Origin of the sequence: Streptomyces sp. NPDC057438 (assembly GCF_042802995.1) — a bacterium.
In the GTDB taxonomy this organism is placed as follows: Bacteria; Actinomycetota; Actinomycetes; order Streptomycetales; family Streptomycetaceae; genus Streptomyces.
Window position 1 is genome coordinate 1 of the sequence record NZ_JBHVDD010000010.1, and the last position, 114,338, is coordinate 114,338.

Annotated in this window: 91 protein-coding genes and 5 pseudogenes; 45 read left to right on the top strand and 51 right to left on the bottom strand. The window is 72.3% G+C overall.

All coding sequences use genetic code 11. The features are described from left to right. Positions 1-95 precede the first annotated feature (95 nt). Positions 96-2,165 carry an elongation factor G gene (fusA, locus tag ACFU5F_RS08515; RefSeq protein ID WP_383884142.1) on the top strand — a complete coding sequence of 690 codons (2,070 nt, stop codon included), beginning with the start codon at positions 96-98 and terminating at the stop codon, positions 2,163-2,165. A 106-nt stretch (positions 2,166-2,271) separates the two neighbouring features. Here fusA and ACFU5F_RS08520 read toward each other — a convergent pair whose 3' ends face one another. After that, a complete protein-coding gene (locus ACFU5F_RS08520) occupies positions 2,272-3,642 on the bottom strand; it encodes a glycoside hydrolase family 43 protein (protein ID WP_383883846.1) in 1,371 nt (456 codons plus the stop codon). Positions 3,643-3,962: 320 nt separating this feature from the next. Here ACFU5F_RS08520 and ACFU5F_RS08525 point away from each other — a divergent pair, with 320 nt between their 5' ends. The 3 genes from ACFU5F_RS08525 to ACFU5F_RS08535 all read left to right on the top strand — a co-directional run bounded on the left by ACFU5F_RS08525 (position 3,963) and on the right by ACFU5F_RS08535 (position 9,482). Beyond that, positions 3,963-4,331, top strand: a complete 369-nt coding sequence (locus ACFU5F_RS08525; protein ID WP_383884144.1) for a hypothetical protein — start codon at positions 3,963-3,965, stop codon at positions 4,329-4,331. A gap of 176 nt (positions 4,332-4,507) precedes the next feature. Then, entirely contained in the window at positions 4,508-8,416 is a 3,909-nt protein-coding gene (locus ACFU5F_RS08530; protein ID WP_383883849.1) for a helix-turn-helix domain-containing protein, read from the top strand. A 187-nt stretch (positions 8,417-8,603) separates the two neighbouring features. Further along, the gene (locus tag ACFU5F_RS08535; protein ID WP_383883852.1) at positions 8,604-9,482 is read left to right on the top strand and encodes a C40 family peptidase; all 879 of its coding nucleotides are present in this window, start codon (positions 8,604-8,606) and stop codon (positions 9,480-9,482) included. 106 nt (positions 9,483-9,588) lie between these two features. On the opposite strand, the gene ACFU5F_RS08540 is transcribed toward ACFU5F_RS08535, so the two are convergent. Continuing rightward, positions 9,589-10,554: a glycoside hydrolase family 6 protein gene (locus ACFU5F_RS08540; RefSeq protein WP_383883854.1), complete on the bottom strand. Its 966-nt coding sequence runs from the start codon at positions 10,552-10,554 to the stop codon at positions 9,589-9,591. Between the two features lie 296 nt (positions 10,555-10,850). Here ACFU5F_RS08540 and ACFU5F_RS08545 point away from each other — a divergent pair, with 296 nt between their 5' ends. Continuing rightward, positions 10,851-11,864 carry a LacI family DNA-binding transcriptional regulator gene (locus tag ACFU5F_RS08545; protein WP_383884146.1) on the top strand — a complete coding sequence of 338 codons (1,014 nt, stop codon included), beginning with the start codon at positions 10,851-10,853 and terminating at the stop codon, positions 11,862-11,864. Positions 11,865-11,952: 88 nt separating this feature from the next. Here the strand turns inward: ACFU5F_RS08545 and ACFU5F_RS08550 are convergent, their stop codons facing one another. Next, positions 11,953-12,963, bottom strand: coding sequence for a Gfo/Idh/MocA family oxidoreductase (locus tag ACFU5F_RS08550; RefSeq protein WP_383883857.1), 1,011 nt, complete (start codon positions 12,961-12,963; stop codon positions 11,953-11,955). 99 nt (positions 12,964-13,062) lie between these two features. Continuing rightward, positions 13,063-13,824 (bottom strand): SDR family oxidoreductase, encoded by a 762-nt coding sequence (locus ACFU5F_RS08555; protein WP_383883860.1) that lies wholly within the window; start codon positions 13,822-13,824, stop codon positions 13,063-13,065. Positions 13,825-14,058: 234 nt separating this feature from the next. Here ACFU5F_RS08555 and ACFU5F_RS08560 point away from each other — a divergent pair, with 234 nt between their 5' ends. Then, entirely contained in the window at positions 14,059-15,102 is a 1,044-nt protein-coding gene (locus ACFU5F_RS08560) for a LacI family DNA-binding transcriptional regulator (protein ID WP_383883863.1), read from the top strand. Here the strand turns inward: ACFU5F_RS08560 and ACFU5F_RS08565 are convergent. Continuing rightward, positions 15,092-15,937: pseudogene (locus ACFU5F_RS08565) on the bottom strand (GlxA family transcriptional regulator); the annotation flags it as partial. The gene ACFU5F_RS08560 and the pseudogene ACFU5F_RS08565 sit on opposite strands and share 11 nt — an antisense overlap. A gap of 159 nt (positions 15,938-16,096) precedes the next feature. Between ACFU5F_RS08565 and ACFU5F_RS08570 the strand changes: the two are divergent. Continuing rightward, positions 16,097-16,240 (top strand): zinc-binding dehydrogenase, encoded by a 144-nt coding sequence (locus tag ACFU5F_RS08570; RefSeq protein WP_383883866.1) that lies wholly within the window; start codon positions 16,097-16,099, stop codon positions 16,238-16,240. After that, a complete protein-coding gene (locus ACFU5F_RS08575) occupies positions 16,237-16,395 on the top strand; it encodes a hypothetical protein (protein ID WP_383883869.1) in 159 nt (52 codons plus the stop codon). Before ACFU5F_RS08570 ends, ACFU5F_RS08575 begins: the two co-directional genes overlap by 4 nt. Positions 16,396-16,442: 47 nt before the next feature. Here the strand turns inward: ACFU5F_RS08575 and ACFU5F_RS08580 are convergent, their stop codons facing one another. Beyond that, positions 16,443-17,258 carry a CDP-alcohol phosphatidyltransferase family protein gene (locus tag ACFU5F_RS08580; protein WP_383883871.1) on the bottom strand — a complete coding sequence of 272 codons (816 nt, stop codon included), beginning with the start codon at positions 17,256-17,258 and terminating at the stop codon, positions 16,443-16,445. Positions 17,259-17,365: 107 nt separating this feature from the next. Here ACFU5F_RS08580 and ACFU5F_RS08585 point away from each other — a divergent pair, with 107 nt between their 5' ends. From ACFU5F_RS08585 to ACFU5F_RS08605, 5 genes and pseudogenes are all read left to right on the top strand, one after another. Further along, a complete protein-coding gene (locus ACFU5F_RS08585) occupies positions 17,366-18,346 on the top strand; it encodes a zinc-binding alcohol dehydrogenase (RefSeq protein WP_383883873.1) in 981 nt (326 codons plus the stop codon). A 168-nt stretch (positions 18,347-18,514) separates the two neighbouring features. Next, positions 18,515-18,913, top strand: a complete 399-nt coding sequence (locus tag ACFU5F_RS08590; protein WP_383883876.1) for a 6-pyruvoyl tetrahydropterin synthase family protein — start codon at positions 18,515-18,517, stop codon at positions 18,911-18,913. After that, positions 18,910-20,151 carry a glycosyltransferase family 4 protein gene (locus tag ACFU5F_RS08595; RefSeq protein ID WP_383883879.1) on the top strand — a complete coding sequence of 414 codons (1,242 nt, stop codon included), beginning with the start codon at positions 18,910-18,912 and terminating at the stop codon, positions 20,149-20,151. Before ACFU5F_RS08590 ends, ACFU5F_RS08595 begins: the two co-directional genes overlap by 4 nt. Then, complete coding sequence (locus ACFU5F_RS08600; protein WP_383883882.1) at positions 20,148-21,116, top strand: methyltransferase domain-containing protein; 969 nt, start codon at positions 20,148-20,150, stop codon at positions 21,114-21,116. Before ACFU5F_RS08595 ends, ACFU5F_RS08600 begins: the two co-directional genes overlap by 4 nt. After that, positions 21,113-22,177, top strand: a pseudogene (locus tag ACFU5F_RS08605) (lysylphosphatidylglycerol synthase transmembrane domain-containing protein); the annotation flags it as partial. The gene ACFU5F_RS08600 and the pseudogene ACFU5F_RS08605, both read left to right, overlap by 4 nt. 65 nt (positions 22,178-22,242) lie before the next feature. Here the strand turns inward: ACFU5F_RS08605 and ACFU5F_RS08610 are convergent. Next, complete coding sequence (locus tag ACFU5F_RS08610; protein ID WP_383883885.1) at positions 22,243-23,040, bottom strand: creatininase family protein; 798 nt, start codon at positions 23,038-23,040, stop codon at positions 22,243-22,245. Between the two features lie 74 nt (positions 23,041-23,114). Here ACFU5F_RS08610 and ribA point away from each other — a divergent pair, with 74 nt between their 5' ends. The 4 genes from ribA (at position 23,115) to ACFU5F_RS08630 (ending at position 27,302) form a co-directional block, all read left to right on the top strand. Then, on the top strand, positions 23,115-23,774 hold the full coding sequence (gene ribA / locus ACFU5F_RS08615) for a GTP cyclohydrolase II (protein ID WP_383883887.1): 660 nt from the start codon (positions 23,115-23,117) through the stop codon (positions 23,772-23,774). Positions 23,775-23,968: 194 nt separating this feature from the next. Continuing rightward, complete coding sequence (locus ACFU5F_RS08620; protein WP_383883890.1) at positions 23,969-25,114, top strand: NAD(P)/FAD-dependent oxidoreductase; 1,146 nt, start codon at positions 23,969-23,971, stop codon at positions 25,112-25,114. Next, on the top strand, positions 25,111-26,151 hold the full coding sequence (locus ACFU5F_RS08625; protein ID WP_383883893.1) for a saccharopine dehydrogenase: 1,041 nt from the start codon (positions 25,111-25,113) through the stop codon (positions 26,149-26,151). The genes ACFU5F_RS08620 and ACFU5F_RS08625 overlap by 4 nt, the downstream gene beginning before the upstream one ends. A gap of 8 nt (positions 26,152-26,159) precedes the next feature. Beyond that, positions 26,160-27,302: a saccharopine dehydrogenase family protein gene (locus ACFU5F_RS08630; RefSeq protein WP_383883896.1), complete on the top strand. Its 1,143-nt coding sequence runs from the start codon at positions 26,160-26,162 to the stop codon at positions 27,300-27,302. Positions 27,303-27,375: 73 nt separating this feature from the next. On the opposite strand, the gene ACFU5F_RS08635 is transcribed toward ACFU5F_RS08630, so the two are convergent. The 6 genes from ACFU5F_RS08635 to ACFU5F_RS08660 all read right to left on the bottom strand — a co-directional run bounded on the left by ACFU5F_RS08635 (position 27,376) and on the right by ACFU5F_RS08660 (position 33,825). Further along, positions 27,376-28,602 carry a serine hydrolase domain-containing protein gene (locus ACFU5F_RS08635; RefSeq protein WP_383883899.1) on the bottom strand — a complete coding sequence of 409 codons (1,227 nt, stop codon included), beginning with the start codon at positions 28,600-28,602 and terminating at the stop codon, positions 27,376-27,378. 25 nt (positions 28,603-28,627) lie between these two features. Continuing rightward, positions 28,628-30,073: an MFS transporter gene (locus ACFU5F_RS08640; RefSeq protein ID WP_383883902.1), complete on the bottom strand. Its 1,446-nt coding sequence runs from the start codon at positions 30,071-30,073 to the stop codon at positions 28,628-28,630. After that, on the bottom strand, positions 30,070-30,648 hold the full coding sequence (locus tag ACFU5F_RS08645; RefSeq protein ID WP_383883904.1) for a TetR/AcrR family transcriptional regulator: 579 nt from the start codon (positions 30,646-30,648) through the stop codon (positions 30,070-30,072). The genes ACFU5F_RS08640 and ACFU5F_RS08645 overlap by 4 nt, the downstream gene beginning before the upstream one ends. A 77-nt stretch (positions 30,649-30,725) precedes the next feature. Beyond that, positions 30,726-31,319, bottom strand: coding sequence for a hypothetical protein (locus ACFU5F_RS08650; protein WP_383883906.1), 594 nt, complete (start codon positions 31,317-31,319; stop codon positions 30,726-30,728). Between the two features lie 164 nt (positions 31,320-31,483). After that, a complete protein-coding gene (locus ACFU5F_RS08655) occupies positions 31,484-32,824 on the bottom strand; it encodes an MFS transporter (RefSeq protein WP_383883909.1) in 1,341 nt (446 codons plus the stop codon). Positions 32,825-33,159: 335 nt separating this feature from the next. Then, complete coding sequence (locus tag ACFU5F_RS08660; RefSeq protein ID WP_383883912.1) at positions 33,160-33,825, bottom strand: TetR family transcriptional regulator; 666 nt, start codon at positions 33,823-33,825, stop codon at positions 33,160-33,162. Positions 33,826-34,015: 190 nt separating this feature from the next. On the opposite strand from ACFU5F_RS08660, the gene ACFU5F_RS08665 reads away from it, so the two are divergent. Both ACFU5F_RS08665 and ACFU5F_RS08670 read left to right on the top strand, forming a co-directional pair. Further along, positions 34,016-34,915 (top strand): shikimate dehydrogenase, encoded by a 900-nt coding sequence (locus ACFU5F_RS08665; protein WP_383883915.1) that lies wholly within the window; start codon positions 34,016-34,018, stop codon positions 34,913-34,915. A gap of 135 nt (positions 34,916-35,050) precedes the next feature. Continuing rightward, positions 35,051-36,874, top strand: a complete 1,824-nt coding sequence (locus ACFU5F_RS08670; RefSeq protein ID WP_383883917.1) for a bifunctional sugar phosphate isomerase/epimerase/4-hydroxyphenylpyruvate dioxygenase family protein — start codon at positions 35,051-35,053, stop codon at positions 36,872-36,874. Here the strand turns inward: ACFU5F_RS08670 and ACFU5F_RS08675 are convergent. Then, entirely contained in the window at positions 36,861-38,315 is a 1,455-nt protein-coding gene (locus ACFU5F_RS08675) for a membrane-associated oxidoreductase (RefSeq protein ID WP_383883919.1), read from the bottom strand. The two genes, ACFU5F_RS08670 and ACFU5F_RS08675, sit on opposite strands and share 14 nt — an antisense overlap. A 561-nt stretch (positions 38,316-38,876) precedes the next feature. On the opposite strand from ACFU5F_RS08675, the pseudogene ACFU5F_RS08680 reads away from it, so the two are divergent. The 5 genes and pseudogenes from ACFU5F_RS08680 to gnd form a co-directional block, all read left to right on the top strand. Beyond that, positions 38,877-39,318: pseudogene (locus ACFU5F_RS08680) on the top strand (transketolase C-terminal domain-containing protein); the annotation flags it as partial. 19 nt (positions 39,319-39,337) lie between these two features. Then, a pseudogene (tal, locus tag ACFU5F_RS08685) lies at positions 39,338-40,520 on the top strand (transaldolase). Next, positions 40,517-42,046: a glucose-6-phosphate dehydrogenase gene (gene zwf, locus ACFU5F_RS08690; RefSeq protein ID WP_383883922.1), complete on the top strand. Its 1,530-nt coding sequence runs from the start codon at positions 40,517-40,519 to the stop codon at positions 42,044-42,046. The pseudogene tal and the gene zwf overlap by 4 nt, the downstream one beginning before the upstream one ends. Further along, complete coding sequence (gene opcA, locus ACFU5F_RS08695) at positions 42,043-43,005, top strand: glucose-6-phosphate dehydrogenase assembly protein OpcA (protein ID WP_383883925.1); 963 nt, start codon at positions 42,043-42,045, stop codon at positions 43,003-43,005. Before zwf ends, opcA begins: the two co-directional genes overlap by 4 nt. Positions 43,006-43,015: 10 nt before the next feature. Further along, positions 43,016-43,897 (top strand): phosphogluconate dehydrogenase (NAD(+)-dependent, decarboxylating), encoded by an 882-nt coding sequence (gene gnd / locus ACFU5F_RS08700; RefSeq protein WP_383884148.1) that lies wholly within the window; start codon positions 43,016-43,018, stop codon positions 43,895-43,897. A gap of 88 nt (positions 43,898-43,985) precedes the next feature. Here gnd and ACFU5F_RS08705 read toward each other — a convergent pair whose 3' ends face one another. The 3 genes from ACFU5F_RS08705 to ACFU5F_RS08715 all read right to left on the bottom strand — a co-directional run bounded on the left by ACFU5F_RS08705 (position 43,986) and on the right by ACFU5F_RS08715 (position 48,233). Further along, positions 43,986-45,374, bottom strand: a complete 1,389-nt coding sequence (locus tag ACFU5F_RS08705) for a glycoside hydrolase family 16 protein (RefSeq protein WP_383883927.1) — start codon at positions 45,372-45,374, stop codon at positions 43,986-43,988. A gap of 487 nt (positions 45,375-45,861) precedes the next feature. Beyond that, positions 45,862-46,560, bottom strand: a complete 699-nt coding sequence (locus ACFU5F_RS08710) for a TetR/AcrR family transcriptional regulator (RefSeq protein WP_383883930.1) — start codon at positions 46,558-46,560, stop codon at positions 45,862-45,864. A gap of 53 nt (positions 46,561-46,613) precedes the next feature. Next, entirely contained in the window at positions 46,614-48,233 is a 1,620-nt protein-coding gene (locus ACFU5F_RS08715; RefSeq protein ID WP_383883932.1) for a gamma-glutamyltransferase, read from the bottom strand. Between the two features lie 251 nt (positions 48,234-48,484). Here ACFU5F_RS08715 and ACFU5F_RS08720 point away from each other — a divergent pair, with 251 nt between their 5' ends. The 4 genes from ACFU5F_RS08720 to ACFU5F_RS08735 all read left to right on the top strand — a co-directional run bounded on the left by ACFU5F_RS08720 (position 48,485) and on the right by ACFU5F_RS08735 (position 52,461). Continuing rightward, positions 48,485-49,357, top strand: a complete 873-nt coding sequence (locus ACFU5F_RS08720) for an ABC transporter substrate-binding protein (RefSeq protein ID WP_383883934.1) — start codon at positions 48,485-48,487, stop codon at positions 49,355-49,357. Positions 49,358-49,474: 117 nt separating this feature from the next. Next, a complete protein-coding gene (locus ACFU5F_RS08725) occupies positions 49,475-50,347 on the top strand; it encodes an amino acid ABC transporter permease (protein ID WP_383883936.1) in 873 nt (290 codons plus the stop codon). Positions 50,348-50,462: 115 nt separating this feature from the next. After that, positions 50,463-51,206, top strand: a complete 744-nt coding sequence (locus ACFU5F_RS08730) for an amino acid ABC transporter ATP-binding protein (RefSeq protein ID WP_383884151.1) — start codon at positions 50,463-50,465, stop codon at positions 51,204-51,206. A gap of 157 nt (positions 51,207-51,363) precedes the next feature. After that, positions 51,364-52,461, top strand: coding sequence for a serine hydrolase domain-containing protein (locus tag ACFU5F_RS08735; protein WP_383883938.1), 1,098 nt, complete (start codon positions 51,364-51,366; stop codon positions 52,459-52,461). 71 nt (positions 52,462-52,532) lie between these two features. Here ACFU5F_RS08735 and ACFU5F_RS08740 read toward each other — a convergent pair whose 3' ends face one another. Together ACFU5F_RS08740 and ACFU5F_RS08745 are read right to left on the bottom strand one after the other, a co-directional pair. Then, complete coding sequence (locus ACFU5F_RS08740; RefSeq protein ID WP_383883941.1) at positions 52,533-53,402, bottom strand: IclR family transcriptional regulator; 870 nt, start codon at positions 53,400-53,402, stop codon at positions 52,533-52,535. Between the two features lie 4 nt (positions 53,403-53,406). Next, entirely contained in the window at positions 53,407-53,832 is a 426-nt protein-coding gene (locus ACFU5F_RS08745) for a MarR family winged helix-turn-helix transcriptional regulator (protein ID WP_383883944.1), read from the bottom strand. Positions 53,833-54,069: 237 nt separating this feature from the next. Here ACFU5F_RS08745 and ACFU5F_RS08750 point away from each other — a divergent pair, with 237 nt between their 5' ends. The 4 genes from ACFU5F_RS08750 to ACFU5F_RS08765 all read left to right on the top strand — a co-directional run bounded on the left by ACFU5F_RS08750 (position 54,070) and on the right by ACFU5F_RS08765 (position 57,934). Continuing rightward, the gene (locus ACFU5F_RS08750; RefSeq protein ID WP_383883947.1) at positions 54,070-54,987 is read left to right on the top strand and encodes an SDR family NAD(P)-dependent oxidoreductase; all 918 of its coding nucleotides are present in this window, start codon (positions 54,070-54,072) and stop codon (positions 54,985-54,987) included. Between the two features lie 20 nt (positions 54,988-55,007). Further along, positions 55,008-55,883, top strand: a complete 876-nt coding sequence (locus ACFU5F_RS08755; protein WP_383884154.1) for an amidohydrolase family protein — start codon at positions 55,008-55,010, stop codon at positions 55,881-55,883. Between the two features lie 76 nt (positions 55,884-55,959). Further along, positions 55,960-57,465, top strand: a complete 1,506-nt coding sequence (gene menE / locus ACFU5F_RS08760) for an o-succinylbenzoate--CoA ligase (protein WP_383883950.1) — start codon at positions 55,960-55,962, stop codon at positions 57,463-57,465. A gap of 13 nt (positions 57,466-57,478) precedes the next feature. After that, a complete protein-coding gene (locus tag ACFU5F_RS08765; protein ID WP_383883953.1) occupies positions 57,479-57,934 on the top strand; it encodes a MaoC family dehydratase in 456 nt (151 codons plus the stop codon). Positions 57,935-58,023: 89 nt separating this feature from the next. On the opposite strand, the gene ACFU5F_RS08770 is transcribed toward ACFU5F_RS08765, so the two are convergent. From ACFU5F_RS08770 to ACFU5F_RS08805, 8 genes and pseudogenes are all read right to left on the bottom strand, one after another. Next, the gene (locus ACFU5F_RS08770) at positions 58,024-59,721 is read right to left on the bottom strand and encodes a PHP domain-containing protein (protein ID WP_383883955.1); all 1,698 of its coding nucleotides are present in this window, start codon (positions 59,719-59,721) and stop codon (positions 58,024-58,026) included. Between the two features lie 20 nt (positions 59,722-59,741). Further along, positions 59,742-61,572: pseudogene (locus tag ACFU5F_RS08775) on the bottom strand (LamG-like jellyroll fold domain-containing protein). A gap of 27 nt (positions 61,573-61,599) precedes the next feature. Continuing rightward, positions 61,600-64,557 carry a glycoside hydrolase family 2 TIM barrel-domain containing protein gene (locus ACFU5F_RS08780; protein WP_383883958.1) on the bottom strand — a complete coding sequence of 986 codons (2,958 nt, stop codon included), beginning with the start codon at positions 64,555-64,557 and terminating at the stop codon, positions 61,600-61,602. Continuing rightward, complete coding sequence (locus ACFU5F_RS08785) at positions 64,554-65,591, bottom strand: alkaline phosphatase family protein (protein WP_383883961.1); 1,038 nt, start codon at positions 65,589-65,591, stop codon at positions 64,554-64,556. Before ACFU5F_RS08785 ends, ACFU5F_RS08780 begins: the two co-directional genes overlap by 4 nt. 23 nt (positions 65,592-65,614) lie before the next feature. Further along, positions 65,615-66,484: a carbohydrate ABC transporter permease gene (locus tag ACFU5F_RS08790; protein ID WP_383883964.1), complete on the bottom strand. Its 870-nt coding sequence runs from the start codon at positions 66,482-66,484 to the stop codon at positions 65,615-65,617. Then, the gene (locus ACFU5F_RS08795) at positions 66,481-67,365 is read right to left on the bottom strand and encodes a carbohydrate ABC transporter permease (protein WP_383884157.1); all 885 of its coding nucleotides are present in this window, start codon (positions 67,363-67,365) and stop codon (positions 66,481-66,483) included. Before ACFU5F_RS08795 ends, ACFU5F_RS08790 begins: the two co-directional genes overlap by 4 nt. 124 nt (positions 67,366-67,489) lie before the next feature. Next, complete coding sequence (locus ACFU5F_RS08800) at positions 67,490-68,767, bottom strand: ABC transporter substrate-binding protein (protein ID WP_383883966.1); 1,278 nt, start codon at positions 68,765-68,767, stop codon at positions 67,490-67,492. A 63-nt stretch (positions 68,768-68,830) separates the two neighbouring features. Continuing rightward, positions 68,831-69,841, bottom strand: a complete 1,011-nt coding sequence (locus tag ACFU5F_RS08805) for a carbohydrate kinase family protein (RefSeq protein ID WP_383883968.1) — start codon at positions 69,839-69,841, stop codon at positions 68,831-68,833. A gap of 150 nt (positions 69,842-69,991) precedes the next feature. Between ACFU5F_RS08805 and ACFU5F_RS08810 the strand changes: the two genes are divergently transcribed. The 3 genes from ACFU5F_RS08810 (at position 69,992) to ACFU5F_RS08820 (ending at position 75,378) form a co-directional block, all read left to right on the top strand. After that, positions 69,992-70,741 carry a DeoR/GlpR family DNA-binding transcription regulator gene (locus tag ACFU5F_RS08810; RefSeq protein ID WP_383883971.1) on the top strand — a complete coding sequence of 250 codons (750 nt, stop codon included), beginning with the start codon at positions 69,992-69,994 and terminating at the stop codon, positions 70,739-70,741. A gap of 157 nt (positions 70,742-70,898) precedes the next feature. Continuing rightward, positions 70,899-72,239 carry a 6-phospho-beta-glucosidase gene (locus ACFU5F_RS08815; RefSeq protein WP_383883974.1) on the top strand — a complete coding sequence of 447 codons (1,341 nt, stop codon included), beginning with the start codon at positions 70,899-70,901 and terminating at the stop codon, positions 72,237-72,239. A gap of 91 nt (positions 72,240-72,330) precedes the next feature. Continuing rightward, the gene (locus ACFU5F_RS08820; RefSeq protein WP_383883977.1) at positions 72,331-75,378 is read left to right on the top strand and encodes an alpha-mannosidase; all 3,048 of its coding nucleotides are present in this window, start codon (positions 72,331-72,333) and stop codon (positions 75,376-75,378) included. A 197-nt stretch (positions 75,379-75,575) separates the two neighbouring features. Here ACFU5F_RS08820 and ACFU5F_RS08825 read toward each other — a convergent pair whose 3' ends face one another. Continuing rightward, the gene (locus ACFU5F_RS08825) at positions 75,576-76,730 is read right to left on the bottom strand and encodes an ATP-grasp domain-containing protein (RefSeq protein WP_383883980.1); all 1,155 of its coding nucleotides are present in this window, start codon (positions 76,728-76,730) and stop codon (positions 75,576-75,578) included. Between the two features lie 276 nt (positions 76,731-77,006). Between ACFU5F_RS08825 and ACFU5F_RS08830 the strand changes: the two genes are divergently transcribed. Next, a complete protein-coding gene (locus ACFU5F_RS08830) occupies positions 77,007-77,945 on the top strand; it encodes a metallophosphoesterase family protein (protein ID WP_383883982.1) in 939 nt (312 codons plus the stop codon). Further along, a complete protein-coding gene (locus tag ACFU5F_RS08835) occupies positions 77,890-78,609 on the top strand; it encodes a 4'-phosphopantetheinyl transferase (protein ID WP_383883984.1) in 720 nt (239 codons plus the stop codon). Before ACFU5F_RS08830 ends, ACFU5F_RS08835 begins: the two co-directional genes overlap by 56 nt. Before the next feature lie 74 nt (positions 78,610-78,683). On the opposite strand, the gene ACFU5F_RS08840 is transcribed toward ACFU5F_RS08835, so the two are convergent. From ACFU5F_RS08840 to ACFU5F_RS08860, 5 genes are all read right to left on the bottom strand, one after another. Then, on the bottom strand, positions 78,684-78,911 hold the full coding sequence (locus ACFU5F_RS08840) for a hypothetical protein (RefSeq protein WP_383883986.1): 228 nt from the start codon (positions 78,909-78,911) through the stop codon (positions 78,684-78,686). Positions 78,912-79,039: 128 nt separating this feature from the next. Further along, positions 79,040-80,470 carry an FAD-dependent monooxygenase gene (locus ACFU5F_RS08845; protein ID WP_383883988.1) on the bottom strand — a complete coding sequence of 477 codons (1,431 nt, stop codon included), beginning with the start codon at positions 80,468-80,470 and terminating at the stop codon, positions 79,040-79,042. Next, positions 80,454-81,662 (bottom strand): MAB_1171c family putative transporter, encoded by a 1,209-nt coding sequence (locus ACFU5F_RS08850; RefSeq protein ID WP_383883991.1) that lies wholly within the window; start codon positions 81,660-81,662, stop codon positions 80,454-80,456. Before ACFU5F_RS08850 ends, ACFU5F_RS08845 begins: the two co-directional genes overlap by 17 nt. 53 nt (positions 81,663-81,715) lie before the next feature. Further along, complete coding sequence (locus ACFU5F_RS08855) at positions 81,716-82,246, bottom strand: toxin-antitoxin system, toxin component (protein ID WP_383884160.1); 531 nt, start codon at positions 82,244-82,246, stop codon at positions 81,716-81,718. A gap of 31 nt (positions 82,247-82,277) precedes the next feature. Further along, positions 82,278-82,934, bottom strand: coding sequence for a helix-turn-helix domain-containing protein (locus ACFU5F_RS08860; protein WP_383883994.1), 657 nt, complete (start codon positions 82,932-82,934; stop codon positions 82,278-82,280). Between the two features lie 274 nt (positions 82,935-83,208). Here ACFU5F_RS08860 and ACFU5F_RS08865 point away from each other — a divergent pair, with 274 nt between their 5' ends. After that, a complete protein-coding gene (locus ACFU5F_RS08865) occupies positions 83,209-83,892 on the top strand; it encodes a hypothetical protein (RefSeq protein WP_383883997.1) in 684 nt (227 codons plus the stop codon). A 69-nt stretch (positions 83,893-83,961) separates the two neighbouring features. Here the strand turns inward: ACFU5F_RS08865 and ACFU5F_RS08870 are convergent, their stop codons facing one another. Genes ACFU5F_RS08870 through ACFU5F_RS08885 form a run of 4 tightly spaced genes read right to left on the bottom strand, consistent with a single transcriptional unit; the run spans position 83,962 to position 87,294 of the window. Further along, positions 83,962-84,762, bottom strand: coding sequence for an ABC transporter ATP-binding protein (locus ACFU5F_RS08870; protein ID WP_383884000.1), 801 nt, complete (start codon positions 84,760-84,762; stop codon positions 83,962-83,964). A gap of 23 nt (positions 84,763-84,785) precedes the next feature. After that, a complete protein-coding gene (locus tag ACFU5F_RS08875; protein ID WP_383884003.1) occupies positions 84,786-85,565 on the bottom strand; it encodes an ABC transporter permease in 780 nt (259 codons plus the stop codon). Then, positions 85,562-86,335 (bottom strand): ABC transporter permease, encoded by a 774-nt coding sequence (locus tag ACFU5F_RS08880; RefSeq protein WP_383884006.1) that lies wholly within the window; start codon positions 86,333-86,335, stop codon positions 85,562-85,564. The genes ACFU5F_RS08875 and ACFU5F_RS08880 overlap by 4 nt, the downstream gene beginning before the upstream one ends. Then, complete coding sequence (locus tag ACFU5F_RS08885) at positions 86,332-87,294, bottom strand: ABC transporter substrate-binding protein (protein WP_383884009.1); 963 nt, start codon at positions 87,292-87,294, stop codon at positions 86,332-86,334. The genes ACFU5F_RS08880 and ACFU5F_RS08885 overlap by 4 nt, the downstream gene beginning before the upstream one ends. 333 nt (positions 87,295-87,627) lie before the next feature. On the opposite strand from ACFU5F_RS08885, the gene ACFU5F_RS08890 reads away from it, so the two are divergent. Continuing rightward, a complete protein-coding gene (locus ACFU5F_RS08890) occupies positions 87,628-88,512 on the top strand; it encodes an IclR family transcriptional regulator C-terminal domain-containing protein (RefSeq protein WP_383884011.1) in 885 nt (294 codons plus the stop codon). Here ACFU5F_RS08890 and ACFU5F_RS08895 read toward each other — a convergent pair. From ACFU5F_RS08895 to ACFU5F_RS08905, 3 genes are read right to left on the bottom strand one after another with little or no spacing between them, the layout of a single operon-like run. Beyond that, positions 88,463-89,428, bottom strand: a complete 966-nt coding sequence (locus tag ACFU5F_RS08895) for a PDR/VanB family oxidoreductase (protein WP_383884013.1) — start codon at positions 89,426-89,428, stop codon at positions 88,463-88,465. The genes ACFU5F_RS08890 and ACFU5F_RS08895 overlap by 50 nt on opposite strands. After that, on the bottom strand, positions 89,425-89,607 hold the full coding sequence (locus ACFU5F_RS08900; RefSeq protein WP_383884016.1) for a hypothetical protein: 183 nt from the start codon (positions 89,605-89,607) through the stop codon (positions 89,425-89,427). Before ACFU5F_RS08900 ends, ACFU5F_RS08895 begins: the two co-directional genes overlap by 4 nt. Then, positions 89,604-90,668, bottom strand: a complete 1,065-nt coding sequence (locus ACFU5F_RS08905) for a Rieske 2Fe-2S domain-containing protein (protein WP_383884019.1) — start codon at positions 90,666-90,668, stop codon at positions 89,604-89,606. The genes ACFU5F_RS08900 and ACFU5F_RS08905 overlap by 4 nt, the downstream gene beginning before the upstream one ends. A 287-nt stretch (positions 90,669-90,955) precedes the next feature. Here ACFU5F_RS08905 and ACFU5F_RS08910 point away from each other — a divergent pair, with 287 nt between their 5' ends. Continuing rightward, positions 90,956-93,007, top strand: coding sequence for a phosphocholine-specific phospholipase C (locus ACFU5F_RS08910; RefSeq protein ID WP_383884022.1), 2,052 nt, complete (start codon positions 90,956-90,958; stop codon positions 93,005-93,007). A gap of 53 nt (positions 93,008-93,060) precedes the next feature. Here the strand turns inward: ACFU5F_RS08910 and ACFU5F_RS08915 are convergent, their stop codons facing one another. Together ACFU5F_RS08915 and ACFU5F_RS08920 are read right to left on the bottom strand one after the other, a co-directional pair. Beyond that, the gene (locus ACFU5F_RS08915; protein WP_383884025.1) at positions 93,061-94,029 is read right to left on the bottom strand and encodes a hypothetical protein; all 969 of its coding nucleotides are present in this window, start codon (positions 94,027-94,029) and stop codon (positions 93,061-93,063) included. Beyond that, the gene (locus ACFU5F_RS08920; protein WP_383884027.1) at positions 94,026-94,826 is read right to left on the bottom strand and encodes a phosphatase PAP2 family protein; all 801 of its coding nucleotides are present in this window, start codon (positions 94,824-94,826) and stop codon (positions 94,026-94,028) included. Before ACFU5F_RS08920 ends, ACFU5F_RS08915 begins: the two co-directional genes overlap by 4 nt. 261 nt (positions 94,827-95,087) lie before the next feature. Here ACFU5F_RS08920 and ACFU5F_RS08925 point away from each other — a divergent pair, with 261 nt between their 5' ends. Then, a complete protein-coding gene (locus tag ACFU5F_RS08925) occupies positions 95,088-95,702 on the top strand; it encodes a TetR/AcrR family transcriptional regulator C-terminal ligand-binding domain-containing protein (RefSeq protein WP_383884030.1) in 615 nt (204 codons plus the stop codon). A 186-nt stretch (positions 95,703-95,888) separates the two neighbouring features. On the opposite strand, the gene ACFU5F_RS08930 is transcribed toward ACFU5F_RS08925, so the two are convergent. After that, the gene (locus tag ACFU5F_RS08930) at positions 95,889-96,965 is read right to left on the bottom strand and encodes a DUF2510 domain-containing protein (RefSeq protein ID WP_383884033.1); all 1,077 of its coding nucleotides are present in this window, start codon (positions 96,963-96,965) and stop codon (positions 95,889-95,891) included. 520 nt (positions 96,966-97,485) lie between these two features. Here ACFU5F_RS08930 and ACFU5F_RS08935 point away from each other — a divergent pair. Beyond that, complete coding sequence (locus ACFU5F_RS08935) at positions 97,486-100,158, top strand: ATP-binding protein (protein WP_383884036.1); 2,673 nt, start codon at positions 97,486-97,488, stop codon at positions 100,156-100,158. A gap of 34 nt (positions 100,159-100,192) precedes the next feature. Here ACFU5F_RS08935 and pcaD read toward each other — a convergent pair whose 3' ends face one another. Genes pcaD through pcaH form a run of 4 tightly spaced genes read right to left on the bottom strand, consistent with a single transcriptional unit; the run spans position 100,193 to position 104,092 of the window. Next, positions 100,193-101,314 (bottom strand): 3-oxoadipate enol-lactonase, encoded by a 1,122-nt coding sequence (gene pcaD, locus ACFU5F_RS08940; protein WP_383884038.1) that lies wholly within the window; start codon positions 101,312-101,314, stop codon positions 100,193-100,195. Next, positions 101,311-102,711 (bottom strand): 3-carboxy-cis,cis-muconate cycloisomerase, encoded by a 1,401-nt coding sequence (pcaB, locus tag ACFU5F_RS08945; protein ID WP_383884041.1) that lies wholly within the window; start codon positions 102,709-102,711, stop codon positions 101,311-101,313. The genes pcaD and pcaB overlap by 4 nt, the downstream gene beginning before the upstream one ends. Further along, entirely contained in the window at positions 102,708-103,313 is a 606-nt protein-coding gene (gene pcaG / locus ACFU5F_RS08950) for a protocatechuate 3,4-dioxygenase subunit alpha (protein ID WP_383884043.1), read from the bottom strand. The genes pcaB and pcaG overlap by 4 nt, the downstream gene beginning before the upstream one ends. Positions 103,314-103,318: 5 nt before the next feature. Then, complete coding sequence (pcaH, locus tag ACFU5F_RS08955; RefSeq protein ID WP_383884046.1) at positions 103,319-104,092, bottom strand: protocatechuate 3,4-dioxygenase subunit beta; 774 nt, start codon at positions 104,090-104,092, stop codon at positions 103,319-103,321. Between the two features lie 362 nt (positions 104,093-104,454). Here pcaH and ACFU5F_RS08960 point away from each other — a divergent pair, with 362 nt between their 5' ends. Beyond that, positions 104,455-104,916, top strand: a complete 462-nt coding sequence (locus ACFU5F_RS08960) for a MarR family winged helix-turn-helix transcriptional regulator (protein ID WP_383884048.1) — start codon at positions 104,455-104,457, stop codon at positions 104,914-104,916. Between the two features lie 2 nt (positions 104,917-104,918). On the opposite strand, the gene ACFU5F_RS08965 is transcribed toward ACFU5F_RS08960, so the two are convergent. Next, positions 104,919-105,920: a DUF3048 domain-containing protein gene (locus tag ACFU5F_RS08965; RefSeq protein WP_383884050.1), complete on the bottom strand. Its 1,002-nt coding sequence runs from the start codon at positions 105,918-105,920 to the stop codon at positions 104,919-104,921. Positions 105,921-106,050: 130 nt separating this feature from the next. Here ACFU5F_RS08965 and ACFU5F_RS08970 point away from each other — a divergent pair, with 130 nt between their 5' ends. Further along, positions 106,051-107,241, top strand: a complete 1,191-nt coding sequence (locus ACFU5F_RS08970; protein ID WP_383884052.1) for a zinc-dependent alcohol dehydrogenase — start codon at positions 106,051-106,053, stop codon at positions 107,239-107,241. A gap of 51 nt (positions 107,242-107,292) precedes the next feature. Here the strand turns inward: ACFU5F_RS08970 and ACFU5F_RS08975 are convergent, their stop codons facing one another. Further along, positions 107,293-108,369: an ATP-dependent DNA ligase gene (locus ACFU5F_RS08975; RefSeq protein WP_383884055.1), complete on the bottom strand. Its 1,077-nt coding sequence runs from the start codon at positions 108,367-108,369 to the stop codon at positions 107,293-107,295. A gap of 88 nt (positions 108,370-108,457) precedes the next feature. On the opposite strand from ACFU5F_RS08975, the gene ligD reads away from it, so the two are divergent. Next, on the top strand, positions 108,458-109,468 hold the full coding sequence (gene ligD / locus ACFU5F_RS08980) for a non-homologous end-joining DNA ligase (RefSeq protein WP_383884057.1): 1,011 nt from the start codon (positions 108,458-108,460) through the stop codon (positions 109,466-109,468). Positions 109,469-109,561: 93 nt separating this feature from the next. Here ligD and ACFU5F_RS08985 read toward each other — a convergent pair whose 3' ends face one another. Both ACFU5F_RS08985 and ACFU5F_RS08990 read right to left on the bottom strand, forming a co-directional pair. Then, entirely contained in the window at positions 109,562-111,766 is a 2,205-nt protein-coding gene (locus tag ACFU5F_RS08985) for an OmpL47-type beta-barrel domain-containing protein (RefSeq protein WP_383884060.1), read from the bottom strand. Next, a complete protein-coding gene (locus ACFU5F_RS08990) occupies positions 111,766-114,246 on the bottom strand; it encodes a ThuA domain-containing protein (RefSeq protein ID WP_383884062.1) in 2,481 nt (826 codons plus the stop codon). The genes ACFU5F_RS08985 and ACFU5F_RS08990 overlap by 1 nt, the downstream gene beginning before the upstream one ends. Between the last annotated feature and the right edge of the window lie 92 nt (positions 114,247-114,338).

Below are 114,338 nucleotides of genomic sequence, written 5' to 3' on the forward strand. Positions count from 1 at the left end.
GCGACAGCTCCGTCCGCGCGCACGTTCCCGCCGTCCGCCGTACCCGTACGGGAATCGCGCTGCCCCGAAACAGCTCAGCTGAAAGGCCACGGGCCGTGCGCAACAACGTCGACACCCTCGCCAACCCTCTGACCGCCGTCCGCAACCTGGGCATCCTCGCCCATGTCGACGCCGGCAAGACCACCGTCACCGAGCGGTTCCTCTACGCCACCGGCACCACGCACAAGCGCGGGGAGGTCCACGACGGCACCACCGTCACCGACTTCGATCCGCAGGAACGCGATCGCGGGATCACCATCTTCGCGGCAGCCGTGAGCTGCGCCTGGGACGGGCACCGGATCAACCTCATCGACACCCCCGGCCACGTCGACTTCGCCGACGAGGTGGAGCGTTCGCTCAGGGTGCTCGACGGCGCGATCGCCGTGTTCGACGCGGTCGCCGGCGTCGAGCCGCAGAGCGAGTCGGTGTGGCGGCAGGCCGACCGGCACGGCGTACCGCGCATCGCCTTCGTCAACAAGCTGGACCGCGCGGGCGCCGACCTCGACACGGCCGTCGAGTCCATCCGGCGGCGGCTCCATCCGGCGCCGCTGGTGGCGCAGTTGCCGATCGGCAGGGAGGACGGGTTCACCGGCGTCGTGGACCTGCTCCGGATGCGGGCGCTGGTCTGGGCGGACGACGGCGCCGCGGCCGAGGAGAGCCCGGTGCCGCAGGCCCTGCGGGACGAGGCGGAACTGCGCCGGCGGCGGCTGGAGGAGGCGGTGGCGGAACTGCATCCGACGGCGCTGGAGGAGTTCTGCGCGCGGGGCACCCTCTCCGCGCGGACGCTGGCCGCCGCGCTGCGCGACCTGACCCGCACGGGGGAGGGCGTGGTCGTGCTGTGCGGCTCCGCCTACCGCAACCGGGGCATCGAACCGCTGCTCGACGCGGTCGTGGCGTACCTGCCCTCGCCGCTGGACGTACCTCCCGTACGCGGCACGCACGACGGCACGGAGCGGGAGCGCGCCGCCGACGCGACCGAACCGCTCGCGGCACTGGCGTTCAAGGTGAGCGCCACGGCCACGGGACGGCTGACCTACCTGCGGCTGTACTCGGGAACGATCCGGAAGGGGGACACCGTGCTGGACGCGGGCACGCGGCGCACCGAGCGGATCGGGCGCATCCTGCGGGTGCGGGCCGACCGGCACGCCGAGCTGGAGCAGGCGACGGCCGGGGACATCGTCGCGGTCGTCGGGCTGAAGTCGGCCCGCGCGGGGACCACCCTGTGCGCGCCGGCGGCGCCGCTGCTCCTCGAACCCCCGTCCGTCGCCGACCCGGTGGTGTCGGTGGCCGTCGAGGCACGGCGGAGCACCGACACCGACCGGCTCGCGACGGCCCTCGCACGGCTGGCCGAGGAGGACCCCTCGCTGGTCGTCCGCACCGACCCCGAGACCGGCCAGACCCTGCTGTCCGGGATGGGCGAACTGCATCTGGAGGTGGCGGTGGAGAAGGTCCGCCGGAGCCAGGGGCTGGACATCACCGTCGGCCGGCCTCGGGTGGCCTGTCGTGAGACGGTCGTGCGCGGGGTGTCCGGTCTGGTCTTCCGGCACGTCAAACAGGACGGCGGGGCGGGGCAGTTCGCCCATGTCGTCCTCGACGTGGCGTCCCTGGAGGCGGAGGGCGACCGTGCCGCGACGGGCTTCGTGTTCCGCTCGACCGTCGTCGGCGGCCGGGTGCCGCAGGAGTACGTCCGCGCGGTCGAGGCCGGCTGCCGGGACGCCCTCGCCGAGGGGCCGCTCGGCGGTCACCCGGTGACCGGGCTGAGCGTCACCCTGACCGACGGGGCGACCCACTCCAAGGACTCCTCGGAGATGGCGTTCCGTACGGCCGGGCGGTTCGCGCTGCGGGAGGCCATGCGGGTGGGGGTGATGGGGCTGCTGGAGCCGGTCGCCGATGTCACCGTGACCGTGCCCGCGGAAGCCGTGGGTGGCGTGCTCGGGGATCTCGCCGCGCGGCGGGGGCGGGTGTCGGACTCCGTGGCCCGGGGCGGGTCGGTGGTCGTGACGGCGACCGTGCCGTTGGCAGAGCTGTTCGGGTATGCGACGCGGTTGCGCAGCCGTACGCAGGGGCGGGGGACGTTCACGGCTCGGCCGGCGGGGTACGTCCGGGCGCCGGGGGCGGTGGGTTAGGAGGTGGCGGGGGCGGGGAGTCTCCTCGCCCCCGCCACCCTTGCCCGTCCCATCCGCGGCTCCGCCCCGGACCCCGCTCCTCGGACGCCGGAGGGACTCAACGGGGTCAGGCCCAGGGACTCACCGCAGTGAAGGAGCTGTCGGCGCGGAAGGTGTCCGTGGCCTGGTAGGTGTCCAGGTGCAGTTCGTAGTTGTAGTGGCGGATGTAGCGGCCGGGGTAGTTGTACGACTCCAGCCGGACCGAGCCGGCGGTCGTCCCCGGGCGGGCGCAGTAGGTGGCGTCCTTGTCGAAGACGGCCGTGCCGTCGTCCGCGTCGGAGCGGATCCGGTAGTCCCAGTGGCGCAGATAGCGGCCGGTGGAGGTGCGGAAGGAGTAGCAGTTGGCGTCCGCGAGACCGGGCACGACCGTGAAGGTGGCGCTCTGCCTGACCGCCGTGGTGCTGGAGGACGTCACCGGATCGACGTAGCCGAGGTTGTCGGAGCGCGCCACGGCGTAGCGGCCGGTGTAGTTGACGGACTGCAGGGACCGGGTGGTGCCGGCCGGCAGCGTGACTCCGCCGGAGACGGTCTCCTTGAGCACGGTCAGGTGGCGTACGAAGCCGGTGAGGCCGGGCAGTTCGACCGGGGCCGACCAGGTGGCGAAGGTGTCGTAGCTGTCGCTGTACCAGTACTTCCCGGCGCCGTAGGCGTCGTAGTAGATGCGCCAGCCCCCGTTGTCGAGCTGCACGAGCGCCGGGCCTTCCATCCCGGAGCCGAAGCCGGCCCAGTTCCCCGTCCTCCGGATGGTGTACGGGCCGGTGAGGCTGGAGGCGGTGGCGTACTCGATGTACTTGGTCGTCTCGTTCTTGGTGAACGCGTGGTAGGTGGAGCCGATCTTGACGACGAAGGTGTCGATGTAGTTCGGGCCGATGCCGGACAGCACGGCCGGGGAGGACCACGCGGTGAGCGCGGAGTTCGTCGCCGTCAGTTTGTACGGCTTGAAGATGTACTCGCCGTCGGCCGCGACGGACGCCGACAGAATGATGTTGACGCTGCCGTTGGTGTCGACGAACCACTCGGGCGCCCAGGCGCGCTGCAGACCGCTGATCGGGACCGTGTAGTCGTACAGGAAGGTCCAGTTGAGGCGGTCGGTGGAGCGGGCGAAGCCGATGGTGGTGGAGAGCGCCGACCAGGTGCGAGTGGTGTAGGTCAGGTAGTAGTAGCCGTCCGTGTGCTTGAAGATGCTGGGGTCGCGGATCAGGCCGGAGGGCGGGGTGTACGCGGGCCCCTTGCGGAGGGTGAAGCCGGTCGCGTCCGGCGAGTCGTAGACGTACATGTTCGACTCGCTGCTGTTCGTGAACGCGGTCATCGTGTAGCGCGTCGCCTGCCCGGCGGCCGGGTGGGCGGCTGCGGCCGGGGAGGCGACGGCGGTGGTGAGGCCCAGCAGGGCGGCCACCGAGGTGAGGAGGGCGATGACCGCCCTGCGGGTTGTGTTCAACGCTCGTCCCGTCTGTGCGCGAACTGCCCTGAGGCGTGGGATGTTGTTCGAAATGTCGGCTCTTGTGCGGAAGTTCGATCAGAAGATAAGAGGGGGGCATGTTCGCGTCAATGCATTGCGCAGGGTTTGTGCGAGGCGAGGTTCCGTTTGTCCTCCGCGCGAACCGGCGGCGTTGCCTCCGGTCGGGTGTTTCCCCAGGTCATGTCCGGTTTCCCGGGCGGCTCACAGGAGGGCAACAGGAAACCCGTCGACCCCTCCCGGCAAGGGGGGCAACTCTGATGTCGACAGCACACGGCAAGACCCACGACCAAGGGGGAACGATGCGCAAGCTCAAGACGATGCGGACCGCGGCAGCACTGGTACTGGCGGCCGGCGCGGTGGTGACCGCCACCGCGACCCAGGCGCAGGCCGTCACCCGCCACGGCTGCCCGGACGGGTACGTCTGTATCTACCCGGAGAACGCGGGCTGGAACAACGACGTGCCGTCGCACAAGTACTACAACTACGGCTACCACAACCTCAGCAACATGGTCGGGATCCACCGCATCATCAACAACCAGACCGGCGGCGCCACCCTGCAGACCTGCACCGGGTACAACGGCACGGGCTGTGAGGGCTACCTCCCCGGCGGAGGCTGGTCGATCGACAAGAACATGACGCCGATCAACTCGATCCGCCTCAACCCGTAACCCTCGGGCGCCACGAGGCGCCGAGGCGCGGCGACACGACGTCCGGAACCGCATCTGCCCGCGGTTCCGGACGTCGTGTTTTCGCCACTCCGGGTGAAAGATTTGGCTGCACTCACCAACCCGACAGTAACCTGGGCATCCGCCGTCACACGGCCGCACTGCCTTGGGGGAACGCCTTGGGGGACCCGCAGCTCGGAGCTGACCCAGATCACCGCGACGACCGGGACGGGACCGCGCCGACCACGCCTTCTCTCCCCCTTCAGCAGTCCTTCCCCGCCCAGTTGCGCCGGTTGCGGCACGAACGCGGACTGTCGCTCACCGACCTGGCCCGCCGGACCCACTACAGCAAGGGCTACCTCAGCAAGATCGAGACAGGTACGAAACGCGCCACGGTCGACGTCGCCCGCCTCTGCGACCAGGTCCTCGGCGCGGAGGGCGCGTTGCTGCGCCTGGTGCAGCAGGCCCCGCCCCGGGACGGTGAACGCGAACCCGAGGCCGGGCAGCGGCAGTCGGGCGGGGTGTGCCCCTACCGCGGACTGGCGGCGTTCACCCCGCAGGACGCGGAATGGTTCTTCGGCCGGGAACGCGCGACGGCCGCACTGGTGGAACGGATCTTCGAACAGATCGGCCGTGGACCGCTGATGCTGGTGGCCCCCTCGGGCGCCGGCAAGTCGTCCCTGCTCAACGCCGGTCTCGTTCCCGCACTGCGGCGCGGCGACCTCCCGATGTCCGGCGCCGACCGCTGGCCGGTGGTACTGCTCACCCCCACCTCACGGCCGCTGGACGAGCTGCTGGAACGCACCGCCAAAGCGCTCGGCGGAGACCTCGGCGTCACCCCGGAGGAGGTGCGCGAGGACCCCGCCGCCCTGCTCGACGCCGTACGCGCGGCGGCACACGAACCACCGACGGTCCCGGGAGGCCGCAGGCCCCCGCCCCCTCGCCCCGTCCTGATCGTCGACCAGTTCGAGGAACTGTTCACCCTCTGCTCCGAGGACGAGGAACGCCGTGCCTTCGTCCGGGCGCTCCACGCCCTGGCGACCGCCGGGCCGGCGCCGGACGGCCACGCCGCGGCCGTCGTGGTGCTCGGGGTCCGCGCCGACTTCACCGGCAGCTGTCTGGGCCTGCCCGAGCTGGCCCCCGTCTTCACCGGCGGACTGTTCGTGCTGTCCCCGATGACCGTGGCGGAACTGCGCGAGTCCATCACCCGCCCGGCGGAACTCGCGGGCCTCACCCTCGAACCCGGCCTGGTCCCGCTGCTGTTGCGGGACGCGGGCCTCCGCGACGATCCCGACACCGGCCCCGGGGTGTCCGTGGCCGGCTCCGACGAGACACCCTCCGGCGCGCTCCCGCTGGTCTCCCACGCGCTGCTCGCCACCTGGCAGCGGCGCCGGCACGCCGCGCTGACCGTCGACGGGTACGAACGGGCGGGCGGCATCCAGGGGGCGGTCGCCCGCACCGCCGAGAACGTGTTCGCCCGGCTGTATCCCGCCGAGCAGAAGACCATCCGCCGCATCCTGTCCCGGCTGGTGCTCGTCATGGACGGGGCCGGGGCTACCCGCCGCCGGATGAGCCGGGACGCCCTGATGGCGCGGCTCGGCGACGCGGACGGGGCCGCCGCCGCGCTCGACGCGTTCGTCCGGGCCCGTCTCATCACCATGGACAGCGACACCGTCGAGATCACCCACGAGGCGCTGCTCCACGCCTGGCCCCGGCTGCGCGGCTGGATCCACGCCGACCGGGCGGGCCTCCTCCTCCACCAGCAGCTCTCCCACGCGGCCGGTGAATGGGAACGCGAGCGGCGCGACCCCTCCGCCCTCTACCGGGGCACCCGCCTCGACACCGTGCGGGCGTGGGCCGACGAGTCGGACGGCTGGAGCCGGCTCGCACCCGACGAGGAGGCGTTCCTGAGGGCCAGTCAGGCCGAGGAGGACGGGCGCCGCCGACAGGCCAGACGACAGGTCCGGCTGCGGCAGTCCATGCTCGCCACGCTCGCCGTGCTGCTGGGCCTCGCCGTCACCGCCGGAGGGCTCGCCTACCAGCAGCGCGAGGGCGCCCTCGACCAGGAACGCGTCGCCCGCTCCCAGGCCCTCGCCGCGCGCTCCGCTTCCCTCGCCGGGGGCCGGCCGGAGGCGTCGATGCTCCTCGCGGAGGAGGCCTACCGCACCGCGCCCACCGCCGAGGCCCGCGGCGCGCTGCTCAGCACCCAGTCACAGCCCTTCTCCGCCCGGCTCGACGGACACCGCGGCCCCGTCAACAAGGTCGCCTTCGCGCCCGACGACCGCAGCCTCGCGACGGCCAGCTCCGACGGCACGGTCGTCCTGCGCGAGACCGCGGACGGCCACCGCGTCCTCGCCCGGTTCAAGGTGCCCGGACGCGTGCGCTCCGTCGCCTTCGGCGCCGACGGCCGGACGCTCGCGGTCACGTCCACCGACGGGCCCGTGACCCTGTGGAGCACCACCGGCCATCGCCGGACCGGAGTGCTCTCGAAGGCCACGAAGGGCGCGCGGGCGGTCGCCTTCGACCCGCGCGGAGGAACGCTCGCCGTCGCCGCCGCCGACGGGACCGTCCAGTTGTGGGACACCGGGGCCCGGCCCCGGCGCACCGACACCCTCCCGGGCCACGAGGGCGACGTCAACGCGCTGGCCTACGCCCCCGACGGGCGGACGCTCGCCTCCGCCGGCACCGACCGGGTCGTACGGCTGTGGGACACCGACCGGGCCCGGTTCGCCGACGCCCTGAAGGGGCACGCCGACGAGGTGCTGGGCGTCGCGTTCTCGCCGGACGGCAGGACGGTGGCCTCCGCCGGCGTCGACCGGACGGTACGGCTGTGGGACGTCGGGGACAGGCGGCTGACCGACACGTTCACGGGAAGCAGCGACGACATCAACGACGTCGCCTTCACCCCGGACGGCACGACGGTCGTCGGCGCGGTCGGCGACGGGACGACCCGGCTGTGGGACGTGCGCAGCGGCCGGCAGACCCTGGTCCTCGCCGGACACACCGACTACGTCCTCGGGGTGGCCGTCACCTCCGACGGAGCCCGGCTGGCCACGGCCGGTTTCGACCAGTCCGTCGTCCTGTGGGACCTGAGCGGGGCCGTCCTGACGTCACGTCCGTTCACGGAGGTCTGGCAGACCGCCTACAGCCCCGACGGGAAACTGCTGGCCACCGCCGACGCCGACCACACCGTACGGCTGTGGGACGCGCGGACGCACGCCCTCGTGGCGGCGCTGGAAGGGCACGCCGAGACCGTGTTCTCGGTGGCCTTCTCGCCCGACGGGGGGACTTTGGCATCGGCGGGCTCCGACGGCACGGTCCGGCTGTGGGACGTCGCGGAGCACAAGGAGCTGAAGAAGCTGGCCGGGCACAGGGGACAGGTCTTCTCCGTCTCCTTCTCGCCCGACGGACGGACGCTCGCCTCGGCGGGAGCCGACCACACCGTGCGCCTGTGGGACGTGGCGAAGCGCCGGCAGCTCGGGGTGCTCGGCGGCCACAAGGACTTCGTCAACGATGTCGCCTTCAGCCCCGACGGCCGCACCCTGGCCGGCGCCGGCGACGATCTGACCGTACGGCTGTGGGACGTCGCCTCGCGTCGCGAACTCGCCTCCCTGACCGGCCACTCGGGCGCGGTGCGGGGGGTGGCCTTCAGCCCCGACGGCCGCACCCTCGCCAGCAGCGGCAACGACGGGACCGTACGCCTGTGGGACGTGCGGCACCGGCGCTTCGAGACCGCCCTGGCCGGCCACTCGGGCTCGGTACGCGGTGTGGACTTCAGCCCGGACGGCCGCACCCTCGTCAGCAGCGGCAACGACCGCACGGTACGCCTGTGGGACGTCGACGGACGGCGGCCGTGGGCGACCCTCACCGGTCATACGAACGCGGTGTGGGGCGTCGACTTCGCCCCCGACGGGCGGACCGTGGCCAGCAGCAGCACCGACGGCACCGTACGGCTGTGGGACCTCGACCCCGGCGCCCGGCTGGCGGACATCTGCCGGCTGCGCGTCGGCATCGACCCCGAGGAGCGCGCGACTCTGCTGCCCGGGGTGCCCGTACGGACGGAGTCGTCAGGGTGCGGGGGCCGCTGAGCGACACACACCGACGAGCGAGCCGTTCGGCAAGCTCCCTGCTCGGCGGGGGTTTCCCAGGTGTTTCCCGTTGCCCGTCCCGACGGGGCGACACCTGACCCTCGACGCGCGGGGTGGTGGTCGGCCAGGCTGCTGCCCGACCACCACCGCCAGTTCATCCAGACCAACAGGAAACGGGGGTTCCGGCATGGTGAGCCGGACCAATGTCATCCGCACACTGATCACGCTCATGGCGCTGCTCCTGTGGGCGCCGGTGTCCGCGGCCTCGGCCGCTCCGGCCGCTCCCGCCGCCGGCTGTGGCGTCCTCGCGCCGGGCGCCTCGGCCGCCGCCGAGCGGGCGGTCGCCGTGGCCTGCGCCGAGGTCGCCGCCGGTACCTGGTACTCCTGGGGCGGTGGCCACGGCGCCACACCCGGGGCCACCTACGGGCAGGTCGACCCCAGCGACCCGGCCAGCGAACACGACCCCGAGCGGCGCGGCTTCGACTGCTCCGGCCTCGTCCGGTACGCCTACGCCCAGGCCGCCGGCGGCACGGACATCCTGAACGGCGTCGCCAGCCAGCAGTTCTACACGCACCGTGCCGCCGCCCGCTTCACCGCCGCCCAGGGTCTCGCCCCGCTGCTGCCGGGCGACCTCCTCGCCTACGGCAAGGACTCGACGGACATGCAGCACATCGCCATCTACCTCGGTGCCGGCAAGATGGTCGAAGCCAGGCAGTCCGGCACCAAGCTGATGGTGAGCGACGTCCGCCTGGGCAGCACCTACTTCGGCGCCGTCCGCGTCAACACCGGTACGCCCACCGGCAACATCCACCAGACCTGGGGCACCGGCGTCTGGACCAAGGCCCAGCCCAGCATCGACGCCCGCCGCGTCTACGCCTTCCCGTACTCGACCACCATCCGCGTGTACTGCCAGAAGCACGCGGAGCTGGTGAAGGCGGAGGGCTACGAGAACGATGTCTGGTCCTACCTGCCGGACTACAAGGCGTGGGTCACCAACATCTTCATCAAGGGCCCGGCCTGGCTGGCGGGCGTCCCCGACTGCAAGGACGTGCCCCCCGTCACCTGACGCACTCGCGCCGGTGACCGTCGGGGGGCGGCCACCTGCGCGAGCGCCACCCCGCCCGTACGCCGTGTCGGCGTACGGGCGCTTTCGTGGTCCGGGGCGTCCGGATTCAGTAGCCGTAGATCATCTTGTAGGCGGCCTCGGGGAGGAACTGGCCCGCCGACGAGCCGGCGCCGATGCCGCAGTTGCCGTCGGACTCGCCCGGGACCTTGATCCACAGGAGCATCTCGGCGCCCCCGCCCAGCTGGGTGGCGGGGCCGATGCGGCGGCCCGAGGGGTTGCACCACTGGCCGTTGGAGCCGTTGCCGTTGCGGCTGGTGTCCACGACGAAGGGCTTGGTGTAACCGTAGCGGGCGCTGAGCTGGCTGTTGACCGCGTTGCCGTAGGCGGTGTTCTCGGCGGTGGTGAGGTAGTTGGAGACGTTGAGCGAGAAGCCGTGGGCCTGCCGGACACCGGCCTCGTGGAGGCGCCGGGCCATGGTCGCGGCGTCCGTCCAGGCGGGGTTGCCGGCGTCCATGTAGACCCAGGTGTTGGGGGCCTGGCGGGCGAACTGGGAGACCGCGCCGCTGAGCATGTTCTGACGCTCGGCGATCTGGGCCTGGTTCATGCAGCCGTAGTCCCCGAGGGAGTCCGGTTCCAGGACGACGACGGCCGGGCGGTTGCCTATCCCGCCGGCGAACTGGCTGATCCAGCTCGCGTAGGCCGACGGGGAGGAGGCCCCACCGGCGGAGTGCCCGCCGCAGTAGTCGCGGTGGTAGATGTTGTACGCGACCATGATGGGCAGCTTGTCCCGGCTGTCGGCGGCGCCCGCGTACGAACCCGCCGCGGTGCCGATGGCCCCGCTCCAGGAGCCGAACCAGCGGGCCGTCGGGGTGTTGGCGATGGAGGCGTTGATCGCGGACGCCCGGCCGTCGCCGGGGTTGGCGGCGACCCATCGCTTCGCGCTGGAGTCGGGGTCCACGTAGAACCCGCTGGTCATGGTGGTCGGGTCGGCCGCGTGGGCGGACGGCGCGGCGGCGAGCGCCAGGGGCAGGGCACAGAGCGCTGCCGTCAGGACCCGGAGCATGCGGCGCATGACATCACCTCGAATTCCTGTGAGGGAGGCGTCACGCGCTCTCGTCCCGAGCGTGCGACGCGCTGAGGAAGTGCGGTGGTGGGACGGTCCCCGGATGGTGGGAGCGCTCCCAACCGGAAGCGCTTCCAGTGGCGCTCAGAACCTTCGGGGTGTGGTGGGTATCGTGTGACCGGCTGGGAGAACTGTCAAGGGTCCGAGTGTGAACCTGCCTCTGTACAGGGCGAGTTCGACGCCCTACCGTCCTTGTGGCCGGAAGCGCTCCCAGTTTCGGGCCAGGGGGAGAGGGGCTCGTGGACATGGTGACGGAACCGGCACGCCGGCAGCCCACGCTCGACGCCGTGGCCGAACACGCCGGGGTCTCCCGGTCCGTGGCCTCCCGGGTCCTCAACAACGCGCCGCACGTCAGCCGTTCGAAACGCGAGGCGGTCCAGCGGGCCGTCCGGCAGCTCGGCTACGTCCCCAATCCGAGCGCTCGCGCCCTGGCCACCCGGCAGACGGGAGCGGCCGCCCTGGTCGTCTCCGGCGAGGAACCGTCGATCTTCGCGGATCCGTTCTTCGCCCAGGTCATCGTGGGGGCGTCGGCCGCGCTGGAGGAGGCCGGCCTGCACCTGATGCTGTGTCTGGCCGCCTCCGACCGGGGCCGCGCGCGGGTGGCGGACCTGTTCCGCTGCAGGGGCGCCGACGGCGTGATGATGATGGCGCTGCGGGAGGGCGACCCGCTGGCCCGGGCGGCCGAGGAGACGGACCTGCCCGTGGTGTTCGGCGGACGCCCGGTCGGGCCAACCCCCCGCTGGTACGTGGACGTCGACAACGCCGGCGGGGCCCGCGAGGCGACCGAGCACCTGCTCGCGCGCGGCCGGACCCGGGTGGCCGCGATCTGCGGGCGGCTGGACACCGAGGCGGGCCGTGCCCGGTACCGCGGCTACCGCGACGCCATGCTGGCGGCCGGGCTGGATCCGTTCCCGCCCCGCCAGGGGGACTTCACCGAGTCCGGCGGCGCCGCCGTCATGACCGCGCTGCTGGCCGAACACCCGGACCTGGACGGGGTGTTCGCCGCCAGCGACAACATGGGCGCGGGGGCGCTGCGGGTACTGCGCCGGGCGGGGCGGGCGGTCCCCGGGGACGTCGCCGTGGTCGGTTTCGACGACCTGGCGGTGGCCGGGATCGCCGATCCGCCGCTCACCACCGTGCACCAGCCCATCGCCGCCCTCGGACGGGAGACGGCGCGCATGCTCGTGGCGCTGATCGACGGCCAGGATCCCACCCCGCTGATCCTGCCCACCCACCTGGTCGTGCGCTCCAGCACCTGACACGGCGGGGCCGCGCGACAGCACGGGACGTCCGTCCGGTCGCGCGGCCCCCGTTCGCCCCGAGCCCGGTGCCTTCGCTCCGGGCCGTTCAGCCGGCCTGCGCGCGCACCTCGTCCAGCCGCACCGGCCGGTGCTCGGCCACCGAGAGGGTCGCCGCCTCGGCGATCCAGCTCGCCTCGATGGCGTCGGCGACGGTGCACGGGGAGGTGCGGGTGCCGGCGACGACCTCGGTGAAGGCGGTGAGTTCGGCGCGGTAGGCGGGGGCGAAGCGGTCCATGAAGAAGTTGTGCGGGGGGCCGGCGGGGAAGGTCACCCCCGGCTCGGCGGAGCGCAGCGGGAGCTGGGTGTCGAGGCCGGCGGCGATGCTGTCCTTCATGCCGTGGAGTTCCAGGCGGACGTCGTAACCGCGGGCGTTGTGGCGGGAGTTGGAGATGACGCCGATGGTGCCGTCGTCGAAGGTGAGGAGCGCGGAGGCGGTGTCGACGTCGCCGGCCTCCTCGATGTACGCCGCGCCGCGGTTGCCGCCGGTCGCGTAGACCTCCACGACCTCCCGGCCCGTCACCCAGCGGACGACGTCGAAGTCGTGCACCGCGCAGTCGCGGAAGATGCCGCCCGAGGACGCCACGTAGCCGGCCGGCGGGGGCGCCGGGTCCAGGGTCGTGGAGCGTACGGTGTGCAGCTCGCCGAGTTCGCCGTCGAGGAAGGCCTGCCGCGCGGTCACGCAGCCCGCGTCGAAGCGGCGGTTGAAGCCGATCTGGACCTGCACGTCGCTGTTCTCGACCGCGCGCAGCACGGTGAGGCTCTCCTCGATCGTCTTCGCCACCGGCTTCTCGCAGAACACCGGGATGCCCGCCTCGACCGCGGCCAGGATCAGCCCCGGGTGCGCGTCGGTCGCGGCGGTGACCACGACACCGTCGATGCCGGAGGCGAACACGGCCTCGGGCGAGTCGGCCACGGTCGCGCCGTACTTCTCGGCCGCGGAGGCGGCGGCCGCGGCCAGCGGGTCGGAGACGACCAGCTCCTCCACGACGTCGAGCCCGGCGAGGGTGCCGGCGTGGAAGGCGCCGATGCGGCCCAGCCCCAGGATGCCAATGCGCATGACGAGTGTCCCTTTCGAGAAGTGCAGAAAGTGCAGACGGTGCGGGTGTGTGTGCTGATGTGTGCTGGTACGTGCGGATATGTCAGCAGGGAGGCGAGGTCAGCCGGAGGTGCCGAGGACGTTCTGGTCCCAGTCGATCACCGAACCGGTCACCACGCCGCTGCGGTCGGACAGCAACAGGACGACGAAGTCGGCGATCTCGTCGACCTGGCCGAGCCTGCCCATCGGGAGGCTCTCGGCGGCCCGCTCGCGCCAGTCGTCGCCGGCGCCGTGGAACTCCCGCTGGATCGCGTCCTCGCCCTCGGTCTCCGTCCAGCCGATGTTCAGGTCGTTGATCCGGACGCGGTCCCAGCGGTGGGCGTGGGCCGCGTTGCGGGTCAGGGCCGCGAGGCCGCCCTTCGCCGCGGAGTAGGGGGCCAGGTTCGGCGGTCCGCCGTGGGCGCAGTTGGAGCCGATGTTGACGATCGTGCCCGGTGCGCCGCGGGCGACCAGGTGCTCCACGACCGCCTGCATGGCGAAGAAGGGGGCGCGCAGGTTGATCGCGATGTGGGCGTCGAAGAGGTCGGGCGAGGTGTCGAGGAGCGAGCCCCGGGAGGTCAGGCCGGCCGCGTTGACGAGGCTGTCCACCCGGCCGTGGGCGGCGATCACGCGGTCCACGGCGCCGCGCACCTGCGCCGGGTCCGTCAGGTCGGCCCGCAGGAAGCCGGCGCCCGTGTCCGCGGCGAGCTTCTCGCCGACCTCGGCGCGGCGGCCCGTGAACATCACGGTCGCGCCCTCGCGCAGCGCCGCCCGGACGATGCCTGCGCCGACGCCCTGGCTGCCGCCGTTGACGAGGACGACCTTGTCCTCGAGTAGTCCCATGGGGAGTTTCCTTTCGGTCGGCGTCGGTGGGCCCCGCCGGAACCCGTCCCGGCCACGGGCCGGGTCGTCCCGACCTTTCCCGGCGCCTTCGCCTCTGCCAGTCTTGAGGGGCGAAGGCCCTCGTACAACCCGCGGCGGGCCATCAAAAACCCATCATCCGGATGCCGAGGGGCCACCGGCGGGACCGAGGCCGGTCCTCCCGCCGCCCACCGCCGACCCCCAGGACGCCACGCCATGACACACCCCTACACGATCCGGGAGATCGCCCGTCAGGCCGGGCTGAGCCAGGCCACGGTCGACCGGGTCCTCAACGGCCGGGGCGGGGTGCGGGAGAGCACCGCCCGCGAGGTGCACCAGGCCGTCAAGGACCTGGACCGGCAGCGCACGCAGGTGCGTATCGGCGGCCGTACGTTCATGGTCGACATCGTGATGCAGACCCCGGACCGGTTCTCCACGGCGGTCCGGGAGGCGCTGGAGGCCGAGCTGCCGTCCCTGCACCCGGCGGTCGTACGCTCCCGCTTCCACTTCCGGGAGACGGGGTCGGCCTCCGAGATGGTGCGGGTGCTCGACCGGATCGGGCGGCGCGGCTCGCAGGGCGTGATCCTCAAGGCGCCGGACGTCCCGGAGGTGACCGCCGCCGTCGAACGGCTGGTCGCGGCCGGAGTCCCGGTGGTCACGTTCGTGACGGACCTGCCGGGCAGCGCGCGCGGCGCGTACGTCGGCATAGACAACCGGGCCGCCGGGGCGACCGCCGCGTATCTGCTGCGGCAGTGGCTCGGAGACCGGCCGGGTGCCGTACTGGTGACGATCAGCCGCGGTTTCTACCGCAACGAGGAGGAGCGCGAGATGGGCTTCCGCGGGGTGATGCGGGCCGTCGACCCGCGGCGCACTCTCGTCGAGGTCACCGACAGCGACGGTCTGGACGCCACCCAGCGCGACCTCGTCCTCGCCGCGCTGGAGCGCGAGCCGGGCATCGCCGCCGTCTACTCCATCGGCGGGGGCAACACCGCCACGCTCGACGCCTTCGCCGCGCTCGGCCGGGAGCCGCACGTCTTCGTCGCCCACGACCTCGACCACGACAACACCCGGCTGCTGCGCGAGCACCGGCTCTCGGCCGTGCTCCACCACGACCTCCGTCAGGACGTCCGCCGCGCCTGTCAGACGATCATGCGGGCGCACCAGGCCCTCCCCGACGAGGGCCCGTTCCTCCCGTCGGCGATCCAGGTGGTGACGCCGTACAACATGCCGCCGGGGGCCGGCGCAGCCGTCACCGGCTAACCGGGGCGGGAGTCCCGGCACCCGCCCGGAACGTACGCCGGTACGTCAGCGGCGACACCCCGATCGCCGCGTGCAAGTGCTGGCGCAACGCCGTGCCCGTGCCGAAGCCGACCCGGCGGGCGATCTCGTCGACGGGGAGGTCGGTGGACTCCAGGGGGTGGCGGGCGCGGGACACCCGCTGCTGGACGAGCCAGCGGCCGGGGCTCATGCCGACCTCCTCGCCGAAGCGGCGGGCGAAGGTGCGCAGGCTCATCCGGGCGTGCCGGGCGAGGCCCGCCAGCGTCAGCGGAGCGTCCAGGTGTTCGAGCGCCCACTGCCGGGTGGCGGCGGTGCCGCTGGCGGGGGCCTGGGGGACGGGCTGCTCGATGTACTGCGCCTGGCCGCCCTCCCGCCACGGCGGCACCACACACCGGCGGGCGACCCGGTTGGCGACCTCGCTGCCGTGGTCCCTGCGCACGAGGTGCAGACAGAGGTCGATCCCGGAGGCGGCGCCGGCCGAGGTGAGGACGTCACCGTCGTCGACGAACAGCACGTCGGGGTCCAGGTCGACCTTCGGGAAGCGTTCCCGGAACGCCTCGGCCACCGCCCAGTGCGTGGTCGCGGGCCGGCCGTCCGGCAGCCCGGCCGTGGCGGGCACGAAGGCGCCCGTGCAGATGGACACCAGCCGGGTGCCGGGCCGGATCCGGGCGAGCGCCGCAGCCACGGGCTCCGGCAGCTCCGGCGACAGCAGCCTCGCCGAGGCCGGCGAGAGCCCGAACGAGGCGACGATCACGGTGTCTGCCGTGTCCAGCACCTCGGGGCCGTGCTCCACGGCGATGGTGAAGTCGGCCGCTGACCCTCGCCGGTGACGTCCGCAGCCGCTCCCTCGAGGTCCTGCGCGAGGGCGGCGTCCTCGTCACGATCCTCCCGTACGGCTACGAGGAGGACCGGAAGCGGGCCGAGGAGCTGGGGGTGCGGCTGGAGCCGATGCTCGTCGAGGCCGACCATGCGGGGGGTGCGGGCCATCGCCGCACTGGTGGAGGAGGGGCGGCTGCGCCCTCTCGTCGACACCACCTTCCCGCTCGCGGAGGCGGCCGAGGCGCACGCCCTCGGCGAGACCGACCGCACCACCGGGAAGATCGTCCTCACGGTCCGATGAGCCCTCGCCGCGCCGTGGTCCGGCAGGTCACGGTCCGCGAGGTCGCGGTTCGCGGGGTCTCGTTCCTCCGGGTCCGGGGCCGTCGGCGGGTCCCGGTCCGCACGGGCCCGGTCCGCCGGGCCACGGCCGCGATCTCCTCGTACGCGGGCCCCTGAGCCGGGCCCCGCACGGGAGGGGCTCGCGGCGAGCCCGTCGGCGGCGGTCAGCTCGTGACGAGTTCCGGGGTCCGGCGCGCCGAGGGGGCCACCACGGCGACGGTCACCGGCTCGGCGGCGATCGCCGTGACCGGCCCCGTTCCGCCGCGGACCTCTCGGTTGCGGAACAGCCAGGCGACGTCCCGGCCGAAGGACCACAGCAGCGAGCCCAGTGCCAGCGCGACCAGGGCGAAGCCCGCCGCGTACGGCAGCAGACCGGAGGCGGCGACCAGCAGGAAGACACCCTGGACGGCGGCGACCGTCTTGCGGGCCATGCTGTGCGGGAGGGAGTTGTTCAGCCAGGGCAGGACCTTGGCGGCGGCGACGAAGACGTACCGCATGAGACCGATCAGCAGCACCCACGGGCCCATCGACAGGGCGACGTACACGCTCAGCACCAGGATCAGGAACGCGTCGACCTCCATGTCGAAGCGCGCGCCCAGTGCGGTGGAGGTGTTGGTGCGCCGGGCCACCTGGCCGTCGACGCCGTCGAGGATCAGGGCCACGGCGGTCAGGGCGACGAACAGCGAGACCGGCGGCGAGCTCTGGAAGGAGTCGGCGACCAGGGCGGTCACGGCGCCGACGAGTACGGCCCGGCCGAGGGTGACGCGGTTGGCGGGGCCGAAGGTGCGGGTCCGGGTGCGCAGCAGGGCGCGGTTGAGGACGGCCCAGGTGGCGAGCCCGAAGGCCAGCCCGGTCAGCCAGCCCGCCGGGCCCAGTCCGATCGCCGTGCCCAGGAAGGCGAGGAGCAGCACCTGGGCGCCCGCGCCCACAGTCGTCTCCGAGAGCAACAGCCGGCCGTCGTATGTGTTGATCAGGGCCACCGCATACCTTCCGAACGTGTGACAAGTGGATCATCGCCGCGTACCGTGTCCGCGAACTTCCACCGCTGCGTACGTGGCGAACCGCTCGACCGTTCACGGAGACGCACATGAAACCGACAGCCCGAGCCTTCTGGCTACGCTCCCCCGGGCACGGCGAGATCCGCGAGGAGATCCTCGCCGCCCCCGCTGACGAGGAGGTTCTCGTCCGCGCGCTCTACTCGGGAGTCAGCCGGGGCACCGAGACGCTCGTGTTCCGCGGCCAGGTGCCCGAAAACCAGTACGCGACCATGCGCGCGCCCTTCCAGGACGGGGACTTCCCCGCCCCCGTGAAGTACGGCTATCTCAGCGTCGGGCGGGTGGAAGAGGGGCCGGACGCACTGCTCGGCAGGACCGTCTTCTGCCTGTATCCGCACCAGAGCCGCTACGTCGTTCCCGTGAGCGCCGTCACCGTCGTGCCGGAGTCGGTGCCCGCAGCGCGGGCCGTCCTCGCCGGGACGGTGGAGACCGCCGTCAACGCCCTGTGGGACGCGGCGCCCCTCATCGGGGACCGGATCGCGGTCGTGGGCGGCGGCATGATCGGCTGCTCGGTCGCCGCGCTGCTCGCCCGCTACCCGGGCGTGCGGGTCCAGCTCGTCGACGCCGACCCGGCACGCGCCGACATCGCCCGTGCCCTCGGCGTCGACTTCGCGCTGCCCGGGGACGCGCTCGGGGAGTGCGACCTCGTCGTGCACGCCAGCGCCAGCGAACAGGGACTCGTCCGCTCCCTCGAACTCCTCGCCGCCGAGGGCACGGTCGTCGAACTGAGCTGGTACGGCGACCGCCGGATCGCCCTGCCGCTCGGCGAGGCCTTCCACTCGCGTCGGCTCACCGTCCGCAGCAGCCAGGTCGGCACCGTCTCCCCGGCCGGACGCCCCGGACGGACCTACGCGGACCGGCTGGCGCTCGCGCTCGAACTCCTCGCCGACGCCCGTTTCGACGCGCTCGTCACCGGAGAGTGTGCCTTCGAGGAGCTCCCCGACGTCCTGCCGAAACTGGCGGACGGAGAGCTGCCGGGGATGTGCCACCGGGTTCGCTACGACGCGGAGTGAGGCGCAGGTCGTTCGTTCCGGGTCGTCCCACCCGCCCCTGAACTGCCCGAACGGAACATTGACCTCCAAAGAAACAGCAAAACTCGGCTGAACAACGGGTAGGGAGCAGCCGTACTACACGGCATGCCCCGGCCCGGGGGCAGACGTACCGCACTGGAGGGTCGTCCGTTGTTCAGCATCACCGTTCGCGATCACATCATGATCGCCCACAGTTTCCGCGGGGAGGTCTTCGGACCCGCGCAGCGCCTGCACGGCGCCACCTTCCTCGTGGACGCCACCTTCCGGCGCGCCGAACTGGACGACGACAACATCGTCGTAGACATCGGGCTGGCCACGCAGGAGCTGGGTGCCGTGGTGAGCGAGTTGAACTACCGCAACCTCGACAACGAGCCCGACTTCGCCCACACGAACACCTCGACGGAGTTCCTGGCCAAGGTCATCGCGGACCGTCTCGCCGAGCGCATCCACAAGGGGGCCCTCGGGGAGAACGCCAAGGGCATCGCGGGCATCACGGTCACCCTGCACGAGTCGCACATCGCCTGGGCGAGTTACGAGCGTGCTCTGTGACCGACGTGACCATCGACCGGGCGGCCGTCGGCACCGCCCAGGCATACGGCAGTGCTGTCCAGGCAGACGGGGGAGAGCAAGTGCGGCTCGGCTATGTGCCCGTGCAGAACGCGGCGCTGAAGAACGCGGCGATCGTCCCCATGTCGCTGCGTTCGCTGCACTTCGTGATGCCGGGCGGCGTGGACGACCCGGCCCGCCCCAGCGGCGGCAACGCTTATGACCGTCGGATCTGCCTCGACCTGCCCGGCTTCGGCTGGCAGGTGAACAAGCACACCGTCGACGGCGACTGGCCGAGCCCCTCCGAGGCGGCACGCGCCGAACTCGCCCGTACGCTGCGTGAACTCCCCGACGGCACGGTCGTCCTGCTGGACGGTCTGGTCGCCTGCGGGGTCCCCGAGATCGTCCTTCCCGAGGCCGAGCGTCTGTGCCTGGCCGTGCTGGTGCATCTGCCGCTGGGCGACGAGACGGGCCTGGAGCCCGAGGCCGCCGCTGACCTCGACGCCAAGGAGCGGGCGACCCTGCGGGGCGTGTCCGCCGTGATCGCGACCAGCGAATGGGCGGTCCGCAGACTCGTGTCACACCACGGGCTCGCCCCCGAGCGGGTCCATGTCGCCGCCCCGGGCGCCGACATCGCGCCCCTCGCCTCTGGCACCGACGGCGTCTCCCGGCTGCTGTGCGTGGCCGCGGTCACCCCGCGCAAGGGGCAGCACCGGCTGGTGGAGGCCCTCGCGACCGTCACGGAACTGCGCTGGAGCTGTGTCCTGGTGGGCAGCCTCGACCAGGAGCCCGAGTACGTCGACCACATCCGCACGCTGATCGCGAAGTTCGGCCTGGAGGACCGCTTCCACCTGGCCGGACCGCAGGCCGGCGCGGAACTCGACGCCAGCTACGCCGCCGCCGACCTCATGGTCCTCACCTCCTACGCCGAGACCTACGGCATGGCGGTCACCGAGGCCCTCGCGCGGGGCATCCCCGTACTGGCCTCGGACGTCGGCGGTCTCCCCGAGGCCGTCGGCCGCGCCCCCGACGGCGGGGTGCCCGGCATCCTCGTGCCGCCGGAGAACCCCGCGGCCATCGCGACGGAGCTGCGCGGCTGGTTCGGTGAGGCCGACGTGCGGCGCCGGCTGAAGGCGGCCGCGCGCGGCCGCCGGGCCGCGCTGGACGGGTGGGCGACCACGGCCCGCAGCCTCGCCCATGTGCTGGGACGGCTGAGGCAGGAACCCCGGAGGGCCGCATGATCACATCCGCCGACATGACCGCGTCCGACGGCGGCCCCCTGTCCGTGGGGGCCACCGCCGCGGTGGCCGGCGCGTCCGCCGCCGTGACCGCGCTGAGCATGGCGGGGCGCGGCGGCACGACCCCGGAGCCCGAGGACCACCAGTACGCGCCGCAGTGGCTGGAACTGCGCGAGAGCGCCGACGCCGACGCCCGCGCGGCGGAGCTGCTGGACCCGCTGCGGATCCGCCTGGCGAACCTGCCCGGGCGGGCCACCGGGCTGACGATCCACGACCTGGGCTGCGGCACCGGCTCGATGGGCCGCTGGCTCGCGCCCCGGCTCGACGGCGCCCAGCGGTGGGTCCTGCACGACCAGGACCCGAACCTGCTGCGGCTGGCCGTCGCGCGGGCGCCCCGCGCGGCCGCCGACGGCAGCCCGGTCACGGTCACCACACGGCGCGGCGACATCGGGCGGCTGACGGCCCATGACCTGGCCGGTGCCTCGCTGGTCACCGCGTCCGCGCTCCTCGACGTCCTCACCCGCGAGGAGATCGAGGCGCTCGCCGCGGCCTGCGCGGGCGCCGGGGTCCCCGCCCTGCTCACCCTGTCGGTCGTGGGCCGCGTGGACTTCGCTCCCGCCCACCCGATGGACGCCGAGATCGCGGAGGCGTTCAACGCCCACCAGCGCGCCAGCGACCTGCTCGGCCCGGACGCGATCACCACGGCCTGCGAGGCCTTCGCCCAGCGGGGCGCCACGGTCCGCGTCCACCCGAGCTCCTGGCAGCTCGACGCGCGCCATCCCGCCCTCACCGAGGAGTGGTTGCGCGGCTGGGTCGGCGCCGCCTGCGAGCAGCGCCCCGAACTCACCGCGCGCGCCGACGCCTACCTGCGCGACCGCCTCGACGCCGTCGCGGCCGGCGACCTCCGGGTCGTCGTCCACCACAGCGATCTGCTGGCCCTGCCCCGGCCGACGGGCGGAGCCTCATGACGGCGCCGGTGGAGGAGACGGCCGGGATCCGCCCGCCGGCGGACCGCGTGCGCGCATGCGTCCCGGGCGCACGTGCCGAGCGGGGCCCGGCGGCCGGTGGCCCGGAGCGGACGGTGGGGGAGCGGCTTCCCGTCGGTGCCGCTTCCGACGCCTCCTCGCCGGACGCCCCCGCAGGCTCCCGCTCCTCCTCCGGCCTCGTCCGCGCCCTGCGCACCCACTTCGGCACGCTCGCCGGAACGGCCATCCTCGTCGTCGTGTTCTGGCGGATGGGGACCGGCGTGTTCGTGGACGGGCTGCGGCGGATCGACGGCGGCACGCTGGCGGCGGCCGTCGCGATCGGCGTGTTCACCACGGTGTGCAGCGCGTGGCGCTGGTGCGCGGTGACGCGGGCGCTCGGGCTCGCGCTCCCCCTCGGGCCGGCCGTCGCGGACTACTACCGCTCGCTGTTCCTCAACGCGGCCCTGCCCGGCGGTGTCCTCGGCGACGTGCACCGCGCGGTGCGGCACGGCCGGGACTCCGGGGACATGGGCCGGGGCGTGCGCGCGGTGGTCATCGAGCGCACCGCGGGCCAGCTGGTGCTGGCGGTCGTCGGTGTAACGGTTCTGCTGGTGCTGCCCTCGCCGGTCCTGGAACAGACCCGCCACGCGGCGGGCCTGACCGCGCTCGTCGTGCTGGGCGCGTTCGCGATCCGGGCGGCGGTCCGCGCGGTCCGCGGGCCGGGCACGGGCCGGGGCCGGGGCCGCCGGGTCCGGGCCGCGCTCACCGAGGCGCGCGGCGCGCTGCTGAACCGCGACAGCGGCCCGGCCGTGCTGCTCTCCTCGGTGGCGGTGCTGGCCGGATACGTGGCGACGTTCCTGCTCGCCGCACGCGTCGCCGGGTCCGACGCGACCGCGCTGGAACTGCTGCCCCTCGCGCTGCTGGCCCTGATCGCCATGAGCCTGCCGCTCAACGTCGGCGGCTGGGGCCCCCGCGAGGGCGTCACCGCGTGGTCCTTCGGCGCCGCGGGCCTCGGCGCCTCCCAGGGCCTGACCGTGGCCGTCGTCTACGGTGTGCTCAGCTTCGCGGCCGCCCTCCCGGGGGCCCTCGTACTCGTCGGACGCTGGTACGGCTCCCTGCGGGCCCGCCGTCAGCCGGCGGACGAGGCGGTCGCCGAGGACGTCCCGGGCGGAACCGTACCCGTGTCCCAGGCGTCCGAGGTGACCAACGAGAAGTACGCACCGAAGGAATGGACGAACCCTGCCAGCAACTCCTTCCCCTTCGTGGCGGATGCCAGGGACGGACGGCCGATGACACCGGAATCGGTGTAGGCCGACATACCGAGGGAGAGGAGATGACGGCGGTCGTCGGCAAGGAAATCGGTGGTCTCGTGACCGGGCCGGACCAATTCGGGATGGCAATGCAGAAGTATGGAGGTCTCTATTTCTCCCGCATGCATATCACTGAGCAGCGAGGTCTCTACGCCCGCCCGTTCACGGGCGGCTTCCCAGTCCTCCATCGCCGGGAAAAGCGCCATTCGATGTCCCGCCGCGGTGGATTCCTGGACGACGTTGCCCAGGACATAATTCCCGCCGTGACCGTTCACCACCACCAGAGCCTCGACGCCCGAGCGGCGCAGGGACGCGGCGATGTCGCGGACCATCGCGTGCAGGGTCGTCGCGGAGATGCTGACGGTGCCGGGCCAGGCCGCGTGCTCGTGCGAGCAGGCGATGGTCACCGGCGGCAGGAGGTGCACCGGATACGCGGCCGCTATCTCCCGGGATATGGCGCAGGCGACGAGTGTGTCGGTGGCCAGCGGCAGATACGGGCCGTGCTGCTCGTAGCTGCCGACGGGAAGCACCGCGACCTGGGGGCCGCCCGCCCGTGTCCCCCGCGCGCGGACGTCCGCGGTGGTGTCCGTCGGAACAAGACTCGAACTGCTCATCATTTCACGGCCTTTCGTCTCTGCTGATGCTCCGTCATTTTCGCATGACGCCAGGGCTTACCAGATTGGAACAGATCATGACAGAAAATGTTGGTGTACTCGGCACGAATGCCCAGTCCTCCGGCGCCGTACGTGTGGTGAACGCCCCCCTGCCCACGACGTACGGCGACTTCGAGGCCGTAGGTTATCTCGACCAGGACCGCGGCGAGGAACAAGTGGCACTGGTGTACGGCGACATCAGCGACGGTGAGGGAATTCTCATACGGCTGCACTCGGAGTGCCTGACCGGTGACGCGTTCGGTTCCCAGCACTGCGAATGCGGTGAGCAGCTCGACAGCGCCCTGCGGGCCATCGTCGCCGAGGGCCGCGGCGTTCTCGTCTACCTGCGCGGCCACGAGGGCCGCGGCATCGGCCTGCTCGCCAAGCTCCAGGCGATGAAGCTCCAGGCCGAGGGCCTGGACACCGTCGAGGCCAACCTCGCCCTCGGCCTGCCGGTGGACGCCCGCGACTACCGGGTGGCCGCCGAGATGCTGCACGACCTCGGCATACGGTCGGTCCGGCTGATGTCGAACAACCCGCGCAAGCGGGAGGCGCTGCTGCGCCACGGCATCACGGTCGCCGAGCAGGTGCCACTGCTGATCACGCCCTGCGAGGACAACATCACCTACCTGCGCACCAAGCGGGAGCGGCTCGACCACTACCTGCCGCACCTGGACGCCGTGGTCCACTCCTCCTGAGCGCCGGGGTCCGCGCGGCGGCCGTCCCGGAGACGGCCCGAGGCTCCGACACCGGCCGCCGCGCCCGCCCGGAACGCCCCACGAGCGGTGCCCCCGCACGGCCGGTACACCGGCGCTCCGCATGAACGTTCGTCCGTGGTGGAAGACCTGACTCGGTCGGGTCGTCCGGCCGGGGTCGGGCGAAGGGAGCGTTCGTGATCCGCAGCGCACGGGTCGTCGTCATCGGCGGAGGCGTCATCGGGACGAGCATCGCCCACCACCTGGCCGCCGCCAAAGTGGAGGACGTCGTCCTCGTCGAACGCGACGAACTGGCCTCCGGATCGACCGCGAGGGCCGCCGGCGGGGTCCGCGCGCAGTTCTCCGACGAACTCAACATCCAGCTCGGCGCCCGCAGTCTGGAGGCGTTCGGCCGCTTCCGGCAGGAACTCGGCCACGACATCGGGCTGCACCGGGTCGGCTACCTCTTCCTCCTGTCGACCCCCGGCGAGGTCGCCCAGTTCGAGGCGGGCGTCCGGCTCCAGAACGACCTGGGCGTACCCAGCCGCATGCTCGACCCGGTCGAGGCCCGGCGGCTCTCCCCGCTGATCTCCACCGAGGGCCTGCTCGCCGCCGCGTTCTCGCCCGACGACGGGCACTGCACGCCGGAGTCCGTTGTCCACGGCTACGCCGCCGGGGCCCGCCGCAACGGGGCGACCGTGCTGCGCAACTGCGAGGTCCTGGGCATCGAGACCTGGCGGGACACGATCACCGCCGTGGTCACGAGCAAGGGCCGGATCGTCACCGACACGGTCGTGTGCGCGGCCGGCGCCTGGTCCCGGTCCATCGGCGCCATGGTCGGCGTCGACCTCCCCGTGGAGCCCCTGCGCCGCCAGATCGCCGTCACGGAACCGGTCCCCGGCCTCCCGCCCGGCCTCCCCATGACGATCGACTTCACCAGCAGCCTCTACTTCCACACCGAGGGCCCCGGCCTCCTCGTCGGGATGTCCGACCCCGACGAACGCCCCGGCTTTTCCACCGACACCCACGACCGCTGGATCCCCCGCCTCTATGAGGCCATGGAGCGCCGCGCCCCCGGCCTGCTCGACCTGCGCCGCACGGGCGGCTGGGCCGGCCTGTACGAGATCACCCCGGACCACAACGCCCTGATCGGCGAGGCCGGTTCGTGCTCGCGCTTCCTGTACGCGACCGGGTTCTCCGGCCACGGGTTCCTCCAGGGCCCGGCGGTCGGCGAGGTGGTCCGCGACCTGTACCTCGGGCGCGTACCCTTCGTCGACATCAGCCCGCTGAGCGTCGACCGGTTCACGGCCGACACCCTGCGCCCGGAGGCCAACCTCGTATGACCGCTGTCCACTTGTGGCTCCGCCACGAGACCCGCACCACCGAACGCCGCACCCCGATCGTGCCGTCCGACGCCCGGCGGCTCACCGCGAGCGGAGTACGGATCACCGTCGAGGAGTCCGCCCAGCGGATCTTCCCGGTGGAGGAGTACCAGGAGGCCGGCTGCCAGGTCGCCGGCCCCGGCTCCTGGGTCTCCGCGCCGGCCGACGCGGTGATCGTGGGACTGAAGGAACTCCCGGACACACCACCCGAGCTGACGCATCGGCACATCTTCTTCGGGCACGCCTACAAGGGGCAGCCCGGAGCGGAGGCGCTGCTGCGCAGGTTCGCGGCCGGCGGCGGAGCACTGCTCGACCTGGAGTACCTGGTGGACGAGCGGGGCCGCAGGCTCGCCGCCTTCGGCTTCTGGGCGGGCTATCTGGGCGCCGCGCTCGCCGTGCTGCACCACCGGGGCGCCCTGCGCGCCCCTCTGCAGCCGACCTCCAAGGAGGCGATGGAGGCCGAACTCCGATCGTCGGAGGGTGACTTGACCGCGCTGGTGATCGGCGCCCTGGGCCGCAGCGGCCAGGGTGCCCGGGTGGCGCTGGGCGAGGCGGGCGTCGAGCCGACCTGCTGGGACCTGGCCGAGACCCGCGACCTGGACCGCCGGGCCCTGCTCGCCCACGACCTGATGGTGAACACGGTCCTGACGACGAGCCCGGTCCCGCCGTTCCTGACGGACAAGGACCTCGACGGCCCGGACCGTCGTCTGCGGACCCTCTCGGACGTCACCGTCGACGTCGGCTCGCCCATGAACGTGCTGCCGGTCTACGACACGACCACGGAGTGGGACCACCCCGTACGGCGGCTGCGCGAGCACCCTCCGCTCGACCTCATCGCCATCGATAACCTGCCCTCCCTGCTGCCCCGGGAGGCGAGCACCGACTTCTCGGCCGCGCTGCTGCCGCAGCTGTCGGCCTTCGGCACCGGCGGGGCGTGGGGCCGGTGTCTGGATCGTTTCCGTCAGGTGAGCGCCGGACTGGGGCTCACGGAGAGGTAGGTGCCCCGATGACCGCCGAGGTGGTTCCCGCGAGCGGTACCGTCCACTGGGTCGGAGCCGGACTGTCCACGGGCAGCGGCCTGGCGGCGCTGTGCGACAGTGCCGCCGGGGTACGGCTGTGGCACCGCAGCGAGGAGCGCGCCCGGCAGGCCCTGGCCGCGCTGGGGCTGACGGGCCGCGCCGAGCCCCGCGCGTACACCCTGCCGGCCCTCGCGGCCGAGCTGGCACCGGGCGACATCGTGGTCTCGATGCTCCCGGCGCCTGACCACGGGCCCCTGCTCGGGGCGTGCGTCGGGGCGCGGGCCCACTTCGCCTGCTCCAGCTACGTCTCGGACGCGATCGTGGCGCGGGTCCCGGCGGCCCGCGCCGCCGGGGTCGCCGTGCTCACCGAGGCGGGCCTGGACCCGGGCATCGACCACCTCTTCGCGCACAGTCTGATCGACCGGGCCACCCGCGCGATCGGGCCGCAGACGCCCGCCTCCTACTCGCTCACCTCGTACTGCGGCGGCGTCCCGGCCGTGCCCAACGACTTCAGGTACCGCTTCAGCTGGGCACCGGCCGGTGTGCTGAACGCCCTGCGCTCGCCCGCCCGTTACATCGAGGACGGCGCCGAGACCACGGCCGACCGCCCCTGGACGGCCACCCGCCCCCATGTCATCGACGGCGAGACCTTCGAGGCCTACCCCAACCGCGACAGCGTGCCCTTCGTCGCCCAGTACGGAATCCCGCCGGCCTGGAAACCGCGGACCTTCGTCCGGGGCACCCTCCGCCTCGACGGCTGGCTGGCGGCCTGGGCGCCGGTGTTCGCGGAGCTGGAGACGGGCGACGACCGGCGCATCGCCGCCCTGGCCGGCGAACTGGCCGCCCGCCATCCGACGACCGACGCCGACCGTGACCGGGTCGTCCTCGCCGTCTCCCTCGACGTACGGGCCGCGTCGGGCACGCGCTGGTCCGGCCGCCACCTCCTCGACGCCGTCGGCACGGAGGAGGAGAGCGCGATGGCCCGCCTGGTCTCCCGCCCCCTGGCCCTCGGAGTGGGACACATCCTGGACGGATCGCTTCCGGCGGGCCTGAGCCGGGGCGCGGAGACGGGAGAGCGCTCCCGGGTGTGGCTGTCCGAACTGGCCCGGTCCGGTGTGGAGTTCACCTGACGGCGAGACGACCCGGGGCCCGGTGAACCAGGCGGAGGAGCGCGGCCGGGCCCGGGTTCAGCTCACCGCCTCTTCAGCTCGCCGCCTCGTGCACCAGCCGCCTGAGCTCTGGATACACCGAGAACGACGACCGTCGCCGCACCTGGGTCATGAACTGCACTGTCAGGTCCCGCCGCGGATCCACCCAGAAGATCGTCGTCGCGGCCCCGGTCCACCCGAAGGTGCCCGCCGAGGACGGGTACTCGGTGACGGCGGGATCGATGACGACGGACACCCCGAGCCCGAAGCCGACGCCCACGTTGCCCGGCTGCCGGTGGAACGCGCTGCCGTGCGTGTGGATGTCGACGCCTCCCGGCAGCTGATTGGTGGTCATCAGGTCGACGGACTCGGCGGAGAGCACCCGTACGCCGTCGAGTTCACCGCGCCGGCGCAGGAACTCGGCGAAACGGTGGTAGTCCCGGGCGGTGGCGGCGAGGCCGCCGCTGCCGGAGAGGAAGCGCGGCCGGCCGCCGCGCAGCGGCAGCCCCGGCACGCGCGCGATCGAGCCGTCCTCCTGCTCGCCGTACAACTCCGCCAGCCTGCCCGCCTGTTCGGGGCCGACCTGGAAGCCCGCGTCCGTCATGCCGAGCGGGCCGAGGATCCGCTCGGCGAAGAACGTGTCGAGGTCCTGCCCCGACACCACCTCGACGATCCGGCCGAGGACGTTGGTGGAGACGGAGTAGTTCCACTGCGAGCCCGGCTCGAACTGCAGCGGCAGGCGCGCGTACTCCGCGCACGTCTGCGCGAGGGTCGCGCCCGGCCGCACGGAGTTCTCCAGGCCCGCGTCGCGGTAGAGCGCGTCGACGGGATGGTCGTGGTAGAAGCCGAACGTCAGGCCCGACGTGTGGGTCATCAGATGGCGGACGAGGATCGGCCCCTCGGCGGGACGGGTCCGGACGTCGGCACCCGACCCGGACTCGTACACGCGCGGCTCGGCGAACTCCGGGAGGTGGCGGGAGACCGGGTCCGCGAGCGAGAGCTTCCCCTCCTCGATCAGTATCAGCGCGGCGACCGACGTGACGGGCTTCGTCATCGAGTAGACCCGCCACACCGTGTCCGTCTCCACGGGGAGCCCCGCCTCGCGGTCACGCTGCCCGTACGTCGTCAGGTGGGCGACGCGACCGCCGCGCGCCAGGGACAGCAGATAGCCGGGCAGGCGGCCCTCGTCGACCTGCCGGGCCAGGTAGGCGTCCAGACGAGCCAGGGTCTTCGGGTCGAGGCCCGCCTCGCGCGGCTCGACCTCTCGGCGCAGTCGTTGCATGGTGGTTCTCCTCCGGTCGCCCGGGTCACGGCTCTCGTTCATCGCTGTTGTCCTCATCGTTCCGCACTGATCGCGTTCCATCCCCGGTGGGTCGGGCGGGTCGGGGCATTCGCAGGGCGAGAGGCGCGCCGAGCGCGGCCACGCCGGCCAGGAACAGCAGGGCGGGACCCGTGCCGAGCGGCATGAGCGAGGTCGCGGCCGCCACCCCCAGCGCGGGGCCGACGTTCATCGCGGTCTGCTGCAGCCCGCCCGCCACCCCCGCCGACTCCGGCGGCGCCTGCCGTACGACGACCGCGGTCGCGGTGACCATCAGCGCGCCGAAACCGGCGCCCAGCAGCAGGAATCCGCCCCCGGTCACCACCGTGGACGAGCCCGGGCCGAGTCGGGCCAGCGACAGCACACCGGAGGCCAGCAGCACCGTGCCCGCCAGGGCCGTGGTGCGGGCGCCCCTCCGGCGCAGCAGGACGGCCGACAGCGGCGCCCCGAGGACCATCATGACGCCGCCGGGCAGCGCGACCAGGCTCGTGCGCAGCGGGTCCATGCCGAGGACGTCCTGCAGGACGAAGCTGCACACGAACAGCGCGCCGAGCATCGCCGCCGAGGCGGCCACCAGCGCGCCGAGCGCCGCGCGCACGGGCACCGAGCCGAGCAGGGCGGGCGGCAGCAGCGGATCGGGTGTACGCCGTTCGTGCCGTACGAGGACGAAACCGGACGCGGCCGCGATCAGCAGACCGAGCACACCGGTCACCGTCCAGCCGTGCTCCGGCAGCCCGGTCAGCGTGTGCACGAGCGCGGCCAGGGCCACCGCGAGCAGCGCGGCGCCGGGCAGGTCGAGCCCGGGGCCCGCGGACCTCCTCGTGCCCCGCGCCCGCGGGGTGCGTACCGTCAGGGCCAGCAGGCCCATGACCAGGGCCGGAACGACGTTGAGGAAGAACACCGCCCGCCAGCCCAGCTGGGCGACGAGCGCACCGCCGACCAGCGGACCGGCGGCGACCGCCACCCCGATGGCGCTGGTCCGCAGCGCGATGGGCATCCCCAGCCGGTCGGGGGGATACGCGGCCCGCAGCATCCCGAGCGTGGCGGGCTGCAGCAGCGCGCCGAAGACGCCCTGGACGACCCGCAGCCCGATCACCCAGCCCACATCGGGCGCGCACCCGATGGCGGCCGAGGCTGCGCCGAACCCCAGGACGCCCCAGGCGAAGACGCGCTGATGTCCGAACCGGTCGCCCAGCCGTCCCGCGAACACCAGCAGCCCCGCCACGGCGATCAGATAGCCGGTGCTGGTCCACTGCACCTCGGTGAGGCCGGCGTCCAGATCACGGCGCAGCTCCGGCTGGGCGATCGTCAGGACGGTGCCGTCGAGGGCGACCAGCACGGCGCCGAGCACGCTGTTGGCGAGGGTGAGACGGCGGTGGGGCGCGGATGCCCGTGCGGCACTTCCGGCGCCGGGCTCCGCGGTGGTCGCCGTCATCGGTCCTCGCTGCCCAGGTGCGCGTCCAGCGCGGTGCGCAGCAGCGGGGCGAAGTCGTCGGCGCCCGTGGTGAGCTGGAGGCTGCCCCAGGTCCACAGCTGGGCGATGCCGTAGAGGTTCGCCAGCAGGGCGCCGGCGCACAGCCGGGCGTCGGCGTCGGGCCGGGCCCGTCCGACGAGGTCCACCAGTAGGGCGAAGATCGGCAGGCTGGCGTCTCGCAACCCCAACTCGTTGCTCTCCAGCAGGTCGTGACGGAACATCAACTCGTGCATGCCCCGCCGGGTGAGCGCGAAGTCGAGGTACACGTGCCCCAGCGTGGTGATCTGCTCGCGCGGGCTCGCCGTACCGTCCCCGAGTGCGGCCGTCCCGCGGGTGGCCAGGTCCTCGAAGCCCCGGCGCGCGATGGCGGACAGCAGCTCCAGATGGGTGGGGAAGTAGCGGCGCGGCGCCCCGTGCGACACCCCCGCCCGCCGCGCGATCTCCCGCAGGGAGAGCGCCTGGACGCCCTCCGTCGTCACCAGTTCGACGCCGACCTCGACCAGCCGGGACCGGAGTCCCGTGTTCGTCTCGCTCATAGACACTGTCTACCAGGGTGCGTAGACAGTGTCTACCTCGGGATCCGGCTGGGCCACTCTCGGGATCCGCCCCGTCCCTAGCCGCCGTCCGCCGCGCCGTCGCCCGTCCTCTCCAGGACGCACAGCCGGCCTTCGTCGGGATCGCCGATGTAGGTCCACAGGGCCAGGTCCTTCGACGTACCCCGGGCCTCGTACCTGCTCCAGATCCCGGAGGGGGCGAAGGTGAGGTGGACCGTCGAGACGGGATCGCCCGCGTCGACGTCGTCCCCGGTGTCGTCGTGCTCCCATCCGCCCTCACCGGGGGCCGGGGCCAGGACCTCGTCGAACGGGTCGTCGTCGTTGTCGTCGAAGTCGCCGCAGATGTCGTCCGACGCGAACGTCCCGTCCTGCTCCAGGGTCAGCCGCCCACCCCGCTCGTCGACCCAGGTGCCGGTGAGCTCGGAGCGGCTCAGCGCGAGAGGCTCCCCGTCGGGAACGGGAACCGACAGACGGCTCACCACCAGCAGCAGGGTGAACGCGCCCGCCACGAGCAGCAGAGGCAGACCGCAGCCGACCACGCCGGCCAGCGGCACGAGCAGCGCGATCCTCCAGCGCCGCCGGCTCGTCCCGGCCGACGGCCATCCCTGCCACGGGGGAGGGGTCTGTCTGTACGGATCCTCGGCGCGTCGCATCCTGCCCCCGGTAGCGGTGCCGCTCGGTCGCGGCGGTGCGGTCATCATGCTCCCGACCTGCGAGGCTCCCCGCGCCGGGGTCGCTCTCGCGGACCCTTGGGCGCGCACGGGTGCCCGGACACCTCGGGGGTGTCCGGGCACCCGTGCCGCAAACGGCCGGGGGCTCAGGCCGCGACGCGCTCCCGGTCGTTCTTCTCGCACGGGGTGCGGGCACCGAGGAGTTCGGTCGGGATCCGGTGGGTCTCCCGGGCGGTGAGGGCGGCGATGACCGGCGGGACGCACAGGGCCGCGGTGAACAAGGCCACGGCGAACCAGTCGTCGCCGTCCGGGCCGGCGATCTGCGCGGCGAAGGTGACGGCGAAACCGGCGACCGCGAAGCCGATCTGGGTGCCGATGGCCATGCCGGACAGCCGGACGCGGGTGGAGAACATCTCGCCGTAGAACGAGGGCCAGATGCCGTTGGCGGCGCTGTAGACGACGCCGAAGGTGACGATGCCGAGGGCGAGGACCAGCGGGTAGGTGCCGGTCGAGATGGCCCACAGGTAGACGAACATCATCACCGCGCTGCCCGCCGCGCCGAACGCGAAGACCGGACGGCGGCCGATGCGGTCGGAGAGCGTGGCCCACAGCGGGATCGCGCCGAGCGCGACCAGGTTGGCGAGCGCGCCCACCCACAGCATGGCGGAACGGGACATGCCGACCGACTCGCTCGTCCCGTACGCCAGCGCCCACACGGTGAAGATCGTGGAGACCGAGGCGACCAGCGCGCCCGCGATCACCCGGAGGACGTCCGCCCAGTGCTCACGCAGCAGGACGGCGAGCGGCAGCTTCGCGACGCCCTCGGACTCGGTCTGCTGCGTGAAGGCCGGGGTCTCGTCCAGGGTGCGGCGGATGACGTAGCCGACGACGGCGACGGCGATGCTCAGCCAGAACGGGACGCGCCAGCCCCAGGACAGCAGCTGGTCCTCGGGGAGCGCCGCGATCGGGATGAAGACGAGGGTGGCCAGCAGCTGCCCGCCCTGGGTGCCGCTGAGGGTGAAGCTCGTGAAGAAGCCACGCCGGTCCGACGGTGCGTGTTCCAGCGTCATGGAGTTCGCGCTGGCCTGCTCGCCGGCGGCCGAGATGCCCTGGAGCACACGGCAGAGCACCAGCAGGACCGGGGCGAGGGTGCCGACCTGGTCGCGAGTGGGCAGGCAGCCGATCAGGAACGTCGACACACCCATCAGGATCAGCGTGAAGACCATGATCTTCTTGCGGCCCAGCCGGTCGCCGAAGTGCCCGAGGACCAGCGCGCCGATCGGCCGCGCCGCGTACGCCACACCGAACGTGGCCAGTGACAGCAGGGTCGCGGTGGCCGGGTCGGACTCGTCGAAGAAGACCGTCGGGAAGATCAGGGCGGCGGCGCTGCCGTAGATGAAGAAGTCGTAGTACTCCAGGGCGCTGCCGATCCAGGCGGCCGTGGCGGCCTTCCTGGGCTGGCCGGGCGGTGCGGCGGGGACGGACACGGCGTACTCCTTCGAGGGTTCTCCACCGTAGGCGGAGTGGGGCGGCGGCATGCAGGGGGTGCCGGCGGGGAGGGGTGCCGGACCCCTGGGGGTGACGGGGCGGCCGTGCCGGGTGCGACCCGGCTAATTAACCCACTGGATAGTTAGTAGCGGTTGGCTACGGATGTTGCGCCGACGTTTCCCGGGTGTCAAGAGGTGGCGCCGAAGGTTCTTCCGATGCGGACTGCCCGGCCCCGGTCGGCGCGGGCCGGGGCGAGTCGACGTGAACCGGGGGGCGACGGGAACCGGGTCGCGACCGGCCGCCGGGCCGGGGTGTCCCGCCGGGGCGGGCGGCCTCAGTCCGCCGCGCGGTCCGCCGTCAGATACGCGATCACCATGTCGCCGAGCATGGTGCGGTAGTGCTCGCGCCGACCGGGGTCCACCAGGTCGCGCCCGAAGAGGGCGCCGAAGGTGTGCCGGTTGGCGACCCGGAAGAAGCAGAAGGAGCTGATCATCGCGTGCAGGTCGACGGCGTCGACGTCGGCCGTGAACAGGCCCGACTCGCGGCCCGACGCCAGGATCCGGCGGATCACGTCCAGCGCGGGCGAGCCGATCCTGCCGAGCATCTCGGACGAGGCGATGTGCTCGGCCTCGTGGATGTTCTCGATGCTCACCAGGCGGATGAAGTCGGGGTGCGCCTCGTGGTGGTCGAACGTCACCTCGGCGAGCCGGCGGATGGCCGCGACCGGGTCCAGGTGCTCGACGTCCAGCTCCTGCTCCGTCTGCCGGATCACGGAGTACGCCCGCTCCAGAACGGCGGTGAACAGCTGCTCCTTGCCGCCGAAGTAGTAGTAGATCATCCGCTTGGTGGTGCGGGTCCGGGCGGCGATCTCGTCGACCCGGGCACCGGCGAAGCCGGAACGGGCGAACTCCGCGGTCGCGACGTCGAGGATCTCGGCCCTGGTGCGGGCGGCGTCACGGATGCGCCCGTTCGGTCGTGCCGGTTCTTCGACGCTGGTCATCGCGTTCCTTCGGGCAAGGGGCCAGTGCCCGCGATTGTAGAAGCCCTCGCCCCGCGGCCCGGCGCCGAGTCGCCCGTTCCGCCCCCGGTCCGCCGGCCGTGCCTGCGGCGGGGCCTTCCCTGGTGCGATCCCGGATGCTATGACTAACGTACTAGTTCGTACATTAGTCGGTCGCTCAGGAGGACCCGTCGTGTCCCAGGTCTCGAACCATGCCGCTGAGCAGGACTCGTATCTCGTCGGCCTCGTCGGCTCCGGCATCGGGCCCTCGCTCAGCCCCGCCCTGCACCAGCGGGAGGCCGACCGGCAGGGGCTGCGCTATGTGTACCGCCTGATCGACATCCACGACCTCGGGGTGGGGCCGGAGGCGGTCGGCGACCTCGTACGCGCCGCCCGCGACCTGGGCTTCGACGGACTGAACATCACCCACCCGTGCAAGCAGCTCGTCATCGAGCACCTCGACGCCCTCGCCCCGCAGGCCGCCGCGCTCGGCGCGGTCAACACCGTCGTCTTCGAGGACGGCCGTGCCGTCGGCCACAACACGGACGTCACCGGCTTCGCCGCGTCCTTCGCCCGCGGCCTGCCCGACGCCCCGCTGGAGAAGGTGGTCCAGTTGGGCGCCGGTGGCGCGGGCGCGGCCGTCGCCCACGCCACGCTCACGCTCGGCGCGGAGCACGTCACCGTCGTCGACGCGATGCCCGACCGGGCCACCGGCCTCGCCGCCGCCCTCAACCGCCACTTCGGCCCGGGACGGGCCGCCGCGGCGGCGCCGGACGAACTCCCGGCACTGCTGGGGGAGGCCGACGGGATCGTCCACGCGACGCCGACGGGGATGGCCGCGCATCCCGGGCTCCCGTTCGCCGCGAAGCTGCTGCGTCCCGGGCTGTGGGTCGCGGAGGTGGTGTACCGGCCGTTGGAGACGGAGCTGTTGAGGGCCGCGCGGGATCTTGGCTGCGCCACGCTCGACGGGGGAGGGATGGCGGTGTTCCAGGCCGCCGACGCGTTCCGGTTGTTCACCGGGCGTGAGCCGGACGCCGCGCGGATGCTGGCGGACATCGGCGAGCTGGCCGGGGTCGCGGGAGCCCGTAACTAGCGCCGCGACGGCTGGTCCCGTGTGTCGGCCGCACGTCCGTCGTGGCTGGTCGCGCCCACGCGGCGGAGCCGCACCCTGTCCCGCCCCGCGCCCCTGCCGGGGCCGGGCGCGCCCCTCGTCCCAAGGAGTTCCCCCGTGCGTACGTCCATCGCCACCGTCTCCCTCAGCGGGTCCCTCACCGAGAAGCTCACCGCCGCCGCGCGGGCCGGCTTCGACGGGGTGGAGATCTTCGAGAACGACCTGCTCGCCAGTCCGCTCACGCCCGAGGAGGTACGGGCGCGCTGCGCGGATCTGGGGCTGGGCATCGACCTCTACCAGCCGATGCGGGACATCGAGGCCGTACCGGCGGAGCTGTTCGAGGAGAACCTGCGGCGCGCCCGCCACAAGTTCGAGCTGATGGAGCGGCTCGGCTGCGCCACGGTGCTCGTCTGCTCCAGCGTGCATCCGCTCGCCGAGGACGACGACGCGCTCGCCGCCTACCACCTGCGCCAACTGGCGGACCTGGCCCAGGAGTTCGGCGTCCGGGTCGCGTACGAGGCGCTGGCCTGGGGACGGCACGTCAGCACGTACGACCACGCGTGGCGCATCGTGGAGGCGGCCGGCCATCCGGCGCTCGGCACCTGCCTGGACAGCTTCCACATCCTGGCCCGGGGCTCCGATCCCCAGGCCGTCGAGAACATCCCCGGCGAGAAGATCTTCTTCCTGCAGCTCGCCGACGCGCCGCTGCTGGCGATGGACGTGCTGCAGTGGAGCCGGCACTACCGCTGCTTCCCGGGCCAGGGCGGCCTGGACGTCACCGCCCTGGTGCGGCACGTCATGGCGGCCGGCTACGACGGCCCGCTGTCGCTGGAGGTCTTCAACGACGTCTTCCGGCAGGCCGAGGCCGGCCCCACCGCCGTGGACGCCCACCGCTCGCTGCTGATGCTCCAGGAGGCGGCGGGCCTCACCGCGCTGCCGGAACGTGTGGTGCCCACGGGAGTCGCCTTCGCCGAACTGGTCACGCCCGACGCCGAACCGGTGGGCGCGCTGCTCGACGCGCTCGGCTTCGCCCGGACCGCCCGGCACCGCAGCAAGCCGGTCGACCTCTGGCGGCAGGGCGACGCGCGGGTCCTGGTCAACACCGGCCCGGCCGCCCGGCGCGACGGCACCCAGCTCGCCGCGATCGGACTGGAGTCACCGGACCCGGCCGGCGCCGCCCGCCGCGCCGAGGCCCTGCTCGCACCGGTGCTGCCGCGCCGCCGCGCCGCCGAGGACGCGGCCCTGGACGCGGTGGCCGCCCCCGACGGCACGGAACTCTTCTTCTGCGCGACCGACCGCCCCGGACTCCCCAGCTGGACCGCGGACTTCCGGCCCGTGGACCACAACGGGGCCGCGGGCCATGTCACTCGCGTCGACCACATCGCCCTGACCCAGCCCTGGCACCAGTTCGACGAGGCGGCCCTCTTCCATCGCACGGTGCTCGGCCTGCGGGCCGGCGGCAGCGTCGATGTCGCCGACCCCTACGGCCTGTTCCGCAGCCGGCCGGTCACCAACGAGGACGGGACCGTCCGGATCGTCCTCGGTGTCGGACCCGCCCCGACCGACGACACCGCCCGCCCCCAGCACCTCGCCCTCGCCACGGACGACGTGGTCGCGGCGGCCCGTGCCTTCCGCGCGGCCGGGGGCCGGCTGCTGGCCGTCCCCGCGAACTACTACGACGACCTGGCCGCACGGTTCGTGTTCGCGGACGGTGAGCTGGAGACGTACCGCGACCTCGGCATCCTCTACGACCGTGACGCGGACGGGGCGTTCCGCCACTGCTACACCGAGACCGTCGGCCGGGTCTTCTTCGAACTCGTCCAGCGGGACGGCGGCCACCAGGGCTACGGCGCGCCGAACGCGCCCGTGCGCCTCGCCGCCCAGCACGCCGGCCGGCCGGTCGGGCAGCGGGAGCCACACGCGGGAGTCACTGGCGGCTGAGGTTGCGCGTCACACCCGTGACGACCGTCGTCGCGAGGATCCAGCCGGTGATGACCAGCAGGTACGACAGCCACTGACCGGGGCCCTCGGGCGCGTACGCCCGTTCCTGTCCGAAGTCGATGATCGGCAGGAGCAGGTCGAGGGTGTAGACGACCGGGTTGAACGGCGGGGCCTCGTCCGCCTTCAGCGGACCCGGCGGGTGCACCGCGTACGCGACGGACCCCACCGCCATCAGCGACAGGATCCAGACGGCCGCGCGCAGCGGACGGAAGCCGTAGCCGACGGCGGCGTCCTGGACGTAGCCCCAGAGCCGCCCGTACCAGCGCAGCGTGGCGCGATGGCGGCGCTGCTTCGCGAGCTGGACGCGCCGGGCCGCGTCCTCGTCACCGATCCTGCGGTACGCGGCCGTCAACTGCTCGTAGGAGTACGGCAGATACGCCTCCCCGTCCCGCTCCAGCATGGGCAGCCGTCGCTGGGCGGGCTCGTGCGGGATCAGGGAGGTGTAGGTGAGGCTGTTCAGCAAGACCTGCTGCGGGAGCATGTCCGGCTCCAGCACCAGTACCTCTATCTGGGCGCGGCGCAGGTTGAGGACGCCCTCCATCGCGGGGCCGTCGCGCAGCCACAGTTCGCTGACGACGGCGCTGCTCATCCGCAGGGCCACGGCGCCGGGATTGCACAGCCGCGCGTACGCCAGGTCCAGTTGGCCGCCCACCCGGGCGCCGCGCAGCTCCACCCGGCCGCGTACGTCCGCGTGCCGGAGCACGACATCGGACTCCGTGGCGAGTGTCTCCGCGCTGAGCGCGGTGCCGCCGGGCCGGTGCAGCCGGGCCCGCCTGAGGTCGACCGCGCCGGCGACATGGGCGCCGCCGAACCTGACCTCGCCCTGCGCGCGCAGCCCGGGGGCACACAACTCCTCACCGATCTCGGCCTGGTTGAGCCGCAGCGCGGGCTCGTCGTCCGACGCGGTGAACTCGGCGCGCTCCATGAACAGGGTCCCGGAGATCTGCGCCCCGGTGAGCCGGACCGGACCCCGGAAGCGGCACTCGGACAACCGCAGCCCGCCGTCCACCCGTACCCGCGCCGAACGCAGTCCGGGCAGTACGGACCTGGTCAGGTTGAGGTAGGTGAACTGTGCGCCCGAGAAGTCGGGGATCTCGTCGAAGTGGCAGCCGCTCAGCCGGACCACGCTGCCGATCGCCGCGTACTTCAGCTCCAGTCCGCCGGTGATCCGGGCGCCCTCGATCTTGAGGGCGGCGACCTCGCCCTCGCGCTGCGGAGCGGTGAGCAGCAACGCCCGCAGCACCCGGGCCCGTACGGTCCGCTCGGGACCCCAGCCGGTGCCGTCCGCCTCGCCGTCGGCGGCCGTGAAGTCCACCGCCGCGCCGAGCGGGAAGGCGTCCCACACCCGTCGCTCGGCCGCCGTCAGATCGTTGATCACCATCACCGGGAATCTCACCCTTGACGCCTGTACCTGTCAACCACTGTTCCTGGAGGCTGAGCGGGAGTGAGTCCTGTTGCCGGAACCCATGCTCGGCCCGAACGCCCCGGACGGTCCGATGCCCCACCGCATCATTCCGGTGCTGCGGGGGCGGGTGCTCGCCGCGCTCGCCGAGCGCATGGACGAGTTGCTCGACGAGGTCGTGCGGCGTCCGTGCCGGATCGGGTGTCCCTGGGTGCGCCCTCCGCTCGCCACGGCGGCAGCATCGTGGCGAGCGGTCCTGCGAGTCGCCGTCGCCCTTGCCGACGGCGGACAGGCCGTGGTCGACGCGCAAGAGGAACGTCTTGATCCGGCCGTCGTCCGGGAAGTCTCTCTCCGCCATGTCCTCCACCCCCGGTCGCCCCGCCCTGTCCTCGCCGCCGGTGTCCCGGTTCTGCCGGAGGCCGGCGCACGCCGACCACCCCCGCAACAGCCGGACTTGGACTTCGGAAGCGTCAGAGCAATTCCGCCCTCTCGCCGAGGACTTCTCGCCCATGGACCGGACAGAACGCGATCGAGCCCGTGCTCACCCGTCAGGGCGTGCCGGTGGACGCGCCCGACTCCGGGTCCGCGAAGAGTGGTTACGTGCCGCAGGAGTCCTCGGCCGGGACCCCGGAGGTGATCGTGATCGCCACGGGCTCCGCGGTGCGGCCGGCCGTCGGCGCCCGGGAGCGGCCGGAGGCGGAACGGTCGGCACACGGGTGGTGTCGATGCCGTCGGTGGAGTGGTGCGAGGAACAGCCGCGCGAACACCGTGAGCGTGTACTGCCGCCGTCCGGGCGGGCCCGCGTGGCGGTCGAGGAGGGGACCGGTCCGACCTGGTACCGCTACGTCGGTGACCACGGCCGCATCGTCTCTCTCGAACCCCTCGGCGCTCCGCCGACGCGGAGACGCCGGCCGCCGCGTACGGCTTCACCTCCGAGCACGCCGTCGCCGCGCGGGAATCACTCGCCGCCGTCCGCGGTTGACGCGAGCGCCTGAAGGAAGATGATCACTGTGAGCTCCGAAACAGCCGTGACGGCCCTCGTCACGGATCCGCTGAAGCGCCTCGGCGACGAGGGCGTCGCCGTCTGGCTCGACGGCCTCCCCCGCACCGGTGTCTCCTCCGGCGGCCTCGCGAAGCTGGTCGCGAGGCGGCACGTCGTCGGCGTGACCACCGACCCGTCCGTCTTCCGGGCCGCCATCGGCTCCGGCGAGGGCTACGAGGACCAGCTCGACGACCTCGCCGCGCGCGGGGTGACGGCCGACGAGGCCGTCCGGACGTCGGCGGCCGCCGACGTGCGCGCCGCCGCCGACGTCCTGCGGCCGGTGTACGACGCGACGGAGGGTCGGGAGGGCCGGGTGTCCGTCCAGGTCGATCCCCGGTCGGCCCACGACATGGCCGCGACCGTCGCCGAGGCCAGACAGCTCATCCGGCTCGTCGACCGCCCCGACGTGATGATCAGGGTCCCGGCGACGAAGGCTGCGCTCCCGGCGATCACCGAGGTCGCCGGGCTAGGGATCAGCGTCGACGTCACCCTGGTCCTCTCGCTGGAACGTCACTACGAGGTGATGCACGCCTATCCGGCGGGCCTGGAGAAGGCGCGGGCGGCGGGCCTGGATCTGTCCGCCGTCCACTCCGTCGCCCCCTTCTTCGTCTCCCGTCCGGACGCCGAGATCGACAAGCGGCTGACCCTGCTCGAGACGCCGGAGGCGCTGGCCCTCAGGGGCCGCGCCGCGCTCGCCGACGCGCGCCTCGCCCACGAGGCGTACGAAGAGATGGTCGGCGGGGCAGGCGGCACGAAGCCCCCGGGCAGCCGGTGGACCGCGCTCGCCGGGGCCCGTGCCGACAAGCAGCGCCCGCTGTGGGCCTCGACGGGCGTGACGGACCCCGCCCACCGGGACACCCTGTACGTGGAGGAGCCGGACGCGCCCGGCACCGTCAGCGCGATGCCCTGGGACCACGCTCGACGCCGTCGCCGAACGGGGCGTCGTCCGTGGGAACACGGTGAGCGGTGGATACACACAGGCCCGCGCCGACCTCGCGGCCGTGGAGGCGCTCGGCGTCTCCTACGAGGAGGTCGTGGGGCTGCTGGAGAACCAGGGCGTCGCCGCGTTCGCGGCGGCGTGGCAGGACCTGTCGGACATGGTGGCGAAGACGATGAACAGCAAGGGAGTTGATGGGGAATGACCGCCGAGTGGCTCAACCCGCTCCGGGACGCGGAGGACCGCCGGCTGCCCCGGATCGCGGGCCCGTCCGGGCTCGTCATCTTCGGGGTGACCGGTGACCTGTCCCGCAAGAAACTGATGCCGGCCGTGTACGACCTGGCCAACCGCGGTCTGCTGCCGCCGGGCTTCTCGCTCGTCGGCTTCGCGCGCCGGGACTGGGAGGACGAGGACTTCGCGCAGATCGTGCACGACGCGGTCCGCGAGCACGCCCGCACCGAGTTCCGTGAGGAGGTCTGGCAGCAGCTCGCCGAGGGGATGCGGTTCATCCCCGGTGACTTCGGCGACGACGAGGCGTTCAAGCGGCTCCGTGAGGCCGTCGAGGAACTGGACGGCTCCCGGGGTACGGGCGGCAACTTCGCGTTCTATCTCTCGGTGCCGCCGAGCATGTTCCCGAAGGTCGTCAAGCAGCTCAAGAAGCACGGGCTGGCCACTCCGCCCGAGGGGGCCTGGCGGCGCGCGGTCATCGAGAAGCCGTTCGGCCACGACCTGGCCAGCGCCCGCGAGCTGAACGCGGTCCTGCACGACGTGTTCGACCCCGAGCAGGTCTTCCGCATCGACCACTACCTCGGCAAGGAGACCGTCCAGAACATCCTGGCGCTCCGCTTCGCCAACCAGATGTACGAGCCGCTGTGGAACCGGAGTTACGTCGACCACGTGCAGATCACGATGGCCGAGGACATCGGCATCGGCGGCCGCGCCGGGTACTACGACGGCATCGGCTCGGCCCGTGACGTCATCCAGAACCACCTCCTGCAGCTGCTGGCCCTCACCGCCATGGAGGAACCGGCCGCGTTCGACGCGGAGTCGCTGCTGACCGAGAAACTGAAGGCGCTCAAGGCCGTCCGGCTGCCGGAGGACCTGGGCCGACACACCGTGCGCGGACAGTACGCGGCCGGCTGGCAGGGCGGTGAGCGGGTGCCCGGCTATCTGGAGGAGGAGGGCATCGACCACTCCTCGACGACCGACACGTACGCGGCGGTCAAGCTGGGCATCGACAACCGGCGCTGGGCGGGGGTGCCGTTCTACCTGCGGACCGGCAAGCGGCTGGGCCGCCGGGTGACGGAGATCGCGGTGGTCTTCCAGCGCGCCCCGCACTCCCCGTTCGACTCCACCGCCACCGAGGAGCTGGGGCAGAACGCGGTCGTCATCCGGGTGCAGCCGGACGAGGGGATGACCGTGCGCTTCGGTTCGAAGGTGCCGGGTACCTCGATGGAGATCCGGGACGTCACCATGGACTTCGCGTACGGCGAGTCGTTCACCGAGTCCAGCCCGGAGGCGTACGAACGGCTGATCCTGGATGTGCTGCTCGGCGACGCCAACCTCTTCCCCCGCCACCAGGAGGTGGAGGAGTCCTGGAAGATCCTCGACCCGATCGAGGAGTACTGGGCCAAGCAGGGCAGGCCCGCGCAGTACGCCTCGGGCAGCTGGGGCCCCGAGGAAGCGGACGAGATGCTCGCACGAGACGGACGGAGCTGGCGCAGGCCATGAAATTCGACCTGACGGACACCACGGCAAGCAAGATCAACAAGGCCCTGGTGCAGGGCCGCCGGGCCATCGGCACGCCCGCCGTGGGCATGGTCCTCACGATGGTGATCGTGACGGACGAGGAGAACGCCTACGACTCGATCAAGGCGGCCGAGGAGGCCTCGCACGAGCACCCCTCGCGCACCCTGGTCGTCATCAAGCGGCACGCCCGCACCCCGAAGGACCGCACCAAGTCGCACCTGGACGCGGAGGTACGGGTCGGCGCCGACGCGGGCACCGGCGAGACGGTCGTGCTGCGGACGTACGGCGAGGTGTCCGATCACGCCGACTCCGTGGTCCTGCCGCTGCTGCTGCCGGACGCGCCGGTGGTGGTGTGGTGGCCGGTGGACGCGCCGGAGAACCCGGCGAAGGACCCGCTCGGCGCGCTGGCCCAGCGCCGGATCACCGACATGTACGCCGTGGAGTCCCCACTCGCCGCCCTGGAGCAGCGCAGCGCCTCCTACACCCCCGGCGACACCGATCTCGCCTGGACCCGGCTGACGCCGTGGCGTTCCATGCTCGCGGCCGCCCTCGACCAGGCCAAGGAGACCATCACCTCGGCCGCCGTGGAGAGCGAGGCCGACAACCCGAGCGCCGAACTGCTGGCCCGCTGGCTGGAGGCCCGGCTCGGCGTGTCCGTGGAGCGGGTCCTGACCGCCGGGCCGGTGGTCACGGGCGTACGGCTGGGCACCGCCCGGGGCGAGGTCGTCATCGACCGCCCCGAGGGCCCGCTCGCCACGCTCACGCTGCCGGGGCAGCCGTCCCGGACCCTCGCCCTGAAGGTGCGGCCCACCTCCGAGCTGATCGCGGAGGAGCTGCGGCGCCTGGACGCCGACGAGATGTACGCCGTCGCCCTGCGCGGCGGGAACACCGACGACAAGCCCCTCCGAAACGTTTCCGAAGCCCAGGGAGAAGTGAACTGACATGGCAGCGATGCAGCTGGGTCTGATCGGTCTCGGCAAGATGGGTGGCAACATGCGCGAGCGGATCCGCCGCGCCGGCCACACCGTCATCGGCTACGACCGCAACCCCGACGTCTCCGACGTGGGCAGCCTCGCCGAACTGGTCGAGCGCCTCGACGGCAGCCCGCGCACCGTCTGGGTGATGGTCCCGGCCGGCGGTGCCACCCAGTCCGTCATCGACGAACTGGCGGAGCTGCTGTCGCCGGGCGACACGGTCGTGGACGGCGGCAACTCCCGCTGGACGGACGACGAGAAGCACGCGGCCGAGCTGGGCGCCAAGGGCATCGGCTTCGTCGACGTGGGTGTCTCGGGGGGCGTGTGGGGGCTCCAGAACGGCTACGCCCTGATGGCGGGCGGCGACGAGGAGCACGTGCAGCGGCTCCAGCCGATCTTCGAGGCCCTCAAGCCGGAGGGCCCCTACGGCTACGTCCACGCGGGCAAGGTGGGCGCCGGGCACTTCTCCAAGATGGTCCACAACGGCATCGAGTACGCCATGATGCAGGCGTACGCCGAGGGCTGGGAGCTGCTGGAGAAGGTCGACTCGGTGACCAGCGTGCGGGAGGTGTTCCGCTCCTGGCAGGAGGGGACCGTCATCCGGTCGTGGCTGCTGGACCTCGCCGTCAACGCGCTCGACGAGGACGAGCACCTGGCGAAGCTGCGCGGCTACGCCGAGGACTCGGGCGAGGGGCGCTGGACCGTCGAGGCCGCCATCGACCACGCGGTGCCGCTGCCGGCGATCACCGCCTCGCTGTTCACCCGCTTCGCGTCCCGTCAGGACGACTCCCCCCAGATGAAGATGATCGCCGCGCTGCGCAACCAGTTCGGGGGCCACGCGGTCGAGTCGAACAAGTAGCGAACGGACGCGGCAGGAGACGTTCCCCGGCGGCACAGGGGCTCCGCGCCGATGCGCGGAGCCCCTCGGGCCGGTGCCGACAGGGCGCTCAGCGGCCGAAGTTGAACCAGTTCACGTTCACGAAGTCCTGCGACTGGCCGCTGGTGAAGGTCAGATGGACGTCATGGGTGCCGGTGACCCGGCTGATGTTGGCGGGCACCGTCCGCCAGGACTGCCAGCCCCCGGTGTTGCCGATCGAGAAGCTGCCCACCGGTGGGTTCGCACGGCTGTCGAGCCTGACCTCGACCAGCCCGCTCACCCCCGAGTTGGCGCCGGAGGCCACCCGGGCCACGAACTGCGTCGCGCCGGTGGAGCCGAAGTTCACGTTCTGGAAGAGCGCCCAGTCCCCGTTGGCCAGCGCGCCGATGTTCTGGCCGCCGCCGGTGTCGGTCGTGGTCTCGGTGAGGGTGCCGCTCTGGCCGTCGTACGACTCGGCCTGGATGGCGCTGTACGCGTCACGCGTGCCCGTCGGCGGCGGAGTGGTGGTGCCGCCGCCGGCCGACAGCACCTGCACGTAGTCGACGACCATGGGCACCCCGGAGCGGGTGTCGCCGTCCAGGCCGCCGCCGAACGCGTCCGGGAAGGCGCCGCCCATCGCCACGTTCAGGATGATGAAGAAGCCGTGGTCGGTGGCGTTGGACCAGGTGGTCGCGTCGAACTGGCCCGCGTTGACCGAGTGGAACTGGGTGCCGTCGACGGAGAACCGGATCGTCTCGGGGGTCACCGAGCGGTCCCACTCCATGGTGTAGGTGTGGAAGCCGGACTGGCAGGTCGTGCCCGGGCAGGCGGTGGAGTTGCCGATGCCGGTCGTCTCGTTGCACGGGCCGCCGGGGCTGGTACCGCAGTGCATCGTGGCCCAGACCTGGTTGCGGCCCTGCACGTTCTCCATGATGTCCAGCTCGCCGACGCTCGGCCAGTTCTGGTAGTTGCCCCGGTAGGGGGCGCCCAGCATCCAGAAGGCCGGCCAGTAGCCCTCGGCGGCCGTCCCGGTGACGTTCGGCATCTGGAGCCGTGCCTCGACACGGAGCTTGCCGCCCGCCGGGGGCCGGAAGTCGGTGCGGTTGGTCTCGATCCGGCCGGAGGTCCACCGGCCGGCCGAGTCGCGGACCGGGGTGATGCGCAGGTTGCCGTTGCCGTCGAGGCTGACGTTGCTGGTGCTGTTCGTCATGGTCTCGACCTCGCCGGTGCCCCAGTTGGCGGGGCCACCGGGATACGAGGTCCCGGTCGCGTACTGCCAGTCGGAGGTGTTGACGCCGGTGCCGGCGCTGCCGTTGAAGTCGTCGACGAAGACCTGGGTCCAGCCTGCGGGCGGTGTGGGGGCGGCGCCCTGGGCGGTCGTCGCCCACGCCGTGGCCAGCGCCAGCGCGCCGGCCATGGCGAGGAACACACGCCTGAGCGGGCGGCGACGTCCGAGGGGTATGCCGGAGGGTTCACTCATAGCGGCCTCTTCGGGGGTACGGAGTGAAGTGCGCGGGTGGGGAGGAGCGCTCCGCGGAGTCCGTCCTGAGAGCGCTCTCAAGAGAAGAGCGTGCGGACAATGTGCGCCGTGACACCACGGTCGTCAAGAGTTGAAGCGGAGAAAGTCCTTGCGCGCGTGCCGAGTTCACCTCTTTTCCGCGAGGAGATCTCGGCGTTCACACCGAGACGGAGCGGCCTGCGGGTGCGGGCGGCACGGAGCGTCGCGGTGGACGGCCCGGCAGGTGGCACCGGATCAGTGGTGTGCCGACCTGATGTGACCGCGCCGGCCTGTTCCGTCGGTGCCCGAGACCGTCGAGGGGATGCCGGGGCATGCCTTCTCGCGCCTTCTCCTGCGCCGGCGCCCTCGCGGCGTCCGTGCCTTCTCCGGCGCCCGCGCGCGTCCGTGCCTTCTCCGGCGTCCGGGCCTTTCTCGGCGTCCGTGCCGTCTCCGGTGCTTGTGCCTTCTCCTAGGCCGGCGCCGTCGCCCGGATCGTGTCGATGACCGCCTGGACGGCGGTGACGAAGTTCTGGGGGTCGTCCAGTTCCTTGAACCGCGGGGCCAGTCGGGCGATGTTGGGGAACTTCTCGGGCGGCAGGGTGAGGTAGTCCGTCTTCCACGCCCGCAGATCCGCGTCCCGGATCTCGGGGGACAGGGACGCCAGACTCGCGTCCATGGCGCTGTAGGACAGGACCAGATCGGCGAAGACACGGTAGTAGCGGGCCGCGTCGTCGTCGTCGAGGCCCGCGCGGCGCATGCAGTCCAGCTTCCGTTCCACGGTCCGGAACTCGTTCTCCCGGCGGGCGGTGCGCGCGGCCGCGAGGGCACCCACCCGGGGGTGCCGGAGGAACGCCCGGTGGGTGTGGACCGCGATCTGCATCAGGTCGTGGGCCCAGTCGTCCGTCGGCGGCGGGATGTTCGCCAGCGCCTCTTCGTGCAGGGCGTCGATGAGGGCCAGCAACAGCTCGTCCTTGTTGCGGAAGTGCCGGTAGATCGCCGTCGGATGAGCGCTCAGCTCGCGGCCGAGCGCCGAGAACGTCAGCTTGTCCATGCCGGACGAGTCGGCCACCCGGAACGCGGCCTCGACGATCCTCTCCTGGCTCAGCGTGCCGCGGGGCAGCCGGGTCCCGCGCGTGCCCTTGGCCGGACCGGCGTTACTGGTGGTCATATGTCCTTCCCCTTGTCGGTTCCCCTCCATAGTGGTGCACCGCGACGGCCGGATCAGCCCGCGACGGCCGAGCCGTCCGCCCGCGGGTCGGTGGCCGCGACCAGGCGGGGACCGGCGGTGCCGGCCGCGCGGCGGACCAACTGGCCGTGCCCGACACCGTCGTCGTGCGCCTCGATCAGGTCGACGGCGAACCCCGCGCCCTCGATCGAACGGACGCCGGGGCGGGGTACGTCCCGCTCCGCCTTGACGGTCCCGGCGCCCTCCGTCACCCCGGCCTCCATGGCCCCGAGGACCCAGCGCGGCGCCGACACGGCACGTCCCGGGGACGCGCCGGCGGCGAGCTGCAGGGCCAGGTGGGTGTGCACCTGCGGCTGCGCGCGTCCGCCCATGACGCCGTGTGCTGCGACGAGCGATCCGGTCTCGCGGACCAGGACGGGCATCAGGGTGTGCAGGGGGCGCTTGCCGCCGGCGAGCCGGTTCGGCGACGCCGGGTCGAGCGAGAACGACGCGCCCCGGTTGTGCAGGACGACGCCGGTGCCGGGATCGAGCACCCCTGCGCCGAAGCAGTGGAACACGCTCTGGATCAGGGAGACCCAGGTGCCGTCCCGGTCCGTGACGACGACGGCCACGGTGTCGCCGGAGGCCTTGCGCTGCCCGAGCAGCTCGACCGGCGTGCCCGCCATGGCCCGCTCGGCGACGCGTCGCACGTACGGTGCCGACAGCAACTCTTCGGCGGGGGTGGCCTCCCCCCACTCCGGGTCGCAGCAGAAGGTGTCGCGGTCGGCGGCGGACTGGGCGAGCACGGACGCCACCACACCCGCGTCGCGGCCCAGCGGGTCGAGCGTCCCGCGCTCCGAGCGCACGACGTCGAGCGCGCGCAGGCCTTGGAGGAAGTACAGCCCCTGCGAGTTGTCGCCGCCGGAGAGGTATTCGACGCCGTCGTACACCGCGCCGTGGGTCCCCGACAGCCGGACCGTGTGCTCGGCGAGGTCCTCGACCGTCATGGCCGAGCCCCGCTGGGCGAGCAGTTTCACCAGGCTCAGGCCCACGTCGCCGCCGTACAGGGCGGACGGTCCCTGCGCGGCGATCGACGCGAGCGTACGGGCGAGGGCGGGCTGCCGCAGGGTCCGGCCGGCCCGCAGGACGTCTCCGTCGGCGAAGAACACGCCGAGCATCCCGGGGTCGCGGGCCAGGATCTGTCGTTCCCTGCGCAGGTCCAGAGCCAGTCCGGGGGCGACGGGGACGCCCTCGCGGGCGGCCGCCTCGGCGGGAGCGAGCGCCGCCGCGAGCGGACGGGTTCCCCAGGTCCCGGCGAGCGCGGCCCAGCCGGCCACCGCGCCGGGGACCGTGACCGGGAGCGCACCGAGGACGGGCATCCGCTCGTATCCGGCCGCGATCTTCCCGACGTCCACGGCCCGTGGCGCCCGCCCGCCGGCGTTGACGAACCGGACCTCACCGTCGGCGGTGCCCACCAGCGCCAGCAGATCGCCGCCGACCGAACACTGATTGGGGTAGACGACGGTCAGCATGGCGGCGGCCGCGAGTGCGGCGTCCACCGCGTTGCCACCGCCGCGCAGTACGTCGGCCGCGACCTCGCTCGCCGTCGAGTGCGGTGTCGCGACGGCCCATGCGCCGCCCGTGGCGGAGAGCCGACGATCAGTGAATTCGGACATGGTTCCCTTCCCCAGTGCCCCACGCGGATCCTCTGAGGGGTGCCGTGCGCTTCCCGCGGGCGTCCGGCCCCGGTGCCGGGAGCGGCGAACAGGAGCCGTTCCTTGGGCAGATGGTCGTTAACCGCCCCGTTACGGGAGATTCCTTGACAGCTTCGGAGCGACCGCCCAAGCTTCCCTCATAGTCAACGGCATCGACTATCGCACTGACTATCGGCCCACGCAACCACGGAAACCCCTGAAGGAGGCCGGCAATGGCAAGATCGTTCCGTCGTGCCAGTCGTACGACACTCCCGGCGGCCTGTGCCGCCGTCGCGGCGGCGGCCGTGCTCGCCGGGTGCGGCGGCGCCACCGAGGCCACGCCCTCGTCCTCGGCCTCGCCCGCGGTCGACCTGCCTGCGGGGACCCTCGCGAAGGACGGACAGATCACCTACTGCTCGGACATCAGCGCGCCGCCGCTGACCTACTACGACGCGGCGCAGAAGCCGGTGGGCGCCGAGATCGAACTGGGCGACGCGCTCGCGGAGCGGCTCGGCGTCAAGGCGAACTGGGCCAACACCGCGTTCAACGGCATCATCCCCGCGCTGCAGGCCAAGCAGTGCGACGCGATCATCACCCAGCTCTACATCAAGCCCGAGCGGGAGAAGGTCGTGAACTTCGTCCCGTACATGTACGCCTCCAACACCCTTGTCGTGTCCGCCAAGAACGGCGAGGGCATCAAGGGCGTGGCCGACCTCTGCGGCAGGAAGGCGGCGGCGCAGACGGGTACGACCGTCGCCGACCACCTCGCCGACCAGTCGAAGAAGTGCCTGGCGGACGGGAAGCAGAAGGTCGACATCCGGCTGTTCAACAAGGACACCGACGCCCTTCAGCAACTGCGTCTCGGGCTGGTCGACAGCTACGGCACGACCCTGGAGACCGCGGCCTACGTGATGAAGCAGCAGCCGGGCACCTTCGAACTCGCCGGAGAGCCCTTCAACCGCATCAAGGTGGGTGCCGCCACCCGCAAGGACGACACCGCGTTGCACGACGCCCTCACGAAGGCGTTCGCCGCCCTCCAGAAGGACGGCGAGTACGCCGCCATCCTCAAGAAGTGGAACCTGACGGGCGACGACATCGCCGGTTAGCACTCCCGGCCGTACGACCGGTGGGGCCGTCCGAACGCCGTACGTCCCGACCGCCGTACGTCAGGCCGGCCGTGGTCCGGTCCGGCCGCATCCGCACCTACGCAGGAAGAGGATGACGTGATCGACACGTCCTTGCTGGCCGACCCGGCACCGGTGGCCGGTTTCGACTGGCCGTTCTTCTGGCACTATCTGCTGTCCCCTTCGGGCATCTTCCTGGAAGGGCTGTGGCGCACCGTGTACATATCGGTCATCGCCCAGTCGCTCGGTGTGGTGCTCGGGCTCGTCGTCGCGCTGGCCCAGCGCAGTCGCTTCGCCGCGCTGCGCTGGTGCGGCCGGACGTACGTCTGGCTGATCAGGGGCACGCCCCTGCTGGTCCAGCTGGTCCTCGTCTACAACGGCCTCGCGGCGGCGGGTGTCTACCGGTTCAGCGACGTCCAGGTGGGCGGCCTCGTCCTTCTCGGCGTCGTGCAGGCGGCCATCCTGACGCTCGCGGTGAACGAGGCCGCCTACATGGCCGAGATCATTCGCGCCGCGCTCGACGCCATCGACCGGGGGCAGACCGAGGCGGCGCAGGCCCTGGGTATGACTCCCTCGCTGACCATGCGCGTGGTGCTGCTGCCCCAGGCGCTGCGGATCGTCGTTCCGCCGCTGGGCAACGAGTTCAACCTGATGATGAAGTCGACGTCGCTGCTGTCGGTCATCGGACTGCAGGAGATGTTCCTGACGGCCCAGTCGATCAACTCGGCCACCTTCAAGACGTTCGAGATCTTCCTCGTCGCCGCGTGCTACTACCTCGCTCTGACGACGCTCTGGTCGTTCGTCCAGCGGTTCATCGAGCGCAGACTCGCGGACCCCGGGACCGTCCCGCCGCCCGGCCCCTCCCTGCGGGAGCGGTTCGTCGGCGGCGGAGGCAGGGGCGGCGGCCCCGCACGCCGGGAGAACGAGGTCGCGGACAAGGAAGCCACCCTCACGGGCAAGGAGGCGCACTGACGTGGAATCGATCGCGAGGGCGACGGCGGGGAACGAGCCGCACGACCGGGCCACCCCGGTACGCACGGGCCCGGCCGGACCCGCGGACCCGTCGGCGGTGCTGTCGGCGCGCGGGATGGTCAAGGCGTTCGGCGACGTACGGGTGCTGAACGGGGTGTCGATGGACGTCCGGGCCCGTGAGGTGGTGGTGGTCGTCGGGCCGTCGGGCTCGGGCAAGACCACGTTTCTGCGGTGCCTCAACCACCTGGAGAGCATCGACGAGGGAGAGATCCTCGTCCAGGGCCGCCGGGTCGGATACAAGGACGGCCAGGACCGGTTGGTCGAGGAGCGGCCACGGGCGATCGCCGAACGGCGACGCACCATCGGCTTCGTCTTCCAGCGCTTCAACCTCTTCCCCCACCTCACGGCCCTGGACAACGTGGCCGTCGCCCCGATGAAGGTCCTCGGCGTGCCGAAGGCGGAGGCGAGGGAGCGGGCGCACGCGCTGCTGACCAGGGTCGGCCTCGCGCACAAGGCGTCCTCGAGGCCGTCCGTCCTGTCCGGAGGCCAGCAGCAGCGGGTCGCCATCGCACGCGCCCTCGCCATGAAGCCGGAGCTGATGCTGTTCGACGAACCCACGAGCGCGCTCGACCCGGAGATGGTCGGCGAGGTCGTCACCGTGATGAAGGAGCTGGTCGAGGACGGCCTGACGATGATCGTCGTCACCCACGAGATGGGTTTCGCGCGGTCGGCCGCGGACCGCCTCGTCATGTTCGATGAAGGCGTGGTCCTGGAGGAAGGGACACCCGAGAAGCTCATGACAGACCCCGAACACCAGCGCACGAGGGCGTTCCTGCGGCGCATCGACGGGCACGGGTGAGCGACGGCCGCCCCCTCCGCCCTCCGCCCGGCGTTCATCGGCACGGGCCGTCGGGCGGCACACCTGTTCCGCTCCCGCCGTCGCCCGGCCCCGAGTGAGAGCGGGCGCCCGGTCATATTCGATGGCTCCGCCGGGGGTATCCCGTTACCTTCCCCCCATGGCCAAGACTCACGGTACGTGCACGGACCGGTTCGCCGCGGTGCGCGAGGCGCTGGCCGCCTCGCTGGACGACAAGGACGTCGGCGCGTCGGTCGCCGTGTACGTGGACGGCGAGCCGGTCGTCGACCTGTGGGGCGGATACGCCGACACGGCGCGCACCACCCCGTGGGAGCGGGACACCCTCACCCATGTGTGGTCCACCACCAAGACGATGACCGCCCTGTGCGTGCTGATGCTCGCCGACCGGGGCGCGCTGGACCTGGACGCGCCGGTGGCGACGTACTGGCCCGAGTTCGCGGCGGCCGGCAAGGAGGACGTACGCGTCCGCCATGTGCTCTCGCACACGGCCGGCCTGCCCCGCTTCGAGGCGCCCACGACACTGGAGGACCTGTACGACTGGCCCACGGTCACCTCCCGGCTCGCCGCGCAGGCACCGGCCTGGGAGCCCGGCACCGAGGCCGGCTACCACGCCGTCACCCAGGGGTATCTGCTCGGCGAGATCGTCCGCCGGGTCACGGGCCGCAGCCTGGGCACCTTCCTCGCCGAGGAGGTCACGGGCCCGCTGGGCGCCGACTTCCACATCGGACTCGCCGCCGAGCACGACCACCGGGTGGCCCCGATCATCCCGCCGCCCTCCTCTCCGCCTCCGAGCGGCCCGCCGCCCAACCCGGCCATACCGGGGGGCACCGCCAACACCACGGCCTGGCGCCGTGCCGAGATCCCGGCGGCGAACGGTCACGGCAACGCCCGCTCGGTCGCCGCCGTGCAGTCGGTGCTGGCCTGCGGCGGAGAGGCACGCGGGGTGCGGCTGCTGTCGGAGAAGGGGTGCGAACGGGCCCTGGAGGAACAGTTCGACGGCATCGACAACGTCTTCGGCGTCCCCATGCGCTACGGCATGGGCTACGGCCTGAACGGCGGCCAGCTGCCCAACCCCCGCACCTGTTTCTGGGCCGGCTGGGGCGGCTCGATCGTCCTGGTCGACCTCGACGCGCGGATGTCCGCGGCGTACGTGATGAACCAGATGATCGACGAGGGTTTCACCGACGACCGGGCGTTCATGATCCTCGCGGCCGTCTACGAGGGCCTGGCCGCCTGACCGGCTCCGGCACTCCCGTACGGAGGAGGCCGGCCCTCCTCCGCGGCGGCCGGTGGGAGGCCGCGCGTCCCTCAGGAAGGGCGCGCGCCGCGGCCCGGGATCAGTGACCCCCTGCGCGGTTCGTCGGGCTGCCACCCCAGGGCGCGGGAGATCCCGCGTGCCGCCACCCGGACCGCCGGCGACAGCACGGGTACCTGGGCGCCCGCCTGCGGCACCACCACCGACACGGCCGCGACGACGGAGCCGCCCGGACCGCGTACCGGGGCGGCCACCGACAGCGCGTCCTCGGTGACCTGACGGCTGCTCACGGCCACCCCCGTGCGCCGTACCTCGGCGAGCACGCGCCGCAACCGGGCCGCGTCGGTGAGGGTGTACGGCGTGAACGAGGCCAACGGCCCCTGGCAATAGGTCTCCTGCGACTCGATGTCGCCGTGGGCGAGGAGCGCCAGGCCCACTCCGGTGGCGTGCAGGGGCCAGCGGCCGCCGACCCGGATGTGGACGCCGACGGCCGAACGCCCGGAGAGCCACTCGATGTAGACGACCTCGTCGCCGTCACGCACCGCGAGCTGCACGTTCTCGTGCGTGGCCTCGTACAGGTCCTCCAGGTACGGCAGCGCGATCTGGCGCAACGCCAGCCCGCGCGGGGCGAGTGCCGCCAGCTCCCACAGCCGCAGGCCGACGTGGTAGGTCCCGGCCGCGTCCCGCTCCAGCGCTCCCCACTCGGTGAGCGCGCCGACCAGCCGGTGTGCCGTGGTGAGCGACAGCCCGGCGCGGCGGCCGATGTCGCTCAGGGAGAGCGCCGGGTGCTCGTGGTCGAAGGCGGCCAGGACGGCGAGGAGCCGGTCCGGTGCGGAACGGGCGGCTCCCGCGGCCGCCCGGGGCGCGGGCCCCGGCGGCGGTACCGGTCCCGGCCACGGGAGCGCGTCGGTGGTCATCGGCATGGCGTCACCCCAGTCCGGCTTCGGCGACCTTCTGCAGCAGCACGTGGAGGGTCTCACGCTCGTCGGCGTCGAGGGGGCCCAGCAGGTCGTTCGTGACGCGTTGTCCGGCCTCGTCGGTGTCGCGGAGGAAAGACCGCCCGTTCTCGGTCAGCAGGACGATCCGGCTGCGGCGGTCGTCGGGGGCGGGGCGCCGTTCGGCGAAGCCCAGCTTCTCCAGGTCGTCCACGAGACCGACGATCGCGCTCGGGTCGTAGCCGAGCGACGCGCTCAGCTCGCGCTGGAGCGGTCCGGGGGACGTGGCCAGGAAGCGCAGCAGCGCGTAGTGCCGCAGCCGCAGCCCCGACTCCTGCAGGGAGGAGTTGAACAGCTGCCCGGACCGCATCCCCAGGCGGTACAGCAGATAGCCCGTGTCGGCGTGCAGGGCGCGCATCCAGGGCTCGCGCGCGTCGATCGGGGCGGCGTTCTGCGTCTGCTGACGGGCGATGGCGGGCTCCCTGGTCGAGGCCCCGGGCGGGGGGCGAGCTGATGTACCGCTTCAGCATGACGCAACGCCCGGGGAACAACAACTATTGACGTCAACAACTATTGCTCTTAGCTTCGATCTCGTAGCCAAAGTCGCCGGGCGCTCCAGCGCCCGCCGTCGCAACCCCTCCGAAGGGATCCCCCCGTGCCCAGCATCGATCTCACCGGCAAGGTCGCCGTCGTCACGGGCAGCGGCCGTGGCCTCGGTCTGGCCTACGCACAGGCCCTCGCCGCCGCCGGCGCATCCGTCGTCGTCAACGACATCGACGAGGCCGTGGCCGAGGCGGCCGTGAAGTCCATCACCGAGGCGGGCGGCACGGCCGTGGCCGAGGTGGTCCCGGTCGGGACGACCGAGGCGGCCGACCAACTGGTGGGACGCGCGGTGGAGGAGTTCGGGCGGCTCGACATCCTGGTCACCAACGCGGGCATCCTGCGCGACAAGGTGCTGTGGAAGATGTCCGACGACGACTTCGACGCCGTGATCACCACCCACCTCAAGGGCACCTTCACCTGCGCCCGCGCCGCCGCGATCCGCATGCGCGAACAGGGCGAGGGCGGTTCCCTGATCCTCGTCGGCTCCCCGGCCGGCCAGCGCGGCAACTTCGGCCAGACGAATTACGCCGCCGCCAAGGCCGGCATCGTGGCCTTCGCCCGTACCTGGGCGATGGAGCTGGGCCGCGCGAACATCACGGTCAACGCGATCGTCCCGGTCGCCGCCACCGCGATGACCGAGACCATCCCGGTCTTCGCCCCGTACGTCGAGGCGCTGCGCGAGGGCAAGCCGTTCCCGGACTTCCTGCGCAAGGGCGAGGGCTTCGGCACCCCCGAGGACTGCGCGGCCCTGGTCCCCTTCCTCGCCTCCGAGGCGGCACGCGGGGTCACCGGCCAGGCCATCGGCATCGGCGGCGACAAGGTGGCACTCTGGTCGCACCCGCAGGAGATCAAGGCGGCGTACGCGAACGGCGGCTGGACCCCCGAGGCCCTGGCGGACGTCTGGCCGACCTCGCTGGGCGCCGAGCCGCAGACCGTGGGCGTCCCGGCCCCGAAGATCCCGGAGGCGTGATGAGTGCCGCAGACCCCGCCATGAACGTGGACGACCTGGTCGCGATCGACGTCCACACCCACGCCGAGGTGTCCTCCAAGGGCAACGCCTCCCTGGCCGACGACCTGCACGACGCCTCCGCCGCGTATTTCAAGGTCGAGGGCAAGCGCAAGCCCACCCTGGAGGAGACGGCCGCCTACTACCGCGAGCGGAGGATGGCCGCCGTGATCTTCACGGTGGACGCCGAGTCCGCGACCGGCACCGAGCCCGTCCCCAACGAGGAGGTCGCCGAGGCGGCCGCCGCCAACGCCGACGTGCTGATCCCCTTCGCCTCCATCGACCCCTTCCGCGGCAGGGCCGGCGTGAAGCGGGCCCGCCGGCTGGTCGAGGAGTACGGGGTCAAGGGCTTCAAGTTCCACCCCAGCGTCCAGGGCTTCTTCCCCAACGACCGCGCGGTGGCGTACGACCTGTACGAGGTCATCGAGGAGACGGGCACGATCGCCCTCTTCCACACCGGCCAGACCGGCATCGGGGCCGGGGTCCCGGGCGGCGGCGGCATCCGCCTGAAGTACTCCAACCCGCTGCACGTCGACGACGTGGCCGCCGACTTCCCGCACCTCAAGATCATTCTGGCGCACCCGTCCTTCCCCTGGCAGGACGAGGCGCTGGCGGTGGCCACGCACAAGCCGGGCGTGCACATCGACCTGTCCGGCTGGTCGCCGAAGTACTTCCCGCCGCAGCTCGTGCAGTACGCGAACACCCTGCTCAAGGACAAGGTCCTCTTCGGCTCCGACTACCCCGTCCTCACCCCCGACCGCTGGCTCGCAGACTTCGAGAAGCTGCCGATCAAGGACGAGGTCAGGCCGAAGATCCTGAAGGAGAACGCCGCCCGGCTGCTCGGACTGACGAAGCCATGACCGTGGCCGTCACGACGAGGCCATGACGAGACCGTGAGGGACACCCCCATGTGCAAGGACGGACAGGGGCACAGACATGCGTAATGAGGGACTGGGGTCGTGGCCGGCCCGCCGGGCCCGCAAGACGCCGCAGCGCACCGCGCTGGTCCACGGCGACACGAGCATCACCTACGGGGAACTCCACGAGCGCACCACACGGCTCGCCCACGCCCTGCGCGCCGCCGGCGTCCGCCGCGGCGACCGCGTCGCCTACCTGGGACCCAACCACCCCTCGTACCTGGAGACGCTGTTCGCCGCCGGCACCCTCGGCGCGGTCTTCGTCCCGCTCAACACCCGCCTCGCGGGCCCCGAGATCGCCTACCAGCTGGCGGACTCCGGGGCCAGGGCGCTGGTGTACGGGCCCGCCTTCACCGGGCTCGTCGCCGGACTGCCGGGCGACACCGACGTCCGGACGTACGTCGAGACCGGCGCGGAGTACGAGGCCCTGCTCGCCGGGGCCGAGACCGAGCCGATCGACCAGCCCGTCACCGCCGACGACACCTGCATCATCATGTACACCTCGGGGACCACGGGCCGCCCCAAGGGCGCGATGCTCACCCACGGCAACATCATCTGGAACGCCGTGAACGTGCTCGTCGACCAGGACGTCATCGCCGACGAACGCGCCCTGGTCTCCGCCCCGTTGTTCCACACGGCCGGGCTGAACATGCTCACCCTGCCCGTCCTGCTCAAGGGCGGCACCTGCGTCCTGGTCGAGTCCTTCGTCCCGGACGCCACCTTCGACCTGATCGAGCGCCACCGGATCACGTTCATGTTCGGCGTGCCCACGATGTTCGACCAGATCTCCCGGCACCCCCGCTGGGCCGACGCCGACCTGTCGTCCCTCAGGATGCTCTCCTGCGGCGGCTCCCCGGTGCCGACCCCGCTCATCGCCCGGTTCCAGGAACGCGGTCTCACCTTCCTCCAGGGCTACGGCATGACGGAGGCGGCCCCCGGCACGCTCTTCCTGGACGCCGAGCACGCCGTGAGCAAGGCCGGATCGGCGGGCGTCCCGCACTTCTTCAGCGATGTGCGGGTCGTCCGCCCCGACATGACCCCGGTCGACGTCGACGAACCCGGCGAGGTCGTGGTCCGCGGACCCCATGTCATGCCCGGCTACTGGGGGCTGCCCGAGGAGACGGCCGCGGTCTTCGCCGACGGCTGGTTCCGTAGCGGGGACGCGGCCCGCGTCGACGAGGACGGCTACGTCTTCATCGTCGACCGCATCAAGGACATGATCATCTCCGGGGGCGAGAACATCTACCCCGCCGAGATCGAGGACCAGCTCCTCGCCCACCCCGACATCGTCGAGTGCGCGGTCATCGGCGTGCCCGACGACAAGTGGGGCGAGGTGCCGCGAGCCGTGGTCGTGCCCCGGGAGGGCCACGCCCTGGACGCCGACGAGGTGCTGGCCTCGCTGGCCGGACGGCTCGCCAAGTACAAGATCCCGAAGTCGGTGGTGATCGCGGACGAACTGCCGCGCACCGCCTCCGGAAAGCTCCTCAAGGCCCGGGTGCGCAAGCGCTACGGCACCGACTCCTAGCTAAGGAACGCATATGAGCATCACCGTGAACGGCATCGACGAGCTGAAGAAGCTCGCCGGCAGCGACCTCGGCGCCAGCGAGTGGATCGAGGTCACCCAGGAGCGCATCGACACCTTCGCCGACGCGACCGGGGACCACCAGTGGATCCACGTCGACCCCGTGAAGGCGGCCGAGGGCCCCTTCGGCGCGCCGATCGCCCACGGCTACCTGACCCTGTCGCTGTTCATCCCCCTGTTCACCGAACTGCTGGACGTCGAGGGTGTGTCGACGAAGGTCAACTACGGCCTGAACAAGGTGCGTTTCCCCTCGCCGGTGAAGGTCGGGTCGAAGATCCGGCTGGTGGGGAAGCTGGCCTCCGTCGAGGACGTGCCGGGCGGCGTCCAGATCACGGTCGACGGCACGATCGAGATCGAGGGCGCGCCGAAGCCGGCGGCCGTGCTGCAGAGCCTGTCCAGGTTCTATGCCTGAACGCCGTAGCGGCTGAGGAGCGTGGGGGGACCGCGGGACCACTGTGTCCGGTCGCGCGGTCCCCCCCCGCGTCCCTGCGGGCCGAAGGCTCAACGCACGTCCACGAAAACGGGGTTCGAGTAGAACCAGGTGTCCTCCCACGGATCGCCGTCGCCCGGCTCGTGGGGGATCGGACCGTGCGGGTCCACGGCGGCGCCCAGGTACCCGACGCCGTTCCGCTTGCCGTCGCTGCCGCGCAGCCGGAGGTAGAAGGACTCGTCGCCGGCCGTGACCGGGACGCGCAGGGTGTACGTGCCCGTGCGGCCGCTCACGTCCTTGGTGTGCACCACCCTCGTGTCCGGGGCCTTCCAGGCGTCGCGGTCGCTCACCGGACCGCGCACCGCACCCCGGACGACGTCCACGTGGGCCAACTCCGGCAGGAGCCCTTGCGGGTTGGCGCGGGACGCGGTCGTCACCGTCACCTCCAGGGTGAGCTTCTCGCCCTTGCGGACCCGCAGCCGTCCGCCCAGGGTGACGCCCCGGCCGGGGCTGCGGTCGCGCTTCACGCGGACGTCGAGGCCGTCGAGCAGGTGGCCGTGGTCGACCCAGACGCGGCCCGCGCGCAGGCCCCTGGTCACCGCGCTGTAGCCGTAGCGGGTGACGCCCACGTGGGTGCGGCTGAACTGGCCGGGCCAGAAGTCGCTGCCGGGCTGCGGGGTGCCGGTGTCCACCGGGTCGGGCAGCCTGCCGGTGGTGTCGAAGTTCTGCCCGGCGGGCCAGTCGCCGTTGCGCCAGGTGTCGAAGACGATCCGGTGGGCGTCCGAGTTGGTGGTGACCGAGAACAGCTTCCCCTCGGCCAGCATGGCGTCCCAGAGGCCGCCCACCGTCGCCGTCGCCCAGTCGAAACCGCCGTACGTGAGGAACGCCTGTGCCGGGTAGCCGGGCCAGGACTGGGCCGACGGCTTGTTCTCGTACTCGCCCCGGATCGAGGTGGCCCCCCGCCAGCCGGGGATCGCCGCGCCCTGGGCGCCGGGGGCGCCCTCCATGCCGATCATGATCTCGGGGGCCGCGTCACGCCAGTTGCGCAGCTCGTGCGGGGAGTCGATGCCGAGGCGCAGGGGGTGGTTGGCGAGGACCAACACGTCGTCGACGTAGCCCGAACGCCGTTGCTCGGCCAGCCACTTGATCGCCCTGACCGCGTGCGCCTCGTTGCGCGCGGTGTCCGCGCCGCCCACGGAACCGTCCGTGTAGTTCAGCAGCTTGCCGTCGTAGGCCCGCTCGAAGGCGGTGAGGAGGGCGACCTCGTGCCGCCCGGGGGTCGTGAAGACCGTGCAGTGCTCGGCGGCCGGGATGTACCACTCCAGCCCCTGGAAGATCAGCTGCCGGGGGTTCTCGGCCCGGGCCCTGAGGATCTCCTTGTGCTCCAGCGCGGCGCCGAAGTCGGCGTGACCGAAGTTGGAGTGCTCGGTGAACACCATCCAGTCGAGGCCGTACTTCGCGCCCGCGGCGGCCAGCTGGGAGAACGTGTACTTGGCGTCGTGGCTGTAGACGCTGTGGACGTGGTGGTCGCCGACGAGGTACGCGAGGCGCGGGTCCTCACCGCCGTACGGGCGGGAGCTCGCCGAGGCCGTCGTGGTCAGGGCGCCCGTGGCGCCCATCGCGAAGGCGGCGCCGAACAGGCCCGCGCCGCGCAGCAGCCCACGGCGCGACACCCCCTGTGCGTCGAGGTCGGCGGGGGAGACGGACGGGTCGGCCCAGGCGGGCAGCCGCTGCTCGTGTGTGCCGGACAGGCCGGACGGGTCGGACATGATCGGGGTCCCTTCGCGTCTCAGTGGTTCATGAACGACTCGACGGGCAGCGCCCGTTCGACGATGCGGACGTCACCGAGGCGTCCGTGCAGGATCTGGTCGATCTTTCCGGCGTACTCGTAGCCGCCGAGGATCCACGGCAGTCCCACCGACGCCAGTCCGACGGCGGAGGCCTTCGGGTTGCGCACGACCGGGCAGCCCTCGACGTAGAGCGTGGTGTGCCTCCCGTCGTTGACGACGGCGAGGTGCCACCACGTCTCCAGCGGGGTCTCCTGCCCCCAGTTGGTCGCGATGCCCTGCTGGTTGAGCGGGCGCACCGCCCACTGCGGCTCCCGGTCGTTCGACAACGAGAGCGTGGCCAGCGGCTCGTCGGGGTCGTCGGCGGTCTTGCCCGCCGCGCCACCGGTACCGGTCCGGCCGAGGATGCCCGCCCAGGCGTGGTTCGAGGGGTTCCAGTCGGCGGGCAGCCGGTAGAACGCCTCGATGGTGTAACCGTCCTTGAAAGTCGCCGAGTTGAGGGGCGCCCCGTCGACCGTCCGCAGATACGCGCCCTTCAGCGGGGGCTTGCCGCCGTGGAACTCCAGGCTGCCGTGGCCGGGTTGGTCCGGGTGGTGGTCGGCGGACCAGGTGAGCGGGGAGCCGCCGACGGTGACGAGGGTGAGGTCGTTGCCGCGTCCGGAGCGGTCCGGGACGGTGCCGCCGACCTTCCCGCCGTCCTGCTGACCGTCGAACCGCCAGTACGCGACCGTGCCGGGCAGCAGCATCTTCGCCACCGGCCGCGACGCCCGCGCGGGCACCGGCGCGAAACCGGCGAACCGCTTCTCGAAGTCGATCCCGACCGTGAACCGGTCGGCGTCGCCGGTGAGTTCGCTCTCCTGCCGCTCCAGCTCGTTGAGCCCCTCGGCGGCCCGGCCCAGGATCCACGGGGAGACCGTCTCCACGTCGATGGTGTTCCGGTCGAGGTCGAAACGGTAGAGGCGGATCATCGCCGCGCCGCCGAAGTACCGGTTCTGGTAGTTCGTGAGATGCAGGTGGACATCGTTGTCAGCGGTGTTCTTCCGCGTCGCGCGCCGCCGGCCAGTAGTGCCCGTTGAGGGTGAGGAAGATCTGGTCGTGGTCCTTGACCAGCCGGTCCCACAGCGTCTGCCCGTACGGGGAGAAGGAGTCGTCGCCGTCGACCAGCTCGTGCGTGGTGAGGACGACCGGCGTCCGCGGGTGGCGGGCCAGGACGTCCGCCGCCCAGGCGAACCCCTTCGCGGACAGCCGCCAGTCCAGGGCGAGCACCATCCACTCCCGGCCGCCCGCCTCGAACAGATGGAAGGAGTTGTAGCCGTCCGGGGAGGCACCGCCGAAGGTGGACGCGCCCCGGAAACGGTCCGGCCCGAACTCGTCGAGGAACGGGGTCGCCCCCCGCTGGTCGTCGGTGGAGGAGCGCACGTCGTGGTTGCCGGCGAGGACGCTGTAGCCGACGCCCTTGCGGTCGAGCAGCCGGAACGCCCGGCCGATCGCCGCGGTCTCCTGGGCGGTGCCGTTCTGGGTGAGGTCGCCGAGGTGGGACAGGAACACGATGTTCTCCTCCTCACCGTGCTCCAGGAGGTACCGCAGGGACGCCTCGACGGGCTTGCCGTCGATGCTCGGTCCGTCGAACAGGTACTGGGTGTCGGGCATGACGGCGAGCGTGAAGCGGTGGCTCGCGGGGTCGGGCTTCCGCCGGCGGGGAGCCGCCTGGGCCGCGGCGCCGGGCAGCGCGACCGTCGCCGCGGCGCCGAGCAGGGCCGTGGCCCGCAGGAAGTTGCGTCTGCCCGAGTGGGCGCGGGCAGACTCCTGCCCCGGTTCGTGCGAGGTGCACACAGTGGCTCCGTAAGGGTCGTGGGCGGGTCAGAGCGCCCGCAGCGTCCAGGACCAGCGGTGGACGCCCGGCGGGACGAGATACGCGGGCGAGGTGTCGGGCCCGCAGGAGGCGGTGCCGAGGCCCCGGTGCGCCGCGTCGATGTGGACCACGCAGCCCGGCCGGGGTGTCAGTTCGTCGTGGTGCGCGGCGGCTGCCAGGTCCTGGGCGCGGTGACGGGTGACCGATACCTGCCGGGGGCCGTCCAGCCGTACCGTCAGGGCGTGGCCGCCGCCGGAGAGCGTGAAGTGCCGTACGCCGTGCCGGCCCCCGCTCTCCTGCGGCCGCAGATAAGGGGTGAACAGAGCGTCCACGGCGGCCGAGTGGTGTCCGACGGGCGCTCCTGCCGCCCGGTCCGGGTAGCTCTCCCAGGGGCCCTGCCCGTACCAGGCGAGCTGGTCGAAGCCGTCCACGGTCTCGAACACCGTGCCGACGCGGGCCACGTCCGTCAGCGCCTCGGGCAGCACCGCCGTCTCCTCGACGAGGACCCGGCCGTCCACCAGCGCCGTGCACGCCTGCTCGTGCTCGACGACCCCGGCGCCCGTCGACCACCGGGACCTCACCCGCACGGTCGAGCCCTTGCGCTCCACGGCGACCAGCTCGCGCTCGGCGCGGTCCAGCCCCAGCGCTCGCCAGCGCTCCGCCATGCCGCCGAGGACGTCGTTGTCGGTCGGGGCCCGCCACAGGCTCAGGACCGGCGGGGAGGCGAGCAGGGGGTGCAGCAGCAGTCCGGCCTCGTCCGTCCGGGGCGGCGGGACGTGCTCGGGGGCCTCCTCCGCGCCGGCCGCCGGCTCGCCCTCGTCCGCCGGGTACCAGCGGACCTGCGGGCAGCACACCTCGGTGCCGGCCGCCGCCCAGGGCTCGTCGGCGGCCGTCGTCACCCGCAGGGTCAGCCAGATCTCGCCCGCCCCGCCCGCCGGCTCGGGCCGGTCGATCACGGCCGAGCCGCCGGGCGGTACGTCGGGCAGCTGGGCCGGCAAGGTCCAGGTGCCGCCGTCGGCCGCCGCGAACTCCCACTCGGCGGCCAGCCACGACAGGTCGCGGAAGTGCTGCCGGTTGTGCACCCGCAGCACCCGCCAGGTGCCCTCGCCCTCCACGGACAGCCGCACCGGGGCGGCGATCTCCCGGTGCTCGTACATCACCGGCTTGGGCGTGCGGTCGGGGAGGACCACCCCGTCGGCGATGAAGGCGCCGTCGTGGATCGTCTCGCCGAAGTCGCCGCCGTAGGCCCAGCGCAGACCGGGGCCGGCGACCCCGTTCTCGTACAGCCCGGCGCCCCCACGCCCGGCCGGTCTTCCGTCGTTCACACGCTGGAGGATGCCGTGGTCCCAGAACTCCCAGATGAACCCGCCCTGAAGACCCGGTGTGGCCTCGATGGCCGCCCATGTGTCGGCCAGCGTGCCGTTGCTGTTGCCCATGGCGTGCGAGTACTCGCACTGGATCAGCGGCCTGGTCTGCTCGCCCGACAGGGCGTGCGCCACACAGTCCTCGATGGGCGCGTACATCGGGCAGGCGATGTCGGAGGCGTCGTCCGTGGCCGCCCAGTCCAGCTTGGCCGCCCCCTCGTACTGCACCGGCCGTGTCGGGTCGTGGCGGCGCAGCCAGCCCGCCGCCGCGTCGTGGTTGGCGCCGTAGTCGGACTCGTTGCCCAGCGACCAGACGATCACCGAGGGGTGGTTCTTGTCGCGCAGGACCATGCGGGAGACACGGTCCGTGAAGGCGTGCAGATAGCGCGGGTCGTCGGCGATCTCGTGGGCGTGGTCGTGGGACTCGATGTCCGCCTCGTCCACCACGTAGAAGCCGAGTTCGTCCGTCAGGTCGTACAGGGCCGGGTCGCCCGGGGAGTGCGAGGTGCGGATCGCGTTGAACCCGAACCGCTTCAGCGTCACCAGGTCCGCGCGCATGTCCTCCTGCGACACCGTCCGCCCCGTCAGCGGGTGGAAGTCGTGCCGGTTCACGCCCCGGAGGTAGACGCGTTCCCCGTTGACCAGCAGGTCCCGGCCGCTGATCTCGACGTCGCGGAAGCCGACCCGGTGGTGGGACGTGTCGGCGACCGTGCCGTCCGCACGGTGCAGCCGGACGGTGAGGCCGTACAGCTCGGGGGTCTCGGCGTTCCAGGTCCGCACGCCGGGGACGACCGTGCTCATCCGTGCCTCGCCGAGGAAGTCGGAGACCCGCTCGTCCTCGGCGTTGAGCAGGTCGAACGCGCGGTCCTGGGTCAGTTCCAGGCCGTCCAGTTCCCCGCTGACGTACCACCCGGCGGGCAGGGCGCCCGTTCCGGTCCCTGCCGCCGAGCGCACCCGGCAGTCCACCCGCAGCTCCCCGTCCGCGTGGGCCCGCACGCCCACGTCCGCGAGGTACAGCGGATCGGTGGCGTACAGCAGCACCGGACGGGTGATCCCGCCGAGCCACCACTGGTCCTGGTCCTCGATGTGCGAGGCGTCGGACCACTTCACCACCGTCAGCCGCACGGTGGCCCGCTCCCCGGGCCGGACCAGGGCGGACAGGTCGAACTCGGCGGCCAGACGGGAGTCCTTGGACAGGCCGGCCGGCCGCCCGTCGACATGGACGAGCAGCACGCTCTCGGCCGCGCCGACGTGCAGGACGATCCGGCGGCCGGCCCAGTCGGCGGGGATGCTGACCTCCCGCTCGTACACACCGGTCGGGTTCGCGGCCGGCGCGTCGGGCGGGAACTCGGGCCACGGCATACGGACGTTGGTGTACTGCGGCGGGTCCTCCGCCTCCTGCAGCGCCCAGGAGCCGGGGAGTTCGGCCCAGGACCAGCCGGGGCCGGGCTCCCGGTCGGGCGAGGACAGCAGCTGGAACCGCCACCGGCCGTCGAGCGACAGCGCCCGCTCGCGCCGGTCGACGGCGTTCATGGGCAGCCGCCGCCAGGAGGTCACCTCGGGTGCTTCCCAGGGGCGCAGGGCGAAGAGTGCGTCGGTCATGACCGTTCCGAAGGAGAGGAGGACGAGAGGGAAGAGGACGAGAGGGAAGAGGACGAGGAGGAGGGAGCGCAGGAGAGGGCCGGCGGCCGGGGCAGGACGCGGCCCGGCAGGCCCCAGGCAGGGTCGACGGGGATGCCCAGCCGGTCCAGGACGGTGGGGGCGAGGTCGATCAGGCGCGGCGAGTCCAGGCGGGTGCCGGCGGGGGTTCCGGGCTCGGCGAGCACGACGAAGACCTCCCGCTCGGCCCGGGTGTCGCCGCCGTGGCCGCCGGAGTCGAGGTGCCCGTGGTCGGTGGTGATCAGGACCGTCCAGCGCTCGTCCGCGCGTCCGGGTTCGGCGCGCCGGGCGGCGATGGCGTCCAGCAGCCGCCCGAGGTGGGCGTCCTGGGCGAGCAGGGCCCTGTCGTAGGCGGGACCGAGGGGACCTGCGGCGTGACCGGCCTCGTCGGTGGCGCCGAAGTACACGAACAGGCAGTCCGGATCGTCCTCGGTGAGCCGGCGCACGGCGGTGTCGGCGACCAGGCGGTCCGCCTCCGCGTAACCGTCCGACTCGCCGTCGTACGCCACGCGCCGGCCGATCGCGGGGCCCAGGGCGCCGCGGTGCACCAGTTCCGGCCAGGACACCACGGCCGCCGTCCGCAGTCCGGGCCGCGCGGTGGCGGCACGGCTGAGGAAGTCGGGGTGGCGGGCGTAGTCGGCGCCGGTGAAGTCGTTGCCCGTCACGCCGTGCCGGTCGGGCCAGACCCCGGTCAGCACACTGGACCAGCCGGGGCCGGAGTCGGTGTAGGCCATGCTGGTCGTCGGCCCGCCCTCGGCCTGGCCGTCCGCCTCGCCGTAGGGCAGCAGGCTGCTGCCGTGGGCGCCCGCGGCCGTCAGGGCGTGCAGCACCGGAGCCGTGGCCGGCGGGCGGTACGGACCCGGGGGCCCGCCGGCCGGCGGCCGGGGGAGGGGCAGCCGGTCCAGGCGCAGCCCGTCCATCCCCACCACCAGCACCTTGCCGCGCCCCGGCCGGTCCGCGCCGTCGGCGTCCGCCATCTCGTCCCTTTCTCGGAAAGCGGTCAGCTGCCCTGGACGGCGCCCTCGGTGGCGCCCGCGATGAACCCGCGCGCGAAGATCGCGAAGACGGCGACCAGAGGGAGGGACGCCATCAGGACACCGGCCATGACCATGCTGTAGTCGGTGTTGTGGCCGACGTTGAGCTGGGCCAGCTCCACCTGGAGCGTGACGTGCTGGGGGTCGGTGAGCACGATCAGGGGCCAGACGTAGTCGTTCCAGGCGCCGACGAAGGCGTAGATCGCGAGGAAGGACATGGCGGGCCTGATCATCGGCAGCGCGACGTTCCAGTACTGCCGGAAGAAGCCCGCGCCGTCGATGCGCGCCGCGTCGAGCAGTTCGTCGGGCACCCCGGTCTCGATGTACTGGCGCAGCCAGAAGATGCCGAAGGCGTTGGAGAGGGCGGGCCAGACCAGCGCCTTGAGCATGCCGACCCAGCCGATCTCGGACATCAGGATGAACTGCGGCAGGACGGCCAGTTGCAGCGGCAGCATCATGAACACCAGCAGCAGGCCGAAGAGCATCCTGCGCCCGGGGAACTCGAACTTGGCGAAGGCGAAGGCCGCCAGGGAGTCGACGAACAGCACCAGGACCGTGGTGACGGTCGCGACGAGGACCGTGTTGAGCATCGACCCGAAGAAGTCGACCGTGTCGAGCACACCCCGGATGTTCTCCAGCAGATGCGAGCCGAAGGTCAGCTTCGGCGGGCTCTTGTAGATGTCCTTGGTGGTGTTGGTCGCCATCACGATCGTCCACACGAACGGGAAGACCGAGACCAGCACGGCGACGACGAGGAAGACGTGCGCGGACAGGCCCCGGGGGCGGCGGGACCGTTTCGCGGCCGGGACCGGCCGTGGCGTGGCGGCTGTGGTCATGACGTCCTTCCTCGTTGCACGATCCGCCAGTTGACGACGACGAGCACGATGATCAGTACGAAGAAGGCCCACACGATGGCCGCGCCGTAGCCGTAGTCGTTGTCCAGGAAGGCCGACTGGTAGAAGTACAGCAGCGTGGTCAGGCCCGCCTGGCCCGGTCCGCCGAGGTTCTGGTTGGCGGCGTTGCTGGCGAAGAGGACCTGGGGTTCGCTGAAGCTCTGCAGGCCGTTGATGGTCGAGATGACGACGGTGAACAGGATGATCGGCCGCATGATCGGGACGGTGATCCGGAAGAACGTGCGGATGGGCCCGGCGCCGTCCATCCTTGCGGCCTCGTAGACCGACTGCGGGATGGCCTGCAGACCGGCCAGATAGATGATCATGTTGTAGCCGGTCCACATCCAGGTCATCAGCAGCGCGATGACCACCTTGATCAGCCACGGATTGCTCAGCCACGGCACGGGCGAGATGCCGACGGTGCCCAGGATCGCGTTGACCAGACCGAAGTCGTTGCTGAAGACCGCGCCGAAGAAGATCGCCACGGCGACGATCGACGTCACGTTCGGCACGTACAGGGCGATGCGGTAGAAGCCCTTGAAGCGGCGCACCGAGTGCAGCAGCGTCGCCAGCACCAGGGCGCCGAAGAGGGTGGGCACGGTGGACAGCACCCAGATCGCCAGCGTGTTGCGGATCGACAGCCAGAAGACCGGGTCGCTCCAGAGGTACTCGAACTGCTGCACGCCCACGAACTGCTTGGTGCCGAGGCCGTCGTAGCGCTGGAAGGACAGGTAGAGCGAGTAGAGGACGGGGACGAAGGAGAAGCCGAGGAAGATCAGGTAGAAGGGCGAGATCGCCAGGTACTGCCGCCAGTACGACAGCACCCCGCGGCGGGTGGGCCGCAGGGCGCCCGCGGGCGGGGTGCGCCGCGGGCGGAAGCGGGCCGGGCCCGCCCCGCCACGGTGCTCGTGCACCGTGGCGGGGCCGGTGACCGGAGGGGACGTCACCTCACCTCACCCCCTGTCGCCTGGCGATCTGCTTGGCCTGGGAGACCGCGTCCTTCCAGGCGTCGTCGGGCTTCTTGCCCTTGGCCTCGATGCCGGTCAGCTCGGCCATGAAGGGAGCCATGACGGCCGAGTCGGCGGGTGCCTCGTAGCTCACGGGGATGGCCTCGGCGGCCGGGCCGAAGACCTCGATGATCTTCTGTCCGCCGAAGAAGGCGTCCGGGCCCGTCATGGCCGGCATCGTGTACGTGGCCGGGGAGGCGGGGAAGATGGCGGCGTCGGTGAAGCTCTTGGCGTTGTTGTCCGGGCCGAGGATCCAGCTGATGATCTTGAAGGCCTCTTCGGGGTTGCGGCACTGCTTGGGCAGGGTCAGGTAGGAGCCGCCCTGGTTGGCCGGGCCGCCCGGGGTCGCGGTGACCCGCCACTTGCCCTTGGTGTTCGGCGCCGCCGACTCGATGTCCAGCGCGTGCCAGGCCGCGCCGACCTCGGTGGTCAGGGTCTTGCCGACGGCCGCGTTCCAGCTCTGGTCGTTGATCTTGGCGTCGAGGCCGAGCGTGTAGGCGCGTATCGCGTGGTCCCACGCGGCGCGGATGTGGTCCTGGTCGCCGATGAAGTGGTTGTCCTTGTCGATGAACCGTTCGGTGCCCTGGCCGACCGCGATGCTGAACACCGAGCCCATGTTGTTGATGAGGAAGGTGCCGGGCAGCGCCTTCTTCAGCTCCGTGCCGAGCGCGAAGTAGTCGTCCCAGGTCTTGGCCTCGGCGGCGACCTTCGCCGGGTCGCTGGGCAGCCCCGCCTTCTCGAACTGGTCGGCGCGGTAGAAGAGCGCGGTGGGGCCGATGTCGATCGGGAACCCGATCTGCTTGCCGTCCTCGGTCTGGGCGAGCTTGGTCTTCCACTCCAGGTACTGCGAGGAGATCTTCTTGAAGCCCAGGTCGTTCAGGTCGAGGAAGCGGTCGGCGTTGGGCAGGAAGGAGGCGATGTCCTCGCCCTTGATGCCGGTGATGTCCGGCACGGAGGAGCCGCCGGCCGCGAGGGTGGTGGTGAGCTTCTGCTTGAAGTCGCCGCCGATGGAGGAACTGGTCAGCTTGATCCGGCTCTTGAAGTGCGCCTTGGCCTCGGCGACCACCTTGTCGCTGAGGGCTCCGCCCCAGTACCACATGGTGAGGCTCTTGCCGTTCTTGGTGCCGCCGGATTCCGAGCCGCCGCATGCGACGGTCAGGCCGGAGGCCGCCGCGGTGAACACGGCAGCCTGGAGGAAGCCTCTACGGGAAAGGTCCACGAGTCACTCCTGTTTGTTCCTGTTCGTGGTACTGCGGGGCTGTGGTGCGGGGGTGGGTGGGTCTCACGCGGGCGGGGTGACCGGGGCGTGGCGCACCGGCGGGCCGACGTGGGCGGGAATGCGGTCCGGCAGGAACCCGTAGGCCCTCCGCAGGCCGGGGTCGGTCAGCGAGCGCCACCAGCGGTCGACGCCGTACCAGCCGGGGGCCGCCAGACCTCCGCCGTGGTGGCCGACCGACAGCCCGGCGGACAGGACCGCGAACCGCAGCCGTTCCGCCAGGGGCCAGCCGTCGAGGGAGGCGGCGACGAAGCTCGCGCCGAAGACGTCACCGGCGCCCGTCGCGTCGAGCACGTCGACGTCCAGGGCCGGGACCTCCGCGTACTCCCCGGTCGTCTGGTCCACCGCGACCGCGCCCTCGCCGCCGCGGGTGACCACGGCCACCGGCACCAGTTCGCTCAGCGTGCCGAGCGCGGCCACCGCGCTGTCGGTGCGGGTGTACGCCATCGCCTCGGTCTCGTTGGGGAGGAAGGCGTGGCACAGGGCGAGTTGGTCGAGCAGGTCGCGCGACCACCGCTGGGTGGGGTCCCAGCCGACGTCCGCGTAGATGTGCGTGCCGTTGGCGGCGGCCTTGGCGAGCCAAGCGCGCGGCTCGGCCTCGATGTGGACCAGCGCCGTGCGCGACTCGGGCGGGTCGCCCATCAACACGTCCTGCGAGTACGGGGGTTCCTGGCCGTGGGTGACCAGGGCGCGGTCGTGACCGTGCGCGAGGGAGACGGTGACCGGGGTGTGCCAGCCGTCGGCGGTGCGGGAGAGGGAGAGGTCGACGTTCTCCTGGCCGGCGAGGACGTCACGGCAGTACGCGCCGTAGTAGTCGTCGCCGAACACGGTGGCCAGGGAGGTCCGCAGGCCGAAACGGGCCGCCGCCACCGCCAGGTTGGCGATGCCGCCCGGACCGCAGCCCATGCCGTCGGTCCAGATCTCCTCACCGGGGGTGGGCGGCTTGCCCAGCCCCGTGAGCACGAGGTCGTAGAAGAGCAGCCCGGTCAGCAGCACATCGGGCCGGTCGTCGTCCACGCGTGCACCCTCTCGTCGAGACGTTCGAAGATCACTCTTCAAAAGTCTTCAATTTCGGTGCACAGATCGTGCGCGCCTCCGAGAGGTTTGGCAAGAGTCGAGCAGAAGTGAGCATAGAAATGATTGCGAATGACGAGTACTGTTCAGCGCGTGCTGGCAGAGCGTAGACACCAACTCATCCTGCGGGCCCTGCGGTCAGGGGGCCCGGCGGCCGTCACCGACTTGTCCGAACAACTCGGTGTGAGCCCCGCCACCATCCGCCGTGACCTCGTCAGGCTGGAGGAGGAGGGGCTGCTCACCCGCGTGCACGGCGGCGCGGTCGTGGACGAGGGAGACCAGCCCTTCGCCGAGGTCGCCGAGGTGCGGGTGGCCGAGAAGGACGCGATAGCGGCGAAGGCCGCCTCGATGGTCCGCGACGGCCAGTCCGTGCTCCTCGACATCGGGACCACCGCCTACCGCCTGGCCCGGCAGCTGCACGGCCGCCGCCTCACCGTCATCACCAGCAACCTGGTGGTCTACGAGGAGCTGGCCGACGACGAGGGCATCGAACTGGTCCTGCTCGGCGGCATGGTCCGCCGCGAGTACCGCTCCCTCGTCGGCTTCCTCACCGAGGACAACCTCCGCCAGCTGCACGCCGACTGGCTGTTCCTCGGCACGAGCGGAGTGCGCCCCGGCGGCCAGGTGATGGACACGACCGTGGTCGAGGTCCCGGTCAAACGCGCGATGATCAGGGCCGGTGACAAGGTCGTCCTGCTCGCCGACTCCGCGAAGTTCCCCGGCACGGGGATGGCGCGGGTCTGCGGCCCCGGGGAACTCGACGTGCTCGTGACCAACGGGTCGCTCGATCCGGGCACACGGTCGTCGTTCGAGGACGCGGGGGTCGACGTGGTCACCGTATGACCGTCGCCGCGGCCCCCGGGCCGCGACGGCTGACACGTGTCGGGTCGGACCGCGTGCGCGGGCCGCGCGCACGGCGTCGGGACGGCCCGCACCCTCCCGCTCCCGGCTCCGCCGGAGCGGGAGGGACCCCATCATGATCGGCAAAGGTGGTAGTTGCGTGAAGCTGACGATTCTGGGCGGCGGAGGATTCCGGGTGCCCCTCGTGTACGGGGCGCTCCTCGGGGACCGCGCCGAAGGCCGGGTCACCCGTGTCGTCCTGCACGACCTGGACGCCGAGCGGCTCTCCGCCGTCACCCGCGTCCTCGCCGAGCAGGCCGCCGGCGTCCCCGACGCCCCCGAGGTGCGTGCCACCACCGACCTCGACGAGGCCCTGCGCGGCGCCGACTTCGTCTTCTCCGCGATCCGCGTCGGCGGCCTGGAGGGACGCGCGCACGACGAGGCGGTGGCCCTCGCCGAGGGCGTCCTCGGCCAGGAGACCGTCGGCGCCGGCGGCATCGCCTACGGACTGCGCACGGTCCCGGTCGCCGTGGACATCGCCCGGCGGGTGGCCCGGCTCGCCCCCGACGCCTGGGTCATCAACTTCACCAACCCGGCGGGCCTGGTCACCGAGGCGATGTCCCGCCACCTCGGCGACCGCGTGATCGGCATCTGCGACTCACCCGTGGGCCTCGGCCGCCGTATCGCCCGCGTCCTCGGGGCGGCGAACCCGGCCGAGGCGTGGATCGACTACGTCGGCCTCAACCACCTCGGCTGGGTCCGTGGCCTGCACATCGCCGGCCGCGACGAACTCCCGCGCCTGCTCGCCGACCGCGACCTGCTCGGCTCCTTCGAGGAGGGCAAACTCTTCGGCGTCGACTGGCTCCAGTCCCTCGGCGCCATCCCCAACGAGTACCTGCACTACTACTACTTCAACCGCGAGGCCGTTCGCGCCTACCAGGCGGTCGAGAAGACCCGCGGCGCCTTCCTCAAGGACCAGCAGGCCCACTTCTACGACGAGATGCGCCGCCCCGACGCCCACGCGCTGAAGGCCTGGGAGCGCACCCGCGCCGAGCGTGAGGCCACGTACATGTCGGAGAACCGGGAGACGGCCGGCGCCGGCGAGCGCGACGCCGACGACCTCTCCGGCGGGTACGAGAAGGTCGCCCTCGCCCTGATGCGGGCCATCGCCCGCGACGAGCGCACCACCCTCATCCTCAACGTCCGCAACAAGGGCACACTGACGGCCCTGGACACCGAGGCGGTCATCGAGGTGCCCTGCCTGGTCGACGCCAACGGCGCGCACCCGGTCGCGGTGTCCCCCCTGCCCGGCCACGCCACCGGCCTGGTCTGCGCGGTCAAGGCCGTCGAGCGCGAGGTGCTGGCCGCCGCCGAGTCGCGTTCCCGTACGACGGCGGTGAAGGCGTTCGCCCTGCACCCGCTCGTCGACTCGGTGAACGTCGCCCGCCGCCTGGTCGACGGCTACACGGCGGTGCACCCTGGCCTGAACTACCTGAAGTAGGCTCCCGCCCGGAAAGCGCTTACCGTCCCCGACTCCGACCTGCTTCTCCCGCTTCCCGCTCACTGCTCCGCCCGCCGCCTGGAGACCTCACATGCATGACGAACGCAACCGGATCGAGGAACGCGTCGAGCGCGTCCACACCCAGCGCATCAAGCCCGCGATCTACGCGGCCTCCGTGCCCTTCGAGGTCGAGGCCTGGCAGGCCCCGGGCGAGCCCGTCCCCTTCGAGGAGGCCGCGGCCGCCTCCTACGCCCCGTTCGCCATGGACACCCCCTGGGGCCCGCCGTGGGGCACGACCTGGTTCCGGATGCGCGGACAGGTCCCCGCCGAGTGGGCGGGCCGCCGCGTCGAGGCGGTCGTCGACCTCGGCTTCGTCGGCGACTGGCCCGGCAACCAGGCCGAGGCCCTGGTCCACCTCGCCGACGGCACCCCGCTGAAGGCGGTCAACCCGCTCAACCAGTACGTACCGATCGGCAACCCCGTACGCGGCGGCGAGACGATCGACTACCTGGTCGAGGCCGCCTCCAACCCCGACATCCTCGCGGACAACTTCTCGAGGACCACGCACCTCGGCGACATCCTCACCGCCGGCGACAAGCCGCTCTACACCTTCCGGCGCGCCGACATCGCCGTCCTCGACGAGGAGGTCTTCCACCTCGACCTGGACCTCCAGGTACTGCGCGGGTTGATGGTCCACCTCGCCGAGCACGAGCCCCGCCGCCACGAGATCCTGCACACCCTGGACCGGGCCATGGACGCCGTCGACCTCGACGACATCGCCGGCAGCGCGACCGCCGTCCGCGAGATCCTCGCCCCGGCCCTCGCCAAGCCCGCCCACGCGAGCGCCCACACCATCTCCGGCGTCGGCCACGCCCACATCGACTCCGCCTGGCTGTGGCCCATCCGCGAGACCAAGCGCAAGACGTCCCGCACCTTCTCCAACGTCACCGCGCTGGCGGACGAGTACGAGGACTTCATCTTCGCCTGCTCCCAGGCCGTCCAGTACGAGTGGGTGCGCGACAACTACCCGCAGGTGTGGGAGCGGATCAAGAAGGCCGTCGACAAGGGCCAGTGGGTGCCGGTCGGCGGCATGTGGGTCGAGTCCGACGGCAACCTGCCCGGCGGCGAGGCCATCGCCCGCCAGCTCGTCCACGGCAAGCGGTTCTTCATCGAGCACTTCGGCATCGAGACCAAGGGCGTCTGGCTGCCGGACTCCTTCGGCTACAACGCCTCCTACCCCCAGCTCGCCAAGCTCGCCGGCAACGACTGGTTCCTCACCCAGAAGATCTCCTGGAACCAGACCAACCGCTTCCCCCACCACACCTTCTGGTGGGAGGGCATCGACGGCACCCGCATCTTCACCCACTTCCCGCCGGTCGACACCTACAACGCCCGCTTCAGCGGCGAGGAGATGGACCGCGCGGTCCGCAACTACCAGGAGAAGGGCGCCGGTACGCGCTCGCTGGCCCCCTTCGGCTGGGGCGACGGCGGCGGCGGCCCCACCCGCGAGATCATGGAACGCGCTCGCCGCCTGGCCGACTTGGAGGGCTCACCGAAGGTCGTCGTCGAACACCCCGACGAGTTCTTCGCCAAGGCGCGTGCCGAGTACGAGGACGCCCCCGTCTGGAACGGGGAGCTGTACCTCGAACTCCACCGCGCCACCTACACCTCCCAGGCCCGCACCAAGCAGGGCAACCGCCACAGCGAGCACAAGCTGCGCGAGGCGGAGCTGTGGGCGACGACGGCCGCGCTGCACGTGCCCGGCTACGCCTACCCGTACGAGAAGCTCGACCGCCTCTGGAAGACGGTCCTGCTGCACCAGTTCCACGACATCCTGCCGGGTTCCTCGATCGCCTGGGTCCACCGGGAGGCGGAGGCCGAGTACGCGCGGGTGGCGAAGGAACTGGAGGTGCTGACGGCCGAGGCGGTCGCGGCGCTCGGCGCGGGCGACACACGCGTCTTCAACACCAGCCCTCGCGACCGCGCCGAGGTGGTCCGCACGCCCGAGGGCGCGCCGGTGTACGTGACCGTCCCCGCGAGCGGCAGCGCGCCCCTGGCCGCCGCCGAAGCCCCGCACCCCGTCACCGTCTCCGGCCGGGTCCTCGACAACGGCCTGGTCCGGGTCGAGATCGCCGAGGACGGGACCCTCGCCTCGGTCCGCGACCTGGTCGCCGACCGCGAGGTCCTCGGCGACAAGGGCAACCTGCTCCGTCTGCACACCGACCTCCCGAACTACTGGGACGCCTGGGACGTCGACAAGCACTACCGGAACCGTTTCACGGATCTGCTGGACCCCGCGTCCGTCACCGTGGTCGAGGAGGACCCGCTGATCGGCGCGGTCCGCGTGGAGCACTCGTTCGGCAAGGGCTCCCGCATCAGCCAGACGATCACCCTGCGCGCCGGCAGCCGCCGGATCGACTTCGAGACGGACATCGACTGGCACGAGGCCGAGAAGTTCCTCAAGGCCGGCTTCCCGATCGACGTCCGTGCGGCCCACTCCTCCGCCGAGATCCAGTTCGGCCACATCCAGCGCCCCACCCACACCAACACCACCTGGGAGGCCGCCCGCTTCGAGGTCTCCGGACACCGCTGGGTGCACGTCGGTGAGCCCGGCTACGGCGTGGCGGTGATCAACGACTCCACCTACGGCCACGACGTCACCCGCACGGTCCGCGAGGACGGCGGTACGACCACCACGGTCCGCCTCAGCCTGGTGCGCGCCCCGCGCATCCCGGACCCCGAGGCCGACCAGGGCAGGCACCGCCTCGTCTACTCCCTGCTCCCCGGCGCGACCATCGAGGACGCGGTCGCCGAGGGCTACGCCCTCAACCTGCCGCTGCGCGTCGCCGACGCGGCGGGTGCCCCCGAGCCGGTCGTCTCCGTCGACGGCGCCGGGGTGACCGTCGAGGCGGTCAAGCTCGCCGACGACGCTTCCGGGGACGTCGTGGTCCGCATCTACGAGTCGAGCGGCGGCCGGGCCCGGGGCGTCCTGCGCACCGGCTTCCCGCTCGCCGGGGCCCGGATCACCGACCTGCTGGAGCGTCCCCTGTCCGAGGCCGCCACGGAGGGGAACGGCGTCCCGGTGACCCTGCGGCCGTTCGAGGTGCAGACCCTGCGGCTGGCGGTGGGGGAGCGGTGACCGTCCTTCCCGGCAAGCGCTGAGCCGGGCCGCGGCGGACACGTCGTCCGCCGCGGCATGGTCTGCTGGTGGGGGCGGGCGGGGGCGCGTTCTCGGGTGCGGGGCCGGTGGGGTTTCTCGCGCAGTTCGCCGCGCCCCTGAAAAGCGGGGGCTGCGCCCCGTGCTTCTCAGGCCCGCAGAGGCGGGCCCTCCGGCCCTCAGACCGCCAGCGGCCGGTCCGCGGACGGCTTGCAGGCGACAGGTGTTCCCACCGCGAGCGTCCGCGCCTCCACGGACTCCGGCTCGGGAACCACGACGGCGACCGGCGTCTCGACCTGGTGCGGCAGCACGACGGGCCGCACCGGCCGCGTCCCCGACACGACCGTGTAGTCCTGCCCCAGCCGCGTCGGCACCACGTCCCCGGTCTCCTCGCCGAGCGCCAACCGCACAGCGGCCCACGGCGCGTTGATCCCGCACAGCGCGAGCTGGTGCAGGCCACCCGCCGGGCGCGTGTTGACGTCCATCAGCACCGGCTCGTCGCCGAACATCCGGAACTGGATGTTCGTGAGGTGGTGCAGCCCGAACCCCTCCGCGATCCGCCGCGCGGGCTCGATCCACGCGGGGTTCTGGCTGAAGCCACGACGCCGCCCGTTCTTCGTACGGCCCACGGCCATCCGGACCCGCCCGTCGGGACCGGTGAGGCAGTCCACGGACACCTCCGGCTGCTCCAGACGCGGCATCACCAGCCAGTCCACGGGTTCCCCGGCCGCCCGCAGCGCCTCCACGACCAGATCGAGCTGGACGTGCGGGCTCGGGAATCCGCTGAGGTGGGAGAGCGAGAAGGGGGCGCGCGAGACGACACGGAAGCCGACCCCGCCGGCGCCGGCCGCCGGCTTGAAGCAGGCCCGGTGTCCGGCCTCCTCCAACTCGTCGACGGCGGCGACGAGTTCGTCGGCATTCGTGACCCGGAACCACGGCGGCACCGGAACCCCGTGCGCCTGGACCGCCTCGTACGCGGTCACCTTGTCCTCGAAGAGGTCGATGGCCTCGGCCGTCGGCGCCAGCAGGGCCGTGCCGACGGCCGCGAACTCCTCGCGGTGCGCGGCCAGGGCGGCCTGGTGCAGCCGGGGCACGAACACGTCGATGCCGCGCTTGGCGCACTGGTCGAGGGCGTACTCGACGTACGCGGCGGGGGAGAGGCCCTCGGGCTCCAGGTCGGCGGTGTCCGCGGCGGCGAGTACGGGGGAGTCGGCGTCACCGTGCGTGGCATGGATGTCCACCGGACGAGCGTGCGGATTATGCCGCAGCTGATCCATGAAGAAGACGTTCTCCGCGTACGTGCGGTTGAGCCAGACGCGTACGCGAGAGACCATGCAGGCCGCCTTTCCGGGGTTCGCGGGCACGGCGGAGCAGGCCGTGCCCGGCCAGGGGGGATGGAGGTACGCCGAACCGCCGTACGCGAAAGAGAGGGCGTGGCGGTGGTGTAGGAGGGATCATACGGCCACCGGGACCCAGGTTTACGTCACGCGCGTGTTAATCCTTGCGCGGCGGGGCGGGCGGGGCTCCGGCGGTGCGCGGGCCGGGCGGGACGGCGGGTCGGTGCGGCAGGTCGGTCTTGTCCGCCGGCAGGCCCGTGTGGTCTCGTGTTGATGTTCGGTGTTCGGAAGGGAGCACGGGTGGACGCGACGGTCGGCCGGCACGGGAATCTGCTGGCCATCAGCGATCTGCACATCGGCTACCCCGAGAATCGCGCCCTGGTCGAGCGGATGCGTCCCGAGACCGACGACGACTGGCTCCTGGTGGCGGGTGACGTCTCCGAGAGCGTCGCCGACATCCGCTGGGCCCTGGAGACGCTCGCCGGCCGCTTCGCCAAGGTCGTCTGGGCGCCGGGCAACCACGAGCTGTGGACCCACCCCACCGAGACCGTCCCGTACCGGGGCGTCGAGCGGTACGAGCACCTGGTCGCCCTCTGCCGGGAACTGGGCGTCCTCACCCCGGAGGACCCCTACCCCCTCTGGGAGGGCCCCGGCGGCCCGGTGGTGATCGCTCCGCTGTTCCTCCTGTACGACTATTCGTTCCTGCCCGAGGGCTGCGCCACGAAGGAAGAGGGCCTGGCGTACGCGCACGGCACCGGCATCGTCTGCACCGACGAGCACCTGCTGCACCCCGACCCGTACCCGAGCCGCGAGGCCTGGTGCCGCGCCCGGGTCGCGGAGACCGAACGCAGACTCGCCGAACTGCCGCCCGGCCTGCCGACGGTGCTGGTCAACCACTACCCGCTGGACCGGCACCCCATGGACGTCCTGCACTACCCCGAGTTCGCCATGTGGTGCGGCACCCGACTGACCGCCGACTGGCACCGCCGGTTCCGTGTCGAGGTCATGGTCTACGGCCATCTGCACATCCCGCGGACCACCTGGCTGGACGGGGTCCGCTTCGAAGAAGTGTCCGTGGGGTACCCCCGCGAGTGGCGGCCGCGTCCGGGACCGCCGGGCAGGCTGCGTCGCATTCTGCCGATGGAGGTCGAAGCAGGTGATCGAGGAACTGCTCCCGGGAGCGGTCGTGACCGTGGAGGCGTACGCCCATGACGAGGACGCGGCCGTCGACGGGATCGAGCTGTACCCCGAGGAGGAGGCGGTCGTGGCGCGGGCGGTGGCCAAGCGGCGCCGCGAGTTCACCGTCGTCCGCGCCTGCGCCCGGCGGGCCATGGAGAAGCTGGGCGTGACACCGCGGGCCCTCGTGCCCGGCCAACGGGGCGCCCCCGTCTGGCCGGACGGGCTCACCGGCAGCATGACCCACTGCGAGGGGTACGCGGCCGCCGCAGTGGTCCGCGACGGCGACCTCGCCTCCCTCGGCATCGACGCCGAACCCCACGGCCCCCTGCCCGAGGGCGTCCTGGCGGCGATCGCGCTCCCCGCCGAGGAGGCCCGGCTCGACCGCCTGAGCGCCGGCGACCCCACGGTCCACTGGGACCGGCTCCTGTTCAGCGCCAAGGAGTCCGTCTACAAGGCGTGGTTCCCGCTCACCGGGCGGTGGCTGGACTTCTCGGAGGCCGACATCGAGGTCTGCGCCGAACCCGGCGGCCGCTCCGGCACCCTGCGTGCCCAACTCCTCGTACCCGGACCGGTGGTGGACGGCCGGCGGATCGACGCCTTCGACGGACGCTGGACCGTCCGCCGGGGGCTGGTGGCGACGGCGGTGTCGGTCCCCCGTGACGACCACGGCCGGAGCGGGTCGCCGGCCTCTGCCTGACAGGTCATCACCGCCGGGGCGTCGGAAGGCGGATCGTGTCCACCGGACCCCCGGCGGACCGTCGCCGCCCGCGCTCAGGCCTCCGGGCACCAGCTCCGCAACAGCCGGAAGAACTCCTCCTCGTTGCCCGAGAGCCCCGCCGCCGACAGCGCCTGCTCCGCCTCGGCGAGCACGGCGGGCGGCACCACGGGTGGTCGGCGTGACTCCCCGGACTCGTCGAACGCTGCTCGTACGGTCCCCAGCAGCCGCAGATAGGCCTGGACGGCGGCGCGCTCGCGGTCGGTCAGTACGGCGGTCTGCATCGAACGGCTCTCCCCTGGTCGGATCGGCGAAAACTCCGTGCCCGCCCCGGCGTACGGGTGGCACGCTCCCAGCTTGCCGTCCACCACTGACAATCCCGTTCTCCCGCGCGCTGAAGTCGCCCGGCGAGCTACGGCCGTGCCGACCCCAGCACCGTCTCCCGCTCATGCTCCGTCAGGGGAGGTCCCGTCAGCGGGGATCTGACCGGGCCCCGCAGCACCGCCAGGACCACCTCCGGCCTGACGAGGGCGCCGAGCGGTTCGCTGAGGGTGACCACACCGAGATAGGCCCGGCAGACCAGGGGCCGGCCGAGCGCGGTCCGCATCAGCCGCTCCACATAGCGGCCGAAGAGTCTCCGCATCGCGTTCGGCCGCTTGCCGATCGCCTCCGGGTAGCGGATGTCCGCGCCGGTGGCCAGGTCCCAGGCCAGGGACACAGGTACCGCCACCGCCTTCTGCACCCGGCGGGCGAGCCCCGGCGCCGTCAGACCGTGCGCGGCGACCCGCGCGCGCAGTGCCAGGGCGCTCTGGGCGGCGACGGACATGCCGTGGCCGTATATCGGGTTGTACGTGGCGACCGAGTCGCCGAGCGCCACGAACCCGTCGGGCCAGCCGGACACCTTCTCGAAGAAACGCCGCCGGTTGATCGTGCTGCGGGTGACCACGACGTCCGTCAGCGGCTCGGCGCGGGCGATCAGCTCGCCGACCACCGGGTGTCTGACGTCGTTCCGCGCGAACGTCTCGAACTCCTCGGTGACGGCGCTCGGCTGCCCGCCCCGGGTGCCCGACAACGTCACCAGCCAGCGCCCGTCCTCGATGGGCACGAGGGTCGCGCTGCGCCCGGGCACCGGCTGCGACCCGTCCGGCTGCACGTTGACCACCGGGTACTCCTCGGTGCCCGCCGGCGCCCGGAAGATCCGGCTGGCGTACACGAGTCCGGAGTCGACCTCGTCCATCGGCGCCGGCGCGACCCCGAGGGCGTCGAGCCAGGCGGAACCCCGTGAACCGCGCCCGGCGGCGTCCACCACCAGATCGGCGGCGAGGACCCGCGCCTCACCGTCGGCGGAACGGACCCGCAGCCCCGTCACCCGGGAGGCGTCGCCCTCCAGGCCCAGGATCTCGGTACGGTCGAGCACGGTGACCCGGGGCCCGGCGAGCAGGCGGGCACGGACGACCGACTCCAGCAGGTCCCGGCTGCACGCGATCATGAACTCCATCTCGGCCCAGCGGCGCACCCAGCCCTGGGGAGACAGGGAGACCAGACCGGTCGGCAGCGGAATGCGCCGGGCACCGGCCGCGAGCCAGGCGTCCGTGACCCCCGGCAGCAGCTCCTCCATGGCGCGGGCCCCGCCGGACCACAGCAGATGGGCGTGCCGGGCCTGCGGCACACCCCGGCGGGGCCCGGGCCCCGCCGGCAGCGCGTCGCGTTCGATCACGGTGACGTCGGCGTGGTCGCGCAGCGCGGCGGCGGCCAGCAGGCCGGCCATGCCGGCGCCGACGACGACGGCACTCGGGGAGGTCGTGGCCGCGGTGTCACGCGGGCCGCTAACGGGTTCTCTCATGGAAGTCGCTCTCTGACCTGGTCGCGGCGGCCCATTCGCGGGCGGCCGCTACGACGGGTGACTGACGCAGGGCGATGGACATCCGCACGAGGTCACGGGGGTTCTCGGTGGGCGGGACGGCGGCTTCGGAGGTGGCGGAGCTGATGACGAGGCCCTCCGGATCGTGCTCCCTGGCCCGCACCGCCGCCGTCACCATCGCCGCGTCGGCCTCGGCCCGCGCCTGGGCGGGCTCGGAACCGGCCGCGACGGCGGCGTCGTAGGCCTTGGCACGGACCTGGGCGTCGAAGTACGGGTACAGGCTGAGCATGCCGTCGTGGATGTCGGACTCCCGCTGGGTCATCTGGAGCCGGGCGGGCGCCCACCAGGAGATCCGCACCTCGTGGCTCGCCTGCGCCCAGACCGGGCGCAGCTCCCGCCACAGCGGGCCGAGGCGACGGTACATCGACCAGATGGTCCAGGAGTCACCCAGGCGCTCCCCCGCCAGCGGCAGACAGAAACCGACCGCGCAGACCTGCGCGCCGACGGACGACAGCACGGGGGCGACGTACGTGCTCAGATAGTCGAGGTCGCCGCCCTGCCAGCGGGCGGCCACGGCGACGAGTTTGACCGCCGCGAACGGGACGTTGAGCAGGAAACCGAACGCGATGATCAGCAGTCCGGCGCGCAGCCAGCCCCGTACCTGCAGCGCCCAGCGCCAGCACATGACGTTCATCGCGACACCCGCGACGCTGAACCCGGCCAGATACAGCACGATCATCTCGCGCAGGAACGGCGTGGTGGCGTAGTACGTGTCGAAGTCCCGCACCCGCTCCACGGGCGCCTCGCCGAGCAGGAACAGCAACACGATCGCCGCGCACACCGTGCCGTAGCCGGCGATCCAGCGGCGCGAGAGCCGGCGGGTCGTCTCGGGCGGGCCGCCACGCCAGTTGATGATCAGCACCAGACAGGAGCCGCTGAACGCGCTCAGCAGGAAGTAGACGACGGGCGCCGAGATGTTGGTGACGCCCGTGACGCGGTTGAGCTCGCTGATCGTCGGCGGCGCGGCGAAGAAGAAGACCAGGGCGGCCAGCGTCATCAGCGCGCACACGGACCTGATCAGGGGGTCGCCCCAGTTCCGCAGCAGTGCGGGCGTCTTCGAGGCCAGGGCGATCGTCATCGCGGCGGCCGGAAGGTAGTAGCTGGACCCGTCCATGTTCTCGGCGTCTCGGCGTCTCGGCGTCTCGGTGTCTCTGCGTTCCGGGCCGCTCAGCCCTGCGGTCCGCGGCAGCCCAGCGAGGCTCCGATGCGGCCGGCCAGGTGATCGCGGCGCACGGGCCGGCGCAGCGCCGAACCGGCGAGCCAGGCACGGCACTTGCTCGCCAGCAGCAGTCCGAAGCTCTCGGCGTCCTGCTCGTCCGCCAGGTCGAAACGGGTACGGGCGGCCACCTTCGGCACGGCCGTCCGCAGATCGGCGTCCTGGCTCAGTAAGCGCGCGGCGACCGCGGTGCCCTCCACATGCCGCCCGCAGTGACCGGCGTGCATGTGCCACAGCTCATGGCCGAGGATCACCAACTGGTGGTCGGGCGCGGTGCGTTCCTCGATGACGACCAGATCCTGCTCGGCCATGTCCAGCCACAGCCCGCTGGCCGTGCCCGGCGGGAAGACGGCCGTGCGGTACCGGACGGGTCGGCCGCGGCGCCTGCTCATGGCGTCGCACAGGGCGCCGTAGAGATCGGCGGGGTCCGCCGGTGCCGGCAGCGTGAGTTCGCCGACCAGCTCGCCGCACAGACGGCGCATTTCCTTTCCGATGCCCACAGTTCTCCCCCGGTCAGGACTCGGGCCGCTTGACGCTCTCCAGCAGCATGTCCAGCCACTCCGCCACCTTGTCGCGGTGCTGGTCGGTGGGCAGCTGTGCCGCCCGCCAGGCGATGGAGCGCACACCGTGGTTCTGCAGCAGCCGCTGCAGCGGGTCGTCCGCGGCCTCGGCCGCCGCGCGTTCGCGGTCGGCCAGCTGCTGGAGGAGCTCCTGTTCGGTCCGCATCAGGGCGCTCGCCAGCGCCTCGGGGTCCTCGGCGGTGAGGAACCCGGCGTGCACCCGGAAGAAACGCTGGATGGCGTCGCAGTGCTCCATCGTCGGCCGACGGTCCCCGTTGATGAGGGCGCCCGCCTGCTGGCGCGACATCCCGGCGCCGTCGGCGATCTCCTGCTGGGTGTACCTGCGGCCGCCCGGCTTCAGGCGGGTGCGCCGGAGCAGGTCGAGGCGCTGCAGAAAGCGGGCCTGGACGTCCGGCTCGCCGGCGCGCTGCCCGCTCAGCAGGGCCTTCACCACCGCCTCCGGCACGCCCGAGGCGACCGAGAGCCGCCGGGTGTCGAACACCTCCGCGTGCCGTACGCGCAGCTTGTCCGCCAGCGCGGTGACACGGGCCACGACGGCCGGCAGCAGAACCGTCGCCGCGGCGTCCGGAACCTCGAAGCCATCCGTCACCGACAGGTCTCCTACGTCTCTCTCCGGCCAATTTCGCGGTACTGCGGAATCCGTGGATCCAAGCCTGGCGCGAGACCCTGGTCCCGACAAGTACACCGTGAACTGCGGGGAGACTAGCGGTTTTGTCGAACTCACATCCAGGTCTCGCCACAACTGTGGCGGGATTCAGCCGTCAACCGACGTCGAATGCCACGATAGTTGACACCGCTCCGACCGGGGCACCAGGATCAAGGCGCCGCGTGAAGGCCGCATAGGCAAGAGGGGTGACCTCCCGATGGCGTTTCAGGCAGGAGGGCAGCGGTGGGTACCGCGGTCCGTCCCCGACACTCTCGAAGCCCAGGAAGCACAGGCGTACCTCCAGGACTACGCCGTGTTGCTGGATTCCGTCCTGTTCCCGTCCGTCGTCCTCGACCACCGCTGGGACGTCGTCCTGGCCAACGCCGCGTTCCGGGCCCTCTTCAGCGGCGTGGGGCCGCACCCGACGGCCATGCCGGACGACAACTTCCTCCGCTTCGTGCTCTTCCACCCCGACGCCGCCACGGTCCTCGGCGACCACGAGGCCGGCTGGTGCCTGCCGATGCTCGCCCACTTCGCCGCCGCGGTGGAGCAGCACCCCCAGGACCGGGGACTGCAGGCCGTCCGCCGGGAGATCGCCCAGGACCCGATCATGGACGCCGCCTACCGCCACGGCCTCCCGCACTGGCTCCGTACGGTGGGACCCGCGGCCGTCCGTCACGACGGGGCCGTACGCCCGGTGATCCACCCGGATCCACGCTGGGGAGCCACCCACTGCCGGGTCGTCGGCGAGAGCCCCGACACCCTGCTCGACATGGGCTACCACCGTATGACCCTCGTCCTGCGGGAGGTGGGCCGCCCGTCCGACCCGCTGCGCAGGACGCGCCGCCCCCGGCCCGCCGCCACCGGCCATCTGAGCGTGGTGCCCTCTCCCGAGCGGTGAGCCGCACCCCCTCCGGCGCCGCCGGCGTTCAGGTCGCCGACGGCGCCGGAGGACAACCGCCACCCCCGGTCAACCCTTGCCCAGGTCCAGCGGGACATCCCGCTTCGCCGCCTGGATCTGCTCGTACACATGGGTCCGCAGCTCCGCGAAGCGCGGAGCCACACGGGTGTGCAGCTGGTCCCGGTCGGCGGGAAGGTCGATGCCCAGCTGCTCCCGCACGACGGTGGGGGAGGAGGAGAGGATCAGGACCCGCTCGCCCAGGTAGACGGCCTCGTCGATGTCGTGGGTGACGAACAGGATCGTGATGCCCCGCTCCCGCCACAGGCCCCGCACGAGATCCTCCAGGTCGGCCCGGGTCTGGGCGTCGACCGCCGCGAACGGCTCGTCCATCAGCAGCACCTCCGGCTCGTACGCCAGCGCGCGGGCGATGGCGACCCGCTGCTGCATACCGCCGGACAGCTGCCAGGGGTAGGCACCCGCCGCGTCGGACAGACCGACCGAGGCCAGTGCGTCGTCGACCAGTTCCCGGCGCCGTTCCCTGCCCGTCTTCTTCTGCCGCAGGGGCAGTTCGACGTTGTCGCGGACCCGCATCCAGGGGAACAGGCTGCGCCCGTACTCCTGGAACACGACCGCCATGCCCGGCGGCGGCCCGTCCACCGGCCGTCCCCCGAGGCGGACCTCACCGGCGGTCGGGTCCAGCAGTCCGGCCACGCACTTCAGCAGGGTCGTCTTGCCGCAGCCCGACGGGCCCACCAGACAGACCAGTTCGCCGGCTCCGACGGTGAACGTGAGGTCCCGCACCGCCTCCACCCGGCGCCCGGAACCCTCGTAGACCTTCCGCAGACCCGTCACTTCCAGCAAGGCGCGCATCGCCGGCTGCCCCTTCTCCCGATTCACCACGACCGCCGCGAGGACGCGCGCAGACCGTGGTACCAGCCCAGCACACGCCGCTCCACCAGGCGGAAGACGACGGACAGCAGGAACCCGAGCAGACCGAGGACGAGGATGCCGGTCCACATGTCGGGGACCGCGAAACCGCGCTGGAACTGGACGATGGTGTGGCCCAGTCCGTCCCCGGCCGCGGTCATCTCGCTGATGACCATGAGGATGATGCCGATCGACAGCGCCTGCCGCAGCCCCGCGAAGATCTGCGGACTGGCCGAGCGCAGCACGACGTGCCGCAGCCGGGCCACGCCCGTGACGCCGTACGACCGAGCCGTCTCGGACAGCACGGAGTCCACCGCACGTACGCCCTCCACGGTGTTGAGCAGGACCGGCCACACACAGCCGCTCGCGATGACGGCGATCTTCATCGTGTCGCCGATACCGGCGAACAGCATGATGACCGGCACGAGGACCGGCGGTGGCACCGCCCGCAGGAACGCGAGGACAGGTTCGCAGACCGACCGCACCCGGCGGTGGGAGCCGATGACCGTGCCGAGCGCGACACCTGCGACGGCCGCCACCGCGTACCCCGCGGACAGGCGCAGCAGGCTCGGCAGCACGTCGGCGCGCACCCGCTCGGCCGTCCAGACGTCCGGGAAGGTGGTGAGGATCGTGCGCAGGGGCGGCCAGAACACGTCGGTGCTGCCCAGGGACGCGAACCACCACACGGTGACCAGGACGAGGGGAAGGGCGACGGCGAACAGCAGCCGCAGCAGCACCCGCCTCACACGGCCACCTCTCCGCGCACCGACTGGTGCCAGGCCAGGGCCCGCCGCTCCACCGCGCGGGCGCACGCGTTGACGAGCATCCCCAGCAGTCCGGTGACCACGACCAGGGCGTACAGCTCCGGGACCGCCTGTGAGGTCTGGGCGACCGCGATGCGCTGCCCGAGCCCCGGCGCCCCGATGACGAGTTCGGCCGTCACCGCCAGGACGAGGGCCACGGCGGCGGCCAGCCGCAGGCCCGTCATGACGTACGGCAGGGCGGTGGGCCACAGCACGTGCCGGATACGCGCCCAGGGGCCGAGGCCGTAGGAGCGGGCGGTCTCCTCGGCGACCGGGTCGACGTCCCGGACGCCGTACAGGGTCTGGATCAGGACCTGCCAGAAGGACGCGTACACCACCAGGACGAGCACCGACCGCAGTTCGCTGCCGTACAGGAGGACGGCGAGGGGGATCAGGGCGACCGAGGGGATCGGACGCAGGAACTCGATCGTGGAGGACGTCGCCTCGCGCAGATACGGCACGACGGCGATGACGACCCCCGTGACGATCCCGGCCGTCGCGGCGATCAGCAGACCGAGGGCCCAGCCCGTCAGGGTGTCACCGAGCGCGGTCCAGAAGGCCGCGTCGGCGACTTCGCCGGCCAGGGCACCGGCGACCCGGCTGACCGGCGGGAGATAGTCGTCCTCGACGAGGCCGAGCCGGGGGACCGCTTCCCACAGGGCGAGGAACCCCGTCAGCCCGGCCGTGCCGAGGAGCGCGTCGGCACCTCTCACGGCAGCAGTTTGTCCAGGTCCGGGGCCTTCTCGAACAGGCCGTCCTTCTGGCCGAGTTCGGCGAGCCGCTCGATGGAGGCACGGTCGGGCTCGGCCGGCCAGTTGGGCAGGACGACCGACTCCAGCAGGTTCTGCGGGATCTTCGTGTAGGTGGTGATGATCTCGCGGACCTCGTCCGGGTGTTCGTCGGCGTAGGCGAGCGACTCCGCCGTGGCCTCCTGGAACTTCTTCACCGTCTCCGGGTTCTTCGCGGCGTACTGCTGCGAGGTGAAGTACATGGCCACGGTGAGGTACGGCGACACGTCGACGAAGTTCGAGGCCAGGACGGTGCCGCCCTGGGACTTGATGGTGGCCAGCGCGGGCTCCACGACACAGGCCGCGTCGACCTGGCCCTTGGCGAGCGCGGCCGGCATCTGGTCGAACGGCATCTCCACGTACTCGACCTCGGCCGGGTCGCCGCCGTCCTTGCGGACCGACTCGTTGACCGAGGTGTCGCAGATGTTGCCGAGCGTGTTGGCCGCGACCTTCCTGCCCTCCAGGTCGCTGGCGGTCTTGATCGGGCTGTCCTTGCGCACCATGATCTCCGCGAAGTCGGCGCCCGCCTTGCCGGTGGAGGCGACCCCGTTCACCACGGCCTTGACCGGCACGTTCTTGGACGAGGCGACCAGCAGGGACGTCATGTTGCTGAAGCCGAAGTCGAACTGGCCGGAGACGACACCGGGCACGATCGCCGCCCCGCCCTGCGCGAGGGTGGGCTCCAGGTCGAGCCCCCGCTTGCTGTAGAAGCCCTTCTTCTCGCCCAGGTACAGGGGCGCGACGTCGATGATGGGGATGACGCCGAGCTTGAGCGTGGTGGTGCCCCCGGACCCCGCGTCCCCGCCGTCCGACCCCGTGGAACCGCAGGCCGTCGCGGTGACGAACAAGGTACCGGCCGCGAGACCGATGAGCAGACGACGCATGACTCCCCCTGGTGGGAACGCTCCTCGACAGGCTGTGCGCACACCGCACAGAAGTGCTCAGCCGGAAGGTAGAACGCCGCCGGTTGCGGGTCAATGCCCTTACCCTGCAAGACCGTTGACAGTTGCAGAAGTGTGCTCCTAGCGTGCGCACCACGCACCGTCGTGCGTACGGTACGCGGGTGCGGTGCTTCGTCCGTGCGGCGCCCGTGCTTCGTTCGTGCTGCTTGTGTGCGGATCCGGTGCGGACGCCGTGCGGCGCTCGGCCCGGTGTCCGGTGCCGGTGTCCGGTGCCCTGCTCCACGCGGTTTCCGTTGCGTCTTCCTGGAGGCGGCGATGCCCGATCGAGACCGGTTCGGCGGAGCCCGCCCATCGCACTTCGTCCGGTCCTTCGAGCGCGGCCTCGCGGTCGTCCGTGCCTTCGACGCCGAGCATCCCGCACTGACGCTGAGCGAGGTCGCGCGGACCTGCGAGCTGACCCGCGCCGCCGCCCGCCGCTTCCTGCTCACCCTCGTCGACCTCGGCTACGTCCACACCGACGGCCGGCTGTTCCGGCTCACCCCGCGCGTGCTCGAACTCGGCTACGCGTACCTGTCGAGCGTCACCCTCCCCGACCTCGCCGTGCCCCATCTGGAGCGGCTGGTCGCGCAGGTCGGGGAGTCGTCTTCGCTGTGCGTCCTCGACGGCGACGACATCGTGTACGTGGCGAGGGTCGGCGCGCGCCGCATCATGACGGCCACGATCACCGTCGGCACCCGCTTCCCGGCCCACGTCACCTCCGTCGGCCGGGTGGTCCTCGCGCACCTGCCGGACGAGGAGATCGACGTCCGCCTCGCCCGCGCCGACCTCGTGCCCCTCACCCGGCGCACCCTCACCTCGCCGGACCGGATCAGAGCCGAGCTGCGCCGGGTGCGCCGCCAGGGGTACGCCGTCGTCGACCAGGAGCTGGAGGAGGGGCTGCGGTCCGTCGCCGCCCCGGTGCGCGACCGCCACGGCGAGGTGGTGGCCGGCGTGAACATCCCCGTCCACGCCGGCCGTACCTCGGCCGAGTCGGTACGCCGGGACCTGCTGCCCCACCTGCTGGCCACGGTCGCCCGGATCGAGGCCGACCTGTGCGCGACGGGCACCGCCACGGGCCGGGCGCGCGCCGCACAGATCCTTCAGGAGGGCCCTACAGGTCGAGCACCAGCCGTGACCCCCGGCACCGGGACACACAGATGAGCATGGTCTCCCCGGCCTCGCGCTCGTCGTCGCTCAGCACCGAGTCGCGGTGGTCCGGGGTCCCCTCCAGGACGTCCGTCTCGCACGTCCCGCAGGTGCCCTCCGCGCAGGAGTACAGCACCTCGACCCCGGCGGCCCGCACGGTGTCGAGGACGGAGACCCCGACGGGCACCGTGACGGTCTTCCCGGTCCGCTCCAGCACGACCTCGAACTCGCCGTCCGGGCCCGTCTCCTGCTCCTTGGGCCGGAACCGCTCGACCCGCAGGGCCTTCCCCGGGCACCGCTCCTCGACCGCGTCGAGCAGCGCGCCCGGCCCGCAGCAGTAGACGAGCGCGTCCTCGGGCAACCCGTCCAGCACGGACCCGAGGTCGAGCAGCCCGGTCTCGTCCTGCGGGGCGATGGTGACCCGGTCCCCGTACCTGCCCAACTCCTCCTGGAACGCCATGGAGTCACGGCTGCGCCCGCCGTACAGCAGCGTCCACTGCGCGCCCGCCGCCTCGGCCGCGGCCAGCATCGGCAGGATGGGGGTGATGCCGATGCCGCCGGCCACGAACCGGTAGCGGGGCACCGGCTCCAGGGCGAAGTTGTTGCGCGGCCCCCGCACCCGGACCTTGTCGCCCCGGGCCAGCTCCGTGTGCACGTACGCCGATCCGCCGCGTCCGTCGGGCTCGCGCAGAACCCCGATCCGCCAGACCCCGCGGTCCGCCGGGTCGCCGCAGAGCGAGTACTGCCGCTCCAGCCCCGGCCCCAGCAGCACGTCGACGTGCGCGCCCGGCTCCCAGGCCGGGAGTTCGTCGCCGAGCGGATGCCGCAATGTGAGGGCGAGTACGCCGTCGGCCGCGAACTCCCGGCTGTCGACGACCAGTTCGGCCTCGTACACGGGCGACGAAGGCGACGGCGACGGGGGCGGGGTCATGAGGGGTTCCCTTGCGGTTCGTGTCCTTGGGGGTGGGCGAGCATCCACTCCCACATCTCGATGGGGTCCTGTGCGGTGTGCTCGCGCCCGCAGTGACAGGTGCCGTGCAGGATGTCCGTGCCCGGCGCCCAGTCGATGCGGTAGACCTCCCCGGTACCGGACGTGGGCGGTGTGCTCACTGGACCTTCTCCACCGGCTTCTCGCCCTGCTCGACCAGCCGGGCCAGGATGCGGCGGGCGGCCAGACCGCCGGTGTCGATGTTGATGCTCAGCTCCTGGTAGCCGGTGCGCTCGGTGCCCAGCGTCTCCTGCAGCAGGTTCAGCGCGACGACGTCCTGCATGACGACCGTGTGGTTGTTGCCCCGGAGGAACTCGGTGACCTCGTCGCTCCCGGTCGCCCAGTCCCGCGAGACCATCCAGAAGTCGTACACCTTGCCGTCCGAGGACGGGGTGATCGCGTACGTGATCTCGGTGTGGAAGCCGTTCGGGTCGCTGCCGTCGGCCTCGGGGAGCACGCCCACGGGGGCGATCCGGCTGTGCAGCAGGTACAGACAGGGCGCGAAGTACTCGATGTCCTGCCAGCGGGTGATCCGCCCCTCGATGCCGGTCGACCTCGCGTAGAACGGCGGGCACTCCGCGTCGTCCATGTGCCGGCTCACCCGCACGACGCCCGCGCCCTCGTCGACCTCGGTCGTGATCGGCGTCTCGGCGACCTCGGGGGTGCCGATGTAACCGCCGTGCAGATAGGTCTCGTGGGACAGGTCGAGCAGGTTGTCGACCAGGAGCCCGTAGTCCGCGTCGATCGGCTCCATGCCGCGCACGGTGGTCCAGCCGGGAGCCGCCAGGTGCCGGGCGCGCGGGATGGTCTGCGGGTCGGCGAGCGCCGGGTCGCCTATCCAGACCCAGATCAGCGAGTCCTGCTCGACCACGGGGTACGAGGCCACGCGCGCCGTCCGCGGGATCCGCTTCTGCCCCGGCACGTACACGCACGCGCCCGTCGTGTCGTAGGTGAACCCGTGGTAGCCGCACACGATCCGGTCCCCGTCCAGCCCGCTCTCCGAGAGCGGGTACCGACGGTGCACGCACCGGTCGTGCAGCGCCACCGGGGTCCCCTCCTCCTCGGTCCGGTAGAACACGAGCGGCTCACCCAGGATCGTCCGTCCGAGCAGCTCCCGCCCGACCTCCTCGGCGTAGGCGGCGACGTACCACTGATTCCTGGCGAAGGCGGTCATGTGAGGCATGGCGATCCCGTCCCTGAGAACCCTGAGCGCGGAGCCACGTCACTCCGCGTGGCACCACATTCCTGAGCGCGCACGCGGCCGGGCAATACCCCTTCCGTCAGACGGAAGCCCTGCCGTGCACGGACTTTGCCCGCAGGAGGGCCGGCCGCCCGCCGCTGTTCGCCCGGCGGCCCTCAGCGGGTCACGCCCGCGCCATGGACCCTTCCCCGGCGTTGGTTCCTCTTGGACCATTCCTTGCGCGCAGGTCACATCCGACTCACCACGTCAGGACAAGAGGTCATCCACCCATGCCTGAAGTCAACCGGCGGCGATTCCTCCAGGTGGCGGGCGCCACGACGGCGTTCAGTGCCCTGTCGGCCAGCATCCAGCGGGCCGCGGCACTGCCCGCGCACCACCGTTCCGGCACGATCGAGGACGTCGAGCACATCGTCGTCCTCATGCAGGAGAACCGGTCCTTCGACCACTACTTCGGCGCCCTGAGAGGCGTACGGGGCTTCGGCGACCCGCATCCGGTGACGCTGGACAACGGCCGGAGCGTGTGGCACCAGCCGGACGGCACGAAGGACGTCCTGCCCTTCCACCCGGGCGCCGACGACCTCGGCATGCAGTTCCTGGAGGGCCTGCCCCACAGCTGGCCGGACGGGCACGCCGCGTACAACGGCGGCAAGTACGACCGGTGGGTCCCGGCCAAGGGCACCACGACCATGGCGTACCTGACCCGGGAGGACATCCCGTTCCACTACGCCCTCGCCGACACCTTCACCGTCTGCGACGCCTACCACTGCTCGTTCATCGGCTCGACCGACCCCAACCGCTACTACATGTGGACCGGGTACACGGGCAACGACGGCAAGGGCGGCGGCCCCGTCCTCGGCAACGACGAACTCGGCTACGACTGGACCACCTACCCCGAGCGCCTCGAAGCGGCCGGCATCTCCTGGAAGATCTACCAGGACATCGGCGACGGCCTGGACGCGGCCGGCTCCTGGGGCTGGATCGCGGACGCCTACCGGGGCAACTACGGCGACAACTCCCTGCTCTACTTCAACAGGTACCGCAACGCAAAGCCCGGGGACCCCTGGTACGACAAGGCCCGCACCGGCACGAACGTCAAGGCCGGCGACGGCTACTTCGACGGGCTGAAAGCCGACGTGAAGGCGGGGAAGCTCCCGCAGATCTCCTGGATCGCCGCGCCCGAGGCGTTCTCCGAGCACTCCAACTGGCCCTCGAACTACGGCGCCTGGTACATCTCCCAGGTCCTCGACGCGCTCACCTCCGACCCGGACGTCTGGGCGCGGACCGCGCTGTTCGTCACGTACGACGAGAACGACGGCTTCTTCGACCACCTCGTGCCGCCGCTGCCGCCGCGCGACGCCTCCCACGGCAGGTCCACGGTGGAGGTGGGCCCTGACCTGTTCCCCGGCGACGCGGGCCACGTCGCCGGCCCCTACGGACTCGGCCCGCGCGTGCCGATGCTGGTCGTCTCGCCCTGGAGCAAGGGCGGGTACGTCTGCTCGGAGACCCTGGACCACACCTCGATCCTGCGGTTCATGGAGCGCCGGTTCGGGGTGGGGGAGCCGAACATCTCGCCGTGGCGGCGGGCGGTCTGCGGGGACCTCACCGCCGCGTTCGACTTCTCCCGCCGGGACAGCAGGCCCGCCGCGCTGCCGGACACCGACGCGTACGAGCCGCAGGACCGCGAGCGGCACCCCGACTACCGGCCCGTCGTGCCGGACGACCCCAGCATGCCGAGGCAGGAGCGCGGGGTGCGCCCGGCCCGGCCGCTGAAGTACGCGCCCCGCGTGGACGGCGCGGTCGATGCCCCGGCCGGGACCCTCACCCTGACGTTCGCCTCCGGCGGCCGGGCGGGCGCGGCCTTCCACGTCACCTCCGGCAACCGTACGGACGGGCCGTGGACGTACACCACCGGGGCGGGCGGGGCCGTGTCGGACACCTGGGACTGCGCGCGGTCCGGCGGCGCGTACGACCTCACCGTGCACGGCCCGAACGGCTTCCTGCGGGTCTTCGCGGGGCCGGGCGGGACGGGGAAGGCCCGGCCGGAGGTGACCGCGCGGCCCGTCGGCGACGACATCGCGCTGACCTTCACCAACACGGGCGCCGGCACGGTGACCCTGAAGGTCGCCGGCGCCTACGGCGGCCGGTCCCGCACGGTCCGGGTGCGGGCCGGGGCGACCGTCCGCGAGGTCTTCGACCTGCGGTCGAGTCACCGCTGGTACGACCTGACCGTCACCGCCGGTGAGGGCTTCCTGCGGAGGTTCGCCGGGCACGTGGAGAACGGGCGGCCGGGAGTGAGCGATCCGGCGCTGGGTCGGCGGTAGGGCGCCCACCGGGGCTGGGACACGACGCCCGCGGGCGCCTGCTCCTCCGGCCGTCAGAGGGGAGTGAGGTGTCCGGGCGTCGGTGAGTTCGGCCGGCGGGGCATCAGCGACGGTTCCGCCGGCGCGTGCCGGGGCTGCAGGGCGAGCACGGCCGCCACCGGGTGCTCCTCGTGCGCCGGAGCGGGCTCCGGCTCCCGGCGCGCGGCCGGTGCCGCCCGGGTCAGCAGCACCACGCCCCGCGCCGCGACCAGGGCCCCCGCCGCCGCGAGCAGCACCCCCGCGGCCCCGCCCCGCAGGCCCTCGCCGAGGAGGGTGAGGCCGATCAGGGCGGCGGCCAGGGGGTTCGCCAGGGTCACGACCGCGAGGGGCGCGCCCAGGCCGCCCCGGTACGCGGTCTGGGAGAGCAGCAGGCCGCCCACGGCGAACGTGGCGACCAGGAGTGCCACGACGACGACCTCGGCGTCGAGGAGGGAGCCCGAGCGGTCGGTCGCGGCGACCGTGACGGTCTGGGTGAGCGCGGAGGCGACGCCCGAGGCCGCACCGGACGCGCCGGCGTGCCGCAGGCCGGGCCTGGTGCCGGGCCGGGAGAGGAAGCCGATCAGGGCGGCGGTCGCGCCGGCCACGGCGACGGCCTCCGGGACGTTGAGCACGTCGTCGGGAGCGGGCCCGGACGCGGCGATCAGGATCGCGGCCAGTCCGGCCAGCGTGAGCGCGGTGCCGCGCCATTCCGGCGCGGTGACCCGGCGCCCGGCCAGCCGGGCCCCGAGCGGCACCGCCGCCACGAGGGTGAGCGCGCCCAGCGGCTGTACGACGGTCAGGGGGCCGTACCTGAGGGCCACGACATGCAGCAGCGCGGCGCCCGCGTTGAGCGCGACGGAACTCCACCAGGCACCGCTGGCGAGCATCCGTCCGACGCCCGCGCCGGCGCTGCGGGCGGCGAGTCGCTCCTGGGCCACGGCGGCGGCCGCGTAGGCGACGGCCGACACCAGGGACAGGGCGACGGCGACGAGGGTGGCGTTCATCGGCCGGCTCCCACCAGGACGGGCTCCTCGGCCGGGGCGAGGGCCGTGGAGTGCCGGCCGGCGGCGCCCGCCGTCCGGTGCGGCGGCGGGACCACGGCGAGGGCGGCGGCCAGCAGGGCGCCCGCCACGATCGCGTCCAGCCAGTAGTGGTTGGCGGTGCCGACGATCACGAACAGGGTCACCAGCGGGTGCAGCAGCCACAGCACGCGCCACCGCGAGCGGGTCGCGGCGATCAGGCCGATCGCGATCATCAGGGCCCAGCCGAAGTGCAGCGAGGGCATCGCCGCGAACTGGTTCGCCAGGGAGTCGGTCGCCGGCACCGCCGAGTACACCGCCGGCCCGTACGCCTGCCCGGTGTCCACCAGACCGGCGACGTCCAGCAGGCGCGGCGGCGCCAGCGGGAACGCGAGGTGCAGCAGCAGGGCGGCGGCGGTGAGGGCGGTCAGGACCCGGCGCGCCCAGACGTAGTGCGCGGGGCGCCGCAGGTACAGCCAGACCAGGAAGGCCACGGTGGCCGGGAAGTGGACGGTCGCGTAGAAGACGTTCGCCAGGTGGACCAGCGTGTCGCCGTGCAGCAGCACGGCCTGCACGGAGCCCTCGTCCGGCAGGCGCAGGACCCGTTCCCGGTCCCACACGAGGTGGGCGTTGCGGTAGGCCTCGGCGGTGTGCCCGCCGGCCGGCGTCCGGCCGAGCTTGTAGACGAGAAAGAGCCCTGCGACGAGCAGGAACTCACGGACGAGCGGCGGCCGCGCTGTCGCGGCGGTCCGCTCCTCGGCAGGCTCGGTGCGGCATTCCATCCCCGGCCCTTTCACTGACGGCGCTGGTGGCGCTGGTTCCCCTGGCGGTACTGGCGATCGCTACGCACGGGTACCGATACGTGGCAGTACCGATACGCGAGTGTATCGATACGCCACTGTACCGAAACGAGTGGGTACCGAAACGGGTGGGTACCGAAACGATTTGGTATCGATACGTAGCTGTACCGATACGGTGGCGTTCCGGTACAGTGGCGTACCGGCAGGCCTTTCGGCAGGGCGCGACCGAGGGAGACACGAGTCATGACGTCGCAGGCAGCGGAGGGGCCGGAGACGGCCGTCGCCTCGCGCCGCTCCAAACTCACCCCCGAGCGTGAGCAGGAGTTCTTCGACGCCGTGCTCGAACGGATCCGGGAGTGCGGCTACGACTCGGTGACCATGGAGGGTGTCGCCGCGACCACGCGGTGCAGCAAGTCGACGCTCTACCGTCAGTGGAGGACCAAGCCCCAGTTCGTGGCGGCCGCCCTGCGCGCGCGCCGCAGTGTCCGCTTCGCGGGGATCGACACCGGCACCCTCGCCGGCGACCTGCGCGAGGTGGCCCGGCACGCGGGCCAGGGCCATGTGCTGGAGGGGCGTCTGTTCCAGGCGCTCGGCCACGCCGCCGTGCAGGACGAGGAGCTGCGGACCGCCCTGCGGGACGCGCTGGTGGAGCCGGAGATCGACGCGCTCCGCACGATGATCGCCCGGGGAGTGGCCCGGGGCGAGGTCCCCGCGGACCATCCGGCGCTGGAGTTCGTCCCGGCGCAGATCTTCGGCGTGCTGCGGGCCCGGCCGGTCCTGGAGGGTCAGGACGCGGACGAGACGTACATCATCAAGTTCATGGAGGCGGCCGTGCTGCCGACGCTCGGCCTCGCGTGAGACTCAGGACGCCGTCCGTGGAGCGATCCCGGACGACGCCCTGATCGCGCCGCACCGTGGGGACGGGGGCGGCGCGTACCCACCGGCCGGGCGGGGTTCCTCTGGAGCGGAGAGGAATCCCGCCCGGCCGGCCTTTTCGGGCCGCAGGGAGAGGCGCGGGTGGGGCGGTGGTGCGGGTCCCGGGGGTCACACCCCCTGACCGCTGCCGCCTCCGCCGATCGACGCCTCCTTGATGCCCTTGGTGATCTCGTCGATGACCGACTGCCTGGGCGCCTTGTCGCTCACGTCGATCCCGAAGCGGACCACGACGAGCCGCTTGGAGTCGGCCGGGGAGGGGAAGGCCAGCGACTCGACATAGCCGTCGTCGCCCTGGCCCGTGACCACCTTCCAGCGGACGTAGTAGCCCTTCTCGCCGGCCACGGTCACCGCCTTGGACGCCAGCTCCTCGTGCGAGGTGATCTTCCCGTAGCCCTCGGAGCCGTAGGCGTCCTCGGCGGCCTGGGAGATGTCCTCCTTGGCGGCAGCCTCGGCCGTGGTGGCCTTCAGCTTCAACAGCTCGGCGGGCGAGGAGTAGGCGCCGCCGCGCGTGCAGGTCTTCGTGGCGTCGGCCGGGCACTTGTACGACGCCTCCGTCGTCACCTGCGCACCGGCCCGCAGGGGCGCGCCGAGCCAGCCGTCGGGCACGGGGATGCTGATGCCGCTGGTCGTGTCGGTGGCGTACCCGTCCTCGATCTGCGGAGGCTGCCCGGAGCCGTCCGGCGCGGGGCTCCGGCCGTCGGAGCCGCCCGGCCCGCCCGGCCCGCCCTGACCGCCGGAGTCGCCGCCCCGGCCACCGTCGCCGCCGCCCCCGCCGTTCTGCCCGCCGGAGCCCTGGGACGTCGTACTGCCCTCGCTCCCGCGGTCGTTGCCGGCCAGCGCGTACACGCCCACCCCGATGCTGACCAGCACCGCGGCCGCCACGCCGATGGCTATCCCGATACGGAGGCCGCGCCGGGGCGCGGGGGCCGGGTGCCCCGGATACCCGGGATACCCGGGGTGCCCGGGGTACCCCGGGTGCCCCCCGGCCACCGGTGGATAGGGGCCGGCACCCGGCGGGTACGGTCCGGCGGCCGGCGGGTGGACCGGAGGCCCGAACCCCGCGGCCGAGCCCACGGGCCGGATCTGGTCCGTCCACGCCTTGCCGTCCCACCAGCGCTCGGTGGCGGGTGCGTCATTCGTCTGGCCGGGGTCGGGGTACCAGCCGGGAGGTGTCACCTGCGTCATGGTGCAACCGTATGAGGCCGGAGTGAAAACCGGATGAGAGGGGACGGTTATTCGCCCGCCCGCCGCCCGATTTCCGCCCGCAATCGCATAATTGCCGCCCCCTGTGCACCTTTTGTGCTTCCAGCATCCGAATGGCTCCGTCTTCGGCTGATTTCCGCGTCGGTCGGGAGCTCCCGCAGGAGAGGGCGGACGCGGCCGCCCCCGTGGCGCGCGGCTCACCGCGGGACCGGACGCCCCGGCCGCCGCACGCCGCCCTCCTTCCCCACGGATACGGTCATCCCGTCCCCTACAGGAGGGAGCACCCGTCTACACCGAGGAATCCGGAAAATCAGCCTCACGCTACGGGCAGTTGACTGACCGTCACGTTCAACGGCACAGGTGGGCGGCCGGATTCGTCGTCCGTCGGCCGCCCGATGTCACCCGACACGGCAAAGGTGCCCGGACCCGCCTCCACTTCGGCATTCAGGGGGCTACGCTCGATGACCTGTGCATCGTTCGGGCGGCCTGGGGAGGTAGCGGGATGACGGAGGCACGGCCCGACGCGGCAGCCTCGGCCTCCCTGTGGGAGCGCGAGGCGGAGATCACCGCCATCAAGGAGGCGATCGACGAACTGCGCGTCGACCAGGCGTCGCCCGGGAGCGTCCTGGTCTTCGACGGCGAGGCGGGTGTCGGCAAGACCGCCCTCCTCACCGAGGCCCGCAGGATCGCCGAGGAGCGTGGCTGCACCGCCTGGTACGCCCGCGGCGGCGAGACCGTCACGTCCGTCCCCTTCAACGTCGTACGCCAGTTGCTCCAGCCCGGCCTGCTCGGGCTGATGGAGGAGGAGACCCGCGAGTACCTGGGCGACTGGTACGACATCGCCGGACCCGCCCTGGGGCTCGCGGAACCGGGCGCGCGCCAGCCCGACCCGCAGGGCGTGTGCGACGGCCTGGTCGCCGCCGTGAACCGGCTCGTGCGCCGTGCGTGGCCGCTCGTCCTGCTGATCGACGACGTCCACTGGGCCGACCAGGAGACCCTGCAGTGGCTGTCGGCCCTGGTCGGCCGCCTGAGCGAGATGTGCGTCCTCGTCGTCGTGGCCTACCGCCCAGGCGAGGCCACCGGCGAGCGCGCCGAACATCTCGCCGGGATCGCCGCGAAGGCCCGGCCGGTCACCACCCTCAGCGCACTGACCCCCGTGGCCACCGCCGGCCTCACCCGCGCCACCGTCGGCCGGCACGCCGACGACCCGTTCTGCCGCGAGGTCTGGGCGGTCACCGGCGGCAACGCGTACAACACCGTCGAGCTCCTCGCGAAGGTGAAGGACAGCGGACTGGACCCCGTCGAGGACTCGGCCGCCGAACTACGCGCCCTGAACCGCTCGGCGCGGGGCCACGGCCTCGTCGCCCGCCTGGAGGAACTCGGTGTCGAGGCCACCCGCTTCGCCTGGGCGGCGGCCATCCTCCACACCGGCATCACCGTGGAGATCGTGGCACGCCTCGCCAGTCTGTCCCTGGCCAGGGCGAGGCTGTGCGCCGAACTGCTGACCTCCGCCCGCATCCTCACCGAGCCCGATCCGGCCAACCGTCAGGTGGACGCCGGAGACCTGGAGTTCGTGCATCCGCTGATCGCCACCGCCGTCTACGACTCGATCCCGCCCGGCATCCGGACCGCGTTCCACGGAGTCGCCGCGACGGCCGTCACCGAGTCGGGGCGTGGTGCCGCGGCGGCCTCCCGCCATCTGATCGAAGTCCATCCGGACGGCGAGGCCGATCTGGTCGAGCAGTTGCGGGCCGCCGCGAAGGAACACCTGGCCGTGGGTGCCCCGGACGCCGCCCGCCGCTGTCTGGAGCGAGCGCTGAAGGAGCCGCCCCTGCCGGACGTCCGGGTGCGGGTGCTCTACGAGCTGGGTTGCGCCACCCTGTTGACCTCCCCGGCCACCACCGTCACCTACCTCCGCTCGGCACTCGCCGAACCGGGACTCGACAACGCCGAACGCGTGGACGCGGTCTTCCGCCTGTCCCAGGTGCTGGTGCACAACGACCAGCTGGACGAGGCCGTCCGCACGGTCGACGCGGAGATCGCCCGGCTGGATCCGGGCCCCGCCCGGATGCGGCTCCAGGCCGCGCGGTACATGTGGGAGGGCGTGCACGCGGGCGAGGAACTGCCGCCGACGCATTCCCAGGAGCTCGCCGCCCTCGCCGCGACCTGCACGGGACGGGACAACTCCGAGCGGGCGATGCTCATCCTGCGCGGCTTCGACGCGATGACACGGGGCGAGAACGCCGAAGAGGTGGTCGAACTCTGCGACCGCGCGCTCGTCAACGGCCGCCTGGCGCCCGGACTCGGCTGGACCGACTCCGAGTGGGGCATCGAACTGCTGCTGATGCTGGCCAGCACGTACGCCTACGCCGACCGGCTCGACCGCGCGGAGAGCCTGTACACCGAGGCGCTGCGGACCTACGAGTCCGACGGGTGGAGCGGCGGCCACCTGGCCCTCGCCCACGCCTACGTCGGGCTCGGCCACCGTATGCGGGGCCGTCTCAGGGACGCGGAAGCCTCCCTGCGCAAGTCGCTGGTGCTGGCCGAGCGCGTCGGCCGCGGACTGCCCCTGTACTGGACCACGACCTGCAACCTCGTCGACACCCTCCTCGTCCGCGGTCATGTCGAGGAGGCCTGGCAGGTCGCCGAGCAGTACAACTTCGCCCCGCCGTACCCGTCCACCCTCGTGCTGCCCGAGCCCCGCTCGGTACGCGGACGGCTGCTCCTCGCCGTGGGCCGCACCAAGGAGGGCATCAACGAGCTGGAGGCCGCCGAGAAGGCCACGGCCGCCCGGGGACACCACAACACCGTGTCGGCCACCTGGGGCGGAGCCCTCGCCCGGGCCCTCGCCACCGAGGACCCGCGCCGCGCCGCCGAACTCGCCGCGAGCGTCCGCCGCCGTGCCGAACGGTTCGGGACGGACACCGCCATCGGCGAGGCACTCCGCGTCGAGGCCGCCCTCGCCACCGGCCGCAACGCCGTCTCCCTCTACACCCAGGCGGTCGCCTATCTGGCCGCCTCGCCCGCCGCCTACGAGCACGCCGCGGCCCGCGTCGAGTACGGCACCGCCATCCGCTCGGTGTCCGAACTCAACCGGGGCCTGACCCTGGCCGAGTCCTGCGGCGCCGACGGTCTGGCCCGGCAGGCCCGGGAGGCGATCGACCGGCTCGGCTAGCTCGGGGCCGGTGCCCCGGCTCCGGACCGGCCGCTCAGCCCCCGTCCTCCTCCGCCAGCACCCGCTGGGCCGTGGCGAAGGCCGAGTTCGCCGCCGGCACGCCGCAGTAGACGGCGGTCTGGAGGAGGACGGCGCCGATCTCCTCCGGGGTGAGGCCGTTGCGGCGGGCGGCCCGGACGTGCATGGCCAGCTCGTCGTAGTGGCCGTGGGCGACCAGCGCGGTCAGGGTGATCATGCTGCGTTCGCGGTGCGACAGGGTGGGGTCGGTCCAGATCTCCCCCCAGGCGTAGCGGGAGATGAAGTCCTGGAAGCGGGCCGTGAAAGGCGTCTGCCGGGACTGAGCGCGGTCCACGTGCGGGTCACCGAGGACCTGGCGGCGCACCTCCATACCGCGTTGCGCGTAGCCGTCGAAGTGCCCGCGCAGAGCGGCCAGTACGGCTTCCGGACGCTCGGCGGGGGCGAGGTGGGAGGCGCCGGGAATCTCCGTGAGCGACGCACCGGGCACCGCGTCCGCGATCTCCCGCAGATGCGCGGGCGGGGTCGCCGGGTCCTGCCGGCCGGCGACGAGGAGCGTGGGCGCGGAGATGCCCGGCAGGTCCTCGCGGATGTCGAAGGCGGCGAGCGCGTCGCAGCAGGCGGCGTACGCCTCCGGGTCGGCGTTGCGGTGGTCCTCGACCAGCTCCGGCACGGTGAAACCGGGCGTGAACCAGCGCGCGTCGGCCGTCTCCGCGAGCCCGGCGAGACCCTCCCGGCGCACCAGTTCCGCCCGCTCCTGCCACGGCCTGGCCCCGTTGAAGTGGGCCGAGGAGCAGATCACGGCGAGGGACGAGACCCGCTCCGGGTGGTGCGCCGCCAGGTGCAGCCCGACCGCGCCGCCCAGGGACACCCCCGCGTACGCGAACCGCTCGACGTCCAGCGTGTCCGCGAGGGCCAGCACCAGCGCGGCCAGGTCACCGACCGTCGCCCCGGGCGCGATCAGGCCGGCCGGGGAGCCGCCGTGCCCCGGCAGGTCCCAGCGGATCACCCGGTGTGTGATGGACAGTTCGGGCGCCACCTTGTCCCACAGCCCGGCCGACGTGCCGAGGGAGGGGCCGAGCAGCAGCGGGGGAGCGGATGTCGGGCCCTCCGCACGGTGGTTGAGCATCCTGTCCGTCAACGTCGCTCCAGAGCACGGTCGGTGAGGGGTCCGGCGGAGCCGGTGTAGCGCGTGGGATCGATGAGGTCCGTCAGGTCGGGGTGGAGAGCGGTTTCGCCCAACTCCGGTTCCTCGGCGAGCAGTTCACCCAGCGGTCGGTCCTCGGCGTGGACCCGCCGGGCCACCCGGGTCAGCAGCTCCTTGGCGCGGGCCCTGCCCAGCACGGGGGCCAGCTCGGCCGCAAGCCGCTCGGAGACGATCAATCCGTGGGTGAGGTCCAGGTGGGCGCGCATGACACCGGCGTTCACCCGCAGCCCCCGCGTCAGGTCCGCCGCGTCCCGCGCCGCACCTCCGACCAGGCGCAGCAGATCACGCAGCGGCTCCCACTCGGCGTGCCAGGCCCCGGCCGGCCGCTCGTCCTCGGCCGCCTGCGCGCCGAACAGGGCCGCCGCCAGCTGGGGCGCCCGCCGGGCCGCCGCCGCGATCAGCGTGGACCGAACGGGGTTCGCCTTGTGCGGCATCGCCGACGAGCCGCCCCCGCTCCCCTCGGCGACCTCCGCGATCTCCGTACGGGCCAGGGTGAGCACATCCACCGCGATCTTCCCGAGGGCGCCCGCGGTGAAGGCCAGCGCCCCGGCGAGGTCCGCGATCGGGGTACGCAGGGTGTGCCAGGGCAACTCGGGCTCACGCAGGCCGACCTCACGGGCGTACGCGGTGACGAGGGCCCGCGTGTCGACCGGGGTCGGGGAGTCCGCCGGGGCGACCCCCGTGCCGGCCGTGTTCCCGGCTCCGGTCCCCCGGAAGACGGTGAAGGCCGCCAGGGTGCCCGCGGCGCCCCCGAGCTGAGCGGGAAGGCTCGCCCGGACGACCGCGAGCCGGTCACGGGCGTCCAGGACCAGGGAGCGCCAGCCCGCCGCCTTCAGCCCGAAGGTCGTGGGCACGGCGTGCTGGGTGAGCGTACGGCCCGGCATCACGGTGTCCCGGTGCGCGGCCGCGAGGGCGGCCAGCGCGGACTCCGTCTGCCCGAGGTCGGCCAGGATCACGTCGAGGGTGCGGGCGGCGACCAGCATCGTCGCCGTGTCCAGGATGTCCTGGCTGGTCGCCCCCCGGTGGACGTAGGGGCCGTAGGGGGCGCCCACCGCCTCGGTGAGGTCCGCGACCAGCGGGATCACCGGGTTGCCGCCACCGCGGGCGCGTTCCGCGAGGGACCGTACGTCGAAGGCGGCGGCGTCCGCGGCCGTGGTCACCGCGGGCCCGGCGGCGGCGGGGACCAGCCCCAGCGCGGCCTGGGCGCGGGTCAGCGCGGCCTCGGCGTCGAGCAGTGCCCGCAGATAGGCGGTGTCGCCGGTCGCGGACGCGGCCGGGGAGCCGGTCCACCCGGGGGCGAGCAGACCGGTGTCGGCGTCAGCAGAAGTCACTGGAACTCCAGGAAGACCGTCTCGCCTTCGCCCTGAAGGCGGATGTCGAAACGGTAGGTGCCGTTCCCCTGCTCCTCGGCGATCAGCGTGTTCCGGCGCGCCTCGTCCACCCGGGAGAGCAGCGGGTCGGCGGACAGCGCCGCCTCGTCGCCCGGCAGGTAGATCCGGGTGAACAGATGTACGAGCAGGCCCCGCGCGAAGACGCACACGCTGAGGTACGGCGCGTTCCGCCCGCGGGCGCCGGGCCGCAGCGTACGGGCCGTCCAGTGGCCGGCCGCGTCCGCCTGGACGCGGCCCCAGCCGGTGAACTCCACGCCGTTGCGCCCGAGGAAGCCGCCGCTCGCGGGGTCGCGCCGCATGGAGCCGTCGACCCGGGAGAGGCTGCCGTCCGGGTCGGGACCCCACAGCTCCAGGAAGGCGTCCGGCAGCGGGGAGCCCTCGCCGTCGAGGATGTGGCCGTGCAGGGTGATCGTGTCGGGGTGGCCGACGGGGGCGATGTCGCCGCCGCCGGGGAAGGGCAGGGCGTGGCCGTAGAACGGGCCGACCGTGTGGGACGGGGTCGGGAGCACCGTCTCCGGGCGGCTGGTGTCGATCTTCGTCATGGCGGTCAGCGTCCTTCTTCGATCCAGGTGGCCTGAGGGCCGTCGAGCACGATGTCCCAGGCGTAGCCCATGGAGAACTCCGGCACGGACAGGCTGTGGTCGTAGGTCGCGACCAGCCGCTGCCGGGCCGCGTCGTCCGTCACCGACTGGATGATCGGGTCGTAGGGGAACAGCGGGTCGTTGGGGAAGTACATCTGCGTCACGAGCCGTTGGGTGAAGGCCGAGCCGAAGAGTGAGAAGTGGATGTGGGCCGGCCGCCAGGCGTTGACGTGCTGGCGCCAGGGGTAGGGGCCCGGCTGGATCGTCGTGAAGTGGTAGTGCCCGTCGTCGTCGGTCAGGGTGCGGCCGACGCCGGTGAAGTTCGGGTCCAGGGGCGCGTCGTGCTGCTCGCGCTGGTGGGCGTAGCGGCCGGCCGAGTTGGACTGCCAGATCTCGACCAGCTGGCCGCGCAGCGGGCGCCCGGCGCGGTCGAGGAGTCGGCCGGAGACGGTGATGCGCTCACCGATCGGCTCCCCGTCGTGCTGGCGGGTGAGGTCGTTGTCGATCTCGGTGATGTCCCGTTCCCCGAAGGCGGGGGAGGCCAGCTCCACCAGCTCCGGGTCCTTGGTGACGTCGATCCCGATGGGCGGCTGCTTGGGGTGCCGCAGCACCGAGGACCGGTACGGGGCGTAGTCCCGGCGCGGCTGGTGCTCCACGGGCCCGCCGTCGGCGACGCGCTTGGCGTAGGCGGCGTGTTCGGCGGCGATCTCCTGGTCGATGTCCGCTTGGGTGAGAGTCATGGCGGTTCCTGACGTCTTGTCGGTCTCGTCGAGGTCAAAGTCAAGGCCGGGGCCGGGGAGCAGGAGCCCGGTCCGCCTGGGTCGTCTCGGCAATTTAGTCAGCACACTGAGTATTTGGGGGAAGGTTCATTCACGCTGCCACCTCGTCGGCTCCCTCGTCAAGGGCTGAGGGGGTGGCCATATCGCTTGTGTGCGGCCATCTGGACACACTCCGGCCGATGGCGGATGATTATTCAGTGCACGTACGAATCGTTACGGATGCTCTCTGGCTGATGGCTGATGGCTGATGGCTGATGGCTGAGGGGCGACGGATGGCGGGTGGCGGTGCACGGGTGTCCCACTCATCGAGTCGAGGAGCGAACATGGCCGCGGTGGACCTCTCCGCCCATCCCGGGCACCTCGCCCGGCGGCTGCAGCAGGCCCACTACCTGCTGTGGAACGCGATGGTCTCCGAGGAGATCACCTCGCCGCAGTTCGCCGTCCTCAACACGCTCGTCGCCGAGCCGGGGCTCGACCAGCGCACGGTGGGGGAGCGGGTGGGACTCGACCGTTCGACGATGTCCGAGGTCATCAGCCGGCTCGGGCGCCGGGGTCTTCTCGACAAGGTGCGCGACCCGCAGGACGGGCGCCGGTTCCTGCTCCGGCTCACGGAGGACGGCGTGCGGACGCACCGCAGGCTCACGGTCCGGACGGCCCGGATGAACCAGGTGTTCCTGGCGCCGTTGTCGGCGGACGAGCAGGACCTGTTCTTCGAGCTGATCCGCCGGGTCGCCGACGCGGCGGAGGAACTGCGCAGCCCGGCCGAGCCCTCGGGCGCCCGGTAGTCTCACGCCTTCGCGTACACCACCCACACCTGCCCCCGTGCGAAGTCCATCGGCGCGCCGTCCGTCGTCGTGAAGGTCGTGCCGTCCGTCGCGGTCTCACGCTCCCAGCGTGCGTCGAAGACCCGGCCGTCCCGCAGGACCTCCGCCCGGCCCGAGCCGACCGTCTCCGTGTACGGGGTGTTGTTGCCCAGGTAGTCGTGGAAGCGGGAGGCGCGGATCGTCACGTGCTGGACGACGACCGTGGCCGGGGCGACCCGGGCGCCGTCGGTGGTGATCGTCGGAGTGCCGTCCATCGAGACCTGCCAGCGGTGGCTGTCCCCGGACCAGGTGAAGGTGAAGCGGGCGGCCGGATAGCGGACGGTGCGGGAGTCCTCGGGTGTGCCGCCCTCGGGGGCGGGGCCGTAGCGGAAGCCGGTGGTCAGGGCGTCGGCGCCGGGCGGTGAGCCGACCAGCTTCCCGGGGCGCAGATACAGGTTGTGCGGGGCCGGCTTCTCGTCGCCGCGGAAGTACGCGTCGCCGGCGTCCTCGGGGGTCTCCGCGTGCAGGGGTGCCCGGTCTATCAGCGGCAGGAGCTTGCTCTGCGCGCCCGAGAAGGCCAGGGTCGGCTCGTGGAACTGGCGCAGCAGCTCCAGGTCGGACTCCCGGGCGCTGCGCACCGGGCCGACGCTCGCGGGGAACTTCGTCGCGTACACGGCCATCAGCCGGCTGAGGCCGCCCTCGACCTGCTCGGCGTAGACCACGTCGGCGGCGTCGAGGCCGGTCTGGGGTCGGGCGGCGGAGACGTTGTCGATCTTCACCGCGAGCACGGAGCCCACGGGCGACGCGCCGGACCGGTCGTCCCGGCTGCTGTCGCCGCGCCCGCGCCCGTCGTCGCCGTCCGGGCCGGTCGCGGTGCAGCCCGCCAGCAGGGCGGCCGCGGCCAGGGCGGCGAGCAGTGCCCCCGTCGTCGCGCGGCGCCCCGCCCGCGCCCGCGGTTTTCTGCCGGTCGTACTCGTCTCGTCCATGATGTCTTCGATTGTGCGCTTATTGGTTGATGGATGGCCATACCGGTTCGTTTCTGACTGGTTCGGGGGTGAGGTGTCGGGTACCCGTGCGGAACTCGCCGGCCGAAGCAGGAAACGGAGTGTGGGCGCGATGAAGGCAGTGACGTGGCAGGGCAAGCGGGACGTACGCGTGGAGACCGTGCCCGATCCGGTGATCCAGGAGCCGACGGACGCGGTCATCCGGATCACATCCACCGGGCTCTGTGGCTCCGACCTGCACCTGTACGAGGTACTGACCCCGTTCATGACGCCGGGCGACATCCTCGGGCACGAACCCATGGGCATCGTCGAGGAGGTCGGCGCCGGGGTGCCCGACCTGGCGGTCGGGGACCGGGTGGTCGTGCCGTTCCAGATCGCCTGCGGCGCCTGCTGGATGTGTCTGACGGGCCTTCCCACCCAGTGCGAGACCACCCAGTGCACCGGCGAGGGCATGGGGGCGGCCCTCTTCGGCTACACCCGGCTGTACGGTGCCGTCCCGGGCGCCCAGGCCGAGTACCTGCGCGTTCCTCAGGCACAGTTCGGGCCGATCAAGGTGCCGCAGGGACCGCCCGACGACCGCTTCCTGTACCTCTCCGACGTCCTCCCCACCGCCTGGCAGGCCGTCGAGTACGCGCACATCCCGCCCGGCGGCAGTGTCGCCGTGCTCGGTCTCGGCCCCATCGGGGACATGGCCTGCCGGGTCGCCCTGGAGCGCGGAGCCGAGCAGGTGTTCGGTATCGACCTGGTGTCCGAGCGGCTGCGCCGTGCCCGTGAGCGGGGTGTCGAGACGTTCGACCTGCGGGACTACGAGGACGAGAAGGACCTGGTCGGCGCGGTCCAGGACCGCACCGCCGGACGGGGTCCCGACTCGGTGATCGACGCCGTCGGTACCGAGGCCCACGGGAGCGCGGCAGCCCGGCTCGTCCAGAACACGGCCGGACATCTGCCGCGCGCGCTCGGCGCGCGCGTCGCCGAACACTTCAGCGTGGACCGGCTGGCGGCGCTCTACACGGCCATCCACCTCGTACGACGCGGCGGCACCATCTCGCTCTCCGGCGTCTACGGCGGCAAGGTCGACCCGCTGCCGCTGCTGACCATGTTCGACAAGCAGATCCGGCTGCGCATGGGTCAGGCGAACGTCCGCACCTGGACCGACGACATCCTGCCCCTGCTCACGGACGGCGACCCCCTCGGCGTCGACGACTTCGCCACCCACCGGGTGCCGCTCAGCGACGCCCCGCGCGCGTACGAGATGTTCCAGCGCAAGGAGGACGGGGCGGTCAAGGTCGTGATGGAGCCCTGACCGAACCGGCGCACGTGCCCGCCCGTACCTCCGGCCCGGGGCCTCCCTCCGTCAGGGGCCGGTGCCGGGGCCGAGGATCTCCGCCAGGTCGTAGGTGACCGGCTCCTCCAACTGCCCGTAGGTGCAGCTCTCCGCCGTGCGGTCCGGGCGCCAGCGGCGGAAGCGTGCCGTGTGGCGGAAGCGGACGCCGTTCTCCATGTGGTCGTACGCGACCTCGGCGACCCGCTCGGGCCGCAGTGGCACCCAGGAGAAATCCTTCTTCGCCGACCACCGGCTCGGAGCCCCTGGCAGCCGGGCCGTCTCGTGCGCCGCCTCCTGTGACCAGGCCGCCCAGGGGTGCTGCCGGGCGTCCTCCAGGCGCCACGGCTCCAGCTCCTCCACCAGCTCCACGCGCCGCTTCATGGTGAAGGCCGCGCAGACGCCGATGTGCTGGAGGGAGCCGCCGGCGTCGTACAGGCCCAGGAGCAGGGAGCCGACCACCGGCCCGCTCTTGTGGAAGCGGTAGCCGGCGACCACCACGTCCGCCGTCCGCTCGTGCTTGATCTTGAACATGGCCCGTTCGTCCTGCCGGTAGCGCAGATCGAGCGGCTTGGCGATCACCCCGTCCAGGCCCGCCCCCTCGTACTGCTCGAACCACCGCTCGGCCAGCTCACGATCGGTGGTCGCCGGAGCGACGTGCACCGGGGCCGTCACCCCGGACAGGGCCAGCTCCAGCAGCGCGCGCCGGTCGGTGAGCGGGACGTCGAGCAGCGACTCGTCGTGCAGCGCGAGCAGGTCGAAGGCCACGAACGAGGCCGGAGTCGTCTCCGCCAGCATCCGGACGCGGGAGTCGGCGGGGTGGATACGCTCGGTCAGGGCGTCGAAGTCCAGGTGCCCGCCCCGGACGATGACGACCTCGCCGTCCAGCACGCAGCGCTCCGGCAACCGCTCCCGCAGGGCTTCCACCAGCTCGGGGAAATACCGGGTCAGCGTCTTGCCCGTACGGCTGCCGATCTCCACCTCGGCGCCGTCGCGGAACACGATCGCCCGGAACCCGTCCCACTTCGCCTCGTAGTGCATGGCCGGCGGGATCTTCGCCACGGACTTGGCGAGCATCGGTTTCACGGGCGGCATCACCGGAAGATCCATGGTCCGATTCTGCGACCGCGGTGCGGGCGCCGCGCGGTGGAATACGCCGGGTATGCGGCCTTCCTCCGCTCCGCCTACCGTGGCTCGCATGGGCGAAGCGGTGGAGCTGGAGGCGGCGGGGCGGACGGTACGGCTGTCCAGTCCCGGAAAGATCTTCTTCCCGGAACGTGGTTTCACCAAGCTGGACCTCGCCCGCTACTACATCGCCGTGGGCCCCGGCATCCTGCGCGCCCTGCGCGACCGGCCCACCACGCTGGAGCGCTACCCGGAGGGGGTGACGGGCGAGAACTTCTTCCAGAAGCGGGCCCCCAAGAACATGCCCGACTGGATCCCCACCGCCCACATCACCTTCCCCAGCGGCCGCAGCGCCGACGAGATGTGCCCCACCGAGCTCGCCGCCGTCGTGTGGGCCGCCCAGTTCGGCACGCTCACCTTCCACCCGTGGCCGGTCCGCCGCGCCTACGTCGACCGCCCCGACGAACTCCGGATCGACCTCGACCCCCAGCCCGGCACCGACTACGCGGACGCGGTCCGCGCGGCGCACGAGCTGCGCGAGGTGCTGCACGAGTACGGCGGGCTGCGCGGCTGGCCCAAGACCTCCGGCGGCCGGGGCCTGCACGTCTTCGTGCCGATCAGGCCCGACTGGACCTTCACCCAGGTGCGCCGGTCCGCCATCGCCGTGGCCCGCGAACTGGAGCGCAGGATGCCCGAACAGGTGACCACGGCCTGGTGGAAGGAGGAGCGCGGCGCGAAGATCTTCGTCGACTACAACCAGACCGCCCGCGACCGCACCATCGCCTCCGCCTACTCCGTACGGCCCCACCCGCACGCGCCCGTCTCCGCCCCCCTCACCTGGGACGAGGTCGGGGTCGCCGTGCCGCGCGACTTCGACCTGGGGACGATGCCGTCGCGATTCGCCGAGGTCGGGGACGTCCACGCCGGCATGGACGAGCACGCGTTCTCCCTGGAAGCGCTGCTGGAACTGGCGGCGCGCGACGAACACGACCACGGGCTGGGGGACCTGCCGTATCCGCCGGAGTACCCGAAGATGCCGGGGGAGCCGAAGCGGGTGCAGCCGAGCCGGGCGAAGAAGACGTGACGGCGGCCCGCACCCGGCGCGGATACGGGCCACCGACGTCCCCCACGGTTCCTTGACGCCGACGTTGTCCACGTTCCTTGACGCCGACGCTGTCTACAGTTCCTTGATGCGGATGTCCCGGTAGGAGACCACATCCGTCGTGCCGTGCACCTGGAGGCCCAGGTAGCCGGAGGCGAACCGGCGTCCGTCCGTGCCCGGGTCGTCCGCGCGCGGCGGGCTGAAGTCCTGGCCACCGGTGTTGTCGAACTCGTTGATCAGGACGCCGTTGCGGTAGACCGCGTAGTGCTGGTCGACCACGCGGATCTCGTAGTCGTTCCAGGTGCCCTTCTGGGTGACGCCCGCACCGGCGAGCCCCACCCTGTCGAAGCCGTAGACCGACCCGGTCTTGTACATGTCGCCGTCGGGACGGTCGAAGACCTGGACCTCGTGGCCGTACTTGATGGCCACCCACTCCGGCCGAGGCTCCTCCGGGTGGTCGTGGACCCCGGGGAAGCGGACGAACACACCGGAGTTGGCGTTGCCCGTGCCGGGAGCGTCGTCACGCCACTGCAGGCGCAGCGAGAAGTCGCCGTACTTCCGCTCGGGGAACCACAGCATGCCGAGCCCGGCCTTCGTGGTGCCGGAGGTGATCGAGCCGTCCGCGTTCCGTTCGAACGAACCTCCGCCCACCTGCTGCCACTTGGCGAACGACTCGGCCGTGCCGTCGAGGATGGTGCGATAGCCCTCGGTCTGGCCGGGCCTTCCGATGCCGGACTCCGCCGCCGCCTCCCGCACCGCGGTGCGCTCGCGCGGGTCGAGGACGCCTTGCCTGAACAGTCTGTCGAGGACGGTGTCCACGTGCTTCAGGAACAGGGCGTGGGACGTCCACTCCTTCTCGTCCTCGATCAACTCGTTGATCCGGCACCGGTTGTCGGTGACCCGGTTCGGCACCCCCGAGTCGACCGTGCCGACGAAGACCGTCAACCTCTCGTCGTACTCGGCGCAGTTGGGGGCGGGAACCCCGCCGCCCGCGACGACGGTGAAGCTCACCGAGCGCGCGGCGGCCGTGTTGCCCGCCTTGTCGCTCGCCCGGTAGGCCACCGTGTGGGTGCCCGCGCGGTCGACCAGCACGGGCGCGGTGTAGGCGAGATAGGGGCCGCCGTCCAGCGAGTACTCGACCGCGGCGACGCCCGAGCCGCCGTGGTCGGTGGCGCTGACGGTGACCTTCGCACTCCTGAGGTACGCGCCGGCGGAGTTCCGGTCGCCCTCGACGGTCGCGCCCGTCACCGGGGGAGTCCTGTCCTCGGCGGGCGGTGCCACGACGGTGAAGCCGACGTTCTTCTCGGCCGCGACGTTCCCCGCCCTGTCCGTGGCCCGGTACCGCACCTTGTGCGTGCCGGTCTCGTGCACCATCACCGGTGCGGTGTACGGCAGCCAGGCCCCCGAGTCGCCGAGCGCGTACTCGATGGTGTTGACGCCCGATCCGGTGTCCGACGCGGAGACGGTGACCGTCGCCATGGACACGTAGTCGCCCTGCGGGTTCTTCTCGCCGGCCACCGTCGCGGAGGTCTCCGGCGCCGTGGTGTCGTCCGTGGGCGGTGCCACGACCGTGAACCCGACGCGCTTCTCGGCCGCCGTGTTGCCGGCCTTGTCGACCGCCCGGTAGCGCACCGTGTGCGTGCCGACCCGGTCGATCACCACGGGTGTGGTGTACGGCAGCCAGGCGCCGGTGTCGCCGAGCGCGTACTCGATCCGCTCGACCCCGGAGCCGCCCGGGTCGGTCGCCTTCACGGTCACCGACGCGGAACCGACGTACGCGCCCTCGGAGTTCCGCGTCCCCGTGACCTCGGCCGATGTCTCCGGCGCGGTCGTGTCCTCGCCGGTTCCCTCCGTCACCACCAGGATGCCCTGCATCTGGCCGTGCCCGGGGATCGTGCAGTAGTAGCGGTAGCGGCCGGGGGTGAGCGTGACCTCGGCGGTGTGCCGGCCGCCCTGGTCGTCGCCGGGGTTGGCGAGGATGTTGAGCGGCACGTCGTTGTTGTACTCCGGGTCGGAGACGTCGAACGTCAACGTGTGTGGCATCCCCAGGGTGTTGCCGGTCGCCCTGCTGTTCTCGAACACGAGGGTGGTGGGGCCCGCCACCGCGGTCCGCGGGGCCGTCAGGTACTTGGTGATGTCGTCACCGGCCGTCCACGTGAGCACCTGGGCGGCGGCCCGCTCCCGCGCTCCTTCCGTACGGCCGGACGCGGGCGTCGACGTCAGCCCGACCACCGTCAGCAGGACCGCCAGCAGGGCCGCCCACACACGTCTGCTCCGCATCACTCCGCCTTCCTCGCCAGCTCGTCGGCGGCCGGCGTCGGACCGCCGCCCGTGTAGGTGACACGCCACAGCGCCGACCTGGCGTCCGACGTGAAGAACCCGCGTCCGTAGTCGAGGACGTACAGCGCGCCGTCCGGTCCGAACTTCCAGTCCATGAGGTTCCTGATGCCGTCGGCCCCGACCGGCACGATCCTCTTCAGCGACTCCGCGTGGACCGGGAGTCCGCCGTCGCCCTGGTTCTTCGGGTCCATGACCACCGCGTGGCGCGGCTGGTCGGCGTCGTAGAAGTCGCCGACGAACCACTTGCCGTCCCAGTAGGCGGGCCAGCGGACCGTGTCGTCGCCCGACGCGGAGTACCGGTAGACCGGCCCGTTCATCGTGGCCTGGCCGCCGCCCTTGAGCCACGGCAGCAGGTACGTCGCCTCCTCGTTCTTGTAGGAGGGGATGCCGTTCGCGTCCCGGGGGAAGTCGGGGGCGCCTCCCTGCGGTGCGTACCAGATGTTGTTGCCGGTCACCGGGGGCAGGTTGACGAGACCGTCGTTGTTCGGGGACTCGTTCTTCGGGTGGTCGCAGTCGTACCAGCCCAGCGGCTTCGACGGGTCCGGCAGACCGCGGTCCCGGTAGGGCTGCCTGTTGCCCATGCAGTACGGCCAGCCCCGGTTGCCGGCCTCGGTGATCGCGGCGAAGGTGTCGTACTTGGCGGGGCCCCAGGTCGTCGACGGCGTGCTCGCGTCCGGGCCGACCCAGCCGGCGTAGAGGACGTCCGTCTGCCGGTCGACGAAGATCCGGGCGGGGTTCCTGACGCCCATCACATAGATCTCACCGCGTGTCTTGCCGCCGCCCTCGGCGGTCTCCCTGCCGGTGAAGAGGTTGCCCGGGGGCAGGGTGTAGGTGCCGTCGGGCTCCGGATGGATGCGCAGGATCTTGCCGTTGAGGTTGTTGGTGTTGCCGGCGGTGCGGCGCGCGTCGGCGAACGACAGCCCCTTGTAGTTCGGTTCGGGGTTGTTGCCGGAGTAACCGCCGCTGAACCCGCTGGAGTTGTTGTCACCGGTGGCGATGTACAGGTTGCCTTGGGAGTCCCAGGTCATCCCGCCGCCCGCGTGGCAGCAGCTGTGGATCTGCACCGGCCACTTGAGCAGGGTCTTCTCGCTGCCCAGGTCCAGCTTGTTGGTCGCGAGGTCGAGGGTGAAGCGGGAGACGCGGCGCTCGGCCGTCCGGGTGGCACGGTCGATCCGCGAGTGCGGCGTGTAGTGCAGGTACACCCAGCCGTTCTGCTGGAAGCCCGGGTCCAGCTCGATGCCCAGCAGGCCCTCCTCGACCTTGATCAGCTCGTCTCCGCCGCCCTTGTTGCCGAAGACGGTGAGCGCGCCCGCGAGGGTGACCTTCTTCGTCCTCGGGTCGTAGACGTGGATCTCGCCCTGGCCCTTGCCGATGTCGGGGTTGTTCCAGTCGGTGACCACCGGCCGGGTCGAGTCGGCGCCGCCCCGGCCGATGTACAGGACCCGTCCGTCGGGCGCGGTGACCAGGCCGTGCGGCTCGCCGATCTGGTCGTTCTGCCCCGGCTGATTGGGCCGGGTCAGCCGCTCGGCCCTGTAGTGGGCGTCGATGGTGGCCTTGCAGTCGGCCCGGGCCAGCCGGGACGTCCACAGCAGGGCGCCGCGCAGATGGCCGCGGAAGTCGGTCTCGTCGTACGCCGAGACGGTTCCGCCCATCCCCGTGTAGAAGGAACGGCCGCCGTCGTAGTCACGGCACCAGCTCACCGGGTGGTCCCAGCCGTTGGCGCCGGCTCCCGGCTGGTACGTGGACTCGCGGACCCGGGCGACGGTGTGCACGGTCCCGGACGGGTTCTTCGTCCAGTTGAGCCACTTGTCGGGCCGCTTCCACCGCACCGGCAGGTCCTTGGTGGCAGGGTGTCGCCGGTCGCCCACCTCGACGGTCGCCCGCTGTACGGTCGTGGGGCTGGACGCGGCCGGGCGGGCGCCGATCAGGCCCGTGAACCAGTCCGAGTACGGCTCGGCGCGGGCCGCGTCATGGACGCCGACGAAACCGCCGCCCGCCTCCATGTAGCTCTCCAGCCCCGCCTCCTGCTCGGGGTCGAGGACGTCACCGCCGCCGGTGAGGAAGACGACGGCGTTGAATCCGCTCAGCCGGCTCGCGTCGGTGAAGACGGACGCGTCGCCGGTGGCGACGACCCCGAACCGTTCGGAGGCCGGCCCCGACAGGCCGATCCGCTCGATCGCCTCGATCCCGGCGTTCACCACGGGCGACTCGTCCCCGGCCGCCGCGGAGCCGTGGAAGATCAGGACCCGGGGGCCGGAGCCGCCCGGCGGCGACGTGATCGACATCGTTGTCGGCGGCGGTTCCGGAGCCTGACCGGCATGGGCCGCGGGGCCCGACAGCAGGCCCGCCGTGACGACCGAAGCGGTCAGCGTGGCCGCCCAGGTCCGTCTCCTGGTGTCGCTCAACCCTCGTAAGTACATGGGCACCTCCTCGGTCACAGCAACAGCGCCATGGAAGCTAGCCCTCATTTGCGCGGCTCGCCAAGACCTATGACCGGAATGGTGCGAACTTT

Excerpts from the sequence above, each read along its gene's own strand:
- ACFU5F_RS08525 (WP_383884144.1), top strand. The coding sequence starts at position 3,963 with ATGCGCAAGCTCAAGACGATGCGGACCGCGGCAGCACTGGTACTGGCG.
- ACFU5F_RS08535 (WP_383883852.1), top strand. The coding sequence starts at position 8,604 with ATGGTGAGCCGGACCAATGTCATCCGCACACTGATCACGCTCATGGCG.
- ACFU5F_RS08540 (WP_383883854.1), bottom strand. The coding sequence starts at position 10,554 with ATGCGCCGCATGCTCCGGGTCCTGACGGCAGCGCTCTGTGCCCTGCCC.
- ACFU5F_RS08545 (WP_383884146.1), top strand. The coding sequence starts at position 10,851 with ATGGTGACGGAACCGGCACGCCGGCAGCCCACGCTCGACGCCGTGGCC.
- ACFU5F_RS08550 (WP_383883857.1), bottom strand. The coding sequence starts at position 12,963 with ATGCGCATTGGCATCCTGGGGCTGGGCCGCATCGGCGCCTTCCACGCC.
- ACFU5F_RS08555 (WP_383883860.1), bottom strand. The coding sequence starts at position 13,824 with ATGGGACTACTCGAGGACAAGGTCGTCCTCGTCAACGGCGGCAGCCAG.
- ACFU5F_RS08560 (WP_383883863.1), top strand. The coding sequence starts at position 14,059 with ATGACACACCCCTACACGATCCGGGAGATCGCCCGTCAGGCCGGGCTG.
- ACFU5F_RS08575 (WP_383883869.1), top strand. The coding sequence starts at position 16,237 with ATGAGCCCTCGCCGCGCCGTGGTCCGGCAGGTCACGGTCCGCGAGGTC.
- ACFU5F_RS08585 (WP_383883873.1), top strand. The coding sequence starts at position 17,366 with ATGAAACCGACAGCCCGAGCCTTCTGGCTACGCTCCCCCGGGCACGGC.
- ACFU5F_RS08600 (WP_383883882.1), top strand. The coding sequence starts at position 20,148 with ATGATCACATCCGCCGACATGACCGCGTCCGACGGCGGCCCCCTGTCC.
- ACFU5F_RS08610 (WP_383883885.1), bottom strand. The coding sequence starts at position 23,040 with ATGATGAGCAGTTCGAGTCTTGTTCCGACGGACACCACCGCGGACGTC.
- ribA (WP_383883887.1), top strand. The coding sequence starts at position 23,115 with ATGACAGAAAATGTTGGTGTACTCGGCACGAATGCCCAGTCCTCCGGC.
- ACFU5F_RS08625 (WP_383883893.1), top strand. The coding sequence starts at position 25,111 with ATGACCGCTGTCCACTTGTGGCTCCGCCACGAGACCCGCACCACCGAA.
- ACFU5F_RS08630 (WP_383883896.1), top strand. The coding sequence starts at position 26,160 with ATGACCGCCGAGGTGGTTCCCGCGAGCGGTACCGTCCACTGGGTCGGA.
- ACFU5F_RS08635 (WP_383883899.1), bottom strand. The coding sequence starts at position 28,602 with ATGCAACGACTGCGCCGAGAGGTCGAGCCGCGCGAGGCGGGCCTCGAC.
- ACFU5F_RS08640 (WP_383883902.1), bottom strand. The coding sequence starts at position 30,073 with ATGACGGCGACCACCGCGGAGCCCGGCGCCGGAAGTGCCGCACGGGCA.
- ACFU5F_RS08645 (WP_383883904.1), bottom strand. The coding sequence starts at position 30,648 with ATGAGCGAGACGAACACGGGACTCCGGTCCCGGCTGGTCGAGGTCGGC.
- ACFU5F_RS08650 (WP_383883906.1), bottom strand. The coding sequence starts at position 31,319 with ATGCGACGCGCCGAGGATCCGTACAGACAGACCCCTCCCCCGTGGCAG.
- ACFU5F_RS08660 (WP_383883912.1), bottom strand. The coding sequence starts at position 33,825 with ATGACCAGCGTCGAAGAACCGGCACGACCGAACGGGCGCATCCGTGAC.
- ACFU5F_RS08675 (WP_383883919.1), bottom strand. The coding sequence starts at position 38,315 with ATGGTGATCAACGATCTGACGGCGGCCGAGCGACGGGTGTGGGACGCC.
- zwf (WP_383883922.1), top strand. The coding sequence starts at position 40,517 with ATGACCGCCGAGTGGCTCAACCCGCTCCGGGACGCGGAGGACCGCCGG.
- opcA (WP_383883925.1), top strand. The coding sequence starts at position 42,043 with ATGAAATTCGACCTGACGGACACCACGGCAAGCAAGATCAACAAGGCC.
- gnd (WP_383884148.1), top strand. The coding sequence starts at position 43,016 with ATGCAGCTGGGTCTGATCGGTCTCGGCAAGATGGGTGGCAACATGCGC.
- ACFU5F_RS08705 (WP_383883927.1), bottom strand. The coding sequence starts at position 45,374 with ATGAGTGAACCCTCCGGCATACCCCTCGGACGTCGCCGCCCGCTCAGG.
- ACFU5F_RS08710 (WP_383883930.1), bottom strand. The coding sequence starts at position 46,560 with ATGACCACCAGTAACGCCGGTCCGGCCAAGGGCACGCGCGGGACCCGG.
- ACFU5F_RS08715 (WP_383883932.1), bottom strand. The coding sequence starts at position 48,233 with ATGTCCGAATTCACTGATCGTCGGCTCTCCGCCACGGGCGGCGCATGG.
- ACFU5F_RS08720 (WP_383883934.1), top strand. The coding sequence starts at position 48,485 with ATGGCAAGATCGTTCCGTCGTGCCAGTCGTACGACACTCCCGGCGGCC.
- ACFU5F_RS08730 (WP_383884151.1), top strand. The coding sequence starts at position 50,463 with ATGGTCAAGGCGTTCGGCGACGTACGGGTGCTGAACGGGGTGTCGATG.
- ACFU5F_RS08735 (WP_383883938.1), top strand. The coding sequence starts at position 51,364 with ATGGCCAAGACTCACGGTACGTGCACGGACCGGTTCGCCGCGGTGCGC.
- ACFU5F_RS08740 (WP_383883941.1), bottom strand. The coding sequence starts at position 53,402 with ATGCCGATGACCACCGACGCGCTCCCGTGGCCGGGACCGGTACCGCCG.
- ACFU5F_RS08745 (WP_383883944.1), bottom strand. The coding sequence starts at position 53,832 with ATGCGCGCCCTGCACGCCGACACGGGCTATCTGCTGTACCGCCTGGGG.
- ACFU5F_RS08755 (WP_383884154.1), top strand. The coding sequence starts at position 55,008 with ATGAACGTGGACGACCTGGTCGCGATCGACGTCCACACCCACGCCGAG.
- menE (WP_383883950.1), top strand. The coding sequence starts at position 55,960 with ATGCGTAATGAGGGACTGGGGTCGTGGCCGGCCCGCCGGGCCCGCAAG.
- ACFU5F_RS08765 (WP_383883953.1), top strand. The coding sequence starts at position 57,479 with ATGAGCATCACCGTGAACGGCATCGACGAGCTGAAGAAGCTCGCCGGC.
- ACFU5F_RS08770 (WP_383883955.1), bottom strand. The coding sequence starts at position 59,721 with ATGTCCGACCCGTCCGGCCTGTCCGGCACACACGAGCAGCGGCTGCCC.
- ACFU5F_RS08780 (WP_383883958.1), bottom strand. The coding sequence starts at position 64,557 with ATGACCGACGCACTCTTCGCCCTGCGCCCCTGGGAAGCACCCGAGGTG.
- ACFU5F_RS08785 (WP_383883961.1), bottom strand. The coding sequence starts at position 65,591 with ATGGCGGACGCCGACGGCGCGGACCGGCCGGGGCGCGGCAAGGTGCTG.
- ACFU5F_RS08790 (WP_383883964.1), bottom strand. The coding sequence starts at position 66,484 with ATGACCACAGCCGCCACGCCACGGCCGGTCCCGGCCGCGAAACGGTCC.
- ACFU5F_RS08820 (WP_383883977.1), top strand. The coding sequence starts at position 72,331 with ATGCATGACGAACGCAACCGGATCGAGGAACGCGTCGAGCGCGTCCAC.
- ACFU5F_RS08825 (WP_383883980.1), bottom strand. The coding sequence starts at position 76,730 with ATGGTCTCTCGCGTACGCGTCTGGCTCAACCGCACGTACGCGGAGAAC.
- ACFU5F_RS08830 (WP_383883982.1), top strand. The coding sequence starts at position 77,007 with ATGTTCGGTGTTCGGAAGGGAGCACGGGTGGACGCGACGGTCGGCCGG.
- ACFU5F_RS08840 (WP_383883986.1), bottom strand. The coding sequence starts at position 78,911 with ATGCAGACCGCCGTACTGACCGACCGCGAGCGCGCCGCCGTCCAGGCC.
- ACFU5F_RS08845 (WP_383883988.1), bottom strand. The coding sequence starts at position 80,470 with ATGAGAGAACCCGTTAGCGGCCCGCGTGACACCGCGGCCACGACCTCC.
- ACFU5F_RS08850 (WP_383883991.1), bottom strand. The coding sequence starts at position 81,662 with ATGGACGGGTCCAGCTACTACCTTCCGGCCGCCGCGATGACGATCGCC.
- ACFU5F_RS08855 (WP_383884160.1), bottom strand. The coding sequence starts at position 82,246 with ATGCGCCGTCTGTGCGGCGAGCTGGTCGGCGAACTCACGCTGCCGGCA.
- ACFU5F_RS08865 (WP_383883997.1), top strand. The coding sequence starts at position 83,209 with ATGGCGTTTCAGGCAGGAGGGCAGCGGTGGGTACCGCGGTCCGTCCCC.
- ACFU5F_RS08870 (WP_383884000.1), bottom strand. The coding sequence starts at position 84,762 with ATGCGCGCCTTGCTGGAAGTGACGGGTCTGCGGAAGGTCTACGAGGGT.
- ACFU5F_RS08885 (WP_383884009.1), bottom strand. The coding sequence starts at position 87,294 with ATGCGTCGTCTGCTCATCGGTCTCGCGGCCGGTACCTTGTTCGTCACC.
- ACFU5F_RS08890 (WP_383884011.1), top strand. The coding sequence starts at position 87,628 with ATGCCCGATCGAGACCGGTTCGGCGGAGCCCGCCCATCGCACTTCGTC.
- ACFU5F_RS08895 (WP_383884013.1), bottom strand. The coding sequence starts at position 89,428 with ATGACCCCGCCCCCGTCGCCGTCGCCTTCGTCGCCCGTGTACGAGGCC.
- ACFU5F_RS08905 (WP_383884019.1), bottom strand. The coding sequence starts at position 90,668 with ATGCCTCACATGACCGCCTTCGCCAGGAATCAGTGGTACGTCGCCGCC.
- ACFU5F_RS08910 (WP_383884022.1), top strand. The coding sequence starts at position 90,956 with ATGCCTGAAGTCAACCGGCGGCGATTCCTCCAGGTGGCGGGCGCCACG.
- ACFU5F_RS08915 (WP_383884025.1), bottom strand. The coding sequence starts at position 94,029 with ATGAACGCCACCCTCGTCGCCGTCGCCCTGTCCCTGGTGTCGGCCGTC.
- ACFU5F_RS08920 (WP_383884027.1), bottom strand. The coding sequence starts at position 94,826 with ATGGAATGCCGCACCGAGCCTGCCGAGGAGCGGACCGCCGCGACAGCG.
- ACFU5F_RS08925 (WP_383884030.1), top strand. The coding sequence starts at position 95,088 with ATGACGTCGCAGGCAGCGGAGGGGCCGGAGACGGCCGTCGCCTCGCGC.
- ACFU5F_RS08930 (WP_383884033.1), bottom strand. The coding sequence starts at position 96,965 with ATGACGCAGGTGACACCTCCCGGCTGGTACCCCGACCCCGGCCAGACG.
- ACFU5F_RS08935 (WP_383884036.1), top strand. The coding sequence starts at position 97,486 with ATGACGGAGGCACGGCCCGACGCGGCAGCCTCGGCCTCCCTGTGGGAG.
- pcaG (WP_383884043.1), bottom strand. The coding sequence starts at position 103,313 with ATGACGAAGATCGACACCAGCCGCCCGGAGACGGTGCTCCCGACCCCG.
- pcaH (WP_383884046.1), bottom strand. The coding sequence starts at position 104,092 with ATGACTCTCACCCAAGCGGACATCGACCAGGAGATCGCCGCCGAACAC.
- ACFU5F_RS08960 (WP_383884048.1), top strand. The coding sequence starts at position 104,455 with ATGGCCGCGGTGGACCTCTCCGCCCATCCCGGGCACCTCGCCCGGCGG.
- ACFU5F_RS08965 (WP_383884050.1), bottom strand. The coding sequence starts at position 105,920 with ATGGACGAGACGAGTACGACCGGCAGAAAACCGCGGGCGCGGGCGGGG.
- ACFU5F_RS08970 (WP_383884052.1), top strand. The coding sequence starts at position 106,051 with ATGAAGGCAGTGACGTGGCAGGGCAAGCGGGACGTACGCGTGGAGACC.
- ACFU5F_RS08975 (WP_383884055.1), bottom strand. The coding sequence starts at position 108,369 with ATGGATCTTCCGGTGATGCCGCCCGTGAAACCGATGCTCGCCAAGTCC.
- ligD (WP_383884057.1), top strand. The coding sequence starts at position 108,458 with ATGGGCGAAGCGGTGGAGCTGGAGGCGGCGGGGCGGACGGTACGGCTG.
- ACFU5F_RS08985 (WP_383884060.1), bottom strand. The coding sequence starts at position 111,766 with ATGCGGAGCAGACGTGTGTGGGCGGCCCTGCTGGCGGTCCTGCTGACG.
- ACFU5F_RS08990 (WP_383884062.1), bottom strand. The coding sequence starts at position 114,246 with ATGTACTTACGAGGGTTGAGCGACACCAGGAGACGGACCTGGGCGGCC.